The sequence below is a fragment of the Shouchella xiaoxiensis genome (assembly GCF_016907895.1).
Taxonomy (GTDB): domain Bacteria; phylum Bacillota; class Bacilli; order Bacillales; family Bacillaceae_D; genus Shouchella; species Shouchella xiaoxiensis.
The window spans coordinates 1-111,542 of the sequence record NZ_JAFBCV010000010.1 but is presented as its reverse complement, the minus strand read 5'-3'; the positions used below and the strand labels follow the sequence as shown (position 1 = coordinate 111,542).

Annotated in this window: 132 protein-coding genes and 2 pseudogenes (1 of these 134 running past the window's edge); 75 read left to right on the top strand and 59 right to left on the bottom strand. The window is 42.7% G+C overall.

The annotated features are described in order from the left end of the window. Together JOC54_RS15275 and JOC54_RS15270 are read right to left on the bottom strand one after the other, a co-directional pair. Positions 1 to 665, bottom strand: partial view of a metal ABC transporter solute-binding protein, Zn/Mn family gene (locus JOC54_RS15275; RefSeq protein ID WP_204467173.1) — the beginning only. The gene continues 886 nt to the left of window position 1, outside the view; 665 of the gene's 1,551 nt are visible here — the first part of the coding sequence; it begins with the start codon at positions 663 to 665; its stop codon lies beyond the left edge, outside the window. A 73-nt stretch (positions 666 to 738) separates the two neighbouring features. After that, positions 739 to 1,725 carry a ZinT family metal-binding protein gene (locus JOC54_RS15270; RefSeq protein WP_204467170.1) on the bottom strand — a complete coding sequence of 329 codons (987 nt, stop codon included), beginning with the start codon at positions 1,723 to 1,725 and terminating at the stop codon, positions 739 to 741. A gap of 230 nt (positions 1,726 to 1,955) precedes the next feature. Here JOC54_RS15270 and rpsN point away from each other — a divergent pair, with 230 nt between their 5' ends. Continuing rightward, positions 1,956 to 2,207, top strand: a complete 252-nt coding sequence (gene rpsN / locus JOC54_RS15265; RefSeq protein WP_204467333.1) for a 30S ribosomal protein S14 — start codon at positions 1,956 to 1,958, stop codon at positions 2,205 to 2,207. 537 nt (positions 2,208 to 2,744) lie between these two features. Then, entirely contained in the window at positions 2,745 to 3,140 is a 396-nt protein-coding gene (locus JOC54_RS15260; protein ID WP_204467168.1) for a Fur family transcriptional regulator, read from the top strand. Between the two features lie 738 nt (positions 3,141 to 3,878). Here JOC54_RS15260 and JOC54_RS15255 read toward each other — a convergent pair. Both JOC54_RS15255 and JOC54_RS15250 read right to left on the bottom strand, forming a co-directional pair. Next, positions 3,879 to 4,901 (bottom strand): LCP family glycopolymer transferase, encoded by a 1,023-nt coding sequence (locus tag JOC54_RS15255; protein ID WP_204467166.1) that lies wholly within the window; start codon positions 4,899 to 4,901, stop codon positions 3,879 to 3,881. A 264-nt stretch (positions 4,902 to 5,165) separates the two neighbouring features. Then, positions 5,166 to 5,330, bottom strand: coding sequence for a hypothetical protein (locus tag JOC54_RS15250; RefSeq protein WP_204467163.1), 165 nt, complete (start codon positions 5,328 to 5,330; stop codon positions 5,166 to 5,168). Positions 5,331 to 5,667: 337 nt separating this feature from the next. On the opposite strand from JOC54_RS15250, the gene JOC54_RS15245 reads away from it, so the two are divergent. Further along, positions 5,668 to 6,030, top strand: coding sequence for a hypothetical protein (locus JOC54_RS15245; protein WP_204467161.1), 363 nt, complete (start codon positions 5,668 to 5,670; stop codon positions 6,028 to 6,030). A gap of 428 nt (positions 6,031 to 6,458) precedes the next feature. Here the strand turns inward: JOC54_RS15245 and JOC54_RS15240 are convergent, their stop codons facing one another. Continuing rightward, a complete protein-coding gene (locus JOC54_RS15240; protein WP_204467159.1) occupies positions 6,459 to 7,403 on the bottom strand; it encodes an ABC transporter substrate-binding protein in 945 nt (314 codons plus the stop codon). 143 nt (positions 7,404 to 7,546) lie between these two features. On the opposite strand from JOC54_RS15240, the gene JOC54_RS15235 reads away from it, so the two are divergent. Beyond that, entirely contained in the window at positions 7,547 to 9,130 is a 1,584-nt protein-coding gene (locus JOC54_RS15235) for an ABC transporter substrate-binding protein (RefSeq protein ID WP_204467157.1), read from the top strand. Between the two features lie 100 nt (positions 9,131 to 9,230). Then, positions 9,231 to 9,953: a siderophore-iron reductase FhuF gene (fhuF, locus tag JOC54_RS15230; protein WP_204467155.1), complete on the top strand. Its 723-nt coding sequence runs from the start codon at positions 9,231 to 9,233 to the stop codon at positions 9,951 to 9,953. A gap of 15 nt (positions 9,954 to 9,968) precedes the next feature. On the opposite strand, the gene JOC54_RS15225 is transcribed toward fhuF, so the two are convergent. The 4 genes from JOC54_RS15225 to JOC54_RS15210 form a co-directional block, all read right to left on the bottom strand. Further along, positions 9,969 to 10,238 (bottom strand): hypothetical protein, encoded by a 270-nt coding sequence (locus JOC54_RS15225; RefSeq protein ID WP_204467153.1) that lies wholly within the window; start codon positions 10,236 to 10,238, stop codon positions 9,969 to 9,971. Between the two features lie 96 nt (positions 10,239 to 10,334). Then, positions 10,335 to 11,213 (bottom strand): cation diffusion facilitator family transporter, encoded by an 879-nt coding sequence (locus tag JOC54_RS15220; RefSeq protein WP_437183554.1) that lies wholly within the window; start codon positions 11,211 to 11,213, stop codon positions 10,335 to 10,337. A 302-nt stretch (positions 11,214 to 11,515) separates the two neighbouring features. After that, positions 11,516 to 11,653 (bottom strand): sporulation histidine kinase inhibitor Sda, encoded by a 138-nt coding sequence (gene sda, locus JOC54_RS15215; RefSeq protein WP_239586753.1) that lies wholly within the window; start codon positions 11,651 to 11,653, stop codon positions 11,516 to 11,518. A gap of 195 nt (positions 11,654 to 11,848) precedes the next feature. Beyond that, entirely contained in the window at positions 11,849 to 12,610 is a 762-nt protein-coding gene (locus tag JOC54_RS15210; RefSeq protein ID WP_204467146.1) for a zinc ribbon domain-containing protein, read from the bottom strand. Positions 12,611 to 12,842: 232 nt separating this feature from the next. On the opposite strand from JOC54_RS15210, the gene JOC54_RS15205 reads away from it, so the two are divergent. Further along, positions 12,843 to 14,003 (top strand): hypothetical protein, encoded by a 1,161-nt coding sequence (locus JOC54_RS15205; RefSeq protein WP_204467144.1) that lies wholly within the window; start codon positions 12,843 to 12,845, stop codon positions 14,001 to 14,003. Positions 14,004 to 14,066: 63 nt separating this feature from the next. Here JOC54_RS15205 and JOC54_RS23240 read toward each other — a convergent pair whose 3' ends face one another. Continuing rightward, on the bottom strand, positions 14,067 to 14,195 hold the full coding sequence (locus JOC54_RS23240; RefSeq protein ID WP_275582718.1) for a hypothetical protein: 129 nt from the start codon (positions 14,193 to 14,195) through the stop codon (positions 14,067 to 14,069). Between the two features lie 324 nt (positions 14,196 to 14,519). Next, complete coding sequence (locus JOC54_RS15200; RefSeq protein ID WP_204467142.1) at positions 14,520 to 14,864, bottom strand: hypothetical protein; 345 nt, start codon at positions 14,862 to 14,864, stop codon at positions 14,520 to 14,522. Between the two features lie 379 nt (positions 14,865 to 15,243). Here JOC54_RS15200 and JOC54_RS15195 point away from each other — a divergent pair, with 379 nt between their 5' ends. From JOC54_RS15195 to JOC54_RS15175, 5 genes are all read left to right on the top strand, one after another. Beyond that, positions 15,244 to 16,593, top strand: coding sequence for a TRAP transporter large permease subunit (locus JOC54_RS15195; RefSeq protein ID WP_204467140.1), 1,350 nt, complete (start codon positions 15,244 to 15,246; stop codon positions 16,591 to 16,593). Between the two features lie 9 nt (positions 16,594 to 16,602). Next, positions 16,603 to 16,836: a hypothetical protein gene (locus JOC54_RS15190; RefSeq protein WP_204467138.1), complete on the top strand. Its 234-nt coding sequence runs from the start codon at positions 16,603 to 16,605 to the stop codon at positions 16,834 to 16,836. Position 16,837: 1 nt separating this feature from the next. After that, positions 16,838 to 17,470, top strand: coding sequence for an RraA family protein (locus JOC54_RS15185; RefSeq protein WP_204467136.1), 633 nt, complete (start codon positions 16,838 to 16,840; stop codon positions 17,468 to 17,470). 84 nt (positions 17,471 to 17,554) lie between these two features. After that, a complete protein-coding gene (locus JOC54_RS15180) occupies positions 17,555 to 18,412 on the top strand; it encodes a MurR/RpiR family transcriptional regulator (RefSeq protein WP_204467133.1) in 858 nt (285 codons plus the stop codon). Between the two features lie 100 nt (positions 18,413 to 18,512). Then, positions 18,513 to 19,397, top strand: coding sequence for a DUF1932 domain-containing protein (locus tag JOC54_RS15175; RefSeq protein WP_437183552.1), 885 nt, complete (start codon positions 18,513 to 18,515; stop codon positions 19,395 to 19,397). A 44-nt stretch (positions 19,398 to 19,441) separates the two neighbouring features. On the opposite strand, the gene JOC54_RS15170 is transcribed toward JOC54_RS15175, so the two are convergent. The 3 genes from JOC54_RS15170 to JOC54_RS15160 all read right to left on the bottom strand — a co-directional run bounded on the left by JOC54_RS15170 (position 19,442) and on the right by JOC54_RS15160 (position 22,424). Next, positions 19,442 to 20,452: a FecCD family ABC transporter permease gene (locus JOC54_RS15170; RefSeq protein ID WP_204467129.1), complete on the bottom strand. Its 1,011-nt coding sequence runs from the start codon at positions 20,450 to 20,452 to the stop codon at positions 19,442 to 19,444. After that, positions 20,449 to 21,456, bottom strand: coding sequence for a FecCD family ABC transporter permease (locus tag JOC54_RS15165; RefSeq protein ID WP_204467127.1), 1,008 nt, complete (start codon positions 21,454 to 21,456; stop codon positions 20,449 to 20,451). The genes JOC54_RS15170 and JOC54_RS15165 overlap by 4 nt, the downstream gene beginning before the upstream one ends. 62 nt (positions 21,457 to 21,518) lie before the next feature. Then, on the bottom strand, positions 21,519 to 22,424 hold the full coding sequence (locus JOC54_RS15160) for an iron-hydroxamate ABC transporter substrate-binding protein (RefSeq protein ID WP_239586762.1): 906 nt from the start codon (positions 22,422 to 22,424) through the stop codon (positions 21,519 to 21,521). A gap of 201 nt (positions 22,425 to 22,625) precedes the next feature. On the opposite strand from JOC54_RS15160, the gene JOC54_RS15155 reads away from it, so the two are divergent. Together JOC54_RS15155 and JOC54_RS15150 are read left to right on the top strand one after the other, a co-directional pair. After that, entirely contained in the window at positions 22,626 to 23,000 is a 375-nt protein-coding gene (locus JOC54_RS15155) for an ArsR/SmtB family transcription factor (protein ID WP_054792730.1), read from the top strand. A 3-nt stretch (positions 23,001 to 23,003) separates the two neighbouring features. Further along, positions 23,004 to 25,133, top strand: a complete 2,130-nt coding sequence (locus tag JOC54_RS15150) for a heavy metal translocating P-type ATPase (protein WP_204467123.1) — start codon at positions 23,004 to 23,006, stop codon at positions 25,131 to 25,133. A 121-nt stretch (positions 25,134 to 25,254) separates the two neighbouring features. Here JOC54_RS15150 and JOC54_RS15145 read toward each other — a convergent pair whose 3' ends face one another. Further along, positions 25,255 to 25,656: a DUF3221 domain-containing protein gene (locus JOC54_RS15145; RefSeq protein WP_204467121.1), complete on the bottom strand. Its 402-nt coding sequence runs from the start codon at positions 25,654 to 25,656 to the stop codon at positions 25,255 to 25,257. Positions 25,657 to 26,050: 394 nt separating this feature from the next. On the opposite strand from JOC54_RS15145, the gene JOC54_RS15140 reads away from it, so the two are divergent. Together JOC54_RS15140 and JOC54_RS15135 are read left to right on the top strand one after the other, a co-directional pair. Beyond that, on the top strand, positions 26,051 to 26,716 hold the full coding sequence (locus JOC54_RS15140; protein ID WP_204467118.1) for a DsbA family protein: 666 nt from the start codon (positions 26,051 to 26,053) through the stop codon (positions 26,714 to 26,716). Beyond that, the gene (locus JOC54_RS15135) at positions 26,716 to 27,138 is read left to right on the top strand and encodes a disulfide oxidoreductase (RefSeq protein ID WP_204467116.1); all 423 of its coding nucleotides are present in this window, start codon (positions 26,716 to 26,718) and stop codon (positions 27,136 to 27,138) included. Before JOC54_RS15140 ends, JOC54_RS15135 begins: the two co-directional genes overlap by 1 nt. Positions 27,139 to 27,370: 232 nt before the next feature. Here JOC54_RS15135 and JOC54_RS15130 read toward each other — a convergent pair whose 3' ends face one another. Next, entirely contained in the window at positions 27,371 to 27,610 is a 240-nt protein-coding gene (locus JOC54_RS15130) for an AbrB/MazE/SpoVT family DNA-binding domain-containing protein (RefSeq protein WP_204467113.1), read from the bottom strand. Positions 27,611 to 28,044: 434 nt separating this feature from the next. On the opposite strand from JOC54_RS15130, the gene JOC54_RS23445 reads away from it, so the two are divergent. Both JOC54_RS23445 and JOC54_RS15125 read left to right on the top strand, forming a co-directional pair. Next, positions 28,045 to 28,152: a putative holin-like toxin gene (locus tag JOC54_RS23445; RefSeq protein WP_367617813.1), complete on the top strand. Its 108-nt coding sequence runs from the start codon at positions 28,045 to 28,047 to the stop codon at positions 28,150 to 28,152. 269 nt (positions 28,153 to 28,421) lie between these two features. Next, a complete protein-coding gene (locus JOC54_RS15125; RefSeq protein WP_204467110.1) occupies positions 28,422 to 29,252 on the top strand; it encodes an AraC family transcriptional regulator in 831 nt (276 codons plus the stop codon). Positions 29,253 to 29,363: 111 nt separating this feature from the next. Here the strand turns inward: JOC54_RS15125 and JOC54_RS15120 are convergent, their stop codons facing one another. Then, positions 29,364 to 29,765, bottom strand: coding sequence for a VOC family protein (locus JOC54_RS15120; protein WP_204467108.1), 402 nt, complete (start codon positions 29,763 to 29,765; stop codon positions 29,364 to 29,366). A gap of 77 nt (positions 29,766 to 29,842) precedes the next feature. On the opposite strand from JOC54_RS15120, the gene JOC54_RS15115 reads away from it, so the two are divergent. After that, positions 29,843 to 30,178 (top strand): hypothetical protein, encoded by a 336-nt coding sequence (locus JOC54_RS15115; protein ID WP_204467106.1) that lies wholly within the window; start codon positions 29,843 to 29,845, stop codon positions 30,176 to 30,178. A 139-nt stretch (positions 30,179 to 30,317) separates the two neighbouring features. Here the strand turns inward: JOC54_RS15115 and JOC54_RS15110 are convergent, their stop codons facing one another. The 4 genes from JOC54_RS15110 to JOC54_RS15095 form a co-directional block, all read right to left on the bottom strand. Next, positions 30,318 to 30,854, bottom strand: coding sequence for a hypothetical protein (locus tag JOC54_RS15110; RefSeq protein ID WP_204467103.1), 537 nt, complete (start codon positions 30,852 to 30,854; stop codon positions 30,318 to 30,320). Between the two features lie 157 nt (positions 30,855 to 31,011). After that, entirely contained in the window at positions 31,012 to 31,269 is a 258-nt protein-coding gene (locus JOC54_RS15105; protein WP_204467101.1) for a GNAT family N-acetyltransferase, read from the bottom strand. A gap of 100 nt (positions 31,270 to 31,369) precedes the next feature. Beyond that, positions 31,370 to 31,963, bottom strand: a complete 594-nt coding sequence (locus JOC54_RS15100) for a YdcF family protein (protein WP_204467099.1) — start codon at positions 31,961 to 31,963, stop codon at positions 31,370 to 31,372. A 43-nt stretch (positions 31,964 to 32,006) separates the two neighbouring features. Beyond that, a complete protein-coding gene (locus JOC54_RS15095; RefSeq protein ID WP_204467097.1) occupies positions 32,007 to 32,651 on the bottom strand; it encodes a hypothetical protein in 645 nt (214 codons plus the stop codon). A gap of 115 nt (positions 32,652 to 32,766) precedes the next feature. On the opposite strand from JOC54_RS15095, the gene JOC54_RS15090 reads away from it, so the two are divergent. From JOC54_RS15090 to JOC54_RS15070, 5 genes are all read left to right on the top strand, one after another. Continuing rightward, the gene (locus tag JOC54_RS15090; RefSeq protein ID WP_204467095.1) at positions 32,767 to 33,354 is read left to right on the top strand and encodes a TetR/AcrR family transcriptional regulator; all 588 of its coding nucleotides are present in this window, start codon (positions 32,767 to 32,769) and stop codon (positions 33,352 to 33,354) included. 285 nt (positions 33,355 to 33,639) lie between these two features. Beyond that, positions 33,640 to 33,837 (top strand): hypothetical protein, encoded by a 198-nt coding sequence (locus JOC54_RS15085; RefSeq protein ID WP_204467092.1) that lies wholly within the window; start codon positions 33,640 to 33,642, stop codon positions 33,835 to 33,837. A gap of 370 nt (positions 33,838 to 34,207) precedes the next feature. Further along, a complete protein-coding gene (locus tag JOC54_RS15080) occupies positions 34,208 to 34,720 on the top strand; it encodes a hypothetical protein (RefSeq protein ID WP_204467090.1) in 513 nt (170 codons plus the stop codon). A gap of 161 nt (positions 34,721 to 34,881) precedes the next feature. Continuing rightward, positions 34,882 to 35,793, top strand: coding sequence for a DUF6612 family protein (locus JOC54_RS15075; RefSeq protein ID WP_204467087.1), 912 nt, complete (start codon positions 34,882 to 34,884; stop codon positions 35,791 to 35,793). A gap of 162 nt (positions 35,794 to 35,955) precedes the next feature. Next, positions 35,956 to 36,777, top strand: coding sequence for an STAS domain-containing protein (locus JOC54_RS15070; protein ID WP_204467085.1), 822 nt, complete (start codon positions 35,956 to 35,958; stop codon positions 36,775 to 36,777). Between the two features lie 353 nt (positions 36,778 to 37,130). Here the strand turns inward: JOC54_RS15070 and JOC54_RS15065 are convergent, their stop codons facing one another. The 5 genes from JOC54_RS15065 to JOC54_RS15045 form a co-directional block, all read right to left on the bottom strand. Continuing rightward, positions 37,131 to 37,595: a DinB family protein gene (locus tag JOC54_RS15065; protein ID WP_204467083.1), complete on the bottom strand. Its 465-nt coding sequence runs from the start codon at positions 37,593 to 37,595 to the stop codon at positions 37,131 to 37,133. Between the two features lie 66 nt (positions 37,596 to 37,661). Next, the gene (locus JOC54_RS15060) at positions 37,662 to 38,423 is read right to left on the bottom strand and encodes a phosphotransferase family protein (RefSeq protein ID WP_204467081.1); all 762 of its coding nucleotides are present in this window, start codon (positions 38,421 to 38,423) and stop codon (positions 37,662 to 37,664) included. Then, a complete protein-coding gene (locus JOC54_RS15055; RefSeq protein ID WP_204467078.1) occupies positions 38,417 to 38,560 on the bottom strand; it encodes a hypothetical protein in 144 nt (47 codons plus the stop codon). Before JOC54_RS15055 ends, JOC54_RS15060 begins: the two co-directional genes overlap by 7 nt. A gap of 16 nt (positions 38,561 to 38,576) precedes the next feature. Further along, on the bottom strand, positions 38,577 to 39,584 hold the full coding sequence (locus JOC54_RS15050; RefSeq protein ID WP_204467076.1) for an NAD(P)H-dependent flavin oxidoreductase: 1,008 nt from the start codon (positions 39,582 to 39,584) through the stop codon (positions 38,577 to 38,579). A gap of 15 nt (positions 39,585 to 39,599) precedes the next feature. Next, positions 39,600 to 40,871, bottom strand: a complete 1,272-nt coding sequence (locus JOC54_RS15045; protein ID WP_204467074.1) for an MFS transporter — start codon at positions 40,869 to 40,871, stop codon at positions 39,600 to 39,602. Positions 40,872 to 41,394: 523 nt separating this feature from the next. Here JOC54_RS15045 and JOC54_RS15040 point away from each other — a divergent pair. The 9 genes from JOC54_RS15040 (at position 41,395) to JOC54_RS15000 (ending at position 47,913) form a co-directional block, all read left to right on the top strand. After that, positions 41,395 to 41,625, top strand: coding sequence for a hypothetical protein (locus JOC54_RS15040; RefSeq protein WP_204467072.1), 231 nt, complete (start codon positions 41,395 to 41,397; stop codon positions 41,623 to 41,625). A 39-nt stretch (positions 41,626 to 41,664) separates the two neighbouring features. After that, entirely contained in the window at positions 41,665 to 42,063 is a 399-nt protein-coding gene (locus JOC54_RS15035; protein ID WP_204467070.1) for a GNAT family N-acetyltransferase, read from the top strand. Between the two features lie 204 nt (positions 42,064 to 42,267). Then, the gene (locus tag JOC54_RS15030) at positions 42,268 to 42,771 is read left to right on the top strand and encodes a hypothetical protein (RefSeq protein WP_204467067.1); all 504 of its coding nucleotides are present in this window, start codon (positions 42,268 to 42,270) and stop codon (positions 42,769 to 42,771) included. Positions 42,772 to 42,861: 90 nt separating this feature from the next. Continuing rightward, a complete protein-coding gene (locus JOC54_RS15025) occupies positions 42,862 to 43,857 on the top strand; it encodes a choloylglycine hydrolase family protein (RefSeq protein ID WP_204467065.1) in 996 nt (331 codons plus the stop codon). Between the two features lie 95 nt (positions 43,858 to 43,952). Further along, positions 43,953 to 44,258, top strand: coding sequence for a hypothetical protein (locus JOC54_RS15020; protein ID WP_204467062.1), 306 nt, complete (start codon positions 43,953 to 43,955; stop codon positions 44,256 to 44,258). A 113-nt stretch (positions 44,259 to 44,371) separates the two neighbouring features. After that, a complete protein-coding gene (locus JOC54_RS15015) occupies positions 44,372 to 44,536 on the top strand; it encodes a hypothetical protein (protein ID WP_204467059.1) in 165 nt (54 codons plus the stop codon). A gap of 344 nt (positions 44,537 to 44,880) precedes the next feature. After that, positions 44,881 to 45,564, top strand: coding sequence for a DUF554 domain-containing protein (locus tag JOC54_RS15010; protein WP_204467057.1), 684 nt, complete (start codon positions 44,881 to 44,883; stop codon positions 45,562 to 45,564). Between the two features lie 121 nt (positions 45,565 to 45,685). Next, positions 45,686 to 47,221, top strand: coding sequence for a PTS transporter subunit EIIC (locus JOC54_RS15005; protein ID WP_204467055.1), 1,536 nt, complete (start codon positions 45,686 to 45,688; stop codon positions 47,219 to 47,221). Between the two features lie 5 nt (positions 47,222 to 47,226). Beyond that, positions 47,227 to 47,913 (top strand): N-acetylmannosamine-6-phosphate 2-epimerase, encoded by a 687-nt coding sequence (locus JOC54_RS15000; RefSeq protein WP_204467052.1) that lies wholly within the window; start codon positions 47,227 to 47,229, stop codon positions 47,911 to 47,913. 49 nt (positions 47,914 to 47,962) lie between these two features. Here the strand turns inward: JOC54_RS15000 and JOC54_RS14995 are convergent, their stop codons facing one another. Next, on the bottom strand, positions 47,963 to 48,778 hold the full coding sequence (locus JOC54_RS14995; RefSeq protein WP_239586752.1) for a MurR/RpiR family transcriptional regulator: 816 nt from the start codon (positions 48,776 to 48,778) through the stop codon (positions 47,963 to 47,965). Between the two features lie 219 nt (positions 48,779 to 48,997). Between JOC54_RS14995 and JOC54_RS14990 the strand changes: the two genes are divergently transcribed. After that, positions 48,998 to 49,705 (top strand): hypothetical protein, encoded by a 708-nt coding sequence (locus JOC54_RS14990; protein WP_204467049.1) that lies wholly within the window; start codon positions 48,998 to 49,000, stop codon positions 49,703 to 49,705. 51 nt (positions 49,706 to 49,756) lie between these two features. On the opposite strand, the gene JOC54_RS14985 is transcribed toward JOC54_RS14990, so the two are convergent. From JOC54_RS14985 to JOC54_RS14975, 3 genes are all read right to left on the bottom strand, one after another. Continuing rightward, on the bottom strand, positions 49,757 to 50,758 hold the full coding sequence (locus tag JOC54_RS14985; RefSeq protein ID WP_204467047.1) for a phosphotransferase enzyme family protein: 1,002 nt from the start codon (positions 50,756 to 50,758) through the stop codon (positions 49,757 to 49,759). 245 nt (positions 50,759 to 51,003) lie between these two features. After that, positions 51,004 to 51,531 (bottom strand): methylated-DNA--[protein]-cysteine S-methyltransferase, encoded by a 528-nt coding sequence (locus tag JOC54_RS14980; RefSeq protein ID WP_204467044.1) that lies wholly within the window; start codon positions 51,529 to 51,531, stop codon positions 51,004 to 51,006. Then, positions 51,531 to 52,088, bottom strand: coding sequence for a bifunctional transcriptional activator/DNA repair enzyme AdaA (locus JOC54_RS14975; protein WP_204467042.1), 558 nt, complete (start codon positions 52,086 to 52,088; stop codon positions 51,531 to 51,533). Before JOC54_RS14975 ends, JOC54_RS14980 begins: the two co-directional genes overlap by 1 nt. A 101-nt stretch (positions 52,089 to 52,189) precedes the next feature. On the opposite strand from JOC54_RS14975, the gene JOC54_RS23440 reads away from it, so the two are divergent. The 8 genes from JOC54_RS23440 to JOC54_RS14935 all read left to right on the top strand — a co-directional run bounded on the left by JOC54_RS23440 (position 52,190) and on the right by JOC54_RS14935 (position 59,603). Further along, positions 52,190 to 53,116 (top strand): DNA-3-methyladenine glycosylase family protein, encoded by a 927-nt coding sequence (locus JOC54_RS23440; protein ID WP_367617812.1) that lies wholly within the window; start codon positions 52,190 to 52,192, stop codon positions 53,114 to 53,116. A 141-nt stretch (positions 53,117 to 53,257) separates the two neighbouring features. Further along, a complete protein-coding gene (locus tag JOC54_RS14965) occupies positions 53,258 to 53,791 on the top strand; it encodes an RNA polymerase sigma factor (RefSeq protein ID WP_204467039.1) in 534 nt (177 codons plus the stop codon). Next, on the top strand, positions 53,792 to 54,535 hold the full coding sequence (locus JOC54_RS14960; protein ID WP_204467037.1) for a hypothetical protein: 744 nt from the start codon (positions 53,792 to 53,794) through the stop codon (positions 54,533 to 54,535). Then, positions 54,536 to 55,408, top strand: coding sequence for an ATP-binding cassette domain-containing protein (locus JOC54_RS14955; protein WP_204467035.1), 873 nt, complete (start codon positions 54,536 to 54,538; stop codon positions 55,406 to 55,408). Between the two features lie 3 nt (positions 55,409 to 55,411). Next, a complete protein-coding gene (locus JOC54_RS14950; protein WP_204467032.1) occupies positions 55,412 to 56,680 on the top strand; it encodes a hypothetical protein in 1,269 nt (422 codons plus the stop codon). Between the two features lie 16 nt (positions 56,681 to 56,696). After that, the gene (locus tag JOC54_RS14945) at positions 56,697 to 57,848 is read left to right on the top strand and encodes a hypothetical protein (RefSeq protein WP_204467030.1); all 1,152 of its coding nucleotides are present in this window, start codon (positions 56,697 to 56,699) and stop codon (positions 57,846 to 57,848) included. A 48-nt stretch (positions 57,849 to 57,896) separates the two neighbouring features. Beyond that, complete coding sequence (locus JOC54_RS14940) at positions 57,897 to 58,931, top strand: hypothetical protein (RefSeq protein WP_204467027.1); 1,035 nt, start codon at positions 57,897 to 57,899, stop codon at positions 58,929 to 58,931. Between the two features lie 33 nt (positions 58,932 to 58,964). Further along, a complete protein-coding gene (locus JOC54_RS14935) occupies positions 58,965 to 59,603 on the top strand; it encodes a DUF3885 domain-containing protein (RefSeq protein WP_204467025.1) in 639 nt (212 codons plus the stop codon). 55 nt (positions 59,604 to 59,658) lie between these two features. Here JOC54_RS14935 and JOC54_RS14930 read toward each other — a convergent pair whose 3' ends face one another. The 3 genes from JOC54_RS14930 to JOC54_RS14920 are packed head-to-tail and all read right to left on the bottom strand — an operon-like array spanning position 59,659 to position 63,700. Continuing rightward, complete coding sequence (locus JOC54_RS14930; RefSeq protein WP_204467022.1) at positions 59,659 to 61,821, bottom strand: DUF262 domain-containing protein; 2,163 nt, start codon at positions 61,819 to 61,821, stop codon at positions 59,659 to 59,661. Then, positions 61,818 to 63,539 (bottom strand): DUF262 domain-containing protein, encoded by a 1,722-nt coding sequence (locus JOC54_RS14925; protein ID WP_204467019.1) that lies wholly within the window; start codon positions 63,537 to 63,539, stop codon positions 61,818 to 61,820. The genes JOC54_RS14930 and JOC54_RS14925 overlap by 4 nt, the downstream gene beginning before the upstream one ends. An 8-nt stretch (positions 63,540 to 63,547) precedes the next feature. Beyond that, the gene (locus JOC54_RS14920; RefSeq protein ID WP_204467017.1) at positions 63,548 to 63,700 is read right to left on the bottom strand and encodes a hypothetical protein; all 153 of its coding nucleotides are present in this window, start codon (positions 63,698 to 63,700) and stop codon (positions 63,548 to 63,550) included. Between the two features lie 93 nt (positions 63,701 to 63,793). Between JOC54_RS14920 and JOC54_RS14915 the strand changes: the two genes are divergently transcribed. Together JOC54_RS14915 and JOC54_RS14910 are read left to right on the top strand one after the other, a co-directional pair. Continuing rightward, entirely contained in the window at positions 63,794 to 64,786 is a 993-nt protein-coding gene (locus JOC54_RS14915) for a helix-turn-helix transcriptional regulator (RefSeq protein WP_204467014.1), read from the top strand. A 77-nt stretch (positions 64,787 to 64,863) separates the two neighbouring features. Then, entirely contained in the window at positions 64,864 to 65,124 is a 261-nt protein-coding gene (locus JOC54_RS14910) for a hypothetical protein (RefSeq protein WP_204467012.1), read from the top strand. A 64-nt stretch (positions 65,125 to 65,188) separates the two neighbouring features. On the opposite strand, the gene JOC54_RS14905 is transcribed toward JOC54_RS14910, so the two are convergent. The 3 genes from JOC54_RS14905 to JOC54_RS14895 form a co-directional block, all read right to left on the bottom strand. Next, positions 65,189 to 66,166 (bottom strand): TraB/GumN family protein, encoded by a 978-nt coding sequence (locus tag JOC54_RS14905; protein ID WP_204467009.1) that lies wholly within the window; start codon positions 66,164 to 66,166, stop codon positions 65,189 to 65,191. Positions 66,167 to 66,193: 27 nt separating this feature from the next. Continuing rightward, the gene (locus tag JOC54_RS14900; RefSeq protein WP_204467007.1) at positions 66,194 to 66,862 is read right to left on the bottom strand and encodes a hypothetical protein; all 669 of its coding nucleotides are present in this window, start codon (positions 66,860 to 66,862) and stop codon (positions 66,194 to 66,196) included. An 81-nt stretch (positions 66,863 to 66,943) separates the two neighbouring features. After that, on the bottom strand, positions 66,944 to 67,543 hold the full coding sequence (locus JOC54_RS14895) for a TetR/AcrR family transcriptional regulator (protein ID WP_204467004.1): 600 nt from the start codon (positions 67,541 to 67,543) through the stop codon (positions 66,944 to 66,946). A gap of 168 nt (positions 67,544 to 67,711) precedes the next feature. On the opposite strand from JOC54_RS14895, the gene JOC54_RS14890 reads away from it, so the two are divergent. Further along, positions 67,712 to 68,266, top strand: a complete 555-nt coding sequence (locus JOC54_RS14890; protein ID WP_204467002.1) for an STM3941 family protein — start codon at positions 67,712 to 67,714, stop codon at positions 68,264 to 68,266. 17 nt (positions 68,267 to 68,283) lie between these two features. Next, positions 68,284 to 69,115 (top strand): annotated as a pseudogene (locus tag JOC54_RS14885) (DUF4037 domain-containing protein). A gap of 14 nt (positions 69,116 to 69,129) precedes the next feature. Here the strand turns inward: JOC54_RS14885 and JOC54_RS14880 are convergent. The 3 genes from JOC54_RS14880 to JOC54_RS14875 are packed head-to-tail and all read right to left on the bottom strand — an operon-like array spanning position 69,130 to position 70,663. Next, positions 69,130 to 69,774: a PhzF family phenazine biosynthesis protein gene (locus JOC54_RS14880; RefSeq protein ID WP_367617811.1), complete on the bottom strand. Its 645-nt coding sequence runs from the start codon at positions 69,772 to 69,774 to the stop codon at positions 69,130 to 69,132. Then, positions 69,735 to 69,863, bottom strand: coding sequence for a hypothetical protein (locus JOC54_RS23435; protein WP_367617810.1), 129 nt, complete (start codon positions 69,861 to 69,863; stop codon positions 69,735 to 69,737). The genes JOC54_RS14880 and JOC54_RS23435 overlap by 40 nt, the downstream gene beginning before the upstream one ends. A gap of 32 nt (positions 69,864 to 69,895) precedes the next feature. Next, complete coding sequence (locus JOC54_RS14875; RefSeq protein WP_204467000.1) at positions 69,896 to 70,663, bottom strand: class I SAM-dependent DNA methyltransferase; 768 nt, start codon at positions 70,661 to 70,663, stop codon at positions 69,896 to 69,898. 229 nt (positions 70,664 to 70,892) lie between these two features. Between JOC54_RS14875 and JOC54_RS14870 the strand changes: the two genes are divergently transcribed. From JOC54_RS14870 to JOC54_RS22990, 3 genes are all read left to right on the top strand, one after another. Beyond that, positions 70,893 to 71,300 carry a ClbS/DfsB family four-helix bundle protein gene (locus JOC54_RS14870; RefSeq protein ID WP_239586751.1) on the top strand — a complete coding sequence of 136 codons (408 nt, stop codon included), beginning with the start codon at positions 70,893 to 70,895 and terminating at the stop codon, positions 71,298 to 71,300. Beyond that, positions 71,297 to 71,554 (top strand): GNAT family N-acetyltransferase, encoded by a 258-nt coding sequence (locus JOC54_RS22995; protein ID WP_239586750.1) that lies wholly within the window; start codon positions 71,297 to 71,299, stop codon positions 71,552 to 71,554. Before JOC54_RS14870 ends, JOC54_RS22995 begins: the two co-directional genes overlap by 4 nt. A gap of 145 nt (positions 71,555 to 71,699) precedes the next feature. Then, positions 71,700 to 72,107 (top strand): GNAT family N-acetyltransferase, encoded by a 408-nt coding sequence (locus JOC54_RS22990; RefSeq protein ID WP_367617815.1) that lies wholly within the window; start codon positions 71,700 to 71,702, stop codon positions 72,105 to 72,107. A gap of 279 nt (positions 72,108 to 72,386) precedes the next feature. Here JOC54_RS22990 and JOC54_RS14860 read toward each other — a convergent pair whose 3' ends face one another. Together JOC54_RS14860 and JOC54_RS14855 are read right to left on the bottom strand one after the other, a co-directional pair. Continuing rightward, positions 72,387 to 72,674, bottom strand: a complete 288-nt coding sequence (locus JOC54_RS14860) for a type II toxin-antitoxin system RelE family toxin (RefSeq protein ID WP_204466998.1) — start codon at positions 72,672 to 72,674, stop codon at positions 72,387 to 72,389. Next, positions 72,671 to 73,015 (bottom strand): type II toxin-antitoxin system Phd/YefM family antitoxin, encoded by a 345-nt coding sequence (locus JOC54_RS14855; protein WP_204466996.1) that lies wholly within the window; start codon positions 73,013 to 73,015, stop codon positions 72,671 to 72,673. The genes JOC54_RS14860 and JOC54_RS14855 overlap by 4 nt, the downstream gene beginning before the upstream one ends. A gap of 399 nt (positions 73,016 to 73,414) precedes the next feature. Here JOC54_RS14855 and JOC54_RS14850 point away from each other — a divergent pair, with 399 nt between their 5' ends. Continuing rightward, complete coding sequence (locus JOC54_RS14850) at positions 73,415 to 74,155, top strand: DUF5694 domain-containing protein (RefSeq protein WP_204466994.1); 741 nt, start codon at positions 73,415 to 73,417, stop codon at positions 74,153 to 74,155. Between the two features lie 5 nt (positions 74,156 to 74,160). After that, positions 74,161 to 74,535: an SH3 domain-containing protein gene (locus JOC54_RS14845; protein WP_204466991.1), complete on the top strand. Its 375-nt coding sequence runs from the start codon at positions 74,161 to 74,163 to the stop codon at positions 74,533 to 74,535. Here JOC54_RS14845 and JOC54_RS14840 read toward each other — a convergent pair. After that, positions 74,509 to 75,129: a LysE/ArgO family amino acid transporter gene (locus JOC54_RS14840; protein WP_204466989.1), complete on the bottom strand. Its 621-nt coding sequence runs from the start codon at positions 75,127 to 75,129 to the stop codon at positions 74,509 to 74,511. The genes JOC54_RS14845 and JOC54_RS14840 overlap by 27 nt on opposite strands. A 106-nt stretch (positions 75,130 to 75,235) precedes the next feature. Between JOC54_RS14840 and JOC54_RS14835 the strand changes: the two genes are divergently transcribed. From JOC54_RS14835 to JOC54_RS14810, 6 genes are all read left to right on the top strand, one after another. Beyond that, a complete protein-coding gene (locus tag JOC54_RS14835; protein WP_204466986.1) occupies positions 75,236 to 76,651 on the top strand; it encodes an aminotransferase-like domain-containing protein in 1,416 nt (471 codons plus the stop codon). Beyond that, entirely contained in the window at positions 76,641 to 77,090 is a 450-nt protein-coding gene (locus JOC54_RS14830; RefSeq protein WP_204466984.1) for a GNAT family N-acetyltransferase, read from the top strand. The genes JOC54_RS14835 and JOC54_RS14830 overlap by 11 nt, the downstream gene beginning before the upstream one ends. 112 nt (positions 77,091 to 77,202) lie before the next feature. Then, positions 77,203 to 78,492 carry an acyl-CoA thioesterase/bile acid-CoA:amino acid N-acyltransferase family protein gene (locus tag JOC54_RS14825; protein ID WP_204466981.1) on the top strand — a complete coding sequence of 430 codons (1,290 nt, stop codon included), beginning with the start codon at positions 77,203 to 77,205 and terminating at the stop codon, positions 78,490 to 78,492. Between the two features lie 123 nt (positions 78,493 to 78,615). Then, positions 78,616 to 79,158, top strand: coding sequence for a sigma-70 family RNA polymerase sigma factor (locus JOC54_RS14820; protein WP_204466979.1), 543 nt, complete (start codon positions 78,616 to 78,618; stop codon positions 79,156 to 79,158). Beyond that, complete coding sequence (locus JOC54_RS14815) at positions 79,142 to 80,203, top strand: DUF4179 domain-containing protein (RefSeq protein WP_204466976.1); 1,062 nt, start codon at positions 79,142 to 79,144, stop codon at positions 80,201 to 80,203. The genes JOC54_RS14820 and JOC54_RS14815 overlap by 17 nt, the downstream gene beginning before the upstream one ends. Before the next feature lie 123 nt (positions 80,204 to 80,326). After that, positions 80,327 to 80,836 carry a helicase gene (locus tag JOC54_RS14810; protein WP_204466974.1) on the top strand — a complete coding sequence of 170 codons (510 nt, stop codon included), beginning with the start codon at positions 80,327 to 80,329 and terminating at the stop codon, positions 80,834 to 80,836. A gap of 41 nt (positions 80,837 to 80,877) precedes the next feature. On the opposite strand, the gene JOC54_RS14805 is transcribed toward JOC54_RS14810, so the two are convergent. The 5 genes from JOC54_RS14805 to JOC54_RS14785 are packed head-to-tail and all read right to left on the bottom strand — an operon-like array spanning position 80,878 to position 85,326. Then, on the bottom strand, positions 80,878 to 81,363 hold the full coding sequence (locus tag JOC54_RS14805; protein WP_035417899.1) for a ferritin: 486 nt from the start codon (positions 81,361 to 81,363) through the stop codon (positions 80,878 to 80,880). Between the two features lie 16 nt (positions 81,364 to 81,379). Continuing rightward, positions 81,380 to 82,192 (bottom strand): ABC transporter ATP-binding protein, encoded by an 813-nt coding sequence (locus JOC54_RS14800; protein WP_204466972.1) that lies wholly within the window; start codon positions 82,190 to 82,192, stop codon positions 81,380 to 81,382. After that, complete coding sequence (locus JOC54_RS14795; protein WP_204466970.1) at positions 82,192 to 83,223, bottom strand: FecCD family ABC transporter permease; 1,032 nt, start codon at positions 83,221 to 83,223, stop codon at positions 82,192 to 82,194. The genes JOC54_RS14800 and JOC54_RS14795 overlap by 1 nt, the downstream gene beginning before the upstream one ends. Continuing rightward, positions 83,220 to 84,200 carry a FecCD family ABC transporter permease gene (locus JOC54_RS14790; protein ID WP_437183559.1) on the bottom strand — a complete coding sequence of 327 codons (981 nt, stop codon included), beginning with the start codon at positions 84,198 to 84,200 and terminating at the stop codon, positions 83,220 to 83,222. Before JOC54_RS14790 ends, JOC54_RS14795 begins: the two co-directional genes overlap by 4 nt. A gap of 49 nt (positions 84,201 to 84,249) precedes the next feature. Next, complete coding sequence (locus JOC54_RS14785; RefSeq protein ID WP_204466966.1) at positions 84,250 to 85,326, bottom strand: ABC transporter substrate-binding protein; 1,077 nt, start codon at positions 85,324 to 85,326, stop codon at positions 84,250 to 84,252. Between the two features lie 239 nt (positions 85,327 to 85,565). On the opposite strand from JOC54_RS14785, the gene JOC54_RS14780 reads away from it, so the two are divergent. Further along, complete coding sequence (locus tag JOC54_RS14780) at positions 85,566 to 86,330, top strand: SDR family NAD(P)-dependent oxidoreductase (protein WP_204466964.1); 765 nt, start codon at positions 85,566 to 85,568, stop codon at positions 86,328 to 86,330. Positions 86,331 to 86,903: 573 nt separating this feature from the next. Here JOC54_RS14780 and JOC54_RS14775 read toward each other — a convergent pair. Together JOC54_RS14775 and JOC54_RS14770 are read right to left on the bottom strand one after the other, a co-directional pair. Further along, positions 86,904 to 87,968 (bottom strand): serine hydrolase domain-containing protein, encoded by a 1,065-nt coding sequence (locus JOC54_RS14775; protein WP_204466962.1) that lies wholly within the window; start codon positions 87,966 to 87,968, stop codon positions 86,904 to 86,906. After that, positions 87,968 to 88,546 (bottom strand): TetR/AcrR family transcriptional regulator, encoded by a 579-nt coding sequence (locus JOC54_RS14770; RefSeq protein WP_035417881.1) that lies wholly within the window; start codon positions 88,544 to 88,546, stop codon positions 87,968 to 87,970. Before JOC54_RS14770 ends, JOC54_RS14775 begins: the two co-directional genes overlap by 1 nt. A gap of 247 nt (positions 88,547 to 88,793) precedes the next feature. Between JOC54_RS14770 and JOC54_RS14765 the strand changes: the two genes are divergently transcribed. From JOC54_RS14765 to JOC54_RS14735, 7 genes are all read left to right on the top strand, one after another. After that, positions 88,794 to 90,242 (top strand): MATE family efflux transporter, encoded by a 1,449-nt coding sequence (locus JOC54_RS14765; protein WP_204466960.1) that lies wholly within the window; start codon positions 88,794 to 88,796, stop codon positions 90,240 to 90,242. Positions 90,243 to 90,383: 141 nt separating this feature from the next. After that, on the top strand, positions 90,384 to 90,524 hold the full coding sequence (locus JOC54_RS14760; protein ID WP_204466957.1) for a (2Fe-2S) ferredoxin domain-containing protein: 141 nt from the start codon (positions 90,384 to 90,386) through the stop codon (positions 90,522 to 90,524). An 18-nt stretch (positions 90,525 to 90,542) separates the two neighbouring features. Beyond that, positions 90,543 to 92,978, top strand: coding sequence for a heavy metal translocating P-type ATPase (locus JOC54_RS14755; protein WP_204466955.1), 2,436 nt, complete (start codon positions 90,543 to 90,545; stop codon positions 92,976 to 92,978). Next, entirely contained in the window at positions 92,968 to 93,813 is an 846-nt protein-coding gene (locus JOC54_RS14750; protein ID WP_367617809.1) for a DUF8832 domain-containing protein, read from the top strand. The genes JOC54_RS14755 and JOC54_RS14750 overlap by 11 nt, the downstream gene beginning before the upstream one ends. A 21-nt stretch (positions 93,814 to 93,834) precedes the next feature. Continuing rightward, on the top strand, positions 93,835 to 94,116 hold the full coding sequence (locus tag JOC54_RS14745; protein WP_204466953.1) for a glutaredoxin family protein: 282 nt from the start codon (positions 93,835 to 93,837) through the stop codon (positions 94,114 to 94,116). A 14-nt stretch (positions 94,117 to 94,130) separates the two neighbouring features. Further along, entirely contained in the window at positions 94,131 to 94,346 is a 216-nt protein-coding gene (gene copZ / locus JOC54_RS14740) for a copper chaperone CopZ (protein WP_204466951.1), read from the top strand. Between the two features lie 18 nt (positions 94,347 to 94,364). Further along, a complete protein-coding gene (locus JOC54_RS14735) occupies positions 94,365 to 94,649 on the top strand; it encodes a metal-sensitive transcriptional regulator (RefSeq protein ID WP_204466949.1) in 285 nt (94 codons plus the stop codon). A gap of 119 nt (positions 94,650 to 94,768) precedes the next feature. Here JOC54_RS14735 and JOC54_RS14730 read toward each other — a convergent pair whose 3' ends face one another. Then, positions 94,769 to 95,086, bottom strand: coding sequence for a hypothetical protein (locus JOC54_RS14730; RefSeq protein ID WP_204466946.1), 318 nt, complete (start codon positions 95,084 to 95,086; stop codon positions 94,769 to 94,771). A 315-nt stretch (positions 95,087 to 95,401) separates the two neighbouring features. Between JOC54_RS14730 and JOC54_RS14725 the strand changes: the two genes are divergently transcribed. Together JOC54_RS14725 and JOC54_RS14720 are read left to right on the top strand one after the other, a co-directional pair. Next, a complete protein-coding gene (locus JOC54_RS14725) occupies positions 95,402 to 96,094 on the top strand; it encodes a response regulator transcription factor (RefSeq protein ID WP_035417874.1) in 693 nt (230 codons plus the stop codon). Beyond that, positions 96,072 to 98,288 (top strand): sensor histidine kinase, encoded by a 2,217-nt coding sequence (locus tag JOC54_RS14720; RefSeq protein WP_204466944.1) that lies wholly within the window; start codon positions 96,072 to 96,074, stop codon positions 98,286 to 98,288. The genes JOC54_RS14725 and JOC54_RS14720 overlap by 23 nt, the downstream gene beginning before the upstream one ends. A 53-nt stretch (positions 98,289 to 98,341) precedes the next feature. Here JOC54_RS14720 and JOC54_RS14715 read toward each other — a convergent pair whose 3' ends face one another. Next, positions 98,342 to 98,749 (bottom strand): NUDIX hydrolase, encoded by a 408-nt coding sequence (locus tag JOC54_RS14715; protein ID WP_204466941.1) that lies wholly within the window; start codon positions 98,747 to 98,749, stop codon positions 98,342 to 98,344. A gap of 4 nt (positions 98,750 to 98,753) precedes the next feature. Continuing rightward, complete coding sequence (locus JOC54_RS14710; protein WP_204466939.1) at positions 98,754 to 99,284, bottom strand: GNAT family N-acetyltransferase; 531 nt, start codon at positions 99,282 to 99,284, stop codon at positions 98,754 to 98,756. A gap of 115 nt (positions 99,285 to 99,399) precedes the next feature. Here JOC54_RS14710 and JOC54_RS14705 point away from each other — a divergent pair, with 115 nt between their 5' ends. From JOC54_RS14705 to JOC54_RS14695, 3 genes are all read left to right on the top strand, one after another. Next, on the top strand, positions 99,400 to 99,915 hold the full coding sequence (locus JOC54_RS14705; RefSeq protein WP_367617808.1) for an RNA polymerase sigma factor: 516 nt from the start codon (positions 99,400 to 99,402) through the stop codon (positions 99,913 to 99,915). Continuing rightward, positions 99,899 to 100,657 (top strand): DUF4825 domain-containing protein, encoded by a 759-nt coding sequence (locus JOC54_RS14700; protein ID WP_204466937.1) that lies wholly within the window; start codon positions 99,899 to 99,901, stop codon positions 100,655 to 100,657. The genes JOC54_RS14705 and JOC54_RS14700 overlap by 17 nt, the downstream gene beginning before the upstream one ends. A 123-nt stretch (positions 100,658 to 100,780) precedes the next feature. Next, positions 100,781 to 101,272 (top strand): hypothetical protein, encoded by a 492-nt coding sequence (locus tag JOC54_RS14695; RefSeq protein ID WP_204466935.1) that lies wholly within the window; start codon positions 100,781 to 100,783, stop codon positions 101,270 to 101,272. 90 nt (positions 101,273 to 101,362) lie between these two features. Here JOC54_RS14695 and JOC54_RS14690 read toward each other — a convergent pair whose 3' ends face one another. Further along, the gene (locus tag JOC54_RS14690; RefSeq protein ID WP_204466933.1) at positions 101,363 to 101,548 is read right to left on the bottom strand and encodes a hypothetical protein; all 186 of its coding nucleotides are present in this window, start codon (positions 101,546 to 101,548) and stop codon (positions 101,363 to 101,365) included. Between the two features lie 263 nt (positions 101,549 to 101,811). After that, positions 101,812 to 102,126, bottom strand: coding sequence for a substrate-binding domain-containing protein (locus JOC54_RS14685; protein WP_204466931.1), 315 nt, complete (start codon positions 102,124 to 102,126; stop codon positions 101,812 to 101,814). On the opposite strand from JOC54_RS14685, the gene JOC54_RS14680 reads away from it, so the two are divergent. Continuing rightward, positions 102,111 to 102,443, top strand: a complete 333-nt coding sequence (locus tag JOC54_RS14680; RefSeq protein WP_204466930.1) for a glucuronate isomerase — start codon at positions 102,111 to 102,113, stop codon at positions 102,441 to 102,443. The two genes, JOC54_RS14685 and JOC54_RS14680, sit on opposite strands and share 16 nt — an antisense overlap. Positions 102,444 to 102,477: 34 nt before the next feature. On the opposite strand, the gene JOC54_RS14675 is transcribed toward JOC54_RS14680, so the two are convergent. The 3 genes from JOC54_RS14675 to JOC54_RS14665 form a co-directional block, all read right to left on the bottom strand. Beyond that, positions 102,478 to 103,845, bottom strand: a complete 1,368-nt coding sequence (locus tag JOC54_RS14675; protein ID WP_204466929.1) for a hypothetical protein — start codon at positions 103,843 to 103,845, stop codon at positions 102,478 to 102,480. Continuing rightward, positions 103,829 to 104,371 (bottom strand): RNA polymerase sigma factor, encoded by a 543-nt coding sequence (locus tag JOC54_RS14670; RefSeq protein ID WP_035417857.1) that lies wholly within the window; start codon positions 104,369 to 104,371, stop codon positions 103,829 to 103,831. The genes JOC54_RS14675 and JOC54_RS14670 overlap by 17 nt, the downstream gene beginning before the upstream one ends. Positions 104,372 to 104,719: 348 nt before the next feature. Continuing rightward, the gene (locus JOC54_RS14665) at positions 104,720 to 104,890 is read right to left on the bottom strand and encodes a hypothetical protein (protein WP_204466928.1); all 171 of its coding nucleotides are present in this window, start codon (positions 104,888 to 104,890) and stop codon (positions 104,720 to 104,722) included. A gap of 157 nt (positions 104,891 to 105,047) precedes the next feature. On the opposite strand from JOC54_RS14665, the gene JOC54_RS14660 reads away from it, so the two are divergent. Continuing rightward, a complete protein-coding gene (locus JOC54_RS14660) occupies positions 105,048 to 105,194 on the top strand; it encodes a hypothetical protein (RefSeq protein WP_204466927.1) in 147 nt (48 codons plus the stop codon). Between the two features lie 42 nt (positions 105,195 to 105,236). Here the strand turns inward: JOC54_RS14660 and JOC54_RS14655 are convergent, their stop codons facing one another. Continuing rightward, positions 105,237 to 106,607 (bottom strand): metal ABC transporter solute-binding protein, Zn/Mn family, encoded by a 1,371-nt coding sequence (locus JOC54_RS14655; protein ID WP_204466926.1) that lies wholly within the window; start codon positions 106,605 to 106,607, stop codon positions 105,237 to 105,239. A gap of 251 nt (positions 106,608 to 106,858) precedes the next feature. Here JOC54_RS14655 and JOC54_RS14650 point away from each other — a divergent pair, with 251 nt between their 5' ends. After that, entirely contained in the window at positions 106,859 to 107,119 is a 261-nt protein-coding gene (locus tag JOC54_RS14650; protein ID WP_204466925.1) for a hypothetical protein, read from the top strand. Between the two features lie 22 nt (positions 107,120 to 107,141). Here JOC54_RS14650 and JOC54_RS14645 read toward each other — a convergent pair whose 3' ends face one another. Continuing rightward, complete coding sequence (locus JOC54_RS14645) at positions 107,142 to 108,197, bottom strand: NAD(P)/FAD-dependent oxidoreductase (protein WP_204466924.1); 1,056 nt, start codon at positions 108,195 to 108,197, stop codon at positions 107,142 to 107,144. Positions 108,198 to 108,482: 285 nt separating this feature from the next. On the opposite strand from JOC54_RS14645, the gene JOC54_RS14640 reads away from it, so the two are divergent. From JOC54_RS14640 to JOC54_RS14630, 3 genes and pseudogenes are all read left to right on the top strand, one after another. Continuing rightward, positions 108,483 to 109,544, top strand: coding sequence for a response regulator aspartate phosphatase (locus JOC54_RS14640; protein ID WP_239586758.1), 1,062 nt, complete (start codon positions 108,483 to 108,485; stop codon positions 109,542 to 109,544). Between the two features lie 187 nt (positions 109,545 to 109,731). Further along, positions 109,732 to 110,612: pseudogene (gene ant(6), locus JOC54_RS14635) on the top strand (aminoglycoside 6-adenylyltransferase). 22 nt (positions 110,613 to 110,634) lie between these two features. Beyond that, entirely contained in the window at positions 110,635 to 111,411 is a 777-nt protein-coding gene (locus JOC54_RS14630; protein WP_204466923.1) for a GNAT family N-acetyltransferase, read from the top strand. The last annotated feature ends 131 nt before the right edge of the window (positions 111,412 to 111,542 follow it).

The window sequence follows — 111,542 nt, the reverse complement described above, 5'->3', positions numbered from 1 at the left end:
ATGGTTACTGGGTCAGATTCAGCGTAAATAGTATGTTCGTTATCATAAAGAACAGCTTGGATTTCAAAACTTTCTTCAGGTGCTGTAATTGAAAAAGTCTCTGTACTTTGACCAGAAACAGCCTGCCATTCTTGTGATGCATCGTCCCGTTGGTACCAATGCCAATGATCAAAATTGGTGTTGCCAGATAATTCTGCTGTGAGCACAATTTCATCTTCAGTATGATAGTGGTGGGCAACTCCGCTAATTGAAATGACTTCCTGAGTTGATGCTTCATCTGTGCGATCGTGTTGTGTTGTATTGTTAAGTCCATCTGCAGCGCGTGCAACGATGAGTTTGTCGTTTTCTAATGTGTTAAACAAACTGTTTACCCAAAATTCCATTTCTTCACTACTATAAACAAATACATCTGCTTGATTAACAGTAGCTACATCTTGAGCGCTAGGTTCGTACGAATGAGCATCTTGACCTTGCGAAACCATCAATTGAACATCAGCTCTATCTCCAGCGACCTGTTTCGTAAATTCGTACATTGGTAAGAAGGAAGCAACAACATTTAACTCTGGTTGAGTTTGGTCTTCACCCTCATTCTGAGACTGGCATCCAAATAAACATGCTATTGCAAAAAAATAAATAGAAAGACGGTAAAATGTAGTTTGTTTCATTTGAAGTGCTCCTTTATTAAGACATATAACAAAATGAGAGAGAAGAGCAACAATCGGCCCTTCTCAATCATTTTTAATGAGCTAGTTGATCGCGGATAATTCCATCTGCGTCGAGGTTAGACGGATAATAGGTTGGCCAATTCGTAACTTCCTCTAGTAATTCTTCACGATTGTCCCCCCAATAAAGATGAAAATGACTTGATACTTCTGGGGCTATAATGTGGTCACTAAACTGTATATATTGAGGCATGTTCTCTGCTTCTTCTGATAATGCATAGATAAAACGAACGCCTCGATTCCCTTTTTCATATGTCAGAATCTCATAGCCATCATATTCATAGTCACCTGAATATTCTTGTCCGTCTTGCTGGAACGTTACGTTGCCGTTATCAATTACAATCCGTTCGACATCTGTTTCATAGCCAATATCATAATAATCTTTGTATTCTTCTGGAGTCATGTCCCCTTCTTCTGCTTTATGTTCAAATACCTCATCTAAACTGCCATCCAATAAGTAAGGGTAGACTGATTGCCAATCTCCTTCCCAATCACTTAATTCACGATCTTGTACTTGTTCATCTTCAAAGTAACCTTGATAAATTTGTCTACTTTCTTCGTCATGACCATGGTGATCGTCAATAACAATAACGACAGGTTCCGATTCCGCAAATACTTCGTGGTCATCATTGTAGAGCGTTGCTTTAACTTCTAGACCATCAACACTTGCTTCCTCTGAGAAAGAATCTCCTTGTTGGCCAGAAGCTACTTCCCAATCAGTTTGATCACTTTCTTTTATGTACCAATGCCAGTGGTCATAATCAACGTCCTCATTTAAACTGGCAGTCAACTCAATCGTGTCACCAGTATGATAGTGATCACCTAATCCCTCAATTGTAATGTCGGCAGACTCAGGAGAATCCTCATCTTCATTAGTGGTTTCTTCGTCAGCAGCTGTTTGATCTGACGTATTTGTATTTGACGTTTCCTCTTCCGCATCTTGACAAGCTACTAATGAGACACTCAAAGCAATTGCACTTAAATAGAATAATGATTTTTTCAAAAAATAAACTCCCTCTCCGTTTCATGATGTTAATCGTAATGATTACGTTTTATAGATTAAATTCATAATGGCAATTTGTCAAGACAATAATTTGAAATCTTTTAACTCGCGAGTGTATGAAAAACAGAGTTGTTAATTTAAAATGAACATGATATAATTCGTAATCATTACGATTTGTTAGGTTAAAATACAATAAGAAGAGGTGTGAAGAACATGGCAAAAAATCAAAAATCGCAAAAGAAGAAAAACGAAAAGCATTGGTTCAACAGTATGCAGAAATAAGAAAGGAATTAAAGAAAAAAGGGGATTATGCTGCTCTTGCAAAATTACCTAGAGATTCATCTCCAGCACGATTAACGAGAAGATGTAGATTAACGGGTAGACCAAAAGGGGTATTAAGAGACTTTGAATTATCAAGAATAGCATTTAGAGAATTAGCTCACAAAGGACAGATTCCAGGTGTTAAGAAATCAAGTTGGTAAAGAGGGTTAGTCAAATTTTTTTGGGGATTAAATCGTAATTAATACGATTTGTTGATGATTCTATTTTAACTTCTTGTTAAAGTGCTAGTAAAGTATAGTAGTAGAAATCGACAAATTTTAAAAGTTGCGGTCTTTTTAAACGACATGAGCGAGGTCAATCTTGATGCTGAGTTAATGGAACCAAGCAGAGGATTTTTAAAAATAGAGGAAAAGCTTGGTGAACGTTACATAGGTAAAGAGGCTTGCTAGTAGGGAGGACATTGAGTACACCTTTCTAGAGTCTGCTGGTCGTAACAAACCTTTGTCTGTCGCTCATCCGTTTTCTTATGTTGATGAATAGGTGATTTTCGAACTTACTCACTTTTTGGTTGGACGATTGAAGAAGTGACTTGTTAGCGAACACAGAAATAGCTAGTGGTGTGGTAGAGATCGTATGAAACGACCTCTTCCTTATTAATCATTTAGGTTAATGGTTGAATGGCGGTGTAGGTTGAAATGGATTTTGAAAAATGTGTTCGCTTTCTTGAAAGAGAGGGAGTGCGATGCACTACTCAGAGAAAAGCGATTGTAACGTATATGCTTAACAATAAAAATCATCCAACGGCTAAGGATATTTATGAATTCCTTGCTAGCAAGAACTACAGTAGTAGCCTAGCAAACGTATATGCAAATTTAGAGTTACTAGAAAGGATAAACCTTATTCGTACTATTGCATACGGAAAATTTCCATCAAGATATGAATTAACTAGTGAACCGTTGCATTCCCATATTGTTTGTGTGCAGTGCGGCAGCTTAAGAGATCTTAAGACAGTAAACATAATGGAAGAAACATCAACATCTATTATGAACGACACTGGTTATTTACTTGTTAGTTTGAGTTTTGAACTGAAGGGACTTTGTCCGGACTGTGATCAATCTGTTCAAACGTTTTGAGGTAATTTGGTTAAGAATCAATTAAAGAAGAAATGAGGGAAAAAAATGAATGCCATCAATATAAGAACATATGTTCGAAAATATTTGTTGCAGCACGCAATGATTTATAAAAAATACAGATTAACGAACAATAACGTACTACATGTAATAGACAGTGACTTTATAATCGGAGAGATTATAGATTCATCAGATGAAGAGATTGAGGTTTTCAATAATGTGTTTGTTAACATGGATCCTGAGAGAATTTATGATTACTTAGAATATATGGCTGATCTATATATAAAGACAAATAGTTAGATGTTAGCATAAGAGTGCAACTGTTCTGAGAGATTTTGAAACAATTTTGTTATGTAGCAGCAGTCTTTAGCAGAACCGTTGAATTTCGTTGCTTTGCTAAAGAATACACCGGGACCCATTATGGTAGGGGGTGTCGGTTTATTGTTAGTTATCAATTGTGTGGAACTAGGAAGCTCCTTTATTAGTAATTGTCAAATTATTAAGAAATATAACACCGTATTATAAGCTATTAAATAATTCTTATCTAACGAGTGATTACTTATTGTGGAACAATTGCGTTAGAGGAATTCCTGGAAGTAAGCTCTTGTCCTATTTAATGAAAGTTTTCCTTTCTCTTTACGCTATTTAAAATTAAAAATGAAAAGAAAATCTTCCAAAGTTGGATCGATCTTCTCTTCATTATGTTCGCACACTTTTTAAATCATAGCTATTTATTTAAGATTAATTGTATTGTAGAGCTGGCGACCGAGTTTCAACAGTAAGCCCTAAATGCTCTTTAATCGCTGTTTGAATTTCAAGTAAACCATCTTCATCATAATCCTCATACCAAATACTGTTTCCATACGTATCTAGACGACGGTCGCCCGTTGTTTGAAGCTGCTGCGATTCGATTGAATTTATAGAAGAAGCATAGCCGTGAAGCGATAAGAGATTAGCAAAGCTTAAATCAAGCTGCATGTTGTTGCCGATTGCGTCAAAGACATCATCAAATCGAGTAATACTTGAAAAAGATGCCACGCGATCAATGATGGCTTCAATCACCTGTTGTTGGCGAATCCCTCTGCCTTTATCCCCGCCACCTGCGGCAGATTTACGTTCTCTGGCGTACGCAAGAGCTTTCTCCCCATCCATTTGTGTCGGGCCTTCCGTAAATACGAAATCAACGTTTCGGCTTTTTTCTTTAAATTCAAATTCATAGGTCACATCAACCGTAATGCCATCAAGTGCATTAATGACATCAACTAAGCCATCGAACCGTAGTAACGCGTAGTGATCAATTGGAATATCTAGAAGGTTCTCAACCGTATCGATGGCCATATCAATACCACCAAAAGCATTGGCATGATTAATTTTGTCATAAAATTCTCCGTCGCGGTAGCCGACGATCTTCGTATACGTATCACGGGGAATGCTCGTGAGAAGGATCGACCCCTCTTCTTTATTAAAAGTAGCCACAATCATCGTATCTGTTCGTTCGCCACCATCACCTTCGCGGTAATCACTACCTAGTAAAAGCATCGAGAAATTATCTTTTCCAATATCGACTGGTTCTGTACGCCGTTCTGATTTATCCCCACGATCAAGTCCTTGATAGGCGCCTGTAGCTGTTTCGCTCAGCTGATTATACATATAGAAAGCGCCACTACCAAGAAGGACTAAAGCTACAGCAGAGACCGTTAATAGAACCTTTAGAATGAATCGATTACGCTTTCTCTTAGGCTGCCGTGCATCCTGTCTTCCCAACTACCATTCCGCCTCTCGTTTAAGTGAACTTTTCCAAGATACGCTACATCTATAGCTATGCATATCCTGTTTATTTATGAAAATACAATTATATTAATTAAAAGAACTAAAATGATTATACATGATCTTACCCTTTTGCGTAAAATATCAAGAAAAAAATAGTTTCTGTACTACAAGGAGCATTATTAATTGGTAAATACATAATTCTTTTTTAATGGGTGAAAATACTGATTCGAGGTCATTCTGCTAAAAAAATAGAGCAGGTTAATTTCCCTGCTCTTTCTGCACAATTTCTAACCCTTTTCTAACTAAATCAAAATAGGCAGCTGACCACGTAGCATGGCCTTGCTCCTCGGCATATCGTTTAACTTTCTCATCTAATACAACAGGCACCCGCATGTCTCTTCGAACAGTATTAACTTTTCTCATACGCTAAAAACCCCCAAAAAAAAATACAGCACAGTTCCATATCTTTCCTTGACTACGCTTTAATTCGAAGGTATGTTAGCTATATGATACTTTTGTACGTCTAACGTGTGTTGCTTGTACGTTGATTTTAGCTAACTTGTGAATTAAGCGACAGTAAGGATGTTAAATTCGGCCGTCAATCGAATTTATGCAAGTATAACAAAGTTTAGCGTGCAAAAGTATCTACTTTAGACCTAATTAATTAACTCATATGGTAAAAACTATAAAATATACCAGTTTAGGTCTTTCTAGTAATTCTTTTGGAGTAACGAATTAAATGAAAAGAAAGGAGTTAATCATGGATATTGATGGGAAGAATTGTTCTGTTACAATTAATGGAAAGCAGTTCAAAGGAGACCATATCTCTATATCTAATGAAGGGAAAATTAAGGTTGATGGTGAGGAAGTAGCAACAACAAGCAATCACTCTATGTTTCAGGTCACTATAAACAATCATGTAGAACAAATTTACAGTAGATCTCCGATTAAGATTACTGGTGCAGTTTCTGGAAATGTCTACTCCAATGCAACTATTTTTGCTAAAGATATATATGGGAATGTTAAAGCAGGGAACTCAATCTTTTGTCAAACAATTGATGGAAAAGCGGAAGCTCATTCTGGAATTAAATTTAACTCTATTAAAAATAAACACAATAGTTGATTTTATCTAACTTCTGTAACCGCTATTATATGAAGGAGGTTTTCTCATTGATATTTAAAGAAAAAGCATCCGTAATCAAGTCGTTCAGCAAGCCTTTGCTCGATTTAAATGATATTGCATTTCTTATGGAGTTATCCATCTACGAAGTACGGGAGTTATTCAGACGGGATGCGACTTTTCCCAATCCACTAAAATATGAAAATCGTTTGACTCCTCTTTTCGTTAAGGAAGAAGTGTATTCCTACTATATGAAGAGGAAACAGATAAAAAGAAAATTTCATTAAACGAAAACTATCAATTGTCTTAAAAGTATATTCACGGTTGGGCTGTAAGAATCCTTTTTTTAATCAAATACTTTAAAAAAGAGACTATCAAAAATGCTCCTTAATAAAGAAAAGGACCATCCGGCAAGAGATGATCCTTTTCTTCTACTCTTCGATAAATTCTTCTTCGATCTGATCAATGACTAAATCAATCGCAATTGGTCCGTAATAACCAATCCACAATCCGGTGTTTTTACGGTAAATATGATCGGATTGAACTGCGCTTAATCCTTCCCAGATAGATGTGTTCTCAAATGATGCTGTCAACGCTTCGTTTGTTTCATCTTGAAGCATAAAGAGGTGGTCTGCGCCTAGTTCTGGCATTGACTCTAACGAAATCATCGTGCTTGTATCGCCAGAAGCTTCAGCCATTTCTGGTGGAGTTAAACCGAGATCCTCATAAAGAATTTGAGCAGTGCGATGAGCAGTTGTATGTAAACGAATCATATCATCGCGTGGGCGAATGAGGGCAACGGTTTCGTCACCGACATTCGTCTCTAGGCTTTCTTTTAATTCGTTCACTTTCTCATCATAGGCGGTAATTAATTGTTCAGCTTCGTCCTGCTGATCCAAAATGAGTCCAAATGATAAAAGAACGGATTGCCAATCTTCCATGCGGTCAAACATAACCGTAGGTGCAATTGTTTCAAGCTGATCATAAATGTCTTCGTGGGTATCTGTGGCAATGATCAAATCGGGCTCTAGCGCTAGGATGCCTTCCAAACTCGGTTCCAAATAGGTCCCCAGCAAGCTTACCTCACCTGGCTCATCTCCTAAGTATTCCGGTAGACCATTGTCCGTTTCCGCATAAACCGTACCAACAGGCTGCTCTCCAAGGGCAATCATATGATCGAGGAATTGAACATCCAGAACAGCGACTTTTTCTGGTACAGCGGATCGTGTATATTCTCCTTTTAAATGCTCGATCGTTTCGCCAGATGCTTGATCCGGTGCTTGCGGTTCCTCCTCTGAGCCACTCGAACAAGCTCCGAGAATAAATGCTATGATAAGTAGACTCAAGGAATTCTGGGTCTTTTTGTGCGTTTTCATCACGTTATATCCCTGCTTTCAATTGATAGTGAGAATCATAATCAACTATAATCATATAAAAGAGGCTTTCAAGCGTCCATGGACATTTCCGTCTTGACAGAAACATTCCCGTCTTTTACTACTTTGAAGGAGGTTCACTCTCCGTGACAATTGAAAACTGCGACAGACTAGATTGGCTTTATCATTTAAAAGAAATTACTACTTTTGAAAATAAAACGGCGCTCACACTAAAACAAAATCATCATGGAATTCTATTGTGCACAAATAGCCAGGCTGACCTCAGCACATCTACAACACATCATCAGACAGGGAACAAACAAATTGTTTTAGTGGATGCTCTTTTTGAAAAAGCAAATCAGATTGAGTTTACCCGATCCACAAGTGGTTACTTTGTGCAATTTCTCGTTTTAAAAGAGGAGGAAAGCGGTATCTATCAGCCAGCGCCATTTCCCCTTTCAATCGTTGATGTAGATTCTTGGCTTGCTGTTGAGAAAGTTAAAGAAATGAAGCGGCGGTTGATGGACTCTTCCTATCAAGGACTGCTTCAGGCAAATGCGCTCTTTCAGGAATGGCTTCTTCTCCTTTGCGATAATCAAACGAAGAATCAGTCTGTGAATGAGGTGATTGAAAGCAGCAAGGTGTATATTGATACACATTACCAACGTGAGCTTACGCGAGAAGTACTTGCACAGCGGGCGGGGCTTCATGTGGACTATTACTCAAGGAAATTCAAACAGCTGTACAAGATGAGTCCGATCGCGTACGTCAATAATGTTCGGATGAAGCAAGCAAAGAAACTTTTGTTGGAGTCGAAGGCAGGCGTCAACATGATTGCGAGAAAGGTAGGCTTTAATGATGAGTTTTACTTTAGTCGTAAATTTAAACAACAGGAAGGTTTTTCACCTACTGTGTATGTGAACACCATTAAGCGATCAACAAAAATTGCTTCGCTCAATCACTTAGTTACGGGGCATTTATTGGCGCTCAATTTAGAACCGTATGCGGCAATTATGAATTCATCATTCCCCGCAGTGAATCGTTTGAGTCAAACGCTATCGCTTGGAGAGGACGGACCAGATTTAGAAAAGCTTCTAGCTACAAAACCGGAGTTAATCTTACGAAGTGGGTCAACGACCGCTCCTAAATCGAGAAAGGAAGACTTATATGCGCAAATTGCCCCAACCATCACGCTTGATTTTGAAGAAAATTGGCGTGTGCATTTGGAACGCATTGCAGCATTAATTGGGCGTGAGCGAGAATCGGAACGGTTTCTACAACGCTACATGGAAAAAGCAACGAGCGTGAGACAGAGAATAAAGGAACGGATTGGCAGCGGGACGGTGTTAGTGGTTGGAGTAGGGGAAGACAATCAATGTGTGTATGGGACGCGAAATATCGGCACGGTCATTTACGGAGATTTGCAGTTGCAGGCGCCTGCTGGAATTAAACAGATTGCGCATTATCAAGAAGTTAGCCTCGCAGACATTGCAGCTTATGAGCCTGATTACATCTTGTTAACGGTGTATCGAAAAAACAATCGAATCCCTAACTCCGAAACGATTCGGAAGCAAATCGCAACGTTTAAGCAAGATCGAATGTGGCAATCGCTCGAAGCTGTGCAGCGTCAAAGAGTGTATCCGATTTTTGCAGAAAAACATTTATACACAAGCTACAACGCCCTTTCTCACGATCTGATGCTGACTAAAATGGCACAACTCATCCAGTAAAAGTCGGAAATTCCTAAAAAACCTGTGCTTTTATCTATGTTCAACCGCTTTAGGTCAAGCCATACTAACGGAATGAACGGTAAAAAAGGTGTTGAAGCATATGAAAAACAGGAGACTTGAAGAGTTAAGTCAATTTAATGTACAGTCGCGCCCCTCTGGTCAAGAAGCTGTCACTGTAGAAAACCTATCTATCAATGAAAACAGTCGTGCTTTTTTTACGGCATATATGAATAAGATTCAAGCGCCAAATTTAAAAATAGCAGCTTCACTCTTTATAAAGCATTACGCTCGCGTAACCATCGTGCCAACGTTAGCGCATTTAGCAAAGGAAAACGGGGCATTTCGTTTGCCACCAGCACAAATTAGCTTAGCCGAAAATTATAAAACGCTCTATGTAAGGGATCTAGACTCGCTTTGGGTGGATTGTTCATCCGAAGCAAGTAGGGAGCAACTACTATCCGAGTTATTTGCGCAACATATTACGCCATTTCTAAAAGCAATTAAAGAAACAACTGCCGTATCACACAGGATTCTTTGGGAAAACGTTGCAGTTCGCATCAATTCCCATTACAGAAAGATGCTTAAGGCAGATCCTGACAAAGAAGTGGAAAAGCAACTGATTGCCGATTTTAACTTCTTGAAGCAGGCTGATGGGCGGCTGTTTCATTGTAACGATAATCCACTTAGCTCTTTTTTACAGTTGGAGCATGACGGAACTCCTTTAAAGCAAAGACGAACGTGTTGCTTTAACTATTTGGTAGGAAAACAAGAATACTGCACGATTTGCCCACTAACAAAAACCGCTCTCAATCAGACAGACTGAGAGCGGTTTTGTGGATTATTCATCCCAATAGTAATCATAGGAATCGATTATTTTTTCAAATGTCGACGTCTCTTCATCCCATTGAAGAACCGTCATTTCACCAACGGAATTGTAGATAATTACTTTGTTATCACCAAAGGGGAAGACCGTGTCAGAATTTGAGTACGTTTCAATTGATTGAGGGAAATCCTGATAATGATAAGGCTCGTTTGTTCTTCCGAGGATAATAAGAATTAAACAGACTAAGATTGCAATAAGAATGCCACGATTTGCATGTTCCTTCATGATGAACTCCTTTTTATCTTGATTCATTCAAGTTCGCTAAAAAAAGACAGTTTCCTCCTATTATAGAAAGAAACCCTTTATCTTCGCAATAAAGGGTTAGGACTGAGGTTCGACATGGACATGAACGTCGAGCGCCTGATGTTGCTGTTTAACTTGATTTTCAACGAGGGTTGAAATATTATGCGCCTCTGTAAACGAAATGGTCTGATCCAGTTCGATAACAAGATCGACAATCAAATTGTTGCCGTAATAGCGGGCTTTGACGCGCTTAACAGAAAGCACTTGTTCAATTTGTTCCGTTGTTGCTTCGATTTGTTCAAGCTCTGATTCGGAAACGCCGTCCGTTAGCGAATGAGAGGAGTTTCTGAAAATGCCCCAAGCGGTGTGACAGATAATCAGTCCAACGATAATTGCAAGCACTGGGTCTAGCCAGGCAATGCCAAACTGAGCCCCGATAATACCGAGCGTCGCCCCAAGGCTGACTAAGGCATCAGATAAATTGTCTTTAGCAACGGAATCGATCGCTTGGCTATTAATTTTCTTTGCAAGTTTGCGATTGTATAAATAAACAAACATCATAACGACAAAACCAAATCCGCCAACCCATGCTGCAATCGGATCGGGGGCATGGTAATTTCCAGTATAAAAAGAGCTAATTGCATCGATTAATACTTGAATACCAACAACCATGATAATAAACGAGGCGATTAGGGCAGCGATTGACTCCGCCTTCCAGTGACCATACGGGTGATCTTTATCCGGTGGTTTTTGAGAAACACGTAAGCCAATTAACACGGCAATTGAAACGACAATATCGGTCACATTGTTAAAGCCGTCCGCTCGCAGCGCGATCGAACCAGCATAAATCCCAATCGTCAATTTTAGCGCAGCGAGAATCATGTACGTAACCAGACTCAGCAAAGCCCCGCGTTCTCCATATCGTAAATCCTGATATTTTTCTTCCAACCGAATCACTCCCAAAATCACAGTGAACTTAGTATAGCAAGCGGCATTCGTGTGGGTCTATAGCAACCTTTTTAGTTGATGCAAAGGGTTTTTCTTAAGGAGAAGAAAGTTTGCCTAAGGACAATAAATTTGTGTTAGCAAGCAATCTGACAATTGAAATGAACGAAGCAAAATGTAGCCAAAGCAAAAAGGCCATGCAGCGCAAGGCCTCTCTTTTTGAAAGATAAAAAAAGTCTCAATTCCCATTGCGGTCATTACTGGCTACCAACATATTGTGGAAGGGTAATCCGTTCGCAAAAACATCTACCCGATTAAGACTTTTTTTTTACATCAAAACCGCGACGGATAAGCTCACTTTTTAAAATCAAAATGAAATCATCATCTAACTGTTTTTCAATCGCCTTATAGTACGCTTCAAGCAACACATCATTTTCTATGTTCTCGATCAACATCAATGGCACCTCAATTATGTATCATAAATCTCATAAGAAAACCCCGTGAATTACCGGGGCTTCCGTAAATGAAAAGGATTTCAATCATTGAAAGATTATCTTTTTTACGTCAATACGTCAATGCATTTACGCAAACTGATGCAACTTTAAACGTTTGTGAGTAATTAGGACTATTTATTATCCAATTAAAGGTTAAAAGAAGAAAGAATTCATTAAACTCGCCAAAATCCATTCAAAACTAAGGCCAATAAAGACTAAAATCACTGCATATACGCCTATTAGCCCAAAGTATGGTTCTTTTTTAACCTGATTCCCATGAAATGAATAATAAACGTAACCTGTCAAAAAGATGATTGATAGGAATGCAAGCATCGTCAGAAAGTTAAATAACGTAGCAAGGCCGATTAGACCTACGATTGTTGCAAGGACGAATAAGGCGAGCGTGAGGGGCAACATATGGGTAAAGCGGGCAAATACTTGAGTCAATGTTGCTTTTTCATCTAATTGAATTTTTACTCCTAAAAAGAGAGCACCCATTGCTACAGCCAGTAACATAACCATATAAAATAATCCTGGAAAGAATAAATCAGTGAAGCCTAATTGAAAAAACGAATTTCCACCCACGCCTAGCAATGTATAGAGAGATAATCCAAAAAAGAGAGCGGTTAAAATAGAGGTAATTAAACCAAATAAGGGTTGTGAAGTGTCCGTTGATAAACCGTTTTTAGTAGGGTGTTTCAGTTGAAGCAATACATAATTAAGGTAATGTTTAGAGGTGTTTGTTACTTTGTCAATTGTCTCGTTACGCTGTGCTACTGTTTCGGTTGTGCTTGCTTGCTCCATATGTACGTTTGATACCGTTTCTGTTGATGCTGATTGAGCGACTTGTAAGCCGCACTGTCCGCAGACAAGAGCGTCTTCTTTCACTTGTGCGCCACATGATTGACATGTCATAAATCTCCACTCCTTATAAATATCTTTATTTATTTACGGGAACCCGTCCGTTTCACATTATGTACGAGTATGTAGCTCTTTGTCAAAGAATATGAGTTTTAATATAAACTATTTTCATATTATTTTATAAAATGCGTTTTGTATATTTTATAGAGGGGAAGGGATAAACGTATTTCCGTAAATGTAATGTACATGCTTGGAAATACAAAAACAGCTTAAGGGAGACTAGATTATGCAGAAAAGACGGTCCTATTGGACAGTTTCAAGCCTATGCGTGCTTGCGGTATTAAGTGCGTGTGGGGAAGAGGAAGACGGCACGACGAATACAGCAACAGGAGGAAATGAAGGTGAGCAGAGCCAAGAGAGCAATACTCCAGTTGAGGAGGATGGATACAGCGAATACGCAGAAATTGCTGTAGATGGATACGTGTCTGATCCGGTTTTTTACATAAGTGGCAACGGCGAGACTGTACTCTGGGCCGAGCAACCAGGGGAACTAACGCAAATAGAGGGTTCAAAAGTCTGGGTTGATGGTGAGACAAAAGAAGCTGATATTCCAGAGCGTGATCCTGCAATACAGCCGATGCTGTCTGAGAGTGGTATGATTGTTTATTCTCATTCGGATCGTGATCGTCCGGTTGAAGAACGAAATTGGGTTGGCGAACTTAATCCCTCTACAGGGGAACGAACAGAATTTTATATGGGTAATGATTGGGACGAATACGTTGTCACAATGGGCTCTAACTATACGGAAGATCCCCGTCGCGTTATTAACATTCGTAATCATTATGATGAAGAAGTTGTACATATGTACATATGGGATATGGATGCGAACGAAATTAAAGAGCTTGATGTGACGGAAACAGTCGCAAACGAAGTCGAGCTTGAAGAGCTCACTTTATATCCTCATGGCGCAATTACGAATGATGGAACTGAACTATATGCAACGCTTGCTGATGTAGGAATTTTTCGCTATGATCTCGAAAATGATACATCAGAATTTATTTATTCAGCTGACCTAGGGTTCTTTTCAAATAACGAAAAGTCACAAACCTCTATCTTGACGACGGACGACCGCTATATTCTTTACGCCATGCTTGATGAACGTCGCATGACTCATTTTGCTTATGAGATTGAAACAGGCGAATCGATTGAGTTAGGCGAGGGCATTGCGACCTACCCATTAGAAGATGGGAGCGTTATGATGTTTACATATGAAGATGAATTCATTCATTTTGATTTGGATGGGGATACATCTGTAGTTGCTCATACGCCAGACCTTGGTGAAGATGACCGGATTGACAGCTTTACTGTCAGTAAGGATGGATCGACACTTGCTTATGTGGTCCGTGATGAAAATAATGAATCGGTTATCCGCCTCCAGCGGCGATAAGCATGAATGAGGAAACGAGATCGGATGAGTCCATCTCGTTTTTCTTATTTATCTAGAGAGGATCTAATTTCCCGCACGCCAACATAAAGCCCCAATACACTTACCGGAATAAACACGAGGGTGAATAAAAGTTGCAAGAAGCAGTAGCAGGATAATGACGACAGAAACAAGCAGGTAAAAACCGTTTTGCATCGCTGTGCTCCTTTCTTTTGTTTAAATAGAATATCGTTATCGTTATGAAGAAATACGAGAAGTTTGGCATTCAATTTTCGTTCGTTGTGCTTTAACGGAGGAAGGAAATAATAGGGGATGTCTCAGTAAGTTCTTTCTATAGAAGAAAACCCAACTGAACATCTCTCAGCTAGGCATGAGTTATTTGACGGTTCGTATTCTTTTTCTAGATCTATTTTTGAAATGGATCTACTATGTGAATGGGTAAGAGTCGCCATTAACCTAGAAATATGCCTAACGCTTTGTAAAAGGAAATCGCTTAACTGCAATCGATAACGTGTAGACTTATTTAGCTCGTTTCATTCGCTTAATATCGGCCCTTGTCAACATAAGGTCTTCTGCTAAAATTGAAACTTTTTCATCGAAATCGTACAGCTTATCGCTTAATTTTTGTTCGACAGAGTCGATTTTTGTATTTAATCGTTCTTCGACAGAATCAATTTTTACATCCATCGCGTCGATCTTGGCAGTTAATCGATCCTCTACGGAATTAATCTTCAAATCCAATGTGTCTATCTTTGCATCCATCGTTTCAACCTTCGTATTTAAGTTCTTCACACCAGTAGATAGTTCTTTAATCGCAACCATGAGCGCTTCGTTATCAATAGCGCGATGGCTCTTTTCACTCATTTTTTCCACCTCCTTCTTTTCATAAGCGGTTCAATGTGACCCGCTCGGTTCTTACTAGTATATCGTAGAAAAACGCTCTTTTAAACAGTTTTTGGGATTTATTTGAAATGGAATGAATGGTAACTATTGAGAGTTATCAAGCTGCCGAGCAGATTTGATTGAGACAGCGAACCGATCATTACACTCCACTTATTCTTATGTACAAACCCCATGTAAGAAGTCTTTTTCATTGCTTAAATGACCTGATTTTCGAGTTATTTTGACATTTTTCAAATGAATACGTTTACATTGTGATTGAAAGATGCTAGTATAATCTCTACGTAATATATATTACTAAATTATAATTTATGTATTAAATAATACAAAAGGGGGAATGGACATGGATACGGCTGTTTGGGCCTTAGTCTCATTTATTGCGATTATCTTGTTTTGGGCAATTTTTACGAAACGAAATATTGGGGAAGCGATGATTCTTGGTTTTTTGGTAACGCTGGCGTTTTCAGGTGAGCGAGCGCTTGAACTATTTTTTCCGAGTTTAATGAGAGGGCTTACACATGAGGTGGTATTTGCCTCTCTAGCGTTTATCTTTATGGCACAATTAATCAATTACACCGGTTTAATTGGAAGAATTATTCAAATTCTAAATTCCTTAATCGGTAGGTTGCCTGGGGGCGCAGCATATGTGAACACATTTGGTTCTGGTTTATTTGCGTTAGTAGCAGGGTCAGGATCGGGAATTGCCGCTACAACTGGTTCCATTACGATTCCGTGGATGGAACGCTCTGGCTGGCGAAAAGAACATGCTGCTTCAATTGTTGCTGGGAACTCTGGGTTTGGAAGCATCATTCCGCCAAACTCGACGATGTTTATTATGTTAGGATTTGCACCAGTTGCCGCAACGGTTGGGCAGAGTGAACTTTTCTTAGCATTGTATGTAGCCGGTTTATATGCGCTCATTCATCGGGTTGTTGTTGTCTTTATTATGACAAAGAAATACAAGATACAGCCGGTCCATGCGGATCTTATTCAGCCGTTCTCCCAATCAATGAAAGCTGGTTGGACGTCGCTCTTAATCTTTTTAGGGATTGTCATACCGCTCATCATAAACTTTGGTCCGCTTGCAAACTGGTTTTTAACACTTGAAACAGTTGGTGCCGAAGCAATGGATTCGATCTCGTTTATTGTATGGGTTCCTGTATTTATGATTCTGTTTACGTTAGCAGTTGGACGAAATCATCTGCCTAAAGGGAAAAGTCAGTGGCTTGATTTCTTTGAGAAGACTGCACCTTCTTATTTTGTCATCGGGCCTGTCTTGATTTTTACATTTGCGACAAGTGCCGTGTTAAATGAAATCGGTTTAACGGAACAGCTACAAGCATTAATGACTTCCTTTGATGTACCAAAGGGTCTGATGGTAGCCATTGTGGGAATTGTCATCACCTTAGTGGCCACGCCGCTTGCGACAAGTGCAACGATTGCGACGATCGGGCTAGCTTCATTTGGTGCGTTGACTGCCGTCGGTGTTGATCCACTGCTAGCAGTAGTGACAATTATGATGTTCGGTGCAACAGAGGGTAGTACGCCAACGTCAGGACCCATTTACGTAGCAACGGGTATGGCTAAGATCGGTGCGGAAAAAACGTACATTCCACTCCTGCTGTTCTATACGATTCCGCTTATGATCATCAGCTGGTTAATTGGAATGGGAATCATCCCAATACCTATTTAGGAGGTTTATATGAGAAAAATAGTAATGACTGTATTTATCGGAGCGGTATGTTTGTTTACGTTACTCGGTACGGTTCTCGTAATCGGACAATTAATTGGTTTAGTAACGTTGCAAGGCGGTTGGGTAAGCGGACTTAATGAGAATATAGCAAAAGTGGTTTATTTTATGACCTCTATTGCTGCTTTCGCTGGATACTTGCTTTCCTACTTCAAAAAAAAGAATGAAAAAAAGGAGACTCAGTAACATGATTCAAATAGAGAGCGCACCAGAAGTACTACCGAAAGAATGGATTGACCGGGCGCAGAAACTCAGCACAACGCTCCTAAGCGACTGTATTGACGAGCCGGTTGTAATGAATGAAGAGATAAAACCGTGTAACCCTAATTCCGTCGTTGTTGGTTCGGCGGTTACGATTGATGTCCACGAAGGCGATAATCTAGCTGTGCATCATGCAATCTATCACTCTAGCCCGGGCCATGTGCTTGTTGTATCTGCCAATGGCTATCGCACAAAAGCGGTCATTGGTGAATTAATGGCCGCTGCTGCTGAAGCACTTGAATTAAATGGGTTTATCATCGACGGTCTTATCCGTGATTATCACACATTGTCTCAGGCATCCTTACCAGTGTTTAGTAAAGGCGCGATTCCAGAAGGACCGACGAAAAAAGGTCCAGGCACGATTAATCGCGTCATTGAATGTGGCAATCGTCTCATACAACCAGGTGATTTCATCATGGGTGATGCGGATGGGGTTATTGTTATACCAAGAGAAAAAGTAGAAGAAACGCTGACTCGGGCAGAAGAAAAACGAACGTATGAAGAAAACCGGTTAAGTGAAATCGCGAAAGGCAATATCCGTCCAAAATGGTTAACGTAAGACACCGTATGAATTAGACAGCTTTTCCCAAGTTCGTTATGATAACGATGAGAAGAAAGTCTACGAGCTTGGAGTTGAAGGGCAATGAAAAATCCAATTGATGTATTAAAAGCAGAGGTTGCTTCGTTACCGAAATCACAAAAGTTAGTGGTTGATTACATTATTCAGCATTACAACGATGTCGGATTTATGACGGTTGAACAGCTAGCAAAAGAAGTGGGGACAAGCACAACAACGGTGATGCGTTTGATGAACAGCGTCGGCTATACAGGCTACACTGAATTTCAAAAAAACCTTCATACACTATTAAAAGAAGAAGCAACGCCGCAAATGAGGCTTGAGCAGAATTTAAAACAGCAGCCCTATCGTGAAGATTGGCAGCGTCATTATGCATTGCAAATGGAGCAGATTCAAAAAGCGATCCAGTTGAATTCAGAAACCAGCTTGGATGGAGCAATCAAGCAGATTTATTCTGCTAAACGGATTTTTTGTACGAGCGTGCGAAGCGGACTGCCGGTTGCTCAGTACCTTACGCACAATTTAAATCGGATGCTAGGGAACAGCAAGCTGACGATTGCCGATTCGAGCGATTGGATTGATGATGTCGTTGGGATGTCCAAAGGCGACCTGCTTATTGCAGTGAGCTATGCTCGTTACGGGAAACGATTGATTCAATACGTCGAGCAAGCGAAGAAAAAAGGCGTGCGTATTCTCGCTATTACCGATAATTACTCCTCGCCAGTTGTTCCTCATGCAGATGTTGTTGTTACGTGTCCGGCTAATAGTATTGCGTCACATAACTCAATTGTCTCGACGATTTTTTTAGTCGATTATATGATTAGTGCGATTCCGAGAGATCAATCAGAGGCGATTTCAAAACGGTTGAAAAATGTCGGGGAAACCTTGCAAGAGATTGATTACCATAACGGGTACAAGAATTAGTAGCAACTGCGGTGGAAGTTTCGTAGCTAGTTCAAGCTAACCCTTCTTATGGTAATAAATAAAACGCAAGAAATAGGAAAGATTATGATTTTTACGGAAGGTGATTGGTTTGAAGATTAGTTTTGTTGGCTTTGGTGAGGCTAGTTACGAGCTTTCTCGCGGTTTAAAAGCGGAAGGAATAGAGAGCATTCAAGCGTATGATGTGATGCGCGAACATCCAGAAGCCGGGAAACAAATAGAGGAGCGGGCACAGCGGGCTGGAGTTGAATTGAAGCGACAATTAGGCGATGTGTTGATTAACCCAGACGTCTTATTTGTGGCGGTGCCAGCAAGTAAAACGATTGAAGTAAGTGAATCGATTCAAGCGCAACTTCAAAATAAACAGGTACTCTACATTGATGTTTCGGCGTCAACACCGCGCGTAAAGCAGGAAATTGAAAAGAACTTAACGGCTCGCCATGTAAAATTTGTAGATGCAGCTATGCTCGGACCCTTGCCCGTCTACCAACATAAAGTGCCGATTTCAGCAAGTGGAACGGGCGCAGATTTATTTATTGAGAAAATGAAGCCTTATCAAATGAATATCACCCGTGTTGGGGAAAAGGCAGGAGATGCCTCAGCTGTAAAGCTAATTCGGAGTGTGTTTATGAAGGGAATTGTTGGTTTATACTTGGAAACGCTTCAAGCTGCCGAAACCTTTGATGTCTCAACAGAAGTGATCGATTCGCTTGAAGAAACAATGGACAGCCATTCATTCAAAGACACGTTAAATCGTCTTGTCACTGGCAGTGCCGTTCATGCAAAAAGAAGAGCATTTGAACTCCAAGGTTCCATCGACATGCTACAAGAAGCGGGAATGGATGCAACCCTTACGGCAGCTGCAAAAGCCAAATTAGATGAACTCGCACAAGTCGCTTCCTTTGAGCAGGGGAGAGAAACGCCAAGTAGCTGGCAAGATGTACTCGCTTACTACAAAACTGAATAACACAAAACCCCCATGTTGCCTTAGCTGACATGGGGGTTTTGTGGTCACGGCTTTCTCATCAGCAGATAAATGAAATAAGGCGCACCAATTAACGAAACAACAATTCCCGCGGGTATGCCATCTGGTTCAAGCACGTTGCGTCCGATCGTGTCCGCCGTTAGCAACAGCCATCCGCCCAGCAACATTGTAATAGGCAGGAAAAACTGATGGCGTGGACCGACGAGGGAGCGAGCGATATGGGGGGCCATCAAGCCAACAAAAGCGACGCCACCGGTCACGGAAACGCTGACGGCAGCGATCGCAACAGCCGCAAGCAAGACGAGCGTGCGTTGTTTTTGCAAGGAAACACCAATTCCAATCGTGACGTCCTCACTTAAACCTAAGACATTCAATTGGTGACTTTTATACAAAATAAACGGGACGAGCAGGAGAAACCACGGCAAGATCGAGAGAATCAGCGACCAATCATAGCCCCAGATATTCCCGGCAAGCCAGCGGGCAATGAAATCAACTTTTTGACTGTCGGATGACGAGATAAGGACAATCATTAAGCCGGAAAGCGCCATTGAAAACCCGACCCCAGTTAGGATGAGTTTAGCAGGCTGAATGCCGCGATTCCGTTCATAGGAAAACGCATAGATAAGCAGAGCGGTGACCATCGCACCTGAAAAAGCAACAAGCGGCAGGATGAAAACAAAGATGCCCGTATCTAATGGATAAAATAAGTAAAACAGCGTAATCGCTACCCCGGCACCAGCATTGATACCGATAATACCGGGATCAGCTAAGTCGTTTTTGGTGACGCCTTGTAAAATCGCTCCTGATAAGGCCAGTCCGACTCCAGCAAGCAGCGTGATCATCATCCGCGGCAAGCGGATCGAAAAAAGCACGAACTCATCTTTAAAAGAGCCGTTTCCAAGCAGGGTCGGGATGATGCGGTCAATGGAGACAGAGGAATAGCCGATGCTGATTCCAAGCAGAGTCGTCGCAAGCAGACCAGTTAGGATACCAACAACAATCCATTTATAACGCTTTTTGTACGCATTTGTGATCATAATGTTTTGCCTCCTTTTCGGACGATTAGTAAAAAGAAAGGCAGCCCGATTAAGGAAACAATTGCGGCCATCGGCGTTTCAAACGGCGCATGGAGCGTGCGCGCGGTTGTATCGGCGAGCACAAGAAAGAGTGCGCCAATTACGGCGGACATTGGAATAATGGCGCGGTAGTCCATGCCGACAAGCATTCGCACAATGTGAGGGATCATTAAGCCAACAAAGACGAGATTGCCCGCAAGCGAAACGGCTGCTCCTGCTAAGATAACGGTCACAATAAATAAGACGACTTTGATTAAGAAAATACGCTGTCCAAGCCCCGTGGCAACCTCTTCACTTAAGCTAAGCACGGTCAATTGTTTCGCAAATAGAACAGCTGCGATGAGTCCAATCACAACAACAGGAATAACAAGCTGTAGCTGTCCCCAAGACGTGCCGATTAGCCCGCCTGCGGTCCACATCGATACGTCTTTAGAAATCTTAAAATACAAGCCAATCCCCTCAGCGACGGCATGAAGAAACAGCGAGATCGCCGCCCCCGCCAAGATGATGCGAAACGAGGACAAACCGCCTCTTTGCGAAGTCCCAACTCCAAAAACAAGCAGAGCACCAATCGCTGCTCCAATAAAACAGCTAATCATTAAGCCAAAATAATTGACCGAAGGCAGCAAGGCAATCGTTAAGGCGAGCGCGGCGTTTGCTCCGGCGGTTAAGCCGATTAAGCCTGGATCTGCCAACGGATTCCGCGTCAGACCTTGCATGATCGCCCCGGAAACGGCTAAGGCTGCGCCAACGACAATTGCCGCAACAACGCGAGGAATACGAATTTCACGAAGCATTATGACAACATCGGAGCGACTTGTGTTAAACAATGCCTGCCCGACATCTTGAACGGTTGTTTGTGCGGCGCCGAACGTCAGGGCGAGAACAAATGCGGCGCAAAGAATGAGAAGTGCTAGTATTAGTTTTACTAGAAATGAGAATCGCTTTGTTCCTAATCGTTCCATCCAATCTCCCTCATCAAGCAAACAGGAATCCTCTCAAGAGAATTCCTGCATGCAGTTCTGATTTAGTTACTGTTTAAGAAATGCTCGATAAAAAATTCAAGCTGGTAGTCTAATGTCAGTGGATCATTAAAGTAGAACTCCATCGCATCAACTTGGAAAACGCGGTCATTTTTTACAGCATCAATGTTTTTATATGTTTCCGTATCTTGGAACGAGCCCTCTGTTTCTTCTGTTTTACTGACGATCATGTAATCGCCTGCGTATTCATCAAGCACTTCCACTGATAGAGCATAAAAGCCATCAGCAAGCGCCATTTCCTCAACCTTTTCAGGCATTTCGAGCTTCATTTCTTGGTACAAGATCTCCGTTCCTCGGCCCCAGTTATCGCCGAAAACGTAAAGTTGTTTATCGAAGTTTTCAATAACGGAAACGGTTGCGTCCTCACCGATATGGGCGCGAATATCGTCACCGGCTTCTTTCGAACGTGCTTTAAAATCATCAACCCATGCCGTCGCTTCTTCTTCCTTATTTAACAGCTTGCCGATTTCAATATGCTGTTCTAAATAATCAACACCATCGTATGTATAGGTCACAACTGGAGCAATCTGCTCGAGCTTGTCGACATTTTTAATCGTTGAGTAGCCAATAATTAAGTCTGGCTCAAGCTCAATGATTTTCTCCAGGTTTTCGTCGGAAACTTCTTCGACCCCGTCTAATTGTTCAGCGAATCGCGGGTTTGTTTTTGACCAAGAATCCACTCCAATTAAAGGGACATCGAGGGCCATTACGTTTCCAGCAAAAGCGAGAACAACAACACGCTCTGGGTTCGCCGGAACTTCTACAGGTCCGTTCTCAGACTCATAGGTGATCGTGCCTGTGTTATCTTCTTCTGTGCCTGCATTTTCCTCATCGCCAGTAGCGTCTTGTCCACAGGCACCGAGCAATAGAATAAGGGATGCAGCTGTCATATTGATGAATGCTTTTTTCACGTTGTCTTCTCCTCTGATAAAGCGTATGTAGTAACATGCTATAAAAAATATAAGTTAGATGAGAATGATTGTCAATATCATTTATTTAAAAATAAACCGAGAGTCTTGACACATTTTTTAAAGAGGAATAATATAATAAACAAATGATCGTTTGAATGTTAGAATGAAGGAGGCAGCAAAATGGCTAACATAAAGATGGAAGCAACGACAAATGATACATGTGAAGTCGTTTGTCACGACGAAGAGAAAGTAAACCGCATTTCAAAAGTGGTTGAGCAGCAGACGTTTATCGAAGCTGCGGATATATTTAAGGCGCTTGCTGACGAGACGCGCCTAAAGATTGCTTTTGCTTTAACACAGGAAAACGAACTATGTGTCTGTGATGTAGCAAATATTATTGGAACGTCGAACGCAACGGCTTCCCATCATCTTCGGCACTTACGTAATTTACGCATTGCTAAAAGCAGAAAAGAAGGGAAACTCGTTTTTTATTCATTAGATGATCCTCATGTGATTACATTAGTGACGATGGCAATGGCTCACGGACAGGAGTAAACCATGGAAAAAAGACAAGAAGAGCATGTTTACCGAGTTGAAGGATTTTCATGTGCAGGCTGTGCCGGTACGTTTGAGAAAAACGTCAAGCGCATTGATGGTGTGAAGGACGCGGAAGTTAATTTCATGGCTTCCAAAATTACCGTGTACGGTTCAGCGACGATCCCACAGCTTGAAAAAGCGGGCGCGTTTGAACAGTTACGGGTTCGCCCAGAAGGCGAAGAGCTTGATGAATCCGAAACAAAACCACAATCGTTTTTAATGAAATACTGGCATGTTCTATTGGCCGCACTATTTATTGGGCTAGGCTTTACGAGTCAGCTCGTAAATGGAGAGGAACACGTATTTACGGTAAGCGCCTTTTTTGCATCAATTGTGATTGGAGGTTACTCCTTATTCAAAGTTGGCTTGCAGAACCTAGTTCGCCTCACTTTTGATATGAAGACGTTAATGTTCGTTGCCGTGATTGGGGCAGCGATTATCGGTGAGTGGGGGGAAGGTGCGCTTGTTGTGATTCTGTTTGCGATCAGTGAACAGCTTGAGCGCTTCTCCATGGATCGCGCACGTCGTAGCATCCGTTCGTTAATGAATATTGCGCCGAAAAAAGCGACTGTTCTGCGAAATGGCGAAGAGCTGACGTTGCGCGTGAGCGAGATTTTAATTGGCGACATGTTAAAGATTAAACCGGGTGAAAAGTTAGCGATGGATGGCGTTGTCACAAAAGGCCATTCGTCGATTAATCAAAGCGCCATTACCGGAGAGTCGATCCCGGTTGAGAAAAAGGCAGGCGATCCGGTTTATGCCGGAACGCTAAATACGGAAGGTTATCTTGAAGTGGAAGTGACAAAGCTCGTTAAAGACACGACGCTCTCGAAGATTATTCATCTTGTCGAGAAAGCGCAGGAAGAGCGGGCGCCATCACAAAGCTTTATCGACCGTTTTGCTAAGTATTACACTCCGGCAATTATGGTTGTCGCGCTGTTCGTGGCCATTTTGCCACCGCTTATCGCGGGCGCGAGCTGGGAAGCGTGGATTTATCAAGGCTTAGCCGTCCTTGTGGTTGGTTGTCCATGTGCCCTTGTCATCTCCACGCCAGTGGCGATCGTAACGGCGATTGGCAACGCGGCAAAGCAAGGTGTTTTAATCAAAGGTGGCGTGTATCTAGAAGAGCTCGGTCATGTTAAAGCGGTCGCTTTCGATAAAACAGGCACGCTGACAAAAGGCCATCCGGCCGTCACGTATTTTAACAATGTCAGTGACGACAGTGATGAGAATGTCTGGTCAACGGTGGCAGCGATTGAAGCCTACTCTCAGCATCCGCTTGCAGGTGCGATTGTACGAAAAGTGGATAAGCTCGGCGTTGACTACAAAGAAAAAGAATTAATCGACTTCCAATCGATTACCGGGAAGGGCGTTAAGGCGACGCTGAACGGAGAAACGACTTGGATTGGAAACAAGCAGCTGTTTGTAGAGGACTTGCAGCTAACGTTTTCGAATGAGATCAAAACAACGCTCAACACGCTACAATCAGAAGGCAATACGGTGATGATTGTCGGCAACGAGCGCGGTGTAAAGGCTGTAATCGGTGTCGCCGATGAAGCAAGAGAAAACAGCCGCTCCGTTTTAAAACGACTTAACGAAATCGGTATTAAAGAATCGGTCATGCTCACGGGTGATGACCCAAAAACGGCCGCGGCGATTGCCAAGCGCCTCGGTGTCAGTTCCGTCAAAGCTGAGCTCCTACCTGACGAAAAGCTCTCGGCTGTTAAAGCACTTCGCGAACAATACGGCAGCGTCGCGATGGTCGGTGACGGCGTAAACGATGCGCCAGCACTCGCCGCCTCAAGCGTAGGAATTGCGATGGGAGGAGCCGGTACCGATACGGCGCTCGAAACAGCAGACGTCGCACTCATGGGCGACGACTTAGAAAAGCTTCCGTACACGATTGCGCTTAGCAGAAGAGCATTAACCATTATCAAGCAAAACATTACGTTATCGCTCGGACTAAAGCTAATCGCCCTCCTGCTTGTCATTCCAGGCTGGCTCACGCTCTGGATTGCCATCTTAGCAGACATGGGAGCAACGCTGCTCGTGACGTTAAACAGCTTGCGATTGCTGCGAGTGAAGAAGTAAATGAAAAAGCGTCCATTGTGAGATGGGCGCTTTTTACGTTTCATTTTAATTTGAGGCTTAGAAGAGAATCCCCTAGGAAACAGAAATATATTCAAAAGAGTAAATTGCTTTAAACAACCTGCTATTTTAACTCGATATAATAAGACAGCGTACTAGGGGGATTGGACTCTCTTATGTTTTCACTGTAGACCACTATTTTTTGATTTATCTTAGCTTGGCTAAGCATATGTTTCTGTTGCGCTTCGGCATGTTTCATAACAATAACGGTGCTTTTACCGTAATTAGAAGTGAAAAAACCATTTATTCTCTCAAGAATAGTCAATTGCTGATCCGCAATCCATATTTCATTCATTCTTTTGGATACAACATAGCCTTCGATTGAGATATGATTCTCAGGAATACCCCAATAACCGCTACTTGTTTCTTCAAGTGCATCAGTACGTATTAAGAGAACGACAATTGATGATAAAAATAATAAACGAAAATAGTTTAGGGAACCATCCTTTTTTCTAGTTCCTTTCATGTTTCACCTCACTTATTAGCAACATGAATATAAATGGAAGTTGCAGCTTAGGCGGTTTGAAGGTACTTAAACTGCATATTGTTTTATATTAAGAATTCATTTATCAAATTAACGCTTATTCTAGATAAGTAATTCCATCTTTATAAAATACATGATTCGACACAATCGATGTCTATCCTTCTATTTCAATTATGTTTCCTCGGGAAATTTGGTTGAGTGACTGGATTCCTGTTTATTAGTCGATTTATAGATGGGGATTTTCTTTAAGTAATTACTCTTTTCTCTCCAATTAGTTTATAGAATTGACACAATCGACATTCAGAATGGAATTGAACTCTTGTATACTAGATAGGAATCATAGATTAGTTTATTTAGCAGAAAGCAGGGATAGCAAATGAACAGCAAAGTGTTAGTCGGCGGAACAGTAGGCGTTGTGATCATAGCAGTGTTCATCGTCGTCTTTATGAATCAATCAAATGGAATAGAAGATATTGCCACGGAATTTGACGTAGCACCATCGATTGAAGGACAACCTGTACTCGGCGACGAGACAGCTCCTATTCAAGTAATCGAATTCGGTGATTACAAATGTCCATCATGCAAAGCTTGGGATGAAACGGTTTTTCCACGCCTTCAAGAAGAATACATTGATACAGGTATCGTTCAGTTTGTCCATATCAACACACCATTTCATGGCGGAGAATCGGTCTTAGCGGCGCAGGCAAGTGAGTCAGTTTGGGATCGTCAGCCCGAAGCATTTTGGGATTTTCATAAAGAAATTTATCGAAACCAACCCGAATCGCAGCAGCATGATGAACAGTGGGTTACGCGTGAAAAACTGTTAGAAATTGCCGAGTCCGTTGATTCGAGCATTGACTTAGAAACGTTATCTGAGGATATTGAAGATCAAGCATACGAGAGCGAGATCGGAATTGATGTGGAGCTAATCAATCGTTTCGAAGTGACGCAAACGCCAACAATTATGGTGAACAACTATAAAGTCACAAACCCATTTGAATACGATAGTATCGTTGATTTAATTGAGATGGAGCGAGAGTAATGAAAAGTGCGATTCAGGATTACCTCCTCTATCTCGCCTGGGTGGTCGCTCTAGTAGCGACGCTCGGAAGTCTTTATTTCAGTGAAATAAAAGGATTTGTGCCATGTGAGTTTTGCTGGTACCAGCGAATTCTAATGTATCCGCTCAGCTTAATTCTTGGCATTGCCGCTTACAGTGGAGAGCGCAAGATCAAGAAATACGTGCTTCCGCTGTCGATTACCGGGATGATTGTCTCAACCTATCACTATATGATGCAAAAGATTCCCGGCTTCGCTCCGCTTTCTCCTTGTACGGACGGAGTGCCGTGCAACGCTCAGTACATCAACTGGTTTGGCTTTGTTACGATTCCGTTTCTCGCATTAATCGCATTTACTGCGATTACCGTGCTGATGATTATGGTTCGGTGTAAAGGGAGAGGTTAAATTACAAGTTATTATTCTAAAAAGGGTCGATCGCTTAAAGCGATATCGATCTTTTTTTTCTTTTGTCGGCAACGGACTCAAGCACAACAAAAAAGAACAACGACGTTTGGTTGTTCTGATTTATGATAAAAACGTATATATGATGTCAAGGCACTGTTGGGGTGAAAATTTCAGAGCTTAATACCAGTGTGTGGTAATGCAGGAAGCAAGATTAAACTCGGTGCATATAGACTTAAATAAACTCTCTTCCTTTAGCTCTTTCCCAACTACACTCTAAGTGAGGGTTTGTTTTTTCTTTAATTTGTGCGAGTAACCCATCAAGCGTTGGTTTGTTTACAACAGGTCGAACAAAAATACCTCCGTTTGTTCCCTCAAGCTCAACTTGTGAACCAAGTGTTAATCCGTAATGTTTAGCAAGGTCACTGGGGATGCGAACGGCTAAACTATTGCCCCATTTTTGGATCGTTACCATATAAGCCACTCCCTTTCTTCGATCTATAGTCTTTTAATTCAATTGAAGCATTTTGTAGCAAAAAAGTATAGATATTGCCCTGTAAAGTGACTCTTAACAAATATAAGTGAACAGCGGATAATTTTAGGTGTTTCAGCTAAAACAATAAGAGGCTTAGGGCGTTTTTTGATCTAATTAATGTTATAGCAAAGACGAAATTACTGTACTCATCATTTTCAAGCGAATCAACGGGGCTTATCATAAAGTAAGAATGTAAGTATCTATCGGATATTGAGAAGTAATTGAGTGAAAGGGAAGAGGTTGTTGAAGTGGAAGCAGCGATCTTCAGAAAAAAAGCTAGCAATTGTTAGGGAAATGGGTATGCTATACTCTTTGTAAGTATAAACAGACAGCTCGAAGGTGGCGACACTCCGGTATGGGAGGGGGTGTTTGCCTTGTCAATCTATGAAGCAATGTCGTTAGTAATCACTGTAGGCTTTAGTACAGGTATGTTCATTATTGGACTGATTACGTTGATTTTGCTTCTCAGAAACGACAAATAGCCCTCGAGCTCGATACTCAAATAAGGGCTATTTGTAGAGCTTAAAACAATGCGCCAACCTTTGAGTTGACTCATCTGTTTTCACCTATGCTGCAGTGGAGGCAACCACTACAGTATAGGTTTTTTCAGTATTGACTATATGCCTATAGTTTATGCCGTTGGTCATTAGATGTCAACGGGTTCTGATTGATGAACCCACACAAAAGAACATAGAAAATCGGGTTTGGTCGCCTTTATATTGATAGTCTACAAAAGAAGGGAGGTTAGTTGATGGATTCGCTTGATTCCTTAAACGAGGCAATCGCATACATTGAAGCCAATTTAGACCAAGAGATTGACTATAGTGAAGTCGCTAAGGTCGCCTGTTTTTCCGAGCACCATTTCAAGCGAATGTTTTCGTTTATTGCCGGGATTCCTTTGTCTGAGTATGTGCGAAGAAGGAGGTTAACGCTTGCCGCTTTTGATCTGAAAGAACGGGAAATGCGCGTCATTGATGTTGCCATTAAATACGGCTACCACTCACCAGATGCATTTGCCCGAGCGTTCCAAGCGCTCCACGGAATTTTACCAAAGAAGGTTAAGGGTTTAAATGTACCGTTAAAAGCGTATCCACGAATGACTTTCCAACTATCGATAAAAGGAGATGTTGAAATGAACTATCGGTTTGTGGAGAAAGAGGCATTCAGGATTATTGGCAAGAAAGAAAACGTACTCGTTGATAAAAATGGTTTTAACCCGCAGCTGTGGGATTCACTTGAAGAGATTGAGGCGAGTATGGTGCCAGATCGTGAAGCGTCTTTTCAGCAAATTGTTCATGTAGCGACAGCGAAAAAGAGCGGTGAAGTCGATTATTACATCGCAGTCGAATCAACAAAACCATGCCCACCAGGATTTGACGAACATGTGATTCCTGCAAATACGTGGGCTGTTTTTACCGCTACGGGTGAGCTGCCAGAGGCTCTCTTAACGACGTGGGAACGCATTTATTCAGAGTGGTTTCCTACTTCCGGTTATGAGCTTGCTGATGCGCCAGAATTTACAACGAACGTGACGGAAACCACGAATGAGATTTGGGTTCCTGTGATGAAAGCAGCTAGATAGTAACCGTAACCCATTCCTTCGAGGTGAAGGAATGGGTTTTCAATTTATAAAGCAATTTATAAAGCAAATGGTTTACTAGGCATTTACTCGGTTTAAGTTTAAAACGGCAAATCATTCACTCCCCGCCACCAGCTCGACCTTCATGCGGTCCGGATCTTCAAAGTAAACGGCGTAATGACTCGGGCCACCAGCGAAGGGATGTGTTTTTTGATAAAGAACATTCACATTCCTGCTTTTCAGCTCTTCCGTGAGGGCATCGACGTGCTCCCGCGAGGATGCGTGGAATGCGAGATGATTCAGTCCGACACGTTTGCGGTGGTACGGGATGTCGAGGTATTTTTCCTCTGTTTGCACAAAGACAAGGTAGCTATCTCCGAGCTTCCAGCTGCATCCCTTGTCCCATTCTTGAAAGGAACTGTAGCCAAGTTCTTCGAGCAGCCAGCCCCAGAATTGACTTGATTTTTCTAGATTCGATACATAGAGCTCAATATGGTGGATTAGTCCTTGCTTCATGGCGATTGCTCCTTTTTCATTTGTTTGTATTCTGATTGCTCAGGGTAGCTTACCTTTAAGAAAGGAGCTGAATGAGAGTGAGTTCAGAAAAAAGAAAGACGATAGCATTTTATTTAATCTTTGCGCTAACTCTTACCATCACAACGTTGTACACAATCGAGAAAGACCGAACGGTGACAACGATTGATTGGCTAAACGATATGCTTGTGGAATCAAACTTTGAGAATGTAAACAGTGAGGCATCAACTGAAATGCTAGCAGAAGTTCAAGAATTGCTGCACTCGAATGACTATCAAGGATCGAAAAACTATTTAGAATTAGAGGGGAGAAACAGCAATTACCGCATCCAATTCCGCTATGAAGACAACCGTGAGATTCGGATTGTGGAGATTGAAGAAATCGCGTTAGATTAACTGTTGAACCACTAGTAATATGAATGATAATCGAATTATTCGATAAATACAACTTAACAGACAAATGAAGGATGACGATCAGGCATCTTATTCCATAAGACAAATGAAAAACTCGCCGAGGCGAGTTTTTCAAAAAGGATTATGAACCTAAGCGAGCAATCGTTAAATTTCTTGGTCCGAAGATACCGCCAAAACCTGGATCAAAAGTTTGGGCAAATAAGGATACACGATCACCAGCGTTAAGCGGCAGCTGAATTGTGGTGCTCGCACTACTGCCGAAGCTCGTACTTGTGAGTGAGTTTTCAATGCTTACTCCATTGACTTGAACCAAAGCAGAAGCTGTACCTGGAGAGGTTTGGTAAGTAGCTGTGATCTGATAGAGACCGGAAAGTGCGACGACTAGTTCACTTGGCAAATTGGGTGTTATGCCTATGGCAGGTGTAGCCCCTTCAAATGATAGGGTGCCTGGAGTGTTAAGAATATCAGCATTTACTCCGAATAAGGAACCATAGGCAGTTAAGTTGATGCCGGTGTTCCCATTTGATGGCCCGGTGGGACCTGTCGGACCAGCGGGACCGGTTGGACCAGTAGTGCTGCCTTGTACGCGGTTCGGTTTAGTGAACTTTTGTACAGAATTTTTGCAAGAACATTCATTATTTGAGTTGCAACAGTCCACGTATTATCACCTCCCGTATACTATACGGGCTTCCTATTTAAAGAGTGATTGACGTGGGATTAATTAAAAAATTTTTTCGCATCCTTAATTGTTAAAAAAATGCAGCTTTTGGTAAAGTGGGAATTCAGCCAAATCAGCTCAATAAAGAATGAGAGCTTTACTTCAAAAACCAAACCGATTTTTCATAGCCGACCTTTTGGTAGTAGTCATCAACATCTGACATAACAAGCACAGTATGATAGGGTAATCGTTTTTCCAGTCCTTTTCCTCGTTCATTTTTGTGAACAAGCAAATCACAAACATGCACATGAAACGCACCGTCTAGGATCGACCGCGAGAAGCCATATAGCTTGTTTCCGTCATAAGCGACATAGGTTATGAAGTGCTTCAGTGAGTCCCTGTATTCTCGGCGCATCCTTTGTTAAATAATCGTTCCATTCATTTCCTTCCGTTTGCAGTAAAGCAAATAAGGAAGCCTCGTCGGCCTCTTGTTCAATAATCGTGCTCCTTTTTACTTACCGAAACGGCTTAACCAGCATATACCCAACGTAGAAAAGCGTTTCGCGCGCGAGGAATGGCGCTTGGCTACTCCATGACGTATAGGCTGATGTTTGTGTTGGGGAAGAGTGAGCCTCCATTCCCAAATCATCTGCCATCATCATCGCTCGCTTCATATGAAGGGGATCGCTGACAATTGCGTAGGATTCGATTGGTTCTTGTGCTGATACGAGCAGCGCTTGCTCCAGATTTTCTTCAGTAATGGTAGACACTTCCTCAGTTAAAATAGCTTCTGATTCAATCCCTTGCTCGATCGCATACTGCCGTGCCACCTCAGCTTCACTGTACTGCTCACCGTCCCCTTTTCCACCGGTAAAAATGAGAAAGTTGACGTAGTCATGTTGATAGAGCCAAATCGCATGGTTAATCCGTTCCGCGAAGACAGGGGAGGGAGTACCATCCCAAATTGCAGCCCCAAGAACGACTGCCGCATCGGTTTTGACCAGTTGATTTTCGTTTGAAAACGACCAGATTGAGAAAGCAGCGTAGTTCATTAAAAGCAGGAACAGGGCGACGATTATACCAACTGATTTTATCGCAAAGCGCATCATGATGACGCTCCTTTTTCCTTTTTCTTCCAGTGTATCATCGGAATTAGTCTGCCTGTGGCTTATCTTTCCGCTGAAAAATATACGTCGCCGAAACAATCGAATCAATCACAAATACGATGCCCCAGACCATCGCGATGCCGTGGAGGATTTCATTTGCGTATGGTGTAGGTTCATACGTGTCGCTGTCAAACCAGCTAAGATCGGTTAAATAGGCAAGCGACTGCTCGAAGTTTAACCCGCTTAGTCCAAAAAACAGCGTTTGCGCTAGCAAAAATACGGCTAAATGCGCGAGCCACGTTTTCAAATAGCGGGCTGATTGATAGCGCGGGTCCTTTTGTTTCCTCATCTCCTCGTAGTCCTGCTCCGTTAACAAGCCGTCCACATCGATCTTCTTTCTCATCCAGCGATCCAGCTTTTTAAAATCCTGATAACCAAACGTAATCGCGTAGAGCACGAAGATACTGACGATGATTTGGAATGTCCCGATTTCTCCTGTTAACGAAAAAATATACCAGGCAAGCAGTGCTTCAATCGCAGTGAAGCCTATGAAGAGCAGAATAAACAGTTTCGACAGCCCTTGTTTTTGAAACTTATAGCGGGTTAACCCAAACAATATCAGGGCGGCGAAGCCAAGTACTTCTAAACCGATGAAGATCTCCCATTGATATTGGATAAGCAAGTCATTCATATCTGTGCACCTCTTTTTCTTTCAACTGAGTTAAATAAAAGCTATCATAGCTGAGTAAAACTTGCAATTGATTTCTTTCACTTGAGTTAAATAAAGAAACTGCTATACTAAACCTATGCCAAAAATTGTAGATCACGAAGAGCGAAGAAAGCATATCGCCGCAGTTACGTGGAAAGTCATTAGTGAGCAGGGCCTTCGGCATGCCACTTCAAGAACAATTGCCAAAGAAGCAGGGTTGTCGCAAGGTGCGCTCAGACATTATTTTTCAAATCAAGAAAGTCTACTTCAATTTGCGATTGAGCTTGTTAAAGAACAACTAATTGAACGGATCAAACGGTTGAAAGAAAAAAAGCTTGAACCCGTTGAGCAAATGAACGAATATTTGTTGGAGTTCATCCCAACGAATGAACAAACTTTACTAGAAATGGAGGTCTGGTTTGCGTTTGTGACGCTTGCCAAAACAGAAAAAAATTTAAATCCTGATCTTGTTGGTTTGCAGACGGCAATTAAGGATGTCATCGTTTTCCTGCAAAATGAGGGAGTGCTAAAAGAAATTGATGTGGAGCTGGAACAAGAAAAGCTCTATGCCTTAATGAACGGCATGGCGCTGAATCTTTATTTAGAGCCAGCTAAGATAAACCGGGAGAAGAGTAAGGAATTGATTCGAAATTATTTAGAGTCAATTTTGACACAGAAGCGCTAGTCAGGTGTCTAGCGTTTTTAACAAGATTGTTCTAGAAAAAGTGTATAAATAAACTTATAAATTTAAATTGTTTATAAATTTAGTGTGAGGGAATACGACTATTGAACTGCTTTTATTAGAAGGTTAATAGCATGATGATGCAACGTATGAGTGGGGCGAAAACTCGAATACTACTAGAAAACACACAGCTTCAGCCTCTTTCTATATAAAAATGAAACCTAATTCTTCAAGTTCAAGTAACTACCATATCTAACTTCAACTATTGCAAGTGAAAAGGGTGAAAGTTTGAAAAAACGTGTGTATGTAATTAGTCTATTTATGGTTTTATTCTTATCGGCCTGTACCAGCTCTTCTCAGCTAAGTGCTAGTAAGCTCGATCTCTTATCTGACCACGTACAAGAAGTCAGTGATTCAAACGACAAGCTGATGATGATTGTGGAGGAGCCACGAACGATATCGATTGTTTACCAGTTATCTGAATGAAAGCAGTGACTCTGTGGAGCATGTCTGGAAAGTAACATTAGACTCGAAGCATGACATCATTGACGTGTTGATTAATGGAGATCAAATTTCGTTTGACAACGTGGTTAACTTATAAATTCAATTTATGTTTAATAAAATGCTTGGACCAATTGCTGTGCAGGCGTTTTTATTGTTTGATTAAATGTACGATGGTTCCAATAATAAAAAAATAGCGGAGGTAAGCGTATGAGTAGAAAAGCAAATGTTGCGCTGGTTTCTTTCTGTCTTGGTATTATTACTTATTTTACGGTGACTTATTTCTTTTTCTAGTATAGGAAGGAAATGATCTATTTTTTTGTTAGAAAAATTCTTGTCAAGGAGGCTCGTGAAGATGATTAAAAAAGGGTATCTCATAATAGGTATGTTCATATTCGTGTTGGCTGCTTGTTCAAGCGATGATAATGATGCAGATCGTTTAGATGAAATTCCTTCAATAAGTGTCTATGTAGATGAAGAAGAAGTGAGTACGAACGCTCATATGATGTGCTGGAATGACTGTGATCAAAGCGAACCTGATGCAATCAATGCACAGGAAGAGGCTGAAGGGCTTACTGCAGGCTCGGCATCAAGTGAGTCTGTTGTAACGATTCAAGTGAATGATGAGGAGATTGATTTGCTCGAGCAGGAACCCATTCACGCGATGATTGTAAATGACGGATCTAGTTCAACTCAATACCACGACATTGGAGGCAATCAATTTGTGGTCAATGAATTCGGCGTCGGGGCTCCGACATCCGATGAGCGGATATATATCGTTGATACGTACTGGCCTTCATCTCTTAATGAGAATGAGGTTATCGGCAGAATTCGTGTGACTTTCGCTCTTTCTTTAACAGAGGACTAATGAACTAATTCTCTCAAAATCTAAAAAAGTTTGCATAATCATGTTTTACAACTCATATGACGGGTATCTGTAAAGTAAGGTTAACAGTTTTTTACAACAAGTGAGTGCAGCGGAGACAAATTCTGTTTATCCTAAAAAACATACCTTTAGGAGTTGTACATATGAAAAAATGGACGTCTGCAACAGTTGCTGGTTTCTTTGTCTTATCGCTAACGGGGAACGCGCTCGCTAATGATGAAAGCGCTGCCGATATTATTCAGAAATCGAATGAAGCGATGCTTGGATTAGATAGTTATTCAAGTGAAACAATGATGGAAATGACGATGCCTGATCCGATGTCGGGAGAATCTGTGACAATCTCAATTGATACAAAAGAAGACGTAACGCTTAACCCATTTGCAATGCATCAAGTGACGATGATGAGCACGCCGGACGGTGATGTGGAAACAACGCTTTACTGGACGGAAGAGGGCATGTATGAGCAAGGACCTGATGGTGAGTGGTACTTGTTTGAAGAGCTAAGCAGTGAAGAAATGATGAGCTTGCTTCAGGCTACTGCAACTCAGGAACAAGCAGAGATGCTTGGTGAGCACATGAGCGTCAGTGAAGAAGGCGATGCTTATATCCTCACGTATGAGGGTGATGGAGAAGAACTTAATGAAATAATTAACGATATGCTTGGTGAGATGATGGGCGAAGAGATGGAAGGCGAAGCGATGCTGGAAGGGTTTGAAATCAGCAACCTTGACTACGATATGACAATCTCACAAGATACTCACTACATGACAGCGATGTCAATGCATATGACGATGATGATAGACGATGGGGAAGAAAGCGTCGAAATGGATATCTCAATGGAACAGACGATTATGAATTTTAATAATGTCGATCCAATCGTCGTTCCAGATGAAGTGAAAGACAACGCAGAAGTAATTGACGGCGGTAGCGGTGGCGAGCTTCCTGACACAGCCAGCAATAACTTGCTTTATGCAGCAGGTGGCTTGACATTAGCTGCGGGTGCTTTCGGATTATCGCTTGTTCACAGATTTAGATTGCGCCGCCTCAACCACTAATAAAACCGTTTATTCCAACAGCTTGAAAAGAGCTTGTTGGAATAAACTTTTTTATGTTAAATTACTGGTTTAATGATTAATGAAATCGGGTATTTGAGAAGATACTATTCATACATACATAAATTATAACCATTTATGAATTGCACATAAAAGGAGAACCAAATGACTAATGACATGCATATTCTTCAACCAATCCGTGAAGAAATACTAAGTAAGAAAGATCAATTGGCAAAAATGCCGCCTCAACATGAATCAATTAGCGATAGTACACAGCTGGTCAAACTCGAATCTTGGCGCGTAAAGTTAATTGAACTTTATGCAGAAACGATGACGGACAGTATAGAGGAAACGAAAATAGCTGTTGAGCAGTGGGGGATGAATGTTGCTGGTCAGCTCGTCGAACTTCAGCTGCCGCTAAACGTCGCACTTGAAGAAATCTCATACTACCGCCACACGATAGGAAAAATCATAAGGTCTGAAGCGGATAGCCAAGAATTATCGCTCGATTCGTTCTTTGATATTCTAACAAGGTTTCATGAAGCGATGGATCACGCTGTGGACGTCATTGGAAAAAGCTACATGAAAGATTTTCACCGGAGCATCGAGGCAGCCAAATACGCAATAGACGAGTTAACTGTTCCCGTTGTTCAGTTGACTGAAACGACGGGTCTGATTCCGTTAATTGGTGAGATTGATACCAATCGAGCGCAATTTTTGTCGTCAAATGCACTTGAAAAAGGGTCGGCACTAGGTTTAAATCGATTAATTCTTGACGTATCCGGGGTTAGCGTCATTGATACAATGGTAGCGGGGCAGTTGTTGAGCGTAATGGACAGCTTGCGCCTAATTGGAATTGAAGTGGCCTTAAGTGGCGTCCGTCCTGAGGTAGCGCAAACGATGGTATCACTTGGTATCAAGGTGCATGCCAAAGTATATTCAAGCTTAAAGATGGCTTTGGATGATGATTTTCGTAAGTCTAGGTAAAAAAGCAACCAGTGTGGTTGCTTTTTTTGATACAACCGTTTTTAAAACGAAAAAAATGTACCTATTGGGGGTAGGTACATTCACAAAGGTCTTAAAGGGGATAGGGTTAGTCATATTATACCTGCATGCCGCTTTTGTTAAACCTCTTTCTTTCAGAGGAAAATAATTTTTTTTGCTAGCTGTCGATTAATGATTGGCAACAAGAATGCCCTAACCACAAAAGTGCCTACTGTCGAGCCGACTAAAGAAGGCTAGTCGTCTAAAATTGAATAATTTCCTTCAAGAACAAGACGAACGAGAATGCTTAGCATCCAACTACCGCGGCAGCAAGCAAGGCATTGGTTCATACCTGCTTAACGAATACCAAAGCGAGCATCCCAAGACCCTTGTTGCTTCCGAATTTCAACCATTTGACCAATGTGATAGGCGTTATGAATCGTGAGATGTGTAAGGTCAGGTACGTACTTCTCAAATGTGTCTGAATCGAACTCAGCAACAATCTGCTTCCATTTGTTCATTAGCTGATCAAGCTTTTGGACGGCCTCTGACCAAGATCGATTTTCAAGGTTAGCGAACGTCTCAGCAATTGAATCGATGTTGTAGTCCTTATTGCTAACCCCTGTTACGCGATGGAGGTAGCGCTCATTGTAATAGATCAAGTGATGCACAATACCTTCAATCGAATTCGAATCGTCTTTAGTCTGCCGTGTAGCCTCTTCTTCGCTAATATCGCTTAATGCGGCTTTGAGCGAAACGAACCAACCGCTCTGGTCATGAACGGCGCCTAACTGCGTTAAGATGACGTCTTTTGCATTCATGCTTTTCCTCCTTTTTTAGAAACCTATGGTAGTCCATACCCTCCATCGGACAGAAGAAACGCTTGATTAAAAAAACTCATACAGCCCGTCATGAAAGTAACGAAACTCATCATCCGTAATGGTCTGCCTGCCGTAACCTTGATAAAATGCTGTTTTAAGTACGTCGTTTTGGAAGCAACGACGGAGGGCGAGAGCAACGTCGTGGCGCGGATCGCCGACCGTCATTGCTGCAACGTCAATAAAGAGAGTGACTTTTCCGGCTTGGACGAGAACGTTATCCGGTGTGCAATCGCCATGTATCCAAGTCTGATCGATTTGTGAAGGTTTGTGGTTATTCAGCTTTTCCAGTAGCTGCGCGTTCCCATCCGCTTCGCCTTGTTGCAAATAATAAGCGGACAGCTCCAGCTGCTGCGTGAGCCAGTCCCGTGTTGGTGCAGGCGCGGGCAGCGTATGAAGATCATGCAAGAGCTGCCCAAAACTGCGCATCAAGTCTTGTTTTTCTCCATCCGAAGCTGCCTGCTTTAAGGCGCTCGTCAAGGTCATCCCTTCTTCAAACGACATCAACAGGTAACTGGCATCCTCGTCTTCATAAAAGCCGAAATAACGGGGCACCGGAATCGAGTGATTGGCTAATCGCTCCAGTACCTCCGCCTCCGTTTTGAGCCAGGCGCGGTATTTTTCCTTCGTCGCGCTTTTTAAAATGTAGCAGCCTGAAGCTGTACTGATTTTCTGCACTTGAGAAGTACAGCCTTGTTCATCAAGCAGATTAATTTCTGTTAATGCACCGACTTTGGAGGCAGTCCACTGTCGTACTTGATCGTTTAACAATGACTGTTCACCTCTTCTTCAAAAGAATTGCTTGGTTCAGCTGCTTGCTCAATTATCTGTACATCCCAAGCTAGTATCGTTGTGCTGTCCCGGACGTGATTGGCATGTACCTGACAAATAAAGCAATCCTCTGTCATACCCTTTCCTCCCTTTCTACTCCTGTGCTTCTTGATAAAGTAGCTTCACCAAATCACCGGCTGACATCACGCGCACGTGGGAAAAATTGACGCCTGCCCACATCGCCGCGACATGCGTATCTCTGTCCTGAACGGCTTTTTTTCGAATCGGCTGAGTTAAGTAATGGAGCTCGGGATATGCCGGTGGTGCATCTTCGTGCTCCTGCATGAATGAGTTAGCCAGCCCTCGTGCGGGACGACCGGTGTAGGCATGAGTTAGCGCTGTTTCAGTGAACGAGCCGTTCTGGAGAGATTCCTTATGTAGTGGAGACGCGCCACTTTCAGGGCAACAAAGAAAGGCGGTGCCGAGCTGAACAGCTGCTGCTCCGAGTGCGATGAGTTCCTTTATCTCACGTCCGTCCATAATACCGCCTGAGGCAATGAGTGGAAGCTCGCTCACTTCGCGAATCTCACTCAATAGTTCACGCAGCGGCTTTTGCGTTGCGCGTGCCTGGTTTGCTTCAAACGAACCACGATGTCCGCCAGCCTCAAGTCCCTGGACGCAGAGACCATCTGCACCTTGTTTAATCGCAAATTGCGCTTCGACAAGCGTTGTCACCGTTACAATTGTCTTTGTCTGCTTTTGTTGAAAGAGCTCAATTGTTTCCTTTGAAGGACAGCCGAACGTAAAGGAGACGTACGCAATGTCGAGCGTGAGCAAGAAGCGAATTTTCTCGTCCCACTCATCGTCGGAGTATCTAGGGATTCCGGCTTCTGTCCCGAGCTGTTCGGCGAGCTCCTGCATGGTCCGTTCATACGTTTTTACTTCTTCATCAAGCTTGGATTGTTCATTTGGGACAAATAGATTGACGCCAAATGAGTTCGTTCCAAGGGCTTTCGTTTTTGAAATCTGTTCTTCTAGCTGCGCGCTAGACAAGTAGCCGGCAGCGAGAAACCCAAGTCCTCCAGCTGTTGAAACAGCGTGAACGAGCTCTGGTGTTGTCGCGCCGCCAGCCATTGGCGCTTGGATTATCATTGGGAACATGGGGCATCTTTCCTTTCAGGATGAACGAGCTGATGGTTTGCGGTACCAGTATAAAAGCGGCAGGACTAAGAGTGAGACGAACCCGCCAAGTAGCGACAGCGCTGTGTAGCTTGTACCAGCGACAATCATCCCGGACATCGCCCCGCCGGAAGCACCGGCAAGGGCAATGTATACGTCAACCGCTCCTTGCATTTTTGCGCGATTGGACGCATCTGTATGATCAACAAGCAGTGTTGTTCCGCTAATTAAGCCTAGATTCCAACCGAGACCGAGCAGAGCGAGGGCAATGAGCAAGAGCGGCATGCTTTCGCCTGAGCCAATTGCCCCGATTAGTCCGGCAAGAAGCAATGTAATTCCGGCGCCTACAGCCATTGGTACTCGGCCGTAACGATCGACCAACATACCTGTAAATAAAGAAGGCAGGTACATGGCGCCAACATGAACGCCGATGACAAGGCCTATTGCTTGGAGCGAGTGACCGTGATGAGCCATATGAATGGGTGTCATCGTCATCACCGCGACCATCACGAGCTGCGTCAGAACCATGATGAGCGCGCCAACGAGAACGCCCTTTGGTAAGCCTGTTGTCGCATTAGAGTTGGGTGGCGTTTGTCTTGTTTGCTGTTGATGATGCGCAATCGCTTTTGCCACTAAAAATGGATCAGGACGAAGCGCTAAAAACAGCACCAAACCCGCCGATAAAAACGCCGTTCCCGCCAGTAAAAACGGTCCAGCAAGCGCAGGAACACCGATTGAGAGCGCAAACTGCCCCATCACATCAACGAGGTTCGGACCTGCAACGGCTCCAAACGTCGTCGAGACCATCGCCAAGCTCACGGCTGTTGCCCGCTGCTTATCCGAGGCTAAATCCGTTCCGGCATAGCGAGCCTGTAAGTTCGTCGCGGTCCCCGCGCCGTAGACAAACAAAGCCGCAAATAAAAGAAAGAGATTGTCGAACACAGCAGCGAAGACGACGCCAAAGGCGCCAATGCCCCCGGTAAAAAAGCCTGAAAACAAGCCGATTCTGCGTCCATACCGCTGTGACAAGCGCCCGACTAGAAAGGCTGAAGCAGCAGAGCCAAGGGTAAACAAAGCGGCCGGGAGTCCAGCATAGGCGTTTGAGCCAAGCATCTCTTGAGCGAGCAGGGCACCGACCGTAATTCCCGCAGCCAGTCCAGCCCCACCAAATACTTGCGAGAGGCTGACGATGATTAGCGTGCGTTTGTAGAGCTCTTGCTGATTTTTCTGTGAATGAACATAGTGTTCGATCTTATGATGGCTCGCCATTGTAATCCTCTTTTCCTAAACCGCTTTCACTAAGGTGAATATGTATCTATAAGCATCGTAGCCCTTCTAAGGTAGAGCTGTCAATTTGAGTTTATGCGAAAAGAAAAACAGAATCAACGCTTATTTCTCGCTTCGGATCGGCCTCATGAACTTTATGTATAGTTGGCCTAATCCCAGGATTACTAGATAATAAAGAAATCCTACGAAATAGATAAAGAGATAGCCAACTGGCTAATTTGATCCGAATGTTTCACGGGCAAAGGGAACAGGCGAGGGCAATAAATTAAATAAGATCACAGTGACAAGAAAGCTACTGCTAATTGGCGCCAGTTTCATCAGGCTCACTCCTTTGGTAAAGCACTCGTGAAACGGATTTGGATATGGGGCGTAAGATAGATGATGCATTGATTACTAGCTTATTCGTTGAGGTGAGAAAGAATCCTTTAGAGAAGAGGTATGTTATTAATAAATCTTTATCGTATTTGAGTAAGTAGCGTACATCTTAATAAATGGAGGCCCACCCATGAAATCAGCCCTGTTGCTTGCCGGATTTGTGTCATTATGCACGGCCCTGCTTTGTTTTTTCTTGCTTAGTATCGCAACAAATTTTCCGTTAACTATCACGATTGAGGATTCTTCTGGATTTGACTCAAATAACTATCAAGCGAGCATTAGCGAAAGATTAATTCCAATCTACCTTAGCATGCAGAGTGTTGTTTTATTTGTGGCATCGTTTTATGTGAAAGGTAAATAAAGGTGATCGACCAAAGAAAAAGAAAGGACTGACTAACCAATGAACTATACGCCAATTATAAATCTTTCATTAGCAAATCACGAGGTTCCTAATTTAAGAGAACAAGTTGGCTGGGGCAGGCGTGATCAGGATTATCCAGCCTTATTCGAGCGTTGCAACTTCTGGGCAGGTGTGAGGAATGAAAGCGACCAGCTTATTGCCTTTGGCTATATTTGTGGGATGGGCTTAGAGCACGGGTACATGGAAGATATTATTGTCCATCCGCAATTCCAGAAAAAGGGGATCGGCGTGATGGTGGTAAGGACATTATTGACGGAAGCAGAGCGGGTTGGTTTGGAAATTGTGACGGTATCGTATGAAGAAAACAAAACAAATTTCTATCAAGCAGGTGGTTTTACAACGGGTTCAGGCGGACTATGGCAGTCTAAAAATAAATGATAAAGGAACAGCTTCGTAGATGACAAGCGGACCTGTTGAAAGGCAACCAGCATGAAGCGCTGGTTGCCTTTTCTCTGTTTTCTCCCTTTACAAACAGAGCGCACCTTGTTAACTCACATCCAAATCTGGAAGAGCTTAAAGAAAGTACCGATATAGAAGTGGTAATGACATAAATATAGAGGTAGGAAAAGGGAGGATCATATGATGAATCACATGGTTTCGAATTTAATGGAAAGAGCGCTTCTCATTGCCAATATTGCTCATCAAGGTCAAACGGATTTAAAGGGCTGTCCCTATATTTTATATTTGCTGCAAGTGATGCATCAGCTAGAGGATACCGAGCAGAAAATTGTCGCTCTGCTCATGGATTCGTTTCGAATTGGTCACTTTTCTCGAGGTGAACTGGCTTCATGGGGGATGCCTGAGCACATCTTAGCAGCAGTTGATGCGTTAATACATGATCCGAATGAAGAAAGCGAAGCGTTTGTACAGAGATGCCGTGAGAACGAACTCGCCTATGTCGTGAAACTAAAAGAACTAGAAGAGAAAATCAACCTCTATCAACAACTCATTTCCACCGGTAGCCTTAATGTATTAGAGCATATACATCACCTGCATTCGGAAGTGAACTTACTGAATCTTCTCCAGTTTGATGATTCAAAACATAAGAATGAAGAAAGAGAGAGCAGTGAGCCAGCTAAAGAGTGAGCGAAGTTGTAAAAGAAAGTCTCAAAGGTATACCTTACTATGAGCACCATATACTGTATCGTTACAATGTATAGAAAGGTGGCGAATAAGATGTGTACCTCAATTACAGTCAATACAAAGGAAGGCGAGCATTTCTTAGCACGAAATTTTGATTTTTATGATTTGCCGAGTGATTACTCCGTCTACGTGATCCCTAGCAAGTATCGATGGGTAAATGCTCAAGAGAATCGCTATATAACGGGCAGGTATGGTGCTGTAGGTATGGGCATCGAGACAGAAGGCATTTTTGGTTTGTTTGACGGAATGAATGAGCATGGCTTAATGGGTGTGATCCATTATTTAGAGGGGTTTGCTGAGTTTCCAACGCAAAAAAGGCGTAATCAATTAAATCTTGCTGCTATTCATTATCTGCTATTTGCCCTAACTCATTACAGAACAACGGATGAGCTCGTGCAGGATTTAGGCAATCTTAATCTGTTGGCTGTGGATTTGGAATTGACGGAAGGACCGCCACCGATCCACTGGATTTTTAGCGACCGTGCAGGCAAGACGATTGTGATTGAAAATACGAAGGATGGTTTGAGGGTGTTTAACAACCCTGTTGGAGCTTTTTCTAACAGCCCAGACTTTCGCTGGCACTTGATTAATTTAAATCAATATACGTCATTAACAACAATCCAATCGGAAGAGGATGTGGTCTGGGGTAATTACCACTTGGTTCGGTCACCTGAAATGATTAGCGGTAATTTCGGCATACCAGGAGATTATTCATCCCCGTCACGATTTGTTCGGGCAGCCTTTCTTCGGAATCATATAGATGAAGCGGTGACGGAGCTTGACGGACTACAGAACACAATGAAGGTGCTTGATTACTGCACTGTCGCACGAGGTGCCGATATAGAAGAGGGAAGCCCGTCGTATACCCTCTATAGTGCGGCGATGTGCGCGAACTCACTCATCTATTATTATCACCCCTATGCGAATAACCAAATTAGCGCAGTGAAGCTGTTGGAAGAAGATTTAACCGGTGAGGAACTGATTCAGTACCCTGTCTCTCAAGAGCAGGCAATTCATTTTCAGAATTAGGAAGAGCGACTGCGTGATGCAGTCTTTTTTTTGTGTAAGGTCCTGATAAATGCTAAAATGTAAGGAGGGTTTGGTTGTTGAGAGGAGGCTGTCGAGTGACTCAAAAAATAACCATGCTGAGTACGCTCATTATTCTCGCGACGTTAGTAGCGTTAACAGGACCATGGATTTCAATGCAAGTCACTCAGCTCATTCCGGCGATCCCCTCAATCTGGCTCTTATTAGCGTTAACAATCATGAGCGCGTTTCTCTATTTGCGTACTTTTATCTGGCTTATTCTGCTTAAAGCGCGAGACGAAGTGCGTGACAGCCTTTGGGGTACACTTGTAGTGGTGGTCGTATTCACTACTCTTAGCGGGATGGCCTGGTCATTGTTTTTCTTAAGCATGTGGTGGGAGTGACCCTTCTAAATTGAAATAAATTAAATAAACGTTGAAAACAAGTTTCCAATTAATACGGGCAGGGTACTCAATAAATCTAGGTATCTTATTACGAAATAAGTGAGGGGATATCCTTGATAGATCACCTAGAGCGCGAATTGTTTCGACGGGAATTACAATTTCTTTTACATTTAAAGGAAAAGGTAACCGAGAAAGAATCTCGTTTTACCAAGATGCTTGACGATCAAATCAGCCATCTTGAAACGATTCTGGAAGAAACAAAGATGCCAAACCAATGAGTTATACAGGATGGAGACCTTCTCCATCCTACATATCAAACAATAAGAGAGGTTATTTTCTCACTTATTTGTCTGAGACTCATTAGGCTAGGTGATCAAAAAAGCACATACAAGTGTATGTGCTTTTTTTCCTGTTTATTTCTTGTGTTTGTACGTGGCGTAACCGAGACCAATTAACGGACCACCGACCGCTAGAATAATAAAGAGAGTTAGAACATCCATAAAAATCCTCCTTTACAGACTAACTGATTCATTATTCTGTTCCCCAGACATTAATTTGCAAACACAGATAATTCTACAAATGATATGCTTATGTTATATGAATTACAAAAGGACGGGACGTTGTGATTGGAACACTTGTAAATGTAGGAACGATTCTTATTGGGAGTTTAGTTGGGCATTTTTTTAAACGGGGCTTAAAAGAAGCGCATCACGAAATTCTGATGCAGGCAATGGGATTAGCCGTTGTTGGTTTAGGTGTTGGCGCGATTGCGACGCATCTTCCTGCTAGCAATTACCCGGTCCTGTTTATTGTCAGCTTAGCAATTGGTGGATTACTAGGTGAGTGGACGCGGTTTGAAGACCGATTTAATAAGCTGTTGTCCTTCGTTTTAAAAGGGAATACGAATGAAGGCTTAACGACAGCAATCTTATTGTTCTGTGTTGGAACGCTATCCATTGTTGGTCCAATTGAAGCTGCTCTAAATCAAAACTATACCTACTTATTTTCGAATGCGATATTGGATGGAGTCACTTCCATCGTGCTCGCTTCTACCTTTGGCTTGAGCATCGCCTTTTCCGCCGTTATTCTGTTGGTGTGGCAGGGCAGTATTTACCTGTTTGCTTCTTTTGCGGCAGTGGCAATTACGGCAGATATCTTGACAGAAATCTCTATTATCGGTGGGGTTTTGATTTTAAGTACAGGTCTGAGTATTCTTGGCTTGAAAAAATTTAAAACGATGAACCTGCTTCCAGCTATGCTCGTGCCGATTGTGTTTTTTGCAGGGAAAGCGCTGTTAGGCTTATAGAAACGCAACGTCTTTCCAAAAGGAAAGGCGTTTTTTCATGGATTTGGAAATCAATCACCTATTGAAAATGGAAAACGGTTTCGTTATAATCATGAAAACAGTTTTCTTATAGGGGGATATTATGAAAAACGTTTTCTTTGAACAGGCACAGCGGTTCGGTAAATCATTTATGCTGCCAATTGCGGTTTTACCGGCTGCGGGGTTGTTGTTAGGGATTGGTGGCGCTTTAAGCAATCCAAATACGATTATTGCGTATCCTTTTCTAGATCAAGCCTTTTTGCAAGCGATCTTTACCGTAATGAGTTCAGCTGGTAACATCGTGTTTGCTAATCTGCCGCTCTTATTTGCGGTCGGTCTAGCAGTTGGTCTAGCTAGAGCAGACAAAGGAACGGTCGGTCTAGCGGCAATGGTTGCTTTCTTCGTTATGAATGCAACGATAAATGCGATGCTTGTTATCACAGGCAGGTTGGCAGAGGACAATCTATCAGATGCCGGACAAGGCATGAGTGTCGGCATTCAAACGCTGGAGACAGGTGTATTTGGCGGTGTCCTTGTTGGTATTTTGGTTTATATCCTGCATGCACGCTATTACAAAATTGAACTACCGCGTTTTCTAGGATTCTTTGGCGGATCGCGCTTTATTCCAATCATCAGTTCGTTTGGAGCGATGCTTTTAGGGGTTGTGCTCTTTTATGTGTGGCCCTTTATTCAATCAGGTATCTTCTCTTTAGGTGGGCTCGTTGAGGCAACTGGCTATATTGGTACGTTTATTTACGGAACGATTTTACGATTACTTGGACCGTTTGGCCTTCATCATATTTTCTATATTCCGTTTTGGACGACTAGCCTCGGAGGGTCGCTCGTTGTTGATGGTAGTTTAATTGAGGGAACGCAGCGTATTTTCTTCGCCCAGCTTGCTGATCCGACAGTAGAAACGTTCTTTGAAGGAACCTCTCGCTTTATGTCAGGTCGCTTTATTACAATGATGTTCGGTCTACTCGGTGCCGCGCTTGCGATTTATCATACGGCTAAACCAAAGAACAAAAAAATAGTCGGCGGATTGATGCTCTCGGCTGGACTCACCTCATTCTTAACGGGTATTACGGAACCATTAGAGTTTTCATTCTTGTTTATTGCGCCATTACTCTATGTGGTTCATGCCGTATTTGATGGTTTAGCTTTTATGTTAGCTCATATGTTCTCAGTCACAATCGGACAGACGTTTTCTGGTGGGTTTATTGATTTTATTCTATTTGGGGTACTGCAAGGCAATGACAAAACAAACTGGATGATTGTGCCGATTATTGGAGCTGTTTGGTTCTGCTTGTACTACTTTGTTTTCCGCTTTTTAATTACGAAATTCAATTTTAAAACACCTGGACGTGAAGACGAAGAAATGGTTAACGTGACCGTTAAAGGGACAGAGCGAGCGGAGGCAATCATCGCTGGACTTGGTGCAAAGACTAATATTAAAGACGTTGATGCTTGTGCGACTCGCCTGCGCGTGAGTGTGTATAACGGCGACGAAGTGGATAAAGACAAATTAAAAGCAACAGGTGCAAAAGGAATTATCGTAAATGGGAACGGCGTGCAGGTTATTTACGGGCCAGAAGTAACGGTGATTCGAAACGAAGTTGATGAATTGATGGGAGAGTAAATGAAATGCATAACATCTTATTGAAATTAAAAGGAAAGCTCGTTGTTTCCTGCCAGGCGCTTGAAACAGAACCGCTTCATTCCTCTTATATTATGGGACGAATGGCTGTGGCAGCTAAGGTAGGCGGTGCTGCAGGAATCCGCGCAAACTCCAAACAAGACATCCAAGAAATTAAAGCAAACGTGGATTTGCCTGTGATCGGCATTGTAAAAAGAGATTATCCTGACAGTAAGGTGTATATTACGGCAACAATGAAAGAAATTGACGAGTTAATGGAAGTGAAAACGGACATGATTGCGATGGATGCAACGAAGCAAGCGCGACCGGACGGAGTGACGCTTTCGGAGCTCGTTCGCACGATAAGAGCGACGTATCCGAATGTAGCGCTAATGGCTGATGTCTCTACTGTTGAGGAAGCGATAGAGGCAGAAGTGCTCGGTTTTGACTGTATTTCAACAACACTTGTCGGCTACACGGACTATACAACAGGCGCAGTTACCGCAGCTAACGATTTTTCCATATTAAAGGAAATGGTTGCCGCCGTAGAAAAACCAGTTATCGCAGAAGGAAAGATGGATACACCGGCGCTTGCAAAAGGCGCACTCGCTGCTGGAGCATTCAGCGTTGTTGTTGGTGGAGCAATTACGCGTCCCCAGCAGATTACAAAAAGCTTCGTGGATCAACTACGTTAAAGAAACAGCCGACACTCTACGGAGGGTCGGTTGTTTTCTAAGATGGACCTCATTTTTTTAATTGATTCAGTGCATCAAGCGTTTTAATACGGCTGGCTTCTCGCTCTTTCTTTTTCAGCAGAACCATGCTAATTAAATCGAGAATATGCAAAATCGATAATTGGGCATTTAAGAAACCTTTACTATAAAACGGCTTTGGGCTGTAGCTAAGCAATAAGAAGTCAGCTAGCTTACTAAGCGGCGTCGATTCATGATTCGTCAACAGCATGATTTTCGCTTTGTTTTCCTTTGCAAGCGCAGCAGCATCAATAATGTCCTGCGTATGACCAGAATTGGAAATAGCAATGACTAAGTCAGCAGGTCCAAGCAAAGACGCATTCATTAACATCGTATGTGAATCGGCATGGGCATCAACACGGAATCCCATGCGCATTAGGCGGAATTTCAGTTCCTGACCGGAAAGGGCAGAACTGCCGATCCCATAAATTTCAATGCGTTCGGCGTTTTCAATAAGTGCACAGGCTTGATGGATTTGAGCCTCGGATAGAAGAGAATTGCTGCCGTTAATAATGACTTTGTACATATGCGCCATCTCAGCAATTAAATGATCGCTTGCATCATTTTTAACGAGCTCATCGCGTAAGAGAATTTTAAAATCAACAAAGCTTTTAACGCCGAGCTTTTTGCAAAAGCGGGTAATGGTTGCGATTGAGGTATTGCTTTTCTCAGCAAGATCACGAATATGAATGTTGGCAAGTTCTTCCGTGTGCATCGTTACATAATCAGCAATTCGTTTTTCGGTAGAGCTGAGCGTATGGTAGCTGAGCTGTATGTGGTTAATTATTGACGCCATGCGCAGTTCCATTCCTTTCGACCTATAAGTCTCTTTATCATACAGGAAAACAAAGCGTTAATAAAATGAGCTCTTTATCACAATGTAACAGAGTGTTTACATTTCAATAAAGTTGAAGTCTATAGTTGCGTACAGTGGTCACAGCTGTAATAATGAATATCCGTCATATATAAAAGAATGTAACCAATTGTACGAATAGATAAGAAGAACAAAAAAAGAAAGGAGCTTGATGTGTTTAGTCCAACCGATTGGTTTCGCCTCTTGATGGCCGCTTTGTTTATTCTACCCCTAACGACCGTGATTCGCGAGTCAGGCTATTACTTAGCCGCAACAATCTTACAAGGCACAAATAAAAATTTAATTATTGGCAGTGGACCGACTTTGTTTAAATTGCCGACGATTGAAGTGCGGCGCTACTTTTTCATGTACAGCTGGATGGAGTATGATGAATTAAAGCCGAGTAATCGCTTATGGCATGGCTTTATTTATCTTTCACCAATCCTAACTACGGGAGTTAGCGCTGTAACGGTTAATTCACTCGTGTTAAACGGCGTGCTTGATAACAACATCTTCTGGAGCACATTTATTTTTTATTGCTTTTACTTTATGTTGTTTGATTTAATTCCGGTCTATTTACCTGATGGACAGCCGACCAATGGCCGGGCGATTTATGATTTAATTCGCCATGGAGAAAGGTCCGATTATATCAAAGCGCGAGAAGATAAGAAGATAAGCGAAGAACGTAGCAATACAGAAGCGCAAGAAGAAACGATGGAGAACCGCGATCGTGACGATCAGGAACGAGGGGATCACACCAACCCTGAAGCAGAAGGTAATGAAGAGTCCGAGCAGCGGAGCTATACGGAAAAACAAGAGAAAACAAAAGAGAATCGTGATCGCGATGAGCAAGAGCGAGGCAATCATACGAAACCAGAATAGACAAGCTTAGAGAAAACCCGTCCGTTTATTAAACGGATGGGTTTTTGGTTTTTATAGCTGAAGATCCCCAGCAGCTTTAATAATCGCTTGCCTGTAGCGTTCCTTTACAGCCAGTAACTTTTGCTGGAGCTGAACAAGCCAGGCAGGACTGGTTTCCACGATATCAACGTCTAAAGCACGCTCCAATTTTGCATAGGAGCAAAGCGTATGCAGACGCTCGAACATCGGCGCCTCTTTCAACAGCGTTAAATCGAGTGACGTCTTGCTTTGATACCCGCGGATAAACGTTTTTGTAACGGAGTGCTGCTCGTTAAAAGGCCCTAAATCTCGGAGCGCATAAACAAGATCTGCGACATACCAGTTAACTGAAGCATCATCAAAATCAATCATTCCGAGAGACTGATTTTGAAAGAGCACATTATCCAGTTCAAAATCATAATGAATCATCCCATACGTCTCCTGAGAAACCTCTAATTGCTCTCCCCAGTGACGTACATGCGTTAGTTCACGGCGAATGTGGGTTTCGTTGTTTGGCAATGACTCTTCGACAAGGTTAAGCTGATCATTCCAACTTGGGCGGCCATGGTAAAAAGAGTGCGGCAACTGCTTCAGTTGGGCGTGAAGCGACCCTAGCGCTGCTCCCCAAAGTAGGATTTCCTCTTTGGTTAGCGCATCTACTTCCTTGTGCTTCCCGGTCGCGGCTTCAAATACAACTGCGTAAAACGTTCCCAAATCATTCGTAATGTTCTCGATGAGTTTTCCATTGTTTGATGGGATAGGCTGGGCAATGGGTAGCTGTGACAAAGCAGGTGCCTGAATCAACTTAAGCTCTGCTTCAACCATCGACAAAGACCGTTCACTTGCATCATTAAAGCGTAAGTAATACCTCTTTTTTTTTCGCAAAAATGTGGCAATAAAGTTCGCGCTTGCACGTAAAAAATACACCGAATCTTGATCATAGCCCCAAAGAGCTGCGATGTCTTCGACAGCCGGACTTTTCCAGTTTGAATCAACCGTGTCCATCCATTTTTCCATATTACTTAATTTCATCATTTTTCTTCTTCATCCCCTCGTATTTGTACTATCCATACGATCGTGGTCAGGGATGCGCCTATTACTGATCAAATTTTAGTTCATCAGTAATCCAACCTTCCATACAATGTAATTCCCTGCACGAGAGAGGCTGGAAACCAGATCCGTATTGGAAACGGTATACATCGACCTCACTCCTTTCTTTGCTAAAGTGGTATAAGTATACAATACTTGGAAAAAATAATAAACTAAAAATTCCCTTAAGTTTAGCTCTTTGGCTCAAAAAACGTTACCATATTGACGTTCTCCAGCTGAAGCAGTTGCTTCTTTACCTCAATTCCACCTGCATAGCCGGTTAAGCTACCACTCGCACCAACAACGCGGTGGCATGGAATAATGATCGATATTGGATTATGACCAACGGCTCCACCTACAGCCTGAGCAGACATCGGCTTGCCATTCTCCGTATTCAACTGCTTAGCAATAGCGCCATACGTCGTTGTTTCTCCGTGGGGAATGGAAAGTAAATGCGCCCACACCTTTTTGCGGAAGTCACTGCCTTCAGGTTTTACCGCAAAATGCCGCTCAGGGTTCTCCCCGTTAAAATAGCTTTTCAGCCAAGCCGTTGCTTCTTGAAAAAGGGGCAGCTGCTCATTGAGTTCGGCGTCCACAAGAAAGGGGGTCTCATCGTATTTCTGCCCGCTGTTCCATAAGCCGGTAATGCTTGTCCCATCGCTTGTGAGCGTAAGCAATCTCACTGGTGAGTCAATACTGTGTTTGTAGCGTCTGTTCATCATCTCGTTCCTTTCTTTCTGAAAGCTGTAGGTGATTGTCCCGTTTCTTTTTGAAAAAGTGTCGTAAAGTACGGCTGATTCGGAATGCCAACTTCTCTTCCGATTAAAGCAATCGAATGGTCGGTTTGCAGCAGCAAGGCTTTGGCTCTTTCCATTCTAAGCTTGCGAATATAGATTTGCGGGCTGATGCCCACCCCTTTTTTGAAAATCCGCTGCAGATGATAGGGGCTACCGTTAAACAATTGGCCTAGGTGTTCAAGCGTTAATTTTTCATCTATATGGTTTTTGATATAGCTGGAAATGGCTTCGATCCAAGCGTCATCTGGTGTTTTTAAGTCATTTGGCTTGCAGCGCTTGCATGGCCGAAAGCCCTCATGCACAGCCGTCTCAAGCTGCCTATAAATGGCAATGTTCTCCCGTTTAGGAACGCGTGAGCGACAAGAAGGGCGACAAACAATCTTCGTAGTAGTCACGCCATAATAAAATTGACCGTCATAAGCAGCGTTGTTCGCCTGTATCGCAAGCCAGTATTCTTGGGGAATGGGTGTCTCAATCATGATTGTCCCTCCTCGCGGATAGGCTTATGATATAAGAACAATGCTGTAAATGCCAGTCTATTAGCTATAAGCGCAAGATAACAAATAAAGGAGGACGCGGCGTGAAAAAACCGTACATCTATGACGAGCAAGAAAGAGAGCTCATCATCAACTGTCCAGCGAGCTTTCGCTTTTCTGCTAACCTTGATTATTTAAACCGTTCCGATAACGAATGCATGTATACGATTAGGGAGAATTCGGTGGAGCGAGCAGTTTATGCGGATGGAAGGTGGGTGATCATTCGAATAACTTCAATGAATGATCAAGATCTTATCATTCAATTCATGCAAGAAGACAGGCTGATAACTAAGGCTGAATGTGACGATGTGTTTGCGTACGTTGCGGAGTGGTTTGATTTATTCTCTGAAATTGAGCCGTTCTATCAGCTCGCCGAAGCAGATCCGCTTTTACGCGATCCAGTCGCTCGCTTTTATGGATTACGAATTATGGGCATCTCTAACTTATTTGAGGCACTTGTCTGGGGCGTGCTTGGTCAACAGATCAACTTGACGTTCGCCTATACCTTAAAGCGACGATTTGTCGAAACGTTTGGTGAAAAAATTGAAGTAGGGGGAACTGCTTATTGGCAGTTTCCAACCGCTCAGTCCGTCTCAACCCTCGACGTTCGCGATCTAGCAAACTTGAAAATGACGACGAAAAAAGCAGAGTACATCATCGGAATTGCTCAGCTATTAGCAAGCGAACAGTTGACGAAGCAGCAACTAATGGCGGTTGAGACAATGGCAGAAGCGGAGCAGACTCTAACAAAGGTTCGCGGAATTGGTCCGTGGACGGCTAACTATGTGCTAATGCGCTGTTTACGCTATAAAGAAGCCTTTCCGATTGACGACGTTGGTTTTCAGAACGCGGTTAAATTAGTCGGTGGCTATGACGGGAAGCCGAATAAGCAAACGCTCAGGATGCTAGCGCGTCCGTGGAAAGGGTACGAAGCGTATGCCGTCTTTTATTTGTGGCGTTGTTTGTATTAAGTTTGAGATGAACTCCAGAGGAGCAATCGCTTTGGAGTTCTTTTAAATTTAAATTTAAAAAGATGCAGAAATACACAAACTATTAAGCTTTCACTTTCGAATATATAAGCAGGGCTAGGAAAAGAGTGGTGAATGGCTGGAATGGAACAACGGTGGATTAAAAAAATACAGAAGAGCGGGAGTGATGAAGCTGCAAATGCCCTCGTGTCCCACTATTACGATGAGGTGTTCGCCTTTATTTATAAGCAGACGCTTGACCGGGAGCTGGCCCTCGATGTGACGCAGGAAATCTTTATTTCCATGCTCCGGTCGATTAAGAACTATGACAAGAAGAAAGCGCATTTTCGTACATGGCTTTACCGGATTGCTTCCAATCGACTCGTTGATTATTATCGCTCGAAATATTACCAAACAACAAACCGAATGGAGCCAATTGATGAGACTTGGCCAGATCAGATGAGTGTAGAAGTGGTGCTTGAGCGAAAAGAAGATTATGAGCAGGTCAATCGCTTAGTTAACCGCTTAGACCCTGCGGTGCAGTATGTTATTCGGATGAAGCTGTTTGGTGAATACACCTTCCAAGAGATCGCTGCGAGTGTAGGTGACGCTGAATCAACAATTAAAACTCGCTACTACAGCGGCATTAAACGAATTCGGAAAGAATGGAGGGATTAGATGATTCCTTATCCAGAAAACGAACAAAAAAAGGATGAGATTAATCGGATCGTAAGTCAGGGCTTAATAAAGAATACGTCTTTCCTGACTGCTATAAAAGAAATGTACAGGCATTTAGGTTTTAAGTATCTTTTAACGAGCTGGATGGAGAGCGCTATTCTACTCTTAACGTTCGCTTTTACGGCCTTCTTTACGATACTACTTAGTGGGTTTGATCGGTCTGAGACTGAGCAAGCGTTTTATGCCTATGTCTTTTTGCTGTCACCAATCTTTTTTCTTTCAATCTCGATGTTTCATTATGCGATTCGTAAAAGCAATGAAACGTATGACGTCGAGATGGTATGTAAGTACAATGTCTATCAGCTAATTGGTTATCGGATGTTTTTTTTCAGCGCAGTTGCCATTGTCTTAAACACATGTTTTATTGGCGTCGTGCTTACTCAGACAAGCCACATTAGTTTTTCCCGTGCTGTTATCCTGTCGATTACGAGTTTGTTCTTGTTTTCTGCTTTGTTTTTGTTTGCACTATTTAAACGTCGGACACTTACGTATGTTCTTGTCGTAGTTGGTGTTTGGGTTATTGGCAACGTTAGCTTTGGTTTATTTTTTCAGGACGTGTACTTGTATGTTCTTACACAGCTGCCGCTCGTTGTTCACATGACAGTGTTTCTGGTCATGTTCGTCATTTACTGCTATTACGTGAAACGATTGCTGCATTTTCAACAGAAAGAAGGGGTCTATTAAATGCTTATTGTAAAAGAAGTGAGCAAGCAGTATCAGACATTTACGGCATTGGAAAACATTACGCTCGAATTCTCAAATGGTTTGTATGCGTTGCTAGCACCGAATGGCGCGGGCAAGACGACGCTGATAAAAATGCTGACAACACTGATTCAACCATCGAAAGGAGACATTCTTTATGATGGGCAAAACATTCTTGATATGAATGAAGCCTATCGTGATCTCCTCGGTTATTTGCCGCAGCAGTTTGGCTACTATAAGCATTATTCAGCGCTTGAGTATTTATTGTATTTGGCAGCGTTAAAAGGGCTGCCGCGCAAGGAAGCGATTACGCTGAGCCACTCTTTACTAGACAAAGTAGGCTTAGCAGAAGTGAAAAAGAAGAAGCTGCGTAAATTTAGCGGAGGCATGATTCAGCGCGTTGGGATTGCCCAAGCGCTGTTGAATGATCCCAAAGTTGTTATCTTAGATGAGCCGACTGCCGGACTTGACCCCAAAGAAAGGGCACGGTTTCGCAAGCTGTTAACCGACCTCGCTCGAGACCGGATCGTCATTGTTTCAACTCATATTGTTTCCGATATTGAAGCAATCGCAAACGAAATTATCATGATCAAACATAAACAAATTTCGTATCAAGGCTCGATTGAACAAGTGTGTAAAACATTAGACGGTCTTGTATATGAGACGACGATTCCGTATGAAGAATTAGCAGCGTTTCAAGCGCGTCATTTTATCCTAGCTGAGAAGCAAGAGCAAGGACAAATGAACGTTCGTTTTATTCATAAAGGTGAGGTAGAGGAAGGTTGGAATAGCGTTACTCCTAACTTAGATGATGTGTTTCTTAATGAATACAAAGATGAAGAGACTGGAGTCTAGCGAATGAGAATTCTATTCTATGAATGTCTCAAATCAGTGCGTTCGCCAATTCTGCTTGCACTTGCTCTCTTGTTTATCGGATTTAATCTTTTCTTCATTCTATCAAATGATCATTTCAAAGGAGAGCTTTCGATTCCGAATGAACTCATCGCAACGTACGGGCCAGAATTCACGAAAGAGGATTTGGGTGGTCTTGAGCAAGAAGTTGATCAACTTCTTTTACGGGTAAACGACCGATTAACGACGTACGGTGTTCAAGCATTTACGACAATGGAAGAATATATCGAGCGAGTGGGACAATCTACTTTCTACCAACTGGAGCTTGACCAAGCAGATCTCGAGTTATTGATGGAACTGGAAGTAAAGGAAACTTATTTACAGCAAGCTCATTCGCTCGATGAGAAATTTGCAGAGTGGAGCTGGGTAGAAGCAGGAGAATACACCATTGAGACATACGGATTAACGGGACAGGCCGCAACAACACTGAGAAATGAATATGCTTTATTAGAAGATCGTTTTCAAACAGTCATACATAACGGTGAGCATACGCAATGGTTCCACGCAAATGAATTTTACGGGATGCATATCTTTTTGTTTCAAGACCTCTTTCGAATGCTCGTTGTTGAAGCACTAATCTTAATCGTTCTCTCGACAGCCTTAATTACGAGCTATGAATATGAGCAGCGCACGCAGCTGTTAAGCTTCTCAACCAAGCGCGGGCGTAGCCTAATGCGCGATAAGCTGACGGCGTCCATTCTATCATCTTTCATTTGGGCAAGCAGTCTGTTCCTACCAACTTTAATTGGTTATTTCCTCGTATTCAATTATTCCGGACTGTGGGAAGTTTCGATTAGCAGTGGGTTTAACTGGCTTATTAATCAACCGTTCATTGATTGGTGGGAAATGACGTTTCGTGACTATTTAATTGGGGTTATCGTTGTGCTAATGATCGGCTTTACACTCGTTTCAGCTGCTGTATGGCTCTTAACGTTGGTCATTAAACATACATATTATTCCTTTATTCTCTTTAGCTGCTGTTTTGTTCTCTTGCTCTTACTTCCAGCATTTCTGCCAACGTCAACAGATTTGCTGTTTGTTGCTCATTACACATTGCCAACCCTACTGATACACCCTCAAGTGATGTTCAGCGGCAACGGCGGAATGATTTTATTCAAATATTATGAATTAGTAACGCTTAGCACTTGGACAGTTATGCTTCTATTAGTCAGCATTTTGCTTTATAACCGCTTCAAAAAAGCAGATATTGTGTAAGAAAAGGGGATTATGAATGAGAATTGTATGGAATGAGTTAAAAAAGCTCCTTCACTGGAAAATGATGCTCGTACTCTTAGGTGTAAATGGTATTTTATTTTATTTCTTGATTGAGTTTGATATTACCCACTTCCCTAATGGCAGACCTGAATTAGATGAATACCGGATTGGCATTGAGATGATTGAGGCATACGGACCGAATATGGAAGCTACTGATTTTGATGACTTTCAATTAAGGTACGAGCAGCAAAAGGAAGAGGCGGATGTTTATATACAAGGAATTGATGAATTACAAGAGCTCGGTATAACGACATATGAAACATTTAGAAATCCAGGATATGAGCTGGCGGAAAACGAGAAATATGCAGAGATTAATAATGAAATATATTTTGAGCAAGGAGTAGACGTATTCTGGGAAATCCAAGCGAGAAGCGCGTTACTTGATAACGGCAGTCACTGGATTGACTATTTAAAACTGGAATTAGCAGAAGGGACGTCGGAGCAGAAACAGCTGATAGAGGGCCTAATCGTTGAAGAACAAGTTCCGTATTATCCTGCAGTTGTCATAAATAACTACAACACATTTATTAAATCCGTTGCTATGACCGTTTTCTTGAGTTTGTTAATCGTTCAGTCGCCCATTTTTATCAGGGAAAAAGCGGCACGAACGCTGCCGAACTTGTACACAACGAAAATGGGGAGACCGTTATTTAACAAGAAACTGCTTGCGGGATTTATTGCGTCGGGCATCGTCACGACTCTTCTGCTCGCTGTTTATTTCAGTATTTATTCTCTGAACGAGACGTCGGCATATTTCCCTGTATCAATGCGTTCATTTCAATATTCTGAATCAAGCTTATTATGGTATGATCTTACCTTTCTACAGTACATTATTTGGACAGTCCTCGGCATTTATCTTATTGGTCTTGGCGTAACTTGTTTTTCACAAGCAGCTTCGGCACTTATGCCAAATTATGTTTCAATCTTGGGGGTGCATATTCCGCTGGTTTTCGTTCTGAATATGGCAATTCCGTATCTTCTTATATACGTACTGACTATTCGATTTCCAACATGGGTCGGACCTAGCGTATACATTCTCCTACTAGTTATCAGTGCTGCTCTGCTGTTCTTTACATGGAAACGCGAACGAAAGCGTGGCATTATGTAAGAGAGAAGTTGTGGACATTTTGCTAAAGTAGACAGGAGGGATCGGGTTATGCTTGTAAAGCAAGCAATCAAGCTTGCAATTGACTGGATTGAGACGATCGCCAAGAAAGAAGAGGGGTTTATTGGTGCGTATTTAGCGGGCTCCATTATTCAAAAACGACTTGACGAGTCGTGGTCAAATCATTCTGATGTCGATATCATGATCGTCTCAAGAAACGTACCATCGGTTAAAATTGGCAAGTTCCTCTATAAAGGTGTATTGCTTGAGGCAAGTCACCTGCCACACACTGCCTTTACGAGCAAGGAATCGATTCTAGCAGACTATCATCTTAGCTATAGCTTTGCGCATACCTCTTTTCTCTTTGATTCAAGCCAGATACTCGAGCAGCTGCAACAGGATGTGGCAGAAGCCTACCCTCGGCAGGAATGGGTCCGAGAGCGCTGTGCTCGTATTAGAGAAAAGATTGACGGCGGACTTACTTCCATTCCCGCTGACCGCCCGTTCCAAGAACAAGTGATGAGCTGGCTGTTTCCGACAACTGTGCTGACCCATCTGTTCTTAACGGCGGCGCTAGAAAACCCGACTGTGCGCAGGCGCTTTGAAGCAACGAAAAAGGTGCTCGCCTCATACGGCATGAATTACGTTTACGAAAACTTGTTAAAAGAAATTCAAGTACACTCTCTCGAAAAGAGGGATGTTCAAACAAGCTTAACGAATCTCAAAAGTACGTTTGATTTAGCAGCTCAGTATCAGCAAACGCCGATTTTCTTTGCCTCAGATATCACGCAAGAAGGGCGACCAATCTCGATTGACGCAAGCCAGACATTGATTGATGCGGGCAACCAGCGGGAAGCGTTTTTCTGGATCGTAACAACCTACTGTCGCTGTCACATTATTTTAGCGAAAGATGCACCTCAGCTACATGAAGCACGATTACCTTATTTTATGGAAACGGTAAAACTGCTCGGGATTACGTCAAAAAAAGAGTTAGATCGCTTGGCGCAGGGGACGAGAGGTAGGCTTGATTGGTATGTGGAGAAGGCGGAAGAGCTGATTGAGAGGAACGCGAGAATTTTAAAATGAAAAACAAAAAAAGAAGTGAGGTTCTAAGACAGAATGAATGTCCAAACATTTCTTGAAACACACTTTCCGACAGTTAAATTAACATCAAGCCTCACCGAGCAATGGAATGAAGGGATTCATTTTAGCTTAGGTCAAGGCATGTACCAGTTTAAAGATAACGGAGAGCTTGATCCAGCGTATTTCAAAACGGTGAGTCAACAAGCCTATACGTTGTTTAATGAACTAGTTGACGAAGGCGATCACCTGTTTCTTGTCGCCCATCTATATAAAGCAAAAGACCAAGAAAAGCGTCTGAGGAAAACAAAAGTCTTTCATACATATGTTAAGAATCGTCAGGAATTAAAGCATGTGCGTGTTAAGACGGAGCCATACCCTTACGAAATTGACGATGGGAAGTCCTATGAAATGCAGCAATTTAGCCTCCGTTGCAAACGGGGAGACTTGCGAATGAAGCCGTTGCTGCAAGCGATTTGTCATGAGGATTTTCCATCGCTGAAGCCAAGGTTGGAGGGATACGTAACCGGCTATCCCGATGTGTGGTTTATTAATGAAACAAAAAAGCGAATTTTTCATCTGTACGATGATCGTGGCTGTGAAATCATTGCGCATGACGAGCAGGAGATTCGAACCCTTTACCACAAATATAGAGAATGGCTAGATCCCTATGAGTGAGAAAGTAAAGAAGCACGCGACCTGTAGAGGGGCGCGTGCTTTTTAACATAGTTTGTTAAAGCGAAGCGGCTAGTGATTTTTCATATGCAAGCACATCGGCAACCATATCTTCAAGTGTTGCCAGACCTTCTTCATCATAATAACCGTAATCATCGTGAAACCACTTAAAGGCATTCTCTTCAAAGTAAATTTGCCACTCTGACTTAGGAAAGTACACATATTTATACCCACTACGTCCGGCAGAACCGATATACGAACAGTCTATGTCTTTTTCTTTTAATGCCGCATAAAGGGCAAAGCTATAATACTCTTGGCACGTTCCTGAGGTGGCCGTGTGACGTAAGAGAAGAATGTTGTTTTCGTCCGCAAACCGAATGAATCGTTTTCTCCCACACGTTTCTTCTAGTATCCTCGGGTAATGAATAAAATAACGGCGCCAATCGGTTACGTTTCCTTGATGAATGATGGTATGGAGACTTGCTTCAACCGCTTGTTGGTTGATTTGTTCGATTAAGGTTTTCACGAACTGATTATTCTCTTCCCGCAAAAGCCGTTTAAAACTAATATCGCGATCAAACCCTTCTGTTAAGAAGCTGCGATTTCGTCCTTGGCGTAGTGTGTAATCTCCAATGGTTAGTAAGGCCCGTGTAAAGAGATTGCGCGGCACACGTAATGTAGCAGGGCCGAAGATAAGAATCGCTCGTTCATAATAGAAATCAAATCGTTCTTGGGCATGAGCGTGTTCTTCTAATGTACTGCGCTCGTTTAGTTCAATCGCATTTGAGAACTTTAATAGAAAACCGATCTCGCCAAGAAAATAGGGATAATCCTCAGCTTTTTCAATCCGTTCTGACCAGCCCGAGTGTTGAAGCTGGAGCGTAACTTTTCGCTGTTCTTGGATGAACTGTGGTCCGTAGAAACCAGATAGTGTCTCTTTGCTAAGGTATTGTTTAATGTGATCAATTGAATGAGAAAGTTGTGCAATTGTTTTGGCTGAATTCGAGAAGTCTGTCATCGTATTGTACAACGTATTCTCCGTTAAATTGCGGCTTAAGCGCATCCACTGTGTCAGTGAGTCATTAGAAAGGCTAGGCTGATGGCTATAAAGGGAGAATGCAAGTAATTGTAACCGCTCTGTATACGTCACTTCTTTTGCTGCGATCTTCAATAGAACTTTTTCAATGTCGAGAACGGTCTCTGGTAATTGTTTGTGCTTTCCAAGTGAGAATGCATCAAATGTTGTTTCAACATAGTGCAACCAGGTAGGATCTTGTCGACTTAAAGCTATCAGTTCATCAAGCGTTGGTGTCTCTTCATCGTTGATGAGTGAAGCAAGTTCAGATGCGTGTAAAGGATGTTGAGCAACGTGATTAACAAACATAGCGAGCAACAACTGTAAATAGCTATCATGATAGTGGTTACGACTTAAGCTCCAAACAAAATCGGTCCACTCATTATCCATCTTCATCAGAAATCGAGCGACAAATTCGGCTGTAAGAGATTCAGTTTTCACACAACGCTCCATGTAGGTTTGGAGCTTTGCTTTGACGTTCTCAAATGGAGTTAGCGGTTTTCCGCGAGCGTTCATCTTGATATATAAGGTATCCTCTAAGTGAAAATGATCTAAGTTAATGAATTTAAATCGAATTGGGCAATCGCTGCTTAAACGTTCATAAATCGGTACTGTGTATGTATCATGAATGGCGTCAAGCATGACGAGCATTGATTGAACGGTAGGGTCTTGCTTCCACGCTAAGAAAAACGTTGGTTCATTTTGAATGACTTCGCTAATGGACGCTTGATTAAAATCTAGTTTATTTAATTGAACAAGCATATGGCAAAACAACTTACTGCTCATCCGTGTTTCGTAGCTAAATCGCTTTAAAAACACGCTTGCTTCCGCATGTTTTCCTTCGCGGGTTGAGCTATACCAGTGAAGTAAGAACAGCGTTGTTAACCGTTGTTGTCCGTCTAGTGGGACGAAAACACCTTGGTTGCTAATTGTTCCATAAATGAAATCGAGCTCCAGCTCTATATTATCTGTAAGGGCGGCAAACAAGCGCTGCACGAATGCCGTTCGGATCGTTTGAATCGTTCTTTTGCCTTTTTTCTCCGTTCTCCCTTGAGCATAATCACGCTGAATGATAGGAATTTCAATTCGGGAAACCTCTTCACTTGTAAGCAATCCAAGAAAGGAGTAGGTTGTTGCTCTATTCATGTGAGTACACCTTCTTTTACATTTGGAATGACTGTACTTAATTCGTCTAATAGCGCATCAATATACTGCGTCTGATCTTCAGGCCCCCAATGATTCATTTGGTTAACGTCTCTGCTGTAATACTTTAGAAAAACGTTACGAGTTCCGATTGGGATGTATGTACCCGTTCGATCCCGGTTTATCAATGTCTGGCGTTTGATTGGAAAAAGTGCGTTCTGATAGGATCGGTTTGTACTGGAATCGAGTAATGTTAGATTGCCAATCGAGTTGGTTTGATTGTCCCCAAAATACCGCGTTATTTCACTATAAAGAACTTCAAAGTCTTGTTCGGTTTCTACTTGTTGATTAAAATCATCAATTCGTTTAATGAGGTCCCCTTGATTTGATAAATAGGGAATGGCGTCATTCAAAAGAGCGATCTGATGACTCCTGTCTGTTGGCAATTTAGCGTTTACAGAATGAATATGCTCGATGTCCCATTTTTCATTCTTGAATCGTTCAAAATCAAAGCGTGTGTTTGAATAAGCGTCATTTTGCAACGTTAAGATATTAAACAACAACAATGTACGACGCACACTCTGTTTATCGCTATAAGTCAGCGCGGAAATGTCGAATTCATCATACGATTTGGCAATTCTCTGTTTTAAACTTTGAACAAAGGCATCTTTCTTCTTATTTAGAGAAAGCTTTAGCAGAGAATGTATGCTTGTTTTTGTAGCCCGGAGATAACCGATATAGTGATAGAGTTCACGATTTTCGTACCATTCGGTCATTTTCATAAACAGTTGCTGAATATCTTGCCAAGCGGAAGTCAATAGCTGACCTCGATTTTTTCCTAAACGGGATTCATTTTCTAGATACTCGCTAAAAACATGAAACGTATAATAAGGCACGTCATCTTCGACGTTATGCTCATATTGATTTGTAACTAATTCAAATAGCCATTCAATGCGATTCTGATAATCCGCTTCTGTGTCGTTATGGAGAAAATACCAAAAGGAATCATCTTGCAGACGGTATTCAATCCGATCCCACTCGCCAGCTATTTCAAGTTGCTTTAAGCGAATCCATTCTTGGTCATTCTCGGCCGTACTAAGATGATTGCGGCTTAGAAATAGTGCTTTGATTAGCTCTGCATTTGTAAGGGGAATTTTACCAATATTGATGCGCGCAAATAAGTCAATTGCATCATCTGTTGGCTCGACTTCATACCAAAGTACTTTTACTTGTTCTCTTAGTCTCTGTGCAATGTGCATGATCGCTTCTGGAGGTTTGTTCATAAACCAAGCGGTAATTGTTTTGTATGCTTGGTGCATATGATAAAAATCAATGTTAGTATCTTTTAAAGAGTCTCCTTTAGAGACTTGTGCGAGAAAGTCAGCGCTCTTTTCTCTTGTTTCATAAATCATGCTGTACATGTTTGGAACAAAGAATGGAAGTGCTTTTTTAATCGTTTGTAAGAGAATGGCAATCGTTGTTAGTCGCTGCTGTCCATCAATTACCTCCCAATGTTCTTGGCGCTGCTTTACAATGATAGGTTGGAGCCAATAGGCATCGTCTTTTTTCGGATTAAGTTGATGAAATTCCCATAAGTCATCAAGTAATTCGGTTACTTGAACTTTTGTCCAGCGATATCCACGCTGGTATGAAGGAATAAAAAAGCTGTACGCTGATTCCATTAAATCAACAATTCGTTTTTCACTTAAAATGGTATTCATGGTTCACCTCATTGTTTTTTTACTTTAAAACCGCATTGTTTCCTACACTTCCATACTTCAAAATCATGGATGGTGTATCCACCGTGCTCATCTTCGATAATAATATCGTCATAGTCCTCAACTAAAATGGCGCCACATTCTGGGCAATACTTGTTATTCATTGTAACTTCCTCCTACTTACTCTTTCGTCTTAATTGACAATTGCGTAAACCCTTTTTTTCCATTTAAATGTTAAGGAGGGAGGGGTGGTTCTAATGGCAAGTAAAGTAGAGAAGATTTTGCGCATCTATCATGACTTATTAAAAGATGGCGTTGTAAGCAAATCGGATTGTAAAGAAAGCTATCAGCTGACGGATAAGACTTTTGAACGTTACATGAAAGAGTTGAGAGGGTTCCTATACGAAACAGAACCAGATGAAAAAGCAATTGTTTATGAACGTGCAAGTAATCAGTACCGATTACTAGGAATTGAAAAACTAAGAAAAGAAGAAGTGCTGGCCATAACAAAGGTTTTACTTGAGAGTAGAGCCTTTAATAAGGACGAGCTAAGTCAACTAATCGATCGGTTGTTTCATTTCGGATACAAAGCGGATGAATATCAGTTAAAGAAAATGATTGCAAATGAGAAAGAACATTATCGCCCTGTATCTCATGGAAGCCACGTGCTTGAGAAGCTTTGGCAGTTAAATCAGGCCGCTAAGAAGGTCGGAGAAGTCCGCTTCACATATACGCGAGCAGATGGAAAACAAAGCAAGAAAGCTGTGCAGCCAGTAGGTATTTTATTTTCTGAATTTTATTTTTATCTCGCGGCTGATTTAGAAGACAGGGATTATGATCATCCAACAATTTTTCGAATTGACCGCATTAGTGACCTTCAGTTTATGAATAAACCGTTAGAAAAGTATAAGAAAAAAAAGGATGCAGAGCGTTTTCAAGAAGGTCTATATCGCGAAAAGATTTCCTTCATGCAGACAGGTGATCTAATGAAAATTGAACTTAGATGCCAACCTTTCTTGCGAGAAGTGGTGCAGGATAGGCTCCCGAATGCACGTATTGTAGTAAATGGAGATTCTTTAAAAGTTACGGCTGAAGTGTTTGGAAGGGGCGTAGAGATGTGGCTACTCTCGCAGGGCGGTTCAGTAGAAGTGATAAAACCACCCGAATTAAGAGATAAAATGATAGCACGAATTGATGAGATGAAAAAAATCTATCAAACTGAAAAAGAGATCGATCACGGACAAGTTTAGTCCGACCCAATTTCTATACTAAAAAGAGGTTGTGAGGACAATACTCACGCCAACTAAAACGTATAGGGGTTGTAAAGATGACAAACAATGAAAAAGCGTATCGTCTACTCGAGGAGATTCGCGCAAGTTTAATTGTATTAATTGAGGAGAAACCGTTCCTGTCGTACCGTGAGATTGTTGAACGTGTGTTAAAGTTAGAAGGGGAGAGCCAGTTCGATGAAGCTATGAAAAATGAGTTATGGCACACGGTCTATTTGCACCAAGATGTTTGTCAATTTGAACCAATGAGCAAGCAAAACATCGCTTTCTTGAAAAAAGTAAAAGACGGATTTCGATAGGAACTAAAAAAGGCTAAAAAGGGCTTGTGCGATTTGCACAAACCCTTTTCTTATTTTCAGCTCACTAATAAACTTTCTCAACTTCATAGCCTTTCTTCTCCAGCTCACTTGGAATTGCCGGTTCAACAACAAGATGAGCGGTGCCAACAATAACCATATACGTTTGACCACTGTTCTGTTGCAGGAGCTCATCAATAGAATTAGCCATCTCAATATTACGTTCATCATTAATGGCGTCAGAATACTCGTCGTCGGCGGCATTGAGGCCTTCTGAAAGCATCGTTACTAATTGTTCTTCGCTACTGTCTTGGTTGCCGTGAATCCAGTGATAGCTTAACTCATCCAACCATTCAGGTTGCTCATCAAACTCCTCAACGTACTGCTCGAGATTGTCGATTTGCAGATCGAGGCTAAACCCTGTTAACATCTCATACTGAGCTTCGATTGATTCTAATTCAATAATCTCTTTATTGTCCTCAACCGCGCGCTGAAGGAAATGAAGGTCTACACCGTAAATAGCGCTTTGATTGCTTTCTTCGTTAATAATCTCAGAGAGAAGGCTCTCGACAAACCAAGGTTTATACTCATTGAAGTCTTCAATCGCCATGCCATTTTCTTCGAAGATTGCTGCTAGGTCAGTATAGGTTTCCTCCGATAGTAGTTGATCAAGCGTCGAACCGTCGTCAAGTAGAGCCATTTCTGTTAATTCTTCTTCATCAATTTCTGCTTCTAACATATTAACTTCCGGGAGAATAACGTCGGCAGATTGGTAGGCTTCTTCAATTTCCGCAGCGAGAGGATAATAATCCTCATGACCTAAATGAATGCTTCCTAAGATGAAGAAGGTCGTTTCTTCGTTTGTCACTTTCCAAAGATAACCGCCATCGCCATCATAATCTCTTGCTGCTTCATCAGCGTTTTCGGTTTCGTCGTTACCGTTATTGTCGTTTCCTTCATCTATTGGTTCTTGTTCGGTATTGGAACAACCTATTAAGAGAGCCGTTAGAGCGATTGAACTAAAAAGTAATCGTGGATTAAACATCAGGCTATCATCCTTTCGCATTTTAATTTACTCTTCAAATGATCCTCCGCCTGTTTCCATATCAATTAACCAGTGACTTTGCAACATAAGGGCACGTTCAGTTGCCGCAAAACCAGTGGCGACACCGATAACTACATTTAGCCAGATTGAGAGATTAATTGGAGACTGAAAAGTTCCTATATGTTCAGCAACCCAAGGGATTTCTGTAAGTTGCTCTACGATTTGCGGCAACCCAAGCGCGAGTGATGTTAATAATACGGCCGCGGCAAGCAGCCCGAGACAGGTGCTGACGAAGGGGGCGCGTCGATGCAAACCAAGGCGCCAGCCTCTGACCGAGCGTTTGTCTGGATAGATGGAGAACGCTTCCGCTTCATCTGTTAAGTAGCGAATTTTATTAATGCCGCTTCCCCCGCTTTTTACCTCGAGTATGCCGTTCTCAAGCGGGATCGTGGCAGGTAGAGTCGAGTAGGCAATATGAGTCGTGCCGCGGTATAAATCAACGCTTGAATCATCCGCGAAATAGCGTGACTTCAAGGCGTAGTTAACTTGCTCATTGTTTTCTTTCGTGATGGTAATGTGAAACAAGGAATGAGTGAAGATATGCCAGAGGCGATACGGTTTAAGCGTATGTCCATCTCCCTCTTTCACTTTCTTGATGGCCCTGCGACGTTTCTGTTGGCGAAAAAAACGAAACATAAGGCTGTACCTTCCTTTCTTTTTTTACGTTTAGTCTGGTGTTGTAAACCACAAAATCCGTTGATACTACTCGTTTCGACCTTATTTAATTATCTTTAAGACGTTATTAATTAACTTTTCGCTGTACTCTTCAAGGCTTAAATTTTGCTCATGCCTAGGCAAAGACACCACTGACGAGATTGAGCTTCGAATCATAAGTGCCGTGACATAAGGATCCACGTCAGCAAATTCTTTCGATTCTGTCCCTTTTGAAAGAATCTCAATCAGCAGGGCTTGAAGCTCTTCCCGCTCATCAATTTCCGCCAAATAATAAGGGACGTTATCGGGTGTTCGGCCATTAAACACAATTTCAAGCAGGGCGTTCGTATTTGTGCCGTTTGTACCTTGATAAGCAATGCCAGCTTCAATAAAAGTAAGCAACTTTTCCTGATATGTTTGTTTTGACTCCACTTTTTCTTTTATAAAGGCACGTTCTTTTAAAACAAGATACATTAACGTATTACGCATGAGATCTTCTTTTCCTGAGAAATGATAGGAAATGAGTCCAGTACTTATATTGGCTTGCTTTGCTATCTTAGAAAGGCTGGTATTAATGTAGCCAATCTCGTTTAAGACGGCGATTGCTGCCGTGATGATCTGTTCTTTTCTTGCATCTGCAATTAAATACTGTTTGTTGTCCATCAGTCGTTCACCTCAGAATGATTTGAATGACCGTTTTTTATTTTGATCGATCAATCAGTTTTTATACTATAGCCATTTTCTGATATTGTCAAACATGTAATGGAGTTGTTCTCAACTCTTATCTTCGATACAATTTAGAAAATGAATAAAAGAGAGGAGGATAACAAATTGAATCAACAAACTTCATCACAAGCCGAACCACTTATCGTTCATCCTTCAAAAAAATCATTCGGTTTTCTTGCTCTTGGTGCAAGTATATTCGTTGTCATCGGTATAGGGTTTGTGACAACAGGCTCCACTATGTATGGAACGGCTATGAATAGTATTGGTTATACGAGTTTGATCTTTTTTGGATTTTGTCTGCTTTACGCGCTGACACGCCTTATTTTTGAGCGTCCGTCACTCCGCATTGATGACGAAGGAATTTACGATAATGCCTCGGCCGTCGGAGCTGGACTTGTTCGTTGGGAAGAGATAAAGGATTTGCCGATCTACACATATGGGGAGCAGTCGTACTTAGGAATCGTGCTCTATGATGTTGATGAGTTCATTCGCAAGCAGCCTTTTTTAAAAAGACGCATTTTCAAATTAAATAAGTGGATGCCAGGTTTACCCACGCCGTTTAATATACCAGCAGGACTTGTGCAGGTTTCTCTGGAGGAGGTTCAAGAGAGGGCGGTGGTTTATCTTGAAAAAGCTAGGGGGAAACGAAAACAATTTTGAAAAAAGGATGTGAGCTTATGGATTTAACGACTATAGCGGCAAAGATAGCGCAGGTATACGAAGCCAATAAAAAGGTTGAGGCGGTTTTGCTTGGTGGATCCGTTTCGAGAACGTGGCATGATGATTTTTCAGATATTGAACTGTTTATTTTCTGGAAGCAGCCCCCAACTGATGTCGATCGAATGGGTTCGATTGAGACTGTCAATGGCGAGGTGATTGATTTTCACCCATTTGAAGAAGAGGAATGGTCAGAAAGCTATATAACCGAGGGTATCAAACTAGAGATAAGCAACTTCCTCACGGCTACCGTTAAGCAACTAATCCATGATGTCGTTTCTGAATATGACACAGATTTAAACAAACAGTGTATCGTGGCAACCATATCTGAGGGTGTTGTCCTTACTGGCGAAGAAAGTATGACTGCTTTAAAAGCAAAAAATAAGCCCTTATCCAGTTGAATTAAGAGAGGCAATGGTCAAGGGTTATCTAGATTTCGGAAACCGGTGGAACAACCGGGAGGCTTTACTTCAGCGAGAAGATTGGCTCATGCTCTACAAAGTGATGGTTGCAGCGCAAGAAAATCTAATGGCCATCTTGTTTGGCTTAAACAAGCACTATGTCCATCATCCCGCGTTTAAATGGCAGGCGCACTCGCTCCGCTCAATGACGGTAGTTCCGATTAATGTGGAAGAACGAATGCGTGCGGTTTTTCTGAAGCATCCTGTGCAAGGATTGAAAGAATTGGAATCACTTATGGATGAAGTGTTTCAGCTGGTTGAGGAACAATTCCCGGAGCATGATTTTTCTGCGTTTATTCGTCAATCAACCTTTTTGAGATCGAGGAGTTAACATCTGAAGTCTCGTTATAAGTCGATGAGAATTTCTCCAACATGGACGGCTTCGCCGGATATTGAAACGGAAAGCTCTGCGTCTATTTGTTCAAGATAGACATAGATTCGCCCATCTTTATCCAGTTCATGACCTTGTTCAATTAGTAAGGTCGCTGGTAGTGCCAAGTCTCGATTAATAAACTGCTTATAATAAGCCCCCATGACGCCAGATGCTGTGCCTGTTACTGGATCTTCAACAATACCAGATCCAGGAGAGGAAAAGTGACGAGCGTGCATGAGGGCGTCTGCGTCTCTCGTTTCGAAACAAAACGGATGAAGGGACGCGTTCGGCCGTTCATGTAAAATGTCTGGAAAATCTTTAGTATAAGGCTTCATCTGAGAAAAGCTCGTAAGCATTTTAATAGGAATAAGTAGTGTCCAGACGCCTGTATAACCATAGACAATCGGATAGAGCGGGTCTAAATCTGCTATGGATAAGCCAATCGATTGAGCAAGAGCCGTTTTTGAGCCATGAAAAGGCTTGAATGCGGGAGGTGCTTGATTCAAACGAACCCGTCCCCCTGCAGTAGAAAGAGGGAGAACGCCGACGTTGGTTTCAACGAAGAATGCGGTTTTCTTCAGCATTCCTGCTTGAATGAGCGCATGGACTGCAGCCATTGCTCACCTGAAAGAACAACGGCAGCAGGATTGCCTTTACCTGGAACCTTGCTAAATGCATCAATATGTTGAACACGAACAATTGCCATACCTGTTAAGAACGCTCCTCTCTTGATTGTTACTAGTGCTTCTTCTTTTCACACACATAAATCATCTGCGGCGTATCGTCGGAAATCGCTTCCCCGCTCCACTTGCCATAGCTTTCCTTAATTGAAAATCCATGCGAAGTAAACAGACGTTTCATTTCAAGGGGAAAGGTGTAGCGCAGTGAGATCTTATCACGTTCATCACGCACAAATTGACCATCTTTATGCAATTCTCTGCTTGTATAACAATGGAGTACTTGCGTCTTGGGCTCGTACGTTTCTTTGTGCTGCTCCAATACGTCATAGCCACGGTAATCTTGAAACGTTGATTGATACTCATCCGTCGTTTTAAATTCGGCTATGATTGGATTGCGCGTGTCGAACACAAACAGGCCACCTGGTTTTAAGTGAGCGGAAACCGCGGCAAACAGCTGGTCCTGCGACTCGTTTGTTAAAAAATGCTGAAACGAATTTCCGACCATAAAGAGAACATCATATGTTTGGTCGAGAGCGAGCTTCGTACAGTCTTGTTGGTGGAACGGGATTTCTACAGACGCTTGTGTCGCTTTCTCTTGCGCCTTCTGTAACATGCCTTCGTGCAGGTCAACCCCGGTAATCCTATAGCCTTCCTGTGCAAGCGGGATCGTAAGTCTACCTGTACCGCACGCAAGCTCTAAAATCGAATCGGCTTTTTTTATATGGGCAAGCAGGAGTGGTAACTCTGGTTTATGGGGCTCGTTTAATTGATCGTAAAGTGTCGTATCGTTGTATTTTTCGAAATTTGTTGTAAACAGTTCTGACATGTAAAGGAATCTCCATTCTTGATAGGTTCGTCTTTTCTATAAATGATACTGTTATTTTTTGAATAATACAAACAATATTTTACTTTTATGCTAAAGTTAACGGTAGAGGGGGATTGTTATGAGTCAAGCAACTGAGAAAGACAAGCTAGTAAAGGTGAGTAATAGCCAGTTTGAGCAGCTATTAAGCGTAATGGAGGCAATCCCAGCCTGAAAAAGAACGCAAACGGTTATGACGGAAGAACGAGACAAGAATTTCCGCGATGTCATCATCCATCTTTACGAATGGCAGGCGATGCTGGAGCGCTGGTACCGAGAAGGAATGGCTGGAGATGTGCCGGCAATGCCCGCACCCGGTTATAAGTGGCGGGAACTTAAGCCATTAAATGAGCAGATTCAAAAAACGTATCAAGATACTACGCTTAACCAAGCCTTAAAAAAGCTGACTCTAAGCCATCATCGAGTGATGAACTTGATTGAACTACATAGCGACGAAGAGCTCATGACCAAAAAGTACTACAAATGGACAAAGACGAGCAATCTTTACACGTATTTCGCCGCAAATACGGTCGATCATTACAACTGGGCGATTGCGAAGTGTGAAGCGATTGCTGTTTTGATTATGGAGGCAGAAGGATGATCGTTGAACTAAAGCCAAATGCCTTTCATTTATGCCTAAACTTGCTGGAAGAGTGGGAATCAATTGAGGCGAAGGCGGTTATTGGTGGAATAAATCCGGGACGTGTGTTTGTGGAATGTGCAGAAACGCCACGAACTGCGATGATTTCGCTCGGTAACAATGACGGCTTCCTCTTCATCGGAGATGCTGCGAACGAAGATTTTACGAATGGATTAAACCACTTTATTGATACCCTTATTAAACCTGAAGCATAGAAAGCCGAGCTAACCTGGTTTGAGGCGATCGCAATAAACGAAAGCTGGAACACGGTATTCAAAGAGCTGTTTTGCCCATCGCAAGCTAGGAAGCTGGCAGCAATGGGTATACCTCCTTGATGAAGCACCTTCTAGTAAAGAAGAGATTCTGCTAGAAGAAGGTTATCAGCTTGTAAAGATTGATCGATCACTCTATGAGAGTAATAACAAATTCCTTCGAGGTAAGATTGCTGAATGTTGGGCTTTACCTGAAGCTTTTTTCGAGAACGGTGTCGGTTATGGCGTTCTCTATCATAATGAAGTGGTAAGCGTCTGTTTTTCAGGATTCGTTTACGATGGCGTGCACGCGATTGATCTTGAAACAATTAAGGTACATCGGGGGAAACGACTGGCGGAAGCCTGCGCCCAAGCGTTTGTGGTCGCGTGTATAAAGAAGGGGGCTTCGCCGTACTGGGATTGTATGGACTCCAATCAAGCTTCCATTGCCGTGGCGGAAAAACTAGGATTTAAGAAAGCGAGAGGCTATGCAGGTTATGATTTCCCACTCGTATGATGTTTATCGTTATCTATTACGGGAATGATAGAGTTATCGTTTAGAGATAGGAGAGATGACCATGCTCGTTCGGAGAATTATTGCTTCTGTCGTTACAACTCTTGCGATTGCCGGGATTAACCGCCTAGTCGCACGCTTTATTTTAAATAAGAAGAACGACTAATCCCCTTTGGAAAAAGGGGATTTTTGTTTTGAAATTGGATAAGAGGCGTGTTGTGGCATGAGCTATGAGCGATCTCTTAATCTTGATTCAGCTGTATTAAAAACGGTGTTGCTTGCTCATTTACCTGTAGCAATAATTTGCACATCAACGATTTCTAACTTAATTCCTTCTCCTAGATATTCATAGCCTTTAGGTAGTCGATAAATCATCCTAACTCCCGCTTGTTTAAGTTTAATTTCTTTACATCCTCTGAGATTGCCTGTTAATTCTTTACCTATTTCATCGGCTCTTTCCTCAAGGTGAATAATGGCTTTGTCTAATAAGCTAGCAACAAAACCATCGAACTTATTAAACTCTTTCTCGGCTTTATCGTTCAAGAATACAACATTGAACCTTTTGCTCATTCAAAGAGATCCTCGTCAAGCACGGTTTTTCTGTTCATGTTTTGAATACGATTGTACCGTTCTTCGCTTAATCCCTCTATAAGAGATATTGATTGATCGTTGTTTGCTTCAGCTTCTCTAAGTCGTTCAGCCGTTTGGTAGTCTTGAACGGTTTCGCGTAATGTTATGAGCTCATCGTGCATCTGCTCAAACTCGTCATAGCTTAGTATAATTGAATCAACTTCATTATGATCTAGTATAAAAATCGGTTCGCTTTTCGCTTTTTTTCTTACCTCAGAAAATCTTTTACTCGCTTGAGTCGAAGAAACCATTTGATCTTTATTAAATCGGGGTTTTTGCATTGAATCAACTCCCATTATCTCATTCTCCTTTCAGTGTATTCAGCTTTAAAAATGAGTGTACTGTAATTTATATTTTTCTGCATATAATAATACGTAAAATAATGTGTATTATAATTAATTTTTAAAAAGAATGTCTCTTGCTCTGATTTTATATTTATTCTCCTTATGTAACTGAAAATTGTTTCTTTATATGAGTAACTACAATCTTTTAATTCTCATCAATGAGTGGTAGTTTTGCCAACCGATAACTGCTATATTCGTTTCACACTTCTCAAATATAATCATGTGAAACTACTTCAAGTAAAAGATAATAGTTGCTACTAGAAGGAGTGACTCATCTAAGATATACTAAACTAAAAATAACTCACTATTCCAAACAATAAAAAAGGGGGTCATACCATGAAACCTGTCGTTCTACTAGTAGGCATGAATCATCTAGATCAAGAGCATACCCAGGATGTGGTCACCTCGACTGCTACGGACGTGTTATCAGAGCGGAGGCAGACGGAGATGGAGGCGCTCGTTGAGCAGTTTGTACAGTTTGCCCCAACGAAGGTCTGCTTAGAATATCCAAAAACGATGCAAGGCAATTTAACGCGATCCTACAAGTCCTATTTACATAGCGAGTCCACATTAAGTAAAAATGAACGAGAACAGATTGGTTACCGCCTTGCTAAAAAAATGGATCATGAAACGGTTTGGGGCGTTGATTGGAATGGAGAGTCGAGCCACGATGCGTTTGGCTACGCAGCAGAGCATGAGCCCGATTTGTTTAAACGTTTGATTAAACCTGTGCAAGCCAGTGTGGCTGAGGCGGACGACTATTTTAGCGAACATACGATGAGTCAATTTGTCAGCTATTTAAATGAACCAAGCCATCTTAATTTGATGCACCAGTTTCATCTAAATCTCCTTCAAATTGGCGATGATGAAAATCCAGTCGGAGCGCTGTGGTTAGCAAACTACTGGTATTTTCGCAACGTCATGATTTATAAGGCGATTTTGGAGCTTGCGGCGACAGAAGAGCGGCTGTTTGTTTTGTACGGTGCAAGTCATATTTATCCGATCAAGCAATTACTTGAAGACAGCGATCTTGTAACGGTAGAGCTAGCCTCTGCTTATTTAACGAAGGGAGAGTGAAGCGAATGTATCAAGTAATCAAACCTCATAAGAGCAATTACCCGAACCCCATAACAGTCACTAAAGGCGAGCGGCTTTTTGTGGGAGAACGTTATGAAGACAACGCCAATTGGAAGAATTGGATGTATTGCCGCACGCTTAATGGACGTATGGAAGGTTGGGTTCCAGAACAATTCCTAGCTATAGAGGGAGAAGAAGGCATTGTTCGGGAAACGTATAGCGCAAAAGAATTAAATATAGAACTGGGCGATGAGCTTTTTGAGGTAAAAGAACTGAACGGTTGGCTTTGGGTGAAAAAGAGCAGTACCGCAGAAGAAGGCTGGGTTCCAAAAGACCATCTTCGTTTCACTTCCTCAGTGCAAAAGAGCCATGATCTGTGAACCAATGAGTAGAGCAATAATCCAAATGGTCAGCGCTGAACCCTTGTTAATTAGCTTAAGAACCTGTCCATTCCGATCAATTCTTTTTAAAAAACGACCCAAAACAGCTAGCAAAACAAACGCGATCCAAGAAACAAGAATACAAGCGAAGGTAAAGGCAAATCGCTCAACTGAATTGGTATATTGAGCGGCGTTTGAGCCAATCACACCGACGGTATCGAGAATGGCATGGGGATTTAAGACAGACACACTTATCGCGAAAAGAATCTGTTTCTTGATGGAATATGGTTTGCGGGGGACCTCTGGAGCTGTATCTGTAGTCCAGATCGACCAGCCGATGTAAAGGAGGAACAAGAATCCCACAACATACATCATTAGCTGGAGTTGGGGCAGTGTTAGCAGTAGAACGGAAACGCCAAAGACGGATGCCAGGATTAACAACGTGTCGCACAAAGCTGCGGTAAAGACAACAGGAAGTACGCGCTGGAATTGCGGCTGCATCGCCCCTTGATTGAAAATGAACATATTTTGTGGGCCAAGCGGTAAGATAAGGGCAACTGATAAAATGAGCCCGTGAAAAAACGGATAAAGCATGTCATCACTCCTCTTGTTGTTGCTTACAACTTACCAAATGAAGTAAAGTGAGGAAACTACCAATTGGTTGATTTATATCCCAACCAATTATAAGGGGCGTGACGAAATGGTTTGGAAGCCAGAGCATAAGACGGGCATACCTATTTACAGGCAAATTATGAACTGGATGGTCAAACAGATTGAGCATGGGCATTGGCCAGCTGAGATGAAATTGCCGACACAGCGCAAGTTAGCTGAGCAGCTTCAGGTTAACCGGAGTACGGTCATCCAAGCTTTGGAGGAGTTGAAAGCGGACGGGCTATTGACGGGAAAAGCGGGCAGTGGTATTTATGTTAGTCAGCCAGGCTGGCACGAGCTAATACACGGTGCGATCCCTCGCTGGAAGGAGCGTATCAATCAAAGTTTGTGTCAAGCGAACAGCCAAACAATTCAACTTATTAATGATTTTGAGAAAAGGACGGATATTCTGCGCCTGGGTACCGGCGAATTAGGTCCTGAATTGATTCCCTCTGGAGCATTACAGGGGACGATGCGGCAGGTAGCGATAACGGAGCGGGATTTTGGCTATTCAGAGCCAAAAGGGCATATTCAATTACGAAACGCGTTAACAGATTATTTGAAAACCCGCGGTATTCAAGCAAATGCTGAACAAATAGTCATTGTCTCCGGCGGCATCCAGGCATTGCAGCTGCTTTCAATTGGGTTAAATTCCGGTCAGTTAAACATGTTCCACAACTCGCCCTCGTATCTTCATTCCATTCCTTCCATCACGTCGACCAGTATAACGAGTCTAGATAAGATGAAATTAAAGTCAAACCAATCGTTTTATTACGTTATTCCAACGTTAAACAATCCAACAGGAATAAGTTTATCAGCAGTTGAGCGACAAGAACTGATAAAGGCCTGTGCTGCGGTCAACCTCCCGATTATAGAAGATGATGTTTATCGGGATCTCGCATTTGAGAAACCGCCGCTACCGTTAAAGTCGTTGGACCATAACGGACAGGTGATTTACATTGGCAGCTTATCCAAAACGGTCAGTCCGGGACTTCGCATTGGCTGGATGGTGGGACCTGAATCGGTTATGGATCACTTGGCTGACTTGAAAATGCAGCTCGATTACGGCAGCAGCGCCATTCCGCAGCTTGTTGCAGCTGAATGGTTCCGGTCCGGGCTCTACGAGCAACATGTTTCAGCTTTAAAGAAACAATTGAAGCAGAGAGCCGATTTCACCGAGGCACTTTTGAACACGTATTTCTCAGATTTCGCTGAATGGCAATCTCCTCAGGGCGGTTTTTATATTTGGCTTCGGATTAAACAGCCGATTGTGACCAAAGCACTTTTTCAGCTTTTACTTAAGCAAAATATCTTAATAAATCCAGGCTATTTATATGCCCCTAATGATTACGAGCATATTCGTATCTCGTATTCCTACTGTAGTAGGGAAGAACTAGCAAGGGGATTGAAGAAACTAGCTCAGGAACTGAAAGCTAGACTTGGAGGGATAAACAATGAACATTAAGCCACTAAAACATAGCGAGTATGCACAGATGAAGCAGCTATTCCTCGACGTGTTCTCCCATGAGCCTTGGAATGACAGGTGGGCAAACGACGAGCTTGATGCTTATATGAAAGAACTAATGGAAAACAGCAACTCACTCACGCTTGGTTTGTATGATGAGAAGGAAGAGCTGATCGGCTGCTCGTTAGGCTACGTCTTTTCTTGGTGGGAAGGACGGGAATACTACATTAAAGAGTTTTTCATCGCTAGACATAAGCAGAAACAAGGAGCGGGCGAAGCCTTTCTAAAGCTGTTAAACGACTTCTTAAAGGCAGAAGGCGTCAAGCATACCACGTTAATGACCGAGAAAACCGTACCTGCCTACCGCTTTTATCAGAATAATGGTTTTCGAGAGCTTGAGGATTCTGCTTTTTTGGTGAAGCGGGTTAGTCGCTCATAAACGTCCAAATCTATGCTTCATTCTGGAAATGAACAGGAAAAGTTTGAAACTTTATTAAAAAGACTCCGTAAACTTTAGTATTGATATTTTGACAGAAGCGGAGATGACAACGATGAATCAGAAAGGTGAACCGATCCATTTTCATGTACAGGCAGAGAGTGATTCTATTCTGGAGAAGTGGTCTGTAAAGATACAAACGGAAAAACCGTTAGAGGAGTTTAAAGTCGTCGTTACAACGAAGGATGATTTACATAAACCCTTTCAGTCATGTGCTTTTTTTCGCAGTGACAAAGATGGAGTAATCGACCTAACGGCTGATGAACCGGTTAAGGGAGACTATGATCAGTCTAGTGAGATGAGTTTCATCTCTTCCATGAGTTGGAACCGTAAGAAGGAAGCAATGTTTGTCAAACAGACGCCGGAGCCGATTACGTATGAGATTGAGGTCTATTATCAGAATAAAGTCGTTGGGCGTACAGCCGTTTCCCGAACCATTCAGCCGGACAATGTAGTAAAAGAAGAGGTGGGAAATGGTCTTGTCGGAGCGGTGTTTCATCCCGATTATGGTGACAGTTTTCCAGCAGTGGTAATTGTAGGCGGTTCAGATGGCGCCGTTCACGAAGCAGCTGCGGCTGCTTTGGCGGCGGAAGGATTCGTCGTTATGGCTCTCGCGTATTTTGGCAAAGAAGGGCTGCCAAAAGGAGTCGAACAGGTGCCGCTGGAATATGTTGATCGGGCTTTTACCTATCTTAGCCATATGCCAAACGTCGAGCAGGACAAACTGGGTATCATCGGCCATTCAAGAGGTTCAGAACTCGCCCTGCTTTATGCGAGTCATTTTCCGAAAGTAAAGTCGGTCATTGCGGCTGCCCCAAGTGAAGTTGTATTCTCAGGAATGGTTAATTTTCAGCCAGTTGCTAAATCCGCCTGGACGTTAAATGATAAACCCGTTCCCTATTATGATATTAAGCAAAGAGCGAAAGATGGTTTCTCTATGCTCTATCATATGGTTGCCCGGAAACCTTACTCCAATTTAGCTGGAATGGAGATGAATCTAGCAGACGAAGAAAAACTGAAGCAGTTTGCGATTCCAGTTGAACAAATACAGGCACCAATCATGGTGTTTGCTGGAACGGACGATCAATCGCATTTAAGCGTATTCTTTTCCAATCGACTGGAACAAAGAAGAGCGCAGCAACAAGAAGACGACCGCTTTATTTACCACGAGGGCGCAGGTCATTTCTCAGCGTTTCCTAGTAACCTGCCAAACATGCCGCAGACGACCGGCATGTATAATTACGGGATGACCATGTTATTTGGCGGGACAAAAGAGACAAATGCGAGAACCGCGCAACAGTCGTGGGATGAAACACTAGAATTTTTGCGCGAGACATTGATGTAAGGGTGTGGAAGCTTTTCTTAACATAGAGAGAAGCTTCTTTCTTTTTGAAAATAAATAAGCGTGAGTGAATCTTTTTACTACCTCAATTCGCTCTAATGTATGAGAGGAGGCAATGATGCCGCAATGAAACATGATTTACATATGGTGAAACGAGCGATGAATGGCGATGCTGAGTCATTTGAACAGCTGCTTTTTAAAGAAGAAAAAATGCTCTACGCCAAGGCTCTTTCCTACGTTGGCAAAAATGAGGATGCGCTTGATGTCATTCAGGAAACGGCGTACAAAGCGTTTATCGCGATTAAGCAGCTGCGAAACAAAGAATATTTTTCGACATGGTTATTTCGAATACTCATTCGAGAATGCTACAAGTTATTAAAGGAAAGAGATCAGGTTATTCCCTATGAAGAAAGAGAGCTGTTGTTAAAGCTGGATCAGAAACAAGAGGAGGACATTCAATCGTTTCATTTAAGTGAGGCACTGCTCAGGCTTAGTCCAGCTCATCAAAGTGCAATCATTCTCTACTACTATCATGATTTATCAATTGCCGATATGGCCGCAGTGATGGAAAAGCCAATTGGCACAGTGAAGACAAATCTACGTCGGGCCAAAAAAGGCTTACGAGTTGAATTAGAGAGGGGTTATGGGATCAATGAAAAAGCAATCTGAAGACATGCCACAAGGTGAAGTACGTACAGCTATTCGCGCCGGCATTGCTCGAGCGCAAGCAGAAGGAATTCAGCCAATTCGAGGGAATAAAAAGGGAAGACGAAAGATGGTCTACGTTGTAGGAAGTGTGGCTGCCGCGTTTGGACTTTTAATTGGAACGGCGCAGTATTCGCCAGCACTTGCCAGTGGGTTAGCGCAAATTCCAATTATCGGCTCCATCTTTGGAGATTCTGATGTGCGGGGTTTACAAGTTGCGCATCAGGACGGCTTGACGAAGCAAATAGGCGAGACGCAGACCATTAATGGCATCTCGGTTACGCTAGAGGAGGTTTTTTATGACCAGAGCAATCTGTCTGTTAGCTTATTAATTGAAGGCGAGAAAAAGCTTAATTATGAACCTATTGACATGATGTCGCACTTCACAATTGATGGGCAAACCCCTGCTTCCTCAACAGGAAGTTATTCAGAAGAGGAACTCTCAGAAACAACACGATCGGCTATTGTTGAAATGAACGTCACAGACGAAATGCCTGATGCGTTTGAACTTGGCCTCATGTTGCAGGCTGAGGACGGCGAAGCATGGTATTTCTCTACCCCGGTTGAAAAATTAACGGATATTCAAACAGTTGCAGTCAATCATTCACAAACGGTGGACGGTGTTACCGTAAACGTGCCGGAGCTCTCGCTTAGCAAGACAGGCCTTAGCTTAACGTACAAGGGCATCGATCAAGAAACTGATTTTGATTTAAGTCGTGGTGGGTTTATTGAATTTGTTATTGTGGATCAGAACAATAAACGGATTAATGGACTTTCTGGCGGTGTTTCTGGGAACCTAATGAACGATCAAATTGAATATAAGAGTATAAAGCAATTCGACCCCCTAGACGAGAGCGTGACGGAATTGACGATAACGCCACAGCTGCTTTTGCCGACGGACGGTGGTGGTGTGGAGTATGATGAAGATGGGAATGAGAGAGAGCTCGAATTTAAGGGAGACTTAATGAAGCCAATTGAGTTTGAGTCGTTTAAAGTGAAGGTGAACTAAAAAAGTTAGAGTAAGAAGATTAAATGAACGTAAGCTATACAAAGCCCACTTTGGTCCGCTTTTAAAAGCGGACCAAAGTGGGTTATCTGCCTATAAACATTCATCTATTAAAAGGAGAATGGTATGAACCTCTTCCCAAACAAACATATAACCAGATTAATAAAAATTGGTGGACTTCAAAAAGACGAGCTAATCGACCAATTAAAGCAGCACTCAATTGCGCTAAATCAATATGCAGAGCAGCTTCTCGTTGACCCGCATTTTACTGTTTCAAGAACAGAAAAGCGCTTAATGGCGATTGAACTTGCTGTGAAAGATCTTGGTTTGCCAGAAGGTGCTACAATTAAGAGATTATTTGAAAAAGCGGTAGAAAGCGGGCTTACACTTTGCCCGCTTGAAGTAGCTCCTCATTTCCGGCTCCTATACCTCGATCAGCCAGAAATGATTTCAACAACGAAAAACAAAGCACCTGCTGGATCAATCACGATTGCCTCCCAGCCGCTTAAGCGTGATGACACCTTTCCGAAAGGGTTTTATGTCCGAAAAATAGACGGGGTATTGTGGTTGCGGGGCTATGTTGCTGATGAAGCGCACATCTGGGATGGGCAAGACCGATTTTTGTTCGTTCAATAACCAAAAACAAGTGAGCAGCTCTTCGCTGCTCACTTGTTTTTTTATTCTGCGCTAAACGTTTGCTCGTAGTTGTACAACGCGTTGGCGTCGTCTTTTATGCGGGTTAAGTAATCGATATGCGTCTCAAACGTTGCTTCTTCTTCGACTTGTTCGTCAAGGAACCAGTTTAAGAAGGAAAGCGTTTGGTATTCGCGCTCTTTTTCAGCGATCGCATAAATCTCATAGTAGCTCTTTGTAACGGCACGTTCTTGCGCTAGCGCTGCGGTAAACGTGTCAATCAAGGCACCGTACTCGCTCTTTGGTTCTTTTAGGGCAGAGAAGACAGCAAGATGACCTTTGTCGTTTAGATACGTGTACACTTTCATGCCGTGATCGCGTTCTTCGGCTGCTTGGCTAAGAAAGAATTCAGCGAAGCCATTGTAGCTGATGGAATGGCAGTACGCCGCCATAGCCATATAGTCGTGCGCTGCTTGGAATTCGATATTCATTTGCTTGTTTAATGCGGACACAAGATTTTCAGATAACATAAGTTGTATCTCTCCTTTAGATGGTTGGTGTGTGTACATAGTGTCGCCCTTTTGGAATGATCAAGGGCGAGTGGGAAACGGGATCATCAATAACAAGACAATCCAGATCAAACACGTCTTTCACTAACTCAGGTGTAACGACTTCGGCAGGAGTCCCCTCAGCTACCAGTTTCCCTTCACGCAAAGCGAAAAGATGATCGGCATAGCGGGCAGACAGATTAATGTCATGGAGGACCATCACAATCGTCGTGCCGTGCTTCCGGTTTAAATCAGTTAGCAAATCAAGAATCTCCACCTGATACGTAATATCAAGAAACGTCGTTGGCTCATCGAGAAACAAAATATCCGTTTGCTGGGTCAGAGCCATCGCAATCCAAACGCGCTGACGCTGTCCGCCGGAAAGCTCGTCAATGTTGCGATCAGCAAGCTCGGTGATGTTCATAATTTCCATCGCTTCCGCAACAGCTTCATAGTCTTTTTTAGACCAGCCGCCGAGCAGGGACTGATGAGGAAAACGTCCTCGTCCCACTAAGTCAGTGACGGAAATGCCTTCAGGGACGATTGGCGATTGAGGAAGAATACCCAGCACCCGGGCAAATTCCTTAGCCGGCATTTTACTGATCGCTTTTCCGTCTAAAGAGATCGTACCCGATTCTGGCTTAATCAAACGGGCCATTGTTTTTAACAGCGTCGATTTTCCGCAGGCATTGGCGCCAATAATGACGTTAATTTTATTATTGGGGATCGCGATGCTAATGTCGTTGAGTATGATTTTGTCATCATAACCTGCTTTTATTTCGTTCGTATGAAGTCGATTGTTTTGATTCATCATAAGCTTCCCTTTCGATTCATCCGGATCAATAAGTAGAGTAAAAATGGTGCGCCGAGCATCCCCGTAATGACGCCAACCGGGAAACGTGTTTCAAATGCAAACTGTCCAACAAGGTCAGCGGCAAGCACGAGGTTCGCGCCAACAAGACCTGCGGGAATGACGTTGGAGAAGCCAACACCTACGAGGCGTTTGGCGATTGGGCCTGACAAGAAAGCAACGAAGGCAATCGGCCCAGTTGAAGCGGTCGCAATCGCGAGCATCGCAACGGAGCTAAGAATGAGGACTAAGCGAACCTTATCAGTCTGCAAGCCGAGCGATGTCGCGGATTGCTCACCTAACTCGAGTAAGTTTAAGTGCCTGCCGAAGACAATGACAATTGGTGCACAGACTAGTACCGTTAAAATAAGCGGAAACAGAGCATCCAGTTGCGCTCCGTTTAAACTGCCGCTCATCCAGCGTAAAGCCGTCGGCAAGTCTTCTTGCGTTCCAATTAAAAGCAAGTAGGAAATCATTGAGGTCAGCATCGCTTGAATGCCAATTCCGACTAAGATCAAGCGACCGACGGAAAACGACTTGCCTTTTGCAAACAAATAGATCAGCGCACAGGTGGCGAGGCCAGCGAGAACCGACATGATTGAAACAGTCGATTGACTTGTTTGCAACACAAGAATACCAATAAGCGCTGCGACGCTTGAACCAGCGGTAATCCCTAGTACATCAGGGTTCGCAAGTGGGTTGCGCAGCATCGTTTGAAACGTATTTCCGGCGATTCCGAAAGCAATCCCGGCAAAAAGACCGGCAACCATCCGCGGCAGACGAATCGTATTGACCGCGAAGGAGACCCCGCCAACCGTTTCTCCCATAAGAGTGCGGACGACTTCGCCAACAGGATAAATCGTATTTCCGAGCAAGAGCATGGCACAGCTTAACAACAGGGCAGAAATCGTTAAGCTAACGTTGACGACAAGCCATTTTCGCCGCCTAACGTTTCTGCCAGCTTTTATTTGCGTAATTGTAGAATTCATCATAAGGATCGCACTTTCATACGTGTTGCAAGATAGATTAAGATTGGTGCGCCGATAAAGGCGGTTACCACACCGGCTTCAAGTTCGCCAGGGCTAGTAAGAAGCCGGCCAGTTACGTCGGATAAGGTTAAAATGACGGCCCCTGTAATGGCAGAGAGCGGAATAATTAAGCGTAAATCAGGACCGAGCATCAGTCGAATGACATGCGTCGCAAGCAGTCCGATAAAGCCAATCGGTCCAGCAAGCGCCGTTGTGACGCCGCAAAGGATAACCCCGGCAAATGCCGCCGTAATACGAATGGTCCCTGTCCGAACTCCTTGTCCTTTCGCCACATCATCGCCAAGTGCGAGGGCATTAAGTGATGGTGCCACCATAATCGCGATGATAATTCCAACGACTAAAAAAGGGAGAAACGTTTGAATCGCATTCCAATTAGCTGCGCCCACGCTACCGACCTGCCAAAAACGAAACTGGTCCATCACGTACGAGCGGGGAATCATGATCGCGCTAATAAGCGATGAAAGAGCGGCGCTTGTCGCGGTTCCTGCTAAGACAAGCTTCAGCGGCGTTGCGCCTGCCCGTCCCATTGAACCAATTCCGTATACAAAAATCGCTGTAAGCATCGCACCAGCTAAAGCGAACCAGATGTATTGAGACGCTGAGCTTATGTCAACAAAGGCAATACCCGCGACAACGAACAAAGCGGCCCCAGTATTTACACCTAAAATACTTGGGTCCGCGATCGGATTTCGAGTAACTGCCTGCATTAACGCACCAGAGATACCAAGTGCAGCCCCGCAGCATAAGCCAAAGATCGTTCGTGGCACTCGTTCGCGCACGACACTTGCCCCGTACGAATCCAGTTCGCGATACGATAAACCAGTAACGAGCTCGTCCCAAGAGACGAGCCTCGCACCTAAAACAAGCGATGCGGCAATACATAGGCCGAGCAAGATGAAAGCAGTAATAACGACTTTCATCAAGCGCTGCGGCGTATGCGGTCGAAGCCGCTTCTGATTGTTTGTTAATTTATTCATCTAACTGGCTGACTGCTTCTCCAATTAAGTCAAGGTACTCGTCAATAGTATAAGAGATGGAGAGCGACGTTGGTGTTCCAGAAGCAGCAAGAGGAGTGCTGTTTCCAATAAAGAAGACAGAACCACGTTCAATTGCTGGGATTTGACCAAGTCTAGAATCCGCTTGAACCGCTTCATAAAGTTCATCATCGCCATAGCCAATAATAATATCTGCATCATTTAATAGATCTGCGTTCTCCGCACTTAAGCTTAATGAATAAGCCGTATCATCTTCAATCGCATTCATAACCGATTGCGGGTATTCCATTCCTAGCTCATCAACCAGGAATTTCACGCGCGTATCAACTGGTGTGTAAAGATGTAGCCCGGACATATCTGTAGCCGAGAAGTTGACCCAAACAACTGATTTGCCTTCGATTTCAGGGTGTTCGCTCAGCTTTTCAGCAACTTCATCTTCTGTATCGGCAATGAGCTGCTCGCCTTCCGTTGTCATCCCCATACCTGTTGAAATCATCTCAATCTGTTCACGCCATGTAGTTGTCCAAGCAGATGTTGGATACGCGACAACTGGAGCAATCTGGCTTAACAAGTCATAGTCTTCTTGCGTAATGCCAGAGTAAGCTGCCATGATCACATCGGGTTGACTGTCAGAGATGGCTTCAAAATCAAGACCGTCTGTATCTTGATAAATGTTCGGATCTTCAATGCCAAGCTCATCAATTTGTTCTGCTGTCCATGGAAGTAAACCGCTGTCATCCTGCACGCCGAAATTAGCAGCTGAGAATCCAACCGGCTCAACGCCAAGCGCAAGCACTACATCTTGATTGCCCCATTGAACAGTGGCAACGCGCTCAGGTTTTTCTTCAATTACGGATTCTCCAAAAGCATGCTCAATCACGATCGGGTAGTCTGTCTCTTCTTCTTGTGTATCAGGCTCGCTTGTATTTCCTGTGCCATTGTCCTCAGGCGTATCAGCATTATCACTTGAACATGCCGCAAGTGCGAGTAGCATTGTTGTTGAGAAAAGTGCCAATTTTAACGATCCAGCTCGTGTATTTAGTTTTTTCATTATAATCTCCCTATCCCTTTATGTATTGTACGTATGTGTAAAAAATAATAACGATAATCATTCTCAGTCAGTTTAGTGCCAAATGAGAACCTTGTCAATTAGAAATTTGAAAAAAGTTGTTTACGGATTGTCGAAAAAAAGCAGATTGATTCAAAAATCCTGCGCAAAAAAGATTATTTATTCAAACTAAGGGTAGAGAATTGATAAGAAACGATTTAGAAAAAGAGGAGGATATGATAATGAGAGAGAAAGTCGTTTTAATGACTGGTGGCGCTGGTGGAATTGGCCAAGCAACGGCGCAGTTGTTTCTTGATGAAGGTGCAACCGTTGTATTAGTCGATGTAAATGAGAGCGCTTTAGAAAAGGCGAAAGATGCGTTAACTGGGGGAGAAGAGAGTGTACACATCATCCAAGCAGACGTGACGGAAGAGGAAGACGTAAAACGATATGTGGATGAGACGGTCAGTAAATTCGGCAAGATTGATGTCTTTTTTAACAATGCCGGTATTAATGGACCGTTTAAAGAAATTACCGAACTCGAGAAAGAAACGTTTAATCAAATTATGAACATTAACGTAACCGGTGTTTTTCTTGGCTTGAAGTATGTAATCAAGCAAATGAATGACCAGGGCTACGGCAGTATCATCAACACGGCCTCAAACGCTGCTTACATCGGTTCTGCAGGGATGGTTGGCTATATCGCTTCCAAGCATGCGGTTGCCGGAATGACGAAAACAGCAGCGCTCGAAACGGCGAAAAACGGCGTCCGCGTCAATGCAGTTGCTCCGGCCGCTATTGATACGCAGATGCTTTCTGATATTCAAAACAACCTCAGCCCCGGCAAACCAGAAGAGTCAGGCGAAGCGCTAAAAGCAGGCATTCCATTCGGACGCTTCGGTGCCCCTCAGGAAGTCGCAGAAATTGTCCTGTTTCTAGCATCCGATCGTTCTTCATTTGTTACAGGTTCCCTTTACAATGTTGATGGGGGAATGCAGGCGGATTAATATTGTTCAGTATTGAAGAGGCTGTCCTATTAGGTCAACATTTAGACCTGATGGGACAGCCCTTTTTTCTATTCATGAAGGAACCATTTTAAGAGCCAAAGCGTGGAGAGGTTGATTTCCACTTCATGCGGAAGCTTGCCGCGGAGGAGCGGCTGAGCCTTCGCAGTCTTCGTCCTGCTAAGTCTCACCACGCCCCTTTTTCCGCTGGCGTCACCGCCTTACTTTTCAATCAATCATAAGGGTGTCTTCGATGCGTCTACGGTGTAGATGCCTAAACCAACAAGAAACGAAATGAGGCGTTTTTTTTGCGCATTGCTAGCGTAAATCTTCATGTTGTTTGTAGCGGATCGATAAAAAAGAAAAGAGAAGCAGAAAAGCAATACCTACTACGGCTACGTGCAAGATGTCATGGGCAGAAGGCAGAGTGAACAAAATGGAAACGGTGACGAGAGCGATCAGCAAGAATAGTTTCCTTTCTTCTTACCATGATTCATTCTATCTTAAATGAATACGAATGTGGGTGTGACAATGGAAAAACCACCTATTCAATTAGGTGGTTTAATCGCCTCTCGGTTAAGATGCAGCTCGAATGATTTGAATCATCGCTCTTACAGCTGCACTATGGCCAAACCCGCTGCTCTGGTTTACCGTCCCTGAAAAATACAAATCGCGCTCGGTGTTATAAAAGGCGAATGCCCCCGTTTGTCCCCAAAAACCAATGATTTCGTTTATCGGTTTAAACGGTGAGTATATCCGTGGTAACCAGAGCTTCTCTAGGCCAATGCCGTAATAAAAAGAGCCTGGAAAAAAGATCAACTGCCATTGCTTTAATTCCTCTATTTGCTCTTTCGGAAAAAAATGCCCCTTTGCAAAAGCCCGTAAAAACTGCATCGTTTCTTGCGCTGTTGAGACAATCCCACCTTCTGCCCCGACAGAAGAAAAGTAGAGAGGGAGCCGAATCGTGCTCGACTTATAGTGCAGCGAGACAGGCTTCTGATCGTTTACGTCTTCATAAACATACGTCTTTGTGAAACCTAATTCATCAAAGATATAGCGCTTGAACACATTGGCAATACTCATACCCGTTATGTTTTCAATAATTCTTCCTAATAGCTGATAGTTAGTATCCGAATAATTTACTTTTCCCTTTTGGCCAGGTTTGAATTTTGGTTTCATCTCTTTCACTAGCGTTAGCACTTTCTCTAAAGGCCAGCTCTGGTCTTCGCCTTTAAAAAGCTGATCAGCGACCGAGATTCCGCTTACTTGTTTGTAGGCAAAATAGTCCGGAATGCCTGATGTATTGGAAATGAGATGTTGAATCGTCAATTCTTTCGAATAATCAATGCCATCAAGAATATGAATCCCGGCAATAAGATCCTCAGATAAATAGGAACGAATTTGATCTTTGAGCTGTAGCTTGCCTTCTGCTCTTAACAGTAGAACAATAGTTGTTACATAAAGTTTTGTGACGCTGGCAATAAAGTAGGGATCATCGGCTTGCAAATTCCCGGCTGCACCCGTCCAACTTAACTTCCCATCGCCTTGTTCTACACTTAATATCGCCCCAAAGTTGTTTTTCTTATTTGCCATCTGCTGCACGGTCTTCTGAAGAAAAGAGTCAGTCAGTTTTGTCCCCATCAAATCCCTCTCTCTTTTCGTAGTCGAGCAGCGTTCACCACATCTTCTGCTGTGCTGTCCATCAGTTGAATCATTTTTTTCATATCAAATTCCTCAAGAAACAACTCATTTGCGACCATGATGGAAAAGCCTGTTTGGAAGGTTCTCATCTTAAATAAGATGTCTTTAAGCTCTTCTTCATTAAAACCGTGGAGCTCAGGATCGGTTTTCATTTGCTCAATTAAAAGATCGCCCATTCCCTCATCGTAATCTTGTAAATAGTGATTCTGGTTCATAACAAAGTCTTTAAAAAGGACCGGATACAACTTTGCAAAGCGCAAACTTGCAACCCCAATATTGGCAAATGGGGACCGGCTCGTTTCTTCAGCTAATAGTTGCTGACTAATAGCGACCACTTGGTCAATAACGGCTTGCCTTAATGCTTCCACATCCGTGAAGTTGACGTAGATCGGAGCGATAGAACTACCTAGCCGATCGGCTACTTTGCGGATAGTAATGCGGTCGATCCCTTCGTTTTCTGCAATAGCAAAAGCAGCTTCACTAATCTGTTCTTTCGAAAACTTATTTTTAGGTGGCATGGCAGCCTCGCTTTCAGGTAACGGTTAATATATATCGTATGTTATATAACATATGATATAACTTTTGAAAGAAAATGCATAGAGTTTTTTTGAAAAAAGGACTAAATTCCGTAGAATCATGAAGACTATTAGCTATAAACGTAGAAACTGGATGTGAATTAATCGAATATAGTCCCATTAACTTTTGGTTGAAAAATACGGTACAGGGGTATAGTGTGTAAAGCAAGAAGAGCAGGAGGAGATAAAGATGGCTAATCTTTCGGATCAAACCATCCAGAAGCAATTGTCACTCAGAGCGAAGGTCAAAATCATTCTCGTTCTTGCGCTTCCTGCGGTTGTAGAGAACTTCTTTCAAACGATGCTGGGCTTTGCAGATACATTCTTTGTCGCACAAATCGGTTTAGAAGAAGTCTCAGCTGTCGGTGTGACGAATGCGATTCTGGCGATCTATTTTGCGTTATTTATGGCAATTGGCGTTGGCGTGAATGTATTAATGGTCAATGCGATTGGGGAACAGGATGAAAAACGCGCCTCGAAAATAGCCCAGCAAGGTATTATCCTAGCAGCGATAGTCGGTAGTTTAACAGGGGTCGTGACGTTTCTTTTTGCGGAATCTTTGCTACGCTTATTAGGAGTAGAAGGCAAGGTATTGGAATTAGGAGCGTTGTATTTTCGAATTGTCGCCGTTCCTTCGATCTTAATGGCCTTTATGTTTGTCATGAGTAGTGTCTTGCGAGGTGTTGGCGATACGAAATCACCGATGAAGGCAGTAATTGTGGCCAATCTCGTTAACATTGTTTTAGATGTTGTGCTGATTTTTGGCTTTTTGTTCATTCCGGCTCTAGGCATCGTCGGTGCAGCAATTGCTGGCGTGATCGCTCGAATCGTCGCAACGTTGCTTCTAGTTCGCTACATCCGAAAAACAAAAGAGATGACGTTTCGTAAAGAATGGTGGCGTCTTGATAAAGGCAGTCAGAAAGAGTTGCTAGGTCTCGGAACACCAGCGGCAATTGAGCGCTTGGCGATGCGGGTTGGACAAGTTATCTATTTTGGCTTTATTGTGGCGCTCGGGACAAGTACCTTTGCGGCTCATCAAATCGCCGGCAACATTGAGACATTTTCTTATATGATTGCCTATGGTTTTGCGGCTGCGGCGACAATTATTGTTGGCAAACAAGTCGGTTCTGGCAATCATGCCGAAGCGAAAAGCTATGCGAAGTTAATTGCGTTCGTATCTGCTGGTTTTATGGCCGTGATGGGTGTATTTCTGTTTATCTTTGGTGAATGGATTGGTTCGTTTTTTAGTGAAGATGCAGCAGTGATCCACGAGATTGGGATTGCTTTGAAAATATCGGCGCTGTTCCAACCCTTTTTAGCGGTTTTGCTTATTTTAACAGGGGCTTACCAAGGCGCACGAAATACGAAATACCCAATGTATTTAACAATTTTTGGCATGTGGCTTGTGCGAACGGTGTTTGTTTATGTGTTGGCAATTACGCTCGAGCTTGGTATAGCTGGAGTCTGGATTGCGATTGGGATCGATATTGTGTTCCGCGCGATTGTTTTATGGGTAAGGATGGAACAAGGCCGCTGGATTAAAGGCGAGAAAGAGATGTCCTTTAAAGATGAAGTGGAGTGCCAGTGCCATCCGAACACAAAGCAACCAAAGCTAAATGAGTGTGTAAACAATTATTAGGGAATAAAACATTTCTCTTGAATACTATAGGGGGGTATAGTATATTGAGGTTGTAACAACATCACACCTCAGCCGTAGGAGGAACATAGATGAATCAGAAAAAGACTCATTTCATCCTTTGTAATGGCAAGTCTTGTACCCGTGATTGCTTATCCGCGTGGTGATTGGTACGGTAATATGACGCCTCAGCTCGCTAAAAAGCTTGTTCAGACAGAAGCAAAAAATGACCGATTTACGAACAATCTGCTTTACCAATATAAGGACGGACGATTTACAAATTAGTAAGAAGGAGGCGGAAGTATGGCAGAGAAAGAGGTTTATATACCAATAGAGGGTATGACCTGTGCTGCGTGCGCCAACCGCATTGAAAAAGGCTTATCACGACTCGATGGCGTCGATGAAGCAACAGTGAACTTTGCCACTGAAAAAGCAAAGGTTCGCTACGATTCTGAAAAAATTCAGCCGCAAGCGTTTGAAGAAAAGATTCAGCATCTCGGTTACGACGTGATCAAGGAAAAGGTCGTGTTTGATATAGGTGGCATGACTTGTGCCGCCTGTGCTACGCGAATTGAAAAGAAATTGTCGCGCACGGACGGTGTTTCAAGCGCCAACGTAAACTTTGCGCTTGAGAATGTCACCGTAGAGTACGACTCAAGTCAAGTCACTTCCACCGGTCTACAAGAAGCTGTGAAGAAAATTGGCTATACGCTACACGAACAAGAATCGAGAGAAGAAACGGCTGACTATCGCGACAAAGAAATCAAGAATCAGACAGGGAAATTCATCTTTGCGGCGATTCTAACCTTCCCGCTGTTGTGGACGATGGTCACCCATTTTGAATTTACCTCGTTTCTCTACATGCCAGACCTATTTATGAACCCATGGGTGCAGCTAGCCCTCGCTACACCTGTGCAGTTTATTGCCGGAGCCCAGTTTTACAAAGGAGCATACAAAGCGCTTCGAAGTAAAAGCGCCAATATGGACGTGCTTATTTCGCTTGGAACGACCGTTGCGTTTTTCTACAGCATTTTCTTAGGGTACGAATGGCATGTTGGAGGACAGGTCGGAATGCCCGAGCTTTATTTTGAAGCCGCAGCAGTCATTATTACGCTTGTCATATTAGGAAAATTATTTGAAGTACGGGCAAAAGGACGAACAGGCAAAGCGATTGAAAAGCTACTTGATATGCAGGCAAAAACCGCGCGTGTTTTGCGCGACGGAGAAGAAGTGGAAGTGCCTATCGAAGCGGTTGTAGTAGGCGATACATTTATCGTTCGCCCAGGAGAAAAGATTCCTGTAGACGGCGAAATTCTAAAGGGAGCCTCAGCCCTTGATGAATCGATGATTACCGGAGAAAGCATTCCTGTTGATAAGAGGCCAAAAGATGTTGTTATTGGCGCAACGATTAATAAAAATGGAACGCTAACGGTAAAAGCAACAAAAGTCGGCAAAGATACTGCACTTGCGCAAATTGTGAAAGTGGTTGAAGAAGCACAAGGTAGTAAAGCCGATATTCAGCGCGTTGCTGACCGCGTGTCTGGTGTTTTTGTACCAATTGTTGTGCTAATTGCGATTGGATCATTCCTTACGTGGTACTTCTTAATTGAGCCAGGTGACATACGTTCAGCGCTTGTGCCCTTAATAACGGTGCTTGTCATCGCTTGTCCATGTGCCCTCGGCCTCGCGACGCCAACGTCGATTATGGCAGGGTCAGGAAGAGCAGCGGAGATGGGCGTCCTATTTAAAGGTGGCGAGCATTTAGAAAATACCCGCACGATCCAAACGATTGTGCTTGATAAAACGGGGACCGTAACGAAGGGTGAGCCAGAGTTAACGGATGTCCATGTTGTAAGTGGCGAGGAAGAAAACGTATTAGCTCTTGTAGGCGGCGCGGAAAAACATTCCGAGCACCCGCTTGCGCAAGCGATTGTTCATGGGATTAAGCAGCGACACATCACGATCCCTGAGCCAGAGCAGTTCAGTGCCTTACCTGGATTTGGGGTAGAGGCTCAAGTAGACGGCAAGACGCTTTATGTGGGCACGAGAAAACTAATGAAGCAGCACAATATTGCCGTTGAAGCAGTCGAAGAAAAGATGGCAAGCCTTGAAACCGAAGGAAAGACAGCGATGTTAATTGCGATTGATAACGAATTAGCGGGACTTGTGGCGGTTGCCGATACGGTAAAAGAAACGTCAAAAGCAGCGATTGCGCGGATGAAGTCCCTTGGGTTAGAAGTGATTATGCTGACGGGAGATAACGAGAAAACGGCAACGGCGATTGGAAATCAAGTCGGTATTGATCGTGTCATTGCGGAAGTGGTTCCAGAGCAAAAAGCCGATGAAATTAAAAAGCTTCAGCTCGAAGGCAAGAAAGTCGCCATGGTTGGAGACGGGATGAACGATGCGCCAGCCCTTGCAGTTGCCGATATTGGCATGGCAATCGGGACTGGAACGGACGTAGCAATCGAAGCGGCAGACGTGACGTTAATGCGAGGCGACTTGCAAAGCGTTGCTGACAGCATTCAAATCAGTGAAAAAACGATGCGAAATATTAAACAAAACCTATTCTTTGCATTTGTGTACAATTCTGCGGGGATCCCAATTGCCGCCGCAGGTTTACTTGCACCATGGGTAGCCGGAGCAGCGATGGCCTTTAGTTCGGTCTCGGTCGTCTTAAATGCCCTGCGTCTGCAGCGGATGCGTTTCAAGAAAGAAGGTGATGATCGTGCAAATTAAGACATGGGTCGCAATCGGAATCGTCTATCTCGCTTTGGTGATTGGCGCATATGGCTTCATCAGCGGCGAAAACATTTTCCAAAGCGGAACGATGCATGAAGAACACAACGAAGAACAGAATGAAAACCATAATGAGGAACATGAGGAGGAGTCCGACATGGACCATAGTGGACACAATCAACACAGTGAGCACGGCGCAGGGGAATCGCAAGTCAAGACGCATGTGATGCATCAAGGAGATCAACTCATGATTCATCTTGAAGATGATGAGGGCAACGCACCAGAATTAGAGATTTCCCATGAAAAAGACATGCATGTCATTGCCGTATCCAATGATCTAGAGCAGTATTTGCACTTACACCCTGAAAAACAAGGCGAAGGCATGTACGTCATCAACCAAACGCTTGCTGACGGAGAGTATCAAGTTTTCATTGATATTTCACCAAAAGGAAAAGCCTACACGCCTACTGCGAATTCGTTGCAAATAGGCGAGGCAACCACGCCAAAAACAGAGCTGGATCAAGACGATTCATGGACAAACGAAATCGACGGAAAAACGGTGACCCTAGAGCCGGTTGAAGCAACTGTTGGCGAAACGGTACCACTTGTGTTTAACCTACATGGTGAAAGCCCTGAGCCGTACTTAGGAGCGCTCGGTCACGTCGTCATTTTAGATGAAGCGGTTGAAGAATTTATTCACGTTCATCCTGCGAGTCCTGACGATACCCGCTTTGATGCCCATTTCACACTGCCGGGAACCTACAAGCTCTGGGCCGAGTTTAAGTATCCGGATGCCGGAGTCATCGCCTTTCCTTTTGTAATTGAAGTCAACTAAGTCGAACAAGGAGGACGATGCATGTACACGTTAACGCTCTATACGCACCCGTGGTGTTCGGATTGTCAATTAAGTAAGCAAGAGCTGACGGAAGCAGGGGTTCCTTATACAGAAGTGAACCTAAGCGAGCAACCAGAAAAAGAAGCTGCGTTACGTAAAGCAACAGGAGCAAGAGTTGTTCCAGGTTTCGTTTTTCAAAAGCGATCCCTGCTTGGTAAAATGCAAAAGCCGGTAGTGTTTACAGGCTATGAGCAAAACAAAGCCGAGATTATGACGATGGTTAAGCAAGTAAAAACGTTTTGAGGAGGAGAACAGAGATGGAAACAATTGAATTAACAGTAAGCGGAATGTCTTGTGGGCATTGTGTATCGAGTATTGAAGGTGGCGTCGGAGGAATGAATGGCGTCAATAGCGTAATTGTAAAGCTGGACGAAGGACGTGTAACGGTCACGTTTGATCGCGAACAAGTAAGCGAGGACCAGCTCAAGCAAGCAATCGATGAGCTTGGCTACGACGTTCACAAAGCCTATTAGAAAAAGGGGAGTGACGGTATGGAATCAGCAAAACAAACGGTCCAGCCGCAAAAAGAAGCGTTGCTAAATCGATTAAAGCGAATTGAAGGACAGGTTAGAGGCATCCAGAATATGATTCAAGCGGATAAATACTGCATTGATATTCTGCATCAAACCTCGGCCATCGAAGCCGCAATGAAAAAAGTAAGCCTTACGCTAATGGAAGACCATACAAAACACTGCATTCATAAGGCGATCAAGCACGGAGATGACAAGCGCGCGATTGATGAATTAATGGAGATTATCCAAAAGATGGCGAAATGAGCAAGAGACCGAACCAGCCCGCTGGTTCGGTTTTTTGAGTAAAAACTTTTTAAATACAGGTGGCTATATTGACCAATAGTCGTTAAGTTGCTTTATCCTTACTATAAGTAATATCTTAATTAGGGAGTTGAAACGTGTTCTATAGTTGACAGTTCCCCTACATGATTCTCGTCGTGGATCAGACCAAACCCGTATTCATAATTTACTTTTATTAAATTCCAAGTGTTGACATCGTTGACTTCTAATTCATACTCAATTTTATGTTCAGATTCTTCTAAGGTCTCAGCAACAATATAGTAAGCATTTTCTTCTTCGTACTTATCCGTTACAAGCAGTATGGCGGAAGTTCCAGAATGATCATCTGAACTCAAAAACTGACATGACGAAAGAGTGAGTGCGCCAATTGCAACAATTAAAGAAAAAAAGTTGATTTGCATGATTTCCCTCCATAAAAAGGTATTATTTGTTTATTTTAACTCAATTTCATAACTCTATGGAGTTATTTTTATTATTTAAAAATGAAGAGATTGTTTACTACTCTTTTTTGTAGGAACAATACATTTCACTGATATAGTCTTCCTAGGGGTAAAGAACATGTTCATTCCAGGGACAACCCCTAATGGAGAATTAGACTACCTCGTAAGAAATTCTTAAGAAAAATCCCCACTCTGCGGTAAGATTTCCTGTCTATACTTACGTTTATAAGTGAAGAAACGCTATACTACAAAGGAAGGAAGGGAGCATGTGCGACAGTGGAACGATACAGCGTATTAGTAGTTGATGATGAGAAAGAAATTCGAGAAGCGATTGAAATTTATTTAAATAATGAAGAAATTGATGTGATTCATGCGAGCGATGGGTTAGAAGCAATCCAAGTGTTACAGGAAAAGACGGTTCACCTTATTCTGTTGGATATTATGATGCCGAAGCTGGACGGAATTAAAACTGCGTTGAAAATCCGAGAAAAGCAAAACATTCCGATCATCATGCTCAGTGCGAAAAGCGAGGATATGGATAAAATCTTTGGCTTACAGGTTGGAGCAGATGACTATGTGACAAAGCCGTTTAATCCGCTGGAACTAATCGCCCGCGTCAAGTCGCAATTGCGGCGTTATGTGAAGCTCGGGCGCTATCAAGGCGCAGAGGATCAGTTGACATTACGCGGCTTAACGCTCGACAAGGGGGCGAAGGAAGTCCGCGTTGATGACCAGTTAATCAAATTAACACCAATTGAATTTCGAATTGTTGAGCTTTTGTTAACGAATGTTGGCAGGGTCTATTCAATTGAAGACATTTATGAGCGGGTTTGGAACCAACCGAGCTATCAAACGGAGAACACGGTCGCCGTACATATTCGTCGCATACGCGAAAAAATTGAAATTGATCCTAAGAATCCTAGATATTTAAAGGTGGTATGGGGTATTGGCTACAAAATGGAAAAATAGATGGAAGGTCATCGGCTGGTTTGTGCTACTCATTGTTGGAATTAGTAGTCTGTTTATTGTGCTTGACCAGAGCCGCGACTATGCAGTCCGTGATTATTACCAGACAAACGATTTTGAAAATGAACTGGATACGTTTCTATTTAACGTCGCTCGCTTTGAACTGGCGCCAACAAGCTTAGAAGAAGCAATTGAGAGCATTGATGTAACTGAGGGCGACATTGAAGAACATCGCTATTATTATGGCGATTTGTACGAACAGATTCAGTCGATTCGTAATAATTATCAAGCGGATATCGACATGTATGAAGATTCGAGCGATATGGCTGAACTATTGCGTGAAGAACGAGATGAAAAAATAGCCGATATCCGCATGAACTTTGAAGATAATGACTATGTAGCTGAGAAAGTAAGGGAAGAAAAAGAACGACGAGTAAAAGAAGAGTTTGGCTATCTGGACGGAGAAAGAAGGGGTTTCCAACAGTCGAAAAATGCGCTCGATTACTTTCTTGTGCATGCTGAAACGGGTGAGGTCCATACCAATATGACCAATGTTGATGAGGCTAGCTGGGAGGATGCGTTTGCCAAGGAAGAGATGCATTTTTCGAAAACGTTTAAAACAACGGACGCAACGTTGTTGAACATTCAAGATTTTTACACTGAATATGGGGGATCTGTATATGGTGAAGCGGTAAACATGGATGTACCGGAGAATGTAGATAGCAATTATGAAGGCGCCGTCGGCGTGCCGAGAGACAGCAATAGCTACATTGCCACTTATGCAAAAACCTTCCAGGAAAGACAGCTTATCTTACTAGGCATGCTTGTCGTGGGTCTTGGTTCATTAACGGCCGCATGGTTTACCCGGAAAAAAGTTGATTTCTATGAAGGATTAAACACGAGTACGTTTGCGGGGCATGTGAAACGAATTCAGCCAGACATTGTTCTTGCTCTCGTTATCATCTTGGGAATCGTCACGCTGATCGCTATTAGTGATATGACCATTGGGTTTTATTATTACAATGACTATTCCGTTTACACGATTCTATCAAGCTTTCTCTTCCTACTTGTTAGCGCGAGTCTCTTTCTCCTGCTTGCCTACTACAGTTACTACGCGTGGAAAGATGAACGCTCGTTTGCTGACTGGGGAAAGAAAACCATTAGTTACCGGACTTTTGCTGTGGTGAGAGGTGCATTTGAGCAGTCATCTGTCGGTTTTCAAGTCGTTGGTATAATGGCTGTTGCGTTTGCGTTTGGCTTTGGATTTTGGGCTATTTTCCTATTCGGTTTTGCTTTCATTCTTTATGTGTTTGCGGTTCTTTTTATCGGCTTGCCACTTTTGTTTATGCTATTTAAGCGAGTCGGGTATTTTAACCAAATCGTTGCGCAAGCAAGGAACATCGTTGCCGGGCAATCGACTGAAGCTCTTCCTGTTAAAGGGCGTTCGGTCCTCGCTGAGCTGGCATCCTCGCTCAATCAGATAAAGGAAGGCGTTCGTACATCAAGAACGCAACAAGCAAAAAGCGAGCGTTTAAAAACCGAGCTGATTACAAATGTCAGCCACGACCTGCGGACACCATTAACCTCCGTCATCACCTACACGGAGTTATTAAAAAATGACAACTTAAGCGAGGAAGAAAGAAATGCCTATATCGACATCATTGACCGAAAATCGCAGCGTCTAAAAGTGCTGATTGAAGACTTATTTGAAGCATCAAAGATGGCGAGCGGCAGCATTGAGTTAAACAAAGCCAATGTTGATTTGAAGCAGCTATTGACGCAAACCTTGGCCGAAAACAGTCAGGCGATTGAAGCTTCATCCTTGCAATTCCGCGTTAATGAGCAAGCGGAGCCGTTAACCGCCTATGTCGATGGTCAGAAACTATGGCGTGTGTTTGATAATTTAATAGTGAACATTCTCAACTACTCTCTTGCGGAAACGCGCGTCTACATTGATGCCCGCAAAGAAGGACATGAAATTCAGATTAGCTTCAAAAACATCACGCGCTACGAGCTTGGTGCGAATACCGATGAGCTGTTCGAACGCTTTAAGCGGGGCGACACTTCACGCAATACGGAAGGCTCAGGGCTCGGGCTAGCGATTGCCAAATCGATTGTTGATCTGCATGACGGTGACCTGACGCTGGAAGTGGACGGCGACTTATTTAAAGCAACGGTGATTCTACCAGCAAGTTAACAAAAAAAGCTTTGTGAAGAGAGGTGATCTCATTCACAAAGCTTTTTTTCTTGTTAAAACGCGACAAGGAAGGGGTGGCTCTCGCGGTCTAAACAATGTCTAATCCGGTCACTAAAAGTAGAAAATGTGACCATTTCTAGCGCCTGCTCAATCGGGAAAAAGCCGACTTCCACGCTCTCGAGGGAGGTGGTCAAGCTCCCACCAATCGGTTTAGCTAGAAACAAGGTGTTGCAAATGGAGTTAGTGACATTTTGATAAATCCCGCAAAACGCAACGAGCGCAATCTCAATTCCGCTCTCTTCTAACGTTTCCCGGATCGCCGCCGCTTCAATCGACTCTCCTTCTTCTACGACACCGCCAGGCATTTCCCAGCCGCGTGCTGGACCTTTAATTAAAAGGATTTCGTTTTCCTCATTCAGTACAACCGTTGCCGCAGAAAGAAAATGCTTTGATGTAGCCATTGTTCTAGCTCCTTTTCGTTTGATAGAGGACATGCTCGCGCAAAGGGCTGGAGAGCGCGACATTGGGATGGTCAAAGGCTTGTGCATACGTCAGCCCTAGTTTCTTCATCACATGAATTGATGGCTTGTTGATTTTTGCTGTAAAACTAACAATCTCTTCTAACGGAAGTTGATTAAAGCCATACGCAAGGCAGGCCTTCGCGCCTTCAGTCGCGTAGCCTTTTCCCCAAGCTTCTTTTCTTAAGCGCCAGCCAATTTCAATACATGGAGTGAACGGAGCCTCAAAGCTGGCGTGATTAAAACCGATAAAGCCAATGAACTCGCCAGATGCTTTCTCTTCTACCGCATAAAGTCCGTAGCCGTTTTCATGAAAGGAATGTTGTATCCGCTCATAGAAAGCGGTTGTTTCAGCAAGGGACAGCAGCTTGGGAAAGAAGCGCATTACGTCGGAATCTTGGTTCATTTCGATAAAAGATGGTAGATCGTGCGTGTCCCAGTCGCGCAAGGTTAGACGCGGTGTTTCAATATAGATCATCGCGTTCTCCTTTCTGAACGTTTTTAACGAGTATAGCAAAAAAGTGGGCATAAAAGCGTGACGTTTCGTCTTGGAAATCGTCTTTAAGGTAACAAACGAAGAAGGGAGCAAGAAGGTGCATAACGAGAAGATCCACGACTGGTACATGGCTTATAGCAATGATGTTTATCAATACCTCTTCTTTATGACATACGATCATGAGCTCGCAAAAGACTTAATGCAAGACACCTTTATTCGCGGGTTCGAAAAACACGATACTTTTCTTGGAACAAACCCGAGAAACTGGTTAATTGCGATCGCTCGAAATCAAGCAATTGACTATATGAAGAAAAAGAAACCACTGACCTATTTGCTCGAGCAAGCTACAGGAATGCACACCTCAGAAGCGATTCCAGATCAAATGATTAATCGAGCGGAATCGGAATCCGAATTGTATCGTGCCTTACATAAATTAAAACGATCGTATCGAGAAGTGATCATCCTTCGGAAACTGAAAGAGCTATCCATTGCAGAAACCGCCATAATTTTAAAAACAAGTGAAGGAAAAGTAAAAACAACTTTATGGCGGGCGATGAAGGCGTTAAGAAAACAGCTAGAGAAGGAGGGTTTTGTTTATGAATCGATCCGATGAAGAGCTGGAAAGCCAATTCCGCGCATTGGAAAGAAATAGCGTACTTACTGAAACAGAAAAAGCGGAAATCTACCAACAGTTGACGAAAAAACTAGCAGAGCGAGAAGAGGGATTGCGATCTTTAGCAAACCATACTGTTACAACTAAATATGAGAAGGATAAAACTGAATTAAAAAGAAAACGAGAACCTCATTTCCTGTCACTCGCAGCCGCTCTGTTAATTTTGATGCTTGTTGCCGTTCCTTTTCTTTTAAACAGAGAGAATGGAGATCAAACTCAAGGAGGCGAGCGTGGAGAGGAGTTTGCGTTTCATTACGTCTCGGAGGATTTATATGAAAGAAAAAACGCTTATGTCGGTGATAACAGTTCCGTTGGATTTATTATGGGAGAACTCCCCATTCCAGAAGGACAACAAACAGATGGAATGAGACTATACACAACAGAAGAACCGTATGGCGTGACGGTAAGGTACTCGACGTATACTAATTCCCCACTCAATCAGAATCAGCTTCAGGTTTTTCAAGGAGAGCGTGAACAGCTCGTTCTCTATAACGCGACCGTGATGTTCATGCTCATTCAAAACGTTAGCTGGATTGAATTTGACTTTATCGATGGCCCCGTTGAAATCACGCGAGAAGAAGTAGAGGCTGTTTATGAAATGGACGTCCGAAACTTTTCAAGTATGGCAGAGATGGAGCAGGCTTTTTTTGCGGAAGAGCCTGACGCTGAAGTGGCGCGATAGTCGTAATTGTAAGGGCCCTACTCTCGTAAAAGTGAGAGTAGGGTTTTTAAACCATTTTTACATACTATTAAATATATATATCGCTCTATTCTGAATTAAACTAAAGAAAATGAGGTGAATAAGATGAAAGAGAAACCAACAAATAAAGTCTTGCTAATTGTCTTTCCTATCTTTATAGTGTTTGCTTTCTTTATTGGCTTTCTTATGAATAGCGATGAAAGTCAAAGTAAAGTGGAAACCGAAGAGCAAGTCGAATCGATTAATCTAGCAGAAAATGAAACAAGCTTTTACACCGCACAATTTGAAGGTAATGAGGAAGTTATATCTGCGATGGTCGTTATGGACGGGACGCGCGCAGAACTTGTTTTGCATATGCAATCTGAAGAAAGCGCTCAATATACAATTGTTTTTGGAGATGCTGCGGTTAATCAAAACAATGCGGTTATCACCAGAGGCAATGCTCAAGACGAGACGTTATTTATGGCAGATGATGAGGGAGAACTTATTCTTCGCTCCGTACATCCTGTTCGGGTTGTAGAAAGGAATGTGCAGGTTTTGATTGAAAGAGTAGGAGGGGATGGTGGAGCTATGTTTGATTTTGTTGAGATGGAATGATGCGTGTTGTCAATAAGAGTCTTTATAAAAACACCAAAAAGACTCTCATTCACATCAAATGAGAGTCTTCCTATCTTGCACGCCGCAGCGTTACGTTCCTTGCTGGTCTTCGTTCATTCGGTCTGTGCCATTCCAGTCAATCAAGCGGCTGATGGCGAAATTAACGGCAATAATGACGCCGATGATTGCTAGTGGTACGAGCCACTGATCGAGCATTAGGAGTAAGAACAGATACGTTAAGCTGAACGCAGATGTTAGCCATAGTGCTGTTTTCATGCTTATCACCTCTCAGTCGAATTATAGGCTGAGAACTCAGGTAATGAGCGACCTCGATTAAATAAATACCCGGTGTGATCGTTATTCAATCGTGGAAGGTACTGGAAAGGAGATTCGTATTGCGCGAGATGAGACCAAGAAGTGGAGCCACAAATCCCTTTCCTCAAGCGAAATGGGCTTTCCGCTGTATCAAAAGCTTGGTTATGAACAGGTTATATCGATGTATGTGTGTAAGAAAGAATGGCAGATCTGAGCTGAACCGCTCAGGTTTTTTTGTGTGACAAAGACGACTCGCGCACAACTAGCTCTGGTACGAGTTCACGCATCTGCCCTCGTTCACCCGCTATTAAGCGCAGTAGCTCGTCAACAAGCGCTTCCGCAAGCGTAACAACTGGTACGCCAACTGCCGTAATGGGGACATCAGCGTCCGCTTGTTGGGGGATGTTGTCGTACGATACAAGCGCTACATCATTCGGAATGCTTAAGCCAGCCTGACGAATCGCTCGAACGGTACCCATGGCGATGTCGTAGCTTGAACAGATGAGTGCTTGAGGTAGGTGAAATGATTGCCGGAGCACTTGGCAACTTTCAAAAAGAAGGGCTACCGAGCAAAATGCAGCTCGGATCAGGCTGGTGGTTTAATGACAAGAAGGACGGCATGCGCAGACAAATGACGAGTCTCGCCTCACTTGGTGTAATCCACCATTTTGTCGGGATGCTAACCGATTCGCGAAGCTTCTTATCATTTGCGCGCCATGATTATTTCAGACGCATTCTCTGCCAGCTCATTGGCGAGTGGATCGAAGACGGAGAAATTCCCGCAGATCTCGAGCAGGCAGGGGCGCTGATTCAAGCGATCTCCTTCACGAACGCAAAGCGTTATTTTGAAGCGTAAGAAAGACCAGCCTCCTGCTCAGAGGCTGGCCTTTCTATTTAAAAACCTCAGCAAGTATTTCTCGTTTATCAAAAAAGCTCCCGTTTCTAGCACCTGCGTCTCCATAGTCTTGTTCATAAGTGAAATACCAATTGTCCTCGTAATAATAGAGCAAGAAGCTACCAGAACTATAATCTATCGTATTGTAAAAAGAAAAGTTCTCATTTGTAGCGAGCCCATCAATATCTTCTAAATGAGCAAGGTCGATACCAAAACCATCCATTAAGATGTCCTTTGATTGATTAATATCAAACGAATCGTCCATTTTTCCAATTGAATAGAAACTTAAGTCGGTGGTATCGCTCTCGCGAATGCGCCATTCTGTAAAGCCGTCATGCGTAATTTCTTCTGTCTCTGCATCTTCAACTAAGTAAGGTGTAAAGGGAAGGCCTTCAATTTGAGTTAAAGTAAATGTAATCGATTCCCAGCGAGGTAGGGCGCCTTCTCTTAAGAACATCTCTTTTGTTTTTGGCAGTCCGTGTGCTGGGTCAATCTCACCTTCTTCAATTACATATGGCGTTTCGGTTGGCGATAAATTGCCTAGTAAGAAATAGCTTAACATCTCCGAATCAGAGTCTGCCAAGGGGTAATCGGCAAAGAAAATCAAGTGCCGATTAAATACTTCTAATTGATAGAATTCATAAAAACGACCTGTATTCTCATTTTTCATTGAAAAGATAGCTGTATCTGAATCTGAAAAAAGACTGTTGTTAAAATAGCCATTCCCAATAGATTGTACATAATCAGTAACAGTCGCATTAGGAACGGTTGTCATTGATGTAAATTCATATCCTGATAAAATTTCCTCTGCAAATGCATCAATATGTTCAGCAGACACACCTTCTTCAAATAAATAAAGCGAGGCTGTTTCTGTATCTCTTCTGGTAAAGGTTGTCTTTGTTGCTTTTTCGTCCAGTTCTTCTGAGGCGTTTCTAGATAAAGTGTTTGGTAGCATTACTTGAAATTCATCATGATGGATCGAAAAACTTTCTGATGCGTCAGGCATCAAAGCATCCCGGGCAAATAACTCCTCAATTAACGCCTCATCTTCTCCTATTTTATCAAGAGTCGCTTCGTTTTCTTCTGCTTCCTGAGGCGATTCATCGCGATCCTCCTGTTCATCGTGCAATTCATTTGGGACCGTATCACCTGATGGCTGATTGAACGTGGAGGAAAACGGATAAAACGATAAAAACAGTGCTCCTGCCACGGCAAGTCCGGTACCCGTTGCCGTCCAAGCAAAGAAAGTTGATTTGTTTCGTGCTGGCTCTGGATTGTTTAATCCAGCTTTGAATGAGTCTAAGCTTTTGCGATACGTCTGATGGGGCAGAGATTGATACACACCGTTATCCTTTTTTGGCATAGGTAAATCCCTCCACGTGAGCGTCTGACTTCAGCTGTTTCTGGGCCCGCTTTTGCAAATTTTTAACAGCGTAAAGGGATTTGCCCATAATTTTGGCTGTTTCTAAAAGTGAGAATCCTTCAATGAAACGTAAATGAAGAACCGTTTGATAATTTGTTGGCAACTGTTCCAGTGCTTCTTGCAGATCATCAAGCTTGTATGGACTTGATGGTGTTGCATGCAGGTCAGCTGAGAGCGGGCTTAGTTCAACTTGATTTTTCTGCGCTTTATTTGAGCGATAGTAGTCAATCAGCCGATTTCGTGTAATCGTATAAATCCACGTTTTAAAGGAGGAACGCTGTTTAAATTGATGTAGCTGTGTTGCCGCTTTATAAAAAACATCCTGTAAAATCTCTTCTGAATCGTGAAAGCTGTTCGTCTGCATATGAATGTAATGAAATAATGGCTGGGCATAGCGTTTATGTAATTGCTCGATAGCGAGTTCGTCTCCTTGTAACACACGTTTAACAAGTTCCTGATCGTCCAAATCCTCACTCCTTCCTTTTTATAATCATAGACGGAAAAAGCAAAAGAAGGAGTCTTTTTTATGCAAAAAAATTGGACAAATATAAATGAACAGAGTAAAAAGACGACTGAATTTCATTGGAATCAGTCGTCTAATCGTATTTTTCCTCATAAATGAGCGGAAGGAGAATCCGAAGACTCCTGCGGGACAGCACGTGTCTGAAGAATCCGAAGTGGTGGTTTTCCACGGAGGTGGCTGAGGCAGTGCCCCCGGAATGCGAAGCATTCTCCTGTAGCGGTGCTACTCAGCATATGATAGATTATTCGTCTTTTCAACTTCTGCTTTTCGTTAAGACCCAGCCTTCTCTCATTAAGTCTCCAGAACCTCAATTTTCCAGCGAGGGCTGAGCTCTGATTGTAGGGCATTGAGCTTAAAAACCGTCATTTCGGCGCTCTCTCTCGTTGTAAAAATCTCTTCTTTCGCAGTAGAACGGCAATACGTCATAATCTGGTTGTTAACGGTTCGAATAATTTTATACATTAAGACCCCCCAATTGGTTTAAAGCATACTGTTTAGTTTAAGCGGAAGCGGTTGGAAATATGATTCATTTTGAGTAACTTGGACAGGCACGATATAGGGACATGTAGGAATACAATATGAGAGAGAAAGCGATGCACATAGGGTGGAGGGACTCTCGGTGAATTCAAGCGAGCGAATGTTGTTTGAACGAGACTTAGCCTTTCTAAAGGCGATGAGAAAAAAACGTGCTAATGACGAATCCGAGCTTGCTCAATTTGTAGACAGAGAAATAGAGGAATTGGAACAAATCTTATTAAGTAAGTAAACCAACATCTTTTAATAAGATGTTGGTTTATTTGTTAGCTCTTTACTCAGCTGCCAAAACGGTCCGCAGCGTATCAATATTTTCATTCATCAAGGAGAAATAGTCGGCTCCTGCTTCAACATCTTCCTCGGTTAATGCTTCAAGCGGATGAATCGTCAGTGCTTCAGCACCTAGGTGCTGCTGAACCGTTTGCGCAACGGATGGCGTTATGTTTGGTTCGAACAGGACATGTTCCAAGCCCAGCTGCTCTGCTTGCTCGATTGTGTTGACAAGCTGAGCTTGTGACGGTTCGTTTGTTGGAGAGATCCCGGCAATACCAATTTGATTAATGCCGTAGCGTGCTTCCCAGTAACCGTAGCCTGCGTGAGATACAATAAACGTATCAATGGTCGCGTCTTCAGCTAATTGTTGGAATCGTTGATCAAGTTCATCAAACTGGGCTGTTAATTCTTGAAAGTTTTCTTCAAAATAAGCTTCTTGTTCAGGCTTTAACTCAACAAGCATGTCTTTAATCTGTTCAGCTAACTCAACCGATAAGACAGGATCAAGCCAGACGTGAGGATCGTAGTCACCGTGAGAATGACCGTGGTGTGCATGATCATCATGATCGTCAATGCTAATCGTTACCGGTTCACTCTGAGCAATGACGTCATGATCATCCCCAAACAAGCGAGCTTGAATTTGTTGACCGTCAACTTCGGCTGTACCTGTGTACGAATTTGTACCGTTGTCGGGAACGACTTCCCAAGCATCAGAATCGGACGGGTCCTCGTCTGGAGAAAGTGTATACCAATGCCAGTGATCATGACCGCTTTCCTCGTCCTCTTGAGCGGTTAACTGTACGGAATCACCAGTGTGATAGTGATCGTTTAACCCGTCAATTTGAACGGAGGCGGTTTCCAAATCAGCTGTTCCGTGATCGTGAGTATGTTCCTCCTCATCATGGCTATGATCATGGTCGTGCTCTTCCTCATCATGGCTGTGATCATGATCCTCTTCAGCGTGACTGTGCCCGTGATCATGGTCATGATCGTGGCTGTCAGCAATTAAATCAACACCGTCACTTGCTTCTAAGATGGTTACTCCTTCGTTCTCTACGGCGCTAACGACGCTGTCAGCAAAGGCTTCAATTCCCGCGCCATTATAAATAAAGGCATCCGCATCGGCAACTGAAATCATTTCCTGTGGTGTTGGTTCATACGTATGCGCATCTGCTCCGACGGGAACAAGATTCGTCACTTCAACATACTCGCCGCCGATTTTACTTGCCCAGTCTTGCAATGGAAAGATAGAGGTGACAATCGATAGGGGCTGATCCGAATCGCTTTCATCTCCTTGAGTGGAATTGTCTGAGTTGGAACACGCTGCTAAAAACAAAACAGCAATACTTGTAAAAACCAGTGGTTTTTTCATGCTTTCATCTCCCTTGTTCGTAACTGTTACGATTTAAAAACGACAAAAAAAAGAGCGGTTATCAAAGCAGTCGCAAGTGGTTTCCTAGGACTGCAATTAAAAAAACGAATCAAATCGTAATGATTACGAATTATAGCATAGATAAAAATGGCTGGCAACAAGAAAATGGCTTTCTTGCTTTTCATTTAGAGAATCGTTTATACTTTCACTTACATTCATGAGCGGTAGTTTAAGTGGAAAGGAGAATGATGGTGTCGTATAAAGAGGAGTGCGAAACATTTTTTCAGGCTCATTTAAAAACAACAAGTCGCTATGTTTTTACATATAAAGAGACGATGCATATGATGGACAGTGATTATATGGTCATTGAATTGTTGAATGCGTCAGAGGAAGAGTTGTGGCCTGTGGTTAAGAGGATGCGGGCAATGGAGCCTTCGGATAAAAATGTTCACCAGCTTTTGCAACATTTTGCTTATATCTATGTGATTGGCTATCGCACAAATAAAGGATGACTGCGTCAGCAGTCATCCTTTTTTATAAATCTTCCTCCGGCACACCAAGTGCACGGTTTTTTTCGGTGAAAATGGCATTGTGAGAGGAGATGAAAATATCATTTTTCGCCTCAGGCTTGATGTACGTTTTCGCGTGGTTGACGGCTACGGCAGCATCGGTGAAGGCGCCGGCCAGCAAATTAATTTTGTTGGAAAACTTGGCCGTGTCCCCAGCCGCATAAACACCGTCGATCGTCGTTTCTAGCTTATCATTGACGAGGATGTGGCGTTCATCCATCTCAAGACCCCACTGTTTGAGCTGACCTAAATCACTTTGCAAGCCGTGGTTGACGATAATCGCATCAACGGGGAGGTTTTCGGTTGTGTCAAGTGATTCTCCGTCCTCATTAAGCTTCGTAATTTCAGCTGTTTGAATATGCGTTTGCGTTCCGTTTACTTTGCGGATGATATAGGGTGTTTTTATTTTTATGGTGGATTGATTCATTTTCTTCACGCTTTTTTCATGTCCAGCAAATTGGTCTCTGCGGTGAACAACGGTGACTGCTTTAGCAATGGGTTCAAGTTCATTGGCCCAGTCAACGGCAGAATTGCCGCCACCTGAGATCAGCACACGTTTTTGGCGAAACTGCTCTAGGTCCGTGACAGAATAATGAAGATTGGTCACTTCGTATTTCTCAACATCAGCGAGATCTAGTTTTGAAAACTTGATTACGCCGTAACCGACGCTAAGGAGTAAGGTACGCGTGTAGTGTCTTTCACCTGTATGCGATGTAACGATTAAATGCCCATCGGGACAGCGCTCTAGCTGTTCGATTTGCTGATTGAGTACGATTGTTGGCTGAAACGTTTCGGCTTGTGCAACGAGTGATTCAATTAATTGATCGGCCCTAGTAGGTAAAAGCCCGCCAACATCCCATATCATTTTCTTAGGATAGCTGTTTAATCTGCCTCCTAAATAGGCTTGAGCTTCAATCAGTTTCGTTTTCATATCACGCATTCCGCTATAAAAAGTGGCAAACAAACCAGCAGGTCCTCCACCAACAATAGTCAAATCATACAACTCTAATGTGTTCGTCATTACACCGCACTCCTCTTAAGCCATTTCTATCATTATATTTGATAATGAGAATCGTTTTCAATATTTATTTTGATCATTTAGAAAAAAGAGGGGAGGTGATTGAAAAACGAACATATGTCGCTATAAGTAGAAGTGAATTTGACCGAAAAGAGGTGTAAGGAGGAACAAAAGTCAAAATCATTCGGCATTTTTGTTGGGAAATAAGAAATACAGGTGTACAAGCTAGCGTCTATTCAAATAAAATAAGAAAAAAGAGTAACTAGAAAAGGAGATAGCGCTGTGGGAATGGTTACAAGAGAAGAAGTTGGAGAGCTATGTGCATTGTGGTCGGGCTATTTGATTGCGCAAGATCTTGAGAAGGCATCTGAGTATCGTCAGCTTGTTTATCAGCAATTAAAAGACATGGAAGAAGACGACAAAATCATTGGGTATGTCCAGCTGCTTGATCTAAAGCACAACATTATGGAAGACAACCTTTCCAAGGGCGAGTTTCATACTCTTCCTAAAACACAGTCTGATTATCTACTCGATTTCTACTATTACTATTACCATGGACGCTATGCGTTCTATCATTCTCACTACAAAAAAGCCGTCTCCTTGTTCCAAGACGCTGAAAGAGTGCTTGAGCTCGTTGACAATGAAATGGAGAAAGCTGAATTTTATCAACAGTGTGGGGCTTCTTACTACCGAATTGACCAGCATGTCCTTGCTACACAATATACGGAAAAAGCAATTGCCATTTTTGAAAAAGATGAATTCTACGTTATTCGCCTCTTGAACTGTTATTTGCTGTTAGGAGGAATTCAAGCAGATTTGCATCAATACGATAAGGCAGAAGCGTATTATGCACAAGTGCTGGAGCATGCTGATATCCACCCGCAAACACTTGGCTTAACATATCGGGCGCTCGGGCTGCTCAAAGAATCTCAAGATAAGCTTGAAGAAGCCCGCGTCTATTTCTATAAAGCACTCGCAATTCCAGAGATTATGAACAGTATTTTTGGCGTAAAAATTAAAGTGAATCTTGTCAGCGTCTTATACCGCCTGCAAGCGAGCGAAGCCAAAAGCCTCTTTAAAGAAGCAGAAGCGGACGTCATTCGCTACAATATGCACGAGTATCAGCTACGATTAGACATTATTCATTATCTTTTTGTTGAATTCTCTGAAAAAAACATTGATCTTTGCTTACAAAATCTAGTAAAATTAGAGTGTCCCGCTTCGTTTGTTGCGGAGGAAGTTTCTCACGCTTTAAGGGAAAAAGGACAATTCGAGTTAGCGTTGAAGTACATGTCTTTTGCCTATAAGACGCGTATCAATCCTAACATGCTAGGGAGGGATCAAGAGTGAAACGGTTTCTTGCAGTCATGGTCGTTCTAGGTTTTGTGTTTGTCTCATCCGGTACATCTGGGGATGTCATCACACCACAGGGAGATAAGATTGATATTAGCGGATGATGAAGCGTGAAAAACGAACCGAATGTGGTTCGTTTTTTTATTTAGAAAGAAAAAAGAAATGTCACTTACAGGAGGTTCTTATGCGGACGGAAAGACAGATGATGGCATGTGTGGACGAGTTTATAAAGAGTGAGGATCTCATACGGGTAGCGGTAGTAGAAGGTTCTCGAACGAATAAACAGATTGAGAGAGATTGGTTTCAAGACTATGACCTCTCTTTTTTTGTAACGGATATGGAGGTTTACAAGGGCGATGAGAGCTGGTTAGATCACTTTGGAAAAAGAAGATGATGCAAAAGCCTGAGGCAATGGAGCTTTATCCTGCAGAAATTGGAAATGGGTTCAGCTATCTGATCTATTTTGATGACGGGATAAAAATGGATCTCACGCTTTATCCGTTGGAAGATCTACATAATTATTTCGATCAATCAGATGGATTAGTCGAGCTACTGTGCGATAAAGACCAGCGAATACATGATGCAATCGAGCCGACGGACCAAGCGTATTGGCTCATGAAGCCTAGTTCCCGCATGTTTGACGATTGTTGCAATGAATTTTGGTGTCTTGCATCTTATGTGGCAAAAGGGTTATATCGACAGGAAATCTTCTTCGCTCTTGATCACTTGAACCAACTGCTTCGACCTGAGCTGCTGAGAATGATTTCTTGGCGAATCGGTGCAGAGAAAGGATTCACTTTTAGCATAGGGAAACACAGAAAATTTTTAGATAAACAGTTACATAAAGACGAATTGCAGAAATTATTAGAGACCTACAACTGCGGAGGCATTAAAGAAACATGGATGGCGTTTGAGCGCTGCTGTACATTGTTTCGCAGCTATTCCTCTCAAGTTGCAGCTTCCTTTAACTATCAGTATCCGGACTATGATAAAGAAATGACTGCTTTTATTTATGAAAGTTATGCATCGCTTGCAAAAAGAGCTGATGGAGGTGTAGAGGATTAAACAACTAGCTAGAAATGATTATGTGAAAGTTAAAGCCTTACTAACAACCGAACAGGAGCGATCAGACTGCACGTTGCAAGCTGTCATTAATGGTGTGAACCGCGGCGTGATCTACGTTGATAATCCACATGAACCATTAATGGCCGTTGTTTATGCTGTTGGTTTACGCTTTTTCTTTATAGGTGGTGTCCCGGATAAGAGCAAGTGGGAGGAACTTGGGGATTTTATTTTTAATCAGCTAAAAGATGATAGTTTCACGCTCTGTGGTGGAACTTGGTTTTCCGCATCGCTTTATCATGAGGGGTGGAAGAACGTATTGGAACAAGTGGCTGCACATAAAGGTGCCACGATTGAATACGACTGTACGTATCAACGTCGCTTTGATGTGCATCCCGATCGAGGGCTTCCGAAAGGGTACTCGTTAGAAAAGATGAATGCGGCTCATGCGCGGAATGCGCTTGTCCATCCGGAGTTCATCGAGTATTGGTATTCGATCGAGGACTTTATGGAAATGGGTATAGGCTATGTAATGAAACAGGATGAAGACATTGTGTGTGTCTGTTACTCTTGTTCAGTTAATGGCAATGAGCATGAACTGTATATAGCGACATTTTCTGATGCGAATCGAGGACAAGGGCTTGCAACGTATGCCGCAGCAGCTTATCTAAATCAATGCGCGAAACGAAATGTGATAGCGAGATGGACAACAGACGAAGCAAACCAAGCTTCAAAACGTGTAGCTGAAAAAATAGGCTTTTACGATCCGTTCAAGGTGCCAGTGTTGGAATGTTCGTTTTAATGGGAGATAAAAAGAAACTCTTCTAACAGAAGAGTTTCAGATTGTCGAGAAAGCCTTGGTTCTGTGAACCCAGGCTTTCTCTTATGGTCTTTTGATTGGTCCCAATGACGAAATTTGATGGTGAAAAGGAT

Coding starts and splice junctions, on each gene's coding strand:
- JOC54_RS15250 (WP_204467163.1), bottom strand. CDS start 5,330: ATGAGAAAAGTTAATACTGTTCGAAGAGACATGCGGGTGCCTGTTGTA.
- JOC54_RS15245 (WP_204467161.1), top strand. CDS start 5,668: ATGGATATTGATGGGAAGAATTGTTCTGTTACAATTAATGGAAAGCAG.
- JOC54_RS15240 (WP_204467159.1), bottom strand. CDS start 7,403: ATGAAAACGCACAAAAAGACCCAGAATTCCTTGAGTCTACTTATCATA.
- fhuF (WP_204467155.1), top strand. CDS start 9,231: ATGAAAAACAGGAGACTTGAAGAGTTAAGTCAATTTAATGTACAGTCG.
- JOC54_RS15225 (WP_204467153.1), bottom strand. CDS start 10,238: ATGAAGGAACATGCAAATCGTGGCATTCTTATTGCAATCTTAGTCTGT.
- JOC54_RS15210 (WP_204467146.1), bottom strand. CDS start 12,610: ATGACATGTCAATCATGTGGCGCACAAGTGAAAGAAGACGCTCTTGTC.
- JOC54_RS15205 (WP_204467144.1), top strand. CDS start 12,843: ATGCAGAAAAGACGGTCCTATTGGACAGTTTCAAGCCTATGCGTGCTT.
- JOC54_RS23240 (WP_275582718.1), bottom strand. CDS start 14,195: ATGCAAAACGGTTTTTACCTGCTTGTTTCTGTCGTCATTATCCTGCTA.
- JOC54_RS15200 (WP_204467142.1), bottom strand. CDS start 14,864: ATGAGTGAAAAGAGCCATCGCGCTATTGATAACGAAGCGCTCATGGTT.
- JOC54_RS15195 (WP_204467140.1), top strand. CDS start 15,244: ATGGATACGGCTGTTTGGGCCTTAGTCTCATTTATTGCGATTATCTTG.
- JOC54_RS15190 (WP_204467138.1), top strand. CDS start 16,603: ATGAGAAAAATAGTAATGACTGTATTTATCGGAGCGGTATGTTTGTTT.
- JOC54_RS15185 (WP_204467136.1), top strand. CDS start 16,838: ATGATTCAAATAGAGAGCGCACCAGAAGTACTACCGAAAGAATGGATT.
- JOC54_RS15180 (WP_204467133.1), top strand. CDS start 17,555: ATGAAAAATCCAATTGATGTATTAAAAGCAGAGGTTGCTTCGTTACCG.
- JOC54_RS15170 (WP_204467129.1), bottom strand. CDS start 20,452: ATGATCACAAATGCGTACAAAAAGCGTTATAAATGGATTGTTGTTGGT.
- JOC54_RS15165 (WP_204467127.1), bottom strand. CDS start 21,456: ATGGAACGATTAGGAACAAAGCGATTCTCATTTCTAGTAAAACTAATA.
- JOC54_RS15160 (WP_239586762.1), bottom strand. CDS start 22,424: ATGACAGCTGCATCCCTTATTCTATTGCTCGGTGCCTGTGGACAAGAC.
- JOC54_RS15155 (WP_054792730.1), top strand. CDS start 22,626: ATGGCTAACATAAAGATGGAAGCAACGACAAATGATACATGTGAAGTC.
- JOC54_RS15150 (WP_204467123.1), top strand. CDS start 23,004: ATGGAAAAAAGACAAGAAGAGCATGTTTACCGAGTTGAAGGATTTTCA.
- JOC54_RS15145 (WP_204467121.1), bottom strand. CDS start 25,656: ATGAAAGGAACTAGAAAAAAGGATGGTTCCCTAAACTATTTTCGTTTA.
- JOC54_RS15140 (WP_204467118.1), top strand. CDS start 26,051: ATGAACAGCAAAGTGTTAGTCGGCGGAACAGTAGGCGTTGTGATCATA.
- JOC54_RS15135 (WP_204467116.1), top strand. CDS start 26,716: ATGAAAAGTGCGATTCAGGATTACCTCCTCTATCTCGCCTGGGTGGTC.
- JOC54_RS15130 (WP_204467113.1), bottom strand. CDS start 27,610: ATGGTAACGATCCAAAAATGGGGCAATAGTTTAGCCGTTCGCATCCCC.
- JOC54_RS15125 (WP_204467110.1), top strand. CDS start 28,422: ATGGATTCGCTTGATTCCTTAAACGAGGCAATCGCATACATTGAAGCC.
- JOC54_RS15120 (WP_204467108.1), bottom strand. CDS start 29,765: ATGAAGCAAGGACTAATCCACCATATTGAGCTCTATGTATCGAATCTA.
- JOC54_RS15105 (WP_204467101.1), bottom strand. CDS start 31,269: ATGCGCCGAGAATACAGGGACTCACTGAAGCACTTCATAACCTATGTC.
- JOC54_RS15100 (WP_204467099.1), bottom strand. CDS start 31,963: ATGATGCGCTTTGCGATAAAATCAGTTGGTATAATCGTCGCCCTGTTC.
- JOC54_RS15095 (WP_204467097.1), bottom strand. CDS start 32,651: ATGAATGACTTGCTTATCCAATATCAATGGGAGATCTTCATCGGTTTA.
- JOC54_RS15090 (WP_204467095.1), top strand. CDS start 32,767: ATGCCAAAAATTGTAGATCACGAAGAGCGAAGAAAGCATATCGCCGCA.
- JOC54_RS15080 (WP_204467090.1), top strand. CDS start 34,208: ATGATTAAAAAAGGGTATCTCATAATAGGTATGTTCATATTCGTGTTG.
- JOC54_RS15075 (WP_204467087.1), top strand. CDS start 34,882: ATGAAAAAATGGACGTCTGCAACAGTTGCTGGTTTCTTTGTCTTATCG.
- JOC54_RS15070 (WP_204467085.1), top strand. CDS start 35,956: ATGACTAATGACATGCATATTCTTCAACCAATCCGTGAAGAAATACTA.
- JOC54_RS15065 (WP_204467083.1), bottom strand. CDS start 37,595: ATGAATGCAAAAGACGTCATCTTAACGCAGTTAGGCGCCGTTCATGAC.
- JOC54_RS15055 (WP_204467078.1), bottom strand. CDS start 38,560: ATGACAGAGGATTGCTTTATTTGTCAGGTACATGCCAATCACGTCCGG.
- JOC54_RS15050 (WP_204467076.1), bottom strand. CDS start 39,584: ATGTTCCCAATGATAATCCAAGCGCCAATGGCTGGCGGCGCGACAACA.
- JOC54_RS15045 (WP_204467074.1), bottom strand. CDS start 40,871: ATGGCGAGCCATCATAAGATCGAACACTATGTTCATTCACAGAAAAAT.
- JOC54_RS15040 (WP_204467072.1), top strand. CDS start 41,395: ATGAAATCAGCCCTGTTGCTTGCCGGATTTGTGTCATTATGCACGGCC.
- JOC54_RS15035 (WP_204467070.1), top strand. CDS start 41,665: ATGAACTATACGCCAATTATAAATCTTTCATTAGCAAATCACGAGGTT.
- JOC54_RS15030 (WP_204467067.1), top strand. CDS start 42,268: ATGAATCACATGGTTTCGAATTTAATGGAAAGAGCGCTTCTCATTGCC.
- JOC54_RS15025 (WP_204467065.1), top strand. CDS start 42,862: ATGTGTACCTCAATTACAGTCAATACAAAGGAAGGCGAGCATTTCTTA.
- JOC54_RS15005 (WP_204467055.1), top strand. CDS start 45,686: ATGAAAAACGTTTTCTTTGAACAGGCACAGCGGTTCGGTAAATCATTT.
- JOC54_RS15000 (WP_204467052.1), top strand. CDS start 47,227: ATGCATAACATCTTATTGAAATTAAAAGGAAAGCTCGTTGTTTCCTGC.
- JOC54_RS14995 (WP_239586752.1), bottom strand. CDS start 48,778: ATGGAACTGCGCATGGCGTCAATAATTAACCACATACAGCTCAGCTAC.
- JOC54_RS14985 (WP_204467047.1), bottom strand. CDS start 50,758: ATGATGAAATTAAGTAATATGGAAAAATGGATGGACACGGTTGATTCA.
- JOC54_RS14980 (WP_204467044.1), bottom strand. CDS start 51,531: ATGAACAGACGCTACAAACACAGTATTGACTCACCAGTGAGATTGCTT.
- JOC54_RS14975 (WP_204467042.1), bottom strand. CDS start 52,088: ATGATTGAGACACCCATTCCCCAAGAATACTGGCTTGCGATACAGGCG.
- JOC54_RS14965 (WP_204467039.1), top strand. CDS start 53,258: ATGGAACAACGGTGGATTAAAAAAATACAGAAGAGCGGGAGTGATGAA.
- JOC54_RS14960 (WP_204467037.1), top strand. CDS start 53,792: ATGATTCCTTATCCAGAAAACGAACAAAAAAAGGATGAGATTAATCGG.
- JOC54_RS14955 (WP_204467035.1), top strand. CDS start 54,536: ATGCTTATTGTAAAAGAAGTGAGCAAGCAGTATCAGACATTTACGGCA.
- JOC54_RS14950 (WP_204467032.1), top strand. CDS start 55,412: ATGAGAATTCTATTCTATGAATGTCTCAAATCAGTGCGTTCGCCAATT.
- JOC54_RS14945 (WP_204467030.1), top strand. CDS start 56,697: ATGAGAATTGTATGGAATGAGTTAAAAAAGCTCCTTCACTGGAAAATG.
- JOC54_RS14940 (WP_204467027.1), top strand. CDS start 57,897: ATGCTTGTAAAGCAAGCAATCAAGCTTGCAATTGACTGGATTGAGACG.
- JOC54_RS14935 (WP_204467025.1), top strand. CDS start 58,965: ATGAATGTCCAAACATTTCTTGAAACACACTTTCCGACAGTTAAATTA.
- JOC54_RS14930 (WP_204467022.1), bottom strand. CDS start 61,821: ATGAATAGAGCAACAACCTACTCCTTTCTTGGATTGCTTACAAGTGAA.
- JOC54_RS14925 (WP_204467019.1), bottom strand. CDS start 63,539: ATGAATACCATTTTAAGTGAAAAACGAATTGTTGATTTAATGGAATCA.
- JOC54_RS14920 (WP_204467017.1), bottom strand. CDS start 63,700: ATGAATAACAAGTATTGCCCAGAATGTGGCGCCATTTTAGTTGAGGAC.
- JOC54_RS14915 (WP_204467014.1), top strand. CDS start 63,794: ATGGCAAGTAAAGTAGAGAAGATTTTGCGCATCTATCATGACTTATTA.
- JOC54_RS14910 (WP_204467012.1), top strand. CDS start 64,864: ATGACAAACAATGAAAAAGCGTATCGTCTACTCGAGGAGATTCGCGCA.
- JOC54_RS14905 (WP_204467009.1), bottom strand. CDS start 66,166: ATGTTTAATCCACGATTACTTTTTAGTTCAATCGCTCTAACGGCTCTC.
- JOC54_RS14900 (WP_204467007.1), bottom strand. CDS start 66,862: ATGTTTCGTTTTTTTCGCCAACAGAAACGTCGCAGGGCCATCAAGAAA.
- JOC54_RS14895 (WP_204467004.1), bottom strand. CDS start 67,543: ATGGACAACAAACAGTATTTAATTGCAGATGCAAGAAAAGAACAGATC.
- JOC54_RS14880 (WP_367617811.1), bottom strand. CDS start 69,774: ATGGCTGCAGTCCATGCGCTCATTCAAGCAGGAATGCTGAAGAAAACC.
- JOC54_RS23435 (WP_367617810.1), bottom strand. CDS start 69,863: ATGGCAATTGTTCGTGTTCAACATATTGATGCATTTAGCAAGGTTCCA.
- JOC54_RS14875 (WP_204467000.1), bottom strand. CDS start 70,663: ATGTCAGAACTGTTTACAACAAATTTCGAAAAATACAACGATACGACA.
- JOC54_RS14870 (WP_239586751.1), top strand. CDS start 70,893: ATGACGGAAGAACGAGACAAGAATTTCCGCGATGTCATCATCCATCTT.
- JOC54_RS22995 (WP_239586750.1), top strand. CDS start 71,297: ATGATCGTTGAACTAAAGCCAAATGCCTTTCATTTATGCCTAAACTTG.
- JOC54_RS14860 (WP_204466998.1), bottom strand. CDS start 72,674: ATGAGCAAAAGGTTCAATGTTGTATTCTTGAACGATAAAGCCGAGAAA.
- JOC54_RS14855 (WP_204466996.1), bottom strand. CDS start 73,015: ATGCAAAAACCCCGATTTAATAAAGATCAAATGGTTTCTTCGACTCAA.
- JOC54_RS14850 (WP_204466994.1), top strand. CDS start 73,415: ATGAAACCTGTCGTTCTACTAGTAGGCATGAATCATCTAGATCAAGAG.
- JOC54_RS14845 (WP_204466991.1), top strand. CDS start 74,161: ATGTATCAAGTAATCAAACCTCATAAGAGCAATTACCCGAACCCCATA.
- JOC54_RS14840 (WP_204466989.1), bottom strand. CDS start 75,129: ATGCTTTATCCGTTTTTTCACGGGCTCATTTTATCAGTTGCCCTTATC.
- JOC54_RS14835 (WP_204466986.1), top strand. CDS start 75,236: ATGGTTTGGAAGCCAGAGCATAAGACGGGCATACCTATTTACAGGCAA.
- JOC54_RS14830 (WP_204466984.1), top strand. CDS start 76,641: ATGAACATTAAGCCACTAAAACATAGCGAGTATGCACAGATGAAGCAG.
- JOC54_RS14825 (WP_204466981.1), top strand. CDS start 77,203: ATGAATCAGAAAGGTGAACCGATCCATTTTCATGTACAGGCAGAGAGT.
- JOC54_RS14820 (WP_204466979.1), top strand. CDS start 78,616: ATGAAACATGATTTACATATGGTGAAACGAGCGATGAATGGCGATGCT.
- JOC54_RS14815 (WP_204466976.1), top strand. CDS start 79,142: ATGAAAAAGCAATCTGAAGACATGCCACAAGGTGAAGTACGTACAGCT.
- JOC54_RS14810 (WP_204466974.1), top strand. CDS start 80,327: ATGAACCTCTTCCCAAACAAACATATAACCAGATTAATAAAAATTGGT.
- JOC54_RS14805 (WP_035417899.1), bottom strand. CDS start 81,363: ATGTTATCTGAAAATCTTGTGTCCGCATTAAACAAGCAAATGAATATC.
- JOC54_RS14800 (WP_204466972.1), bottom strand. CDS start 82,192: ATGAATCAAAACAATCGACTTCATACGAACGAAATAAAAGCAGGTTAT.
- JOC54_RS14795 (WP_204466970.1), bottom strand. CDS start 83,223: ATGATGAATTCTACAATTACGCAAATAAAAGCTGGCAGAAACGTTAGG.
- JOC54_RS14790 (WP_437183559.1), bottom strand. CDS start 84,200: ATGAAAGTCGTTATTACTGCTTTCATCTTGCTCGGCCTATGTATTGCC.
- JOC54_RS14785 (WP_204466966.1), bottom strand. CDS start 85,326: ATGAAAAAACTAAATACACGAGCTGGATCGTTAAAATTGGCACTTTTC.
- JOC54_RS14780 (WP_204466964.1), top strand. CDS start 85,566: ATGAGAGAGAAAGTCGTTTTAATGACTGGTGGCGCTGGTGGAATTGGC.
- JOC54_RS14775 (WP_204466962.1), bottom strand. CDS start 87,968: ATGGGGACAAAACTGACTGACTCTTTTCTTCAGAAGACCGTGCAGCAG.
- JOC54_RS14770 (WP_035417881.1), bottom strand. CDS start 88,546: ATGCCACCTAAAAATAAGTTTTCGAAAGAACAGATTAGTGAAGCTGCT.
- JOC54_RS14765 (WP_204466960.1), top strand. CDS start 88,794: ATGGCTAATCTTTCGGATCAAACCATCCAGAAGCAATTGTCACTCAGA.
- JOC54_RS14755 (WP_204466955.1), top strand. CDS start 90,543: ATGGCAGAGAAAGAGGTTTATATACCAATAGAGGGTATGACCTGTGCT.
- JOC54_RS14745 (WP_204466953.1), top strand. CDS start 93,835: ATGTACACGTTAACGCTCTATACGCACCCGTGGTGTTCGGATTGTCAA.
- copZ (WP_204466951.1), top strand. CDS start 94,131: ATGGAAACAATTGAATTAACAGTAAGCGGAATGTCTTGTGGGCATTGT.
- JOC54_RS14735 (WP_204466949.1), top strand. CDS start 94,365: ATGGAATCAGCAAAACAAACGGTCCAGCCGCAAAAAGAAGCGTTGCTA.
- JOC54_RS14730 (WP_204466946.1), bottom strand. CDS start 95,086: ATGCAAATCAACTTTTTTTCTTTAATTGTTGCAATTGGCGCACTCACT.
- JOC54_RS14715 (WP_204466941.1), bottom strand. CDS start 98,749: ATGGCTACATCAAAGCATTTTCTTTCTGCGGCAACGGTTGTACTGAAT.
- JOC54_RS14710 (WP_204466939.1), bottom strand. CDS start 99,284: ATGATCTATATTGAAACACCGCGTCTAACCTTGCGCGACTGGGACACG.
- JOC54_RS14700 (WP_204466937.1), top strand. CDS start 99,899: ATGAATCGATCCGATGAAGAGCTGGAAAGCCAATTCCGCGCATTGGAA.
- JOC54_RS14695 (WP_204466935.1), top strand. CDS start 100,781: ATGAAAGAGAAACCAACAAATAAAGTCTTGCTAATTGTCTTTCCTATC.
- JOC54_RS14690 (WP_204466933.1), bottom strand. CDS start 101,548: ATGAAAACAGCACTATGGCTAACATCTGCGTTCAGCTTAACGTATCTG.
- JOC54_RS14680 (WP_204466930.1), top strand. CDS start 102,111: ATGATTGCCGGAGCACTTGGCAACTTTCAAAAAGAAGGGCTACCGAGC.
- JOC54_RS14675 (WP_204466929.1), bottom strand. CDS start 103,845: ATGCCAAAAAAGGATAACGGTGTGTATCAATCTCTGCCCCATCAGACG.
- JOC54_RS14665 (WP_204466928.1), bottom strand. CDS start 104,890: ATGTATAAAATTATTCGAACCGTTAACAACCAGATTATGACGTATTGC.
- JOC54_RS14655 (WP_204466926.1), bottom strand. CDS start 106,607: ATGAAAAAACCACTGGTTTTTACAAGTATTGCTGTTTTGTTTTTAGCA.
- JOC54_RS14645 (WP_204466924.1), bottom strand. CDS start 108,197: ATGACGAACACATTAGAGTTGTATGATTTGACTATTGTTGGTGGAGGA.
- JOC54_RS14640 (WP_239586758.1), top strand. CDS start 108,483: ATGGTTACAAGAGAAGAAGTTGGAGAGCTATGTGCATTGTGGTCGGGC.